116 protein-coding genes (2 of these 116 running past the window's edge) are annotated in these 113443 nt (G+C 58.8%); 69 read left to right on the top strand and 47 right to left on the bottom strand.

The window, feature by feature from the left end; genetic code table 11:
* From AAE029_RS20615 to AAE029_RS20580, 8 genes are all read left to right on the top strand, one after another.
* On the top strand, positions 1-932 hold the 3' portion of the coding sequence (locus AAE029_RS20615; protein WP_371074750.1) for a Gfo/Idh/MocA family protein. Its footprint begins 103 nt before the window's first position; the window shows 932 of its 1035 coding nt (coding positions 104-1035); its start codon lies beyond the left edge, outside the window; its stop codon occupies positions 930-932.
* Positions 933-950: 18 nt separating this feature from the next.
* Positions 951-1853 (top strand): sugar phosphate isomerase/epimerase family protein, encoded by a 903-nt coding sequence (locus tag AAE029_RS20610; RefSeq protein ID WP_371074749.1) that lies wholly within the window; start codon positions 951-953, stop codon positions 1851-1853.
* Between the two features lie 82 nt (positions 1854-1935).
* Complete coding sequence (locus AAE029_RS20605) at positions 1936-3168, top strand: sugar ABC transporter substrate-binding protein (protein ID WP_371074748.1); 1233 nt, start codon at positions 1936-1938, stop codon at positions 3166-3168.
* An 81-nt stretch (positions 3169-3249) separates the two neighbouring features.
* Entirely contained in the window at positions 3250-4152 is a 903-nt protein-coding gene (locus AAE029_RS20600; protein WP_371074747.1) for a carbohydrate ABC transporter permease, read from the top strand.
* Positions 4149-4976, top strand: coding sequence for a carbohydrate ABC transporter permease (locus AAE029_RS20595; protein ID WP_371074746.1), 828 nt, complete (start codon positions 4149-4151; stop codon positions 4974-4976). The genes AAE029_RS20600 and AAE029_RS20595 overlap by 4 nt, the downstream gene beginning before the upstream one ends.
* Entirely contained in the window at positions 4973-6115 is a 1143-nt protein-coding gene (locus AAE029_RS20590) for an ABC transporter ATP-binding protein (protein ID WP_371074745.1), read from the top strand. The genes AAE029_RS20595 and AAE029_RS20590 overlap by 4 nt, the downstream gene beginning before the upstream one ends.
* A gap of 191 nt (positions 6116-6306) precedes the next feature.
* Positions 6307-6738 carry a VOC family protein gene (locus AAE029_RS20585; RefSeq protein WP_371074744.1) on the top strand — a complete coding sequence of 144 codons (432 nt, stop codon included), beginning with the start codon at positions 6307-6309 and terminating at the stop codon, positions 6736-6738.
* A gap of 233 nt (positions 6739-6971) precedes the next feature.
* Positions 6972-7757 (top strand): hypothetical protein, encoded by a 786-nt coding sequence (locus AAE029_RS20580; RefSeq protein WP_371074743.1) that lies wholly within the window; start codon positions 6972-6974, stop codon positions 7755-7757.
* Positions 7758-8015: 258 nt separating this feature from the next.
* Here the strand turns inward: AAE029_RS20580 and AAE029_RS20575 are convergent, their stop codons facing one another.
* The 7 genes from AAE029_RS20575 to AAE029_RS20545 all read right to left on the bottom strand — a co-directional run bounded on the left by AAE029_RS20575 (position 8016) and on the right by AAE029_RS20545 (position 16887).
* Positions 8016-8306 carry a cytochrome c gene (locus AAE029_RS20575; protein WP_371074742.1) on the bottom strand — a complete coding sequence of 97 codons (291 nt, stop codon included), beginning with the start codon at positions 8304-8306 and terminating at the stop codon, positions 8016-8018.
* A gap of 12 nt (positions 8307-8318) precedes the next feature.
* The gene (locus tag AAE029_RS20570; RefSeq protein ID WP_371074741.1) at positions 8319-9539 is read right to left on the bottom strand and encodes a molybdopterin-dependent oxidoreductase; all 1221 of its coding nucleotides are present in this window, start codon (positions 9537-9539) and stop codon (positions 8319-8321) included.
* 31 nt (positions 9540-9570) lie between these two features.
* Positions 9571-12765: an efflux RND transporter permease subunit gene (locus AAE029_RS20565; RefSeq protein WP_371074740.1), complete on the bottom strand. Its 3195-nt coding sequence runs from the start codon at positions 12763-12765 to the stop codon at positions 9571-9573.
* Positions 12766-12806: 41 nt separating this feature from the next.
* Positions 12807-14006 (bottom strand): efflux RND transporter periplasmic adaptor subunit, encoded by a 1200-nt coding sequence (locus tag AAE029_RS20560; protein WP_371074739.1) that lies wholly within the window; start codon positions 14004-14006, stop codon positions 12807-12809.
* Positions 14007-14308: 302 nt separating this feature from the next.
* Positions 14309-15073: a DUF4239 domain-containing protein gene (locus tag AAE029_RS20555; protein WP_371074738.1), complete on the bottom strand. Its 765-nt coding sequence runs from the start codon at positions 15071-15073 to the stop codon at positions 14309-14311.
* A gap of 104 nt (positions 15074-15177) precedes the next feature.
* Entirely contained in the window at positions 15178-15738 is a 561-nt protein-coding gene (locus tag AAE029_RS20550; protein ID WP_371074737.1) for a DedA family protein, read from the bottom strand.
* A gap of 18 nt (positions 15739-15756) precedes the next feature.
* On the bottom strand, positions 15757-16887 hold the full coding sequence (locus AAE029_RS20545) for a calcium:proton antiporter (protein ID WP_371074736.1): 1131 nt from the start codon (positions 16885-16887) through the stop codon (positions 15757-15759).
* A 414-nt stretch (positions 16888-17301) separates the two neighbouring features.
* Between AAE029_RS20545 and AAE029_RS20540 the strand changes: the two genes are divergently transcribed.
* The 4 genes from AAE029_RS20540 to AAE029_RS20525 all read left to right on the top strand — a co-directional run bounded on the left by AAE029_RS20540 (position 17302) and on the right by AAE029_RS20525 (position 20838).
* Entirely contained in the window at positions 17302-18081 is a 780-nt protein-coding gene (locus AAE029_RS20540; protein WP_371074735.1) for an SDR family NAD(P)-dependent oxidoreductase, read from the top strand.
* 99 nt (positions 18082-18180) lie between these two features.
* Positions 18181-19077 carry an NAD-dependent epimerase/dehydratase family protein gene (locus AAE029_RS20535; protein ID WP_371074734.1) on the top strand — a complete coding sequence of 299 codons (897 nt, stop codon included), beginning with the start codon at positions 18181-18183 and terminating at the stop codon, positions 19075-19077.
* 210 nt (positions 19078-19287) lie between these two features.
* Positions 19288-19725: a VOC family protein gene (locus AAE029_RS20530; RefSeq protein WP_371074733.1), complete on the top strand. Its 438-nt coding sequence runs from the start codon at positions 19288-19290 to the stop codon at positions 19723-19725.
* Positions 19726-19902: 177 nt separating this feature from the next.
* The gene (locus AAE029_RS20525) at positions 19903-20838 is read left to right on the top strand and encodes an alpha/beta hydrolase (protein ID WP_371074732.1); all 936 of its coding nucleotides are present in this window, start codon (positions 19903-19905) and stop codon (positions 20836-20838) included.
* Between the two features lie 138 nt (positions 20839-20976).
* Here the strand turns inward: AAE029_RS20525 and AAE029_RS20520 are convergent, their stop codons facing one another.
* The 12 genes from AAE029_RS20520 to AAE029_RS20465 all read right to left on the bottom strand — a co-directional run bounded on the left by AAE029_RS20520 (position 20977) and on the right by AAE029_RS20465 (position 36151).
* Complete coding sequence (locus AAE029_RS20520; RefSeq protein WP_371074731.1) at positions 20977-21207, bottom strand: DUF2188 domain-containing protein; 231 nt, start codon at positions 21205-21207, stop codon at positions 20977-20979.
* A gap of 325 nt (positions 21208-21532) precedes the next feature.
* Positions 21533-21769, bottom strand: coding sequence for a DUF2188 domain-containing protein (locus AAE029_RS20515; RefSeq protein ID WP_371074730.1), 237 nt, complete (start codon positions 21767-21769; stop codon positions 21533-21535).
* A 487-nt stretch (positions 21770-22256) separates the two neighbouring features.
* Positions 22257-24257 (bottom strand): CocE/NonD family hydrolase, encoded by a 2001-nt coding sequence (locus AAE029_RS20510; RefSeq protein ID WP_371074729.1) that lies wholly within the window; start codon positions 24255-24257, stop codon positions 22257-22259.
* Positions 24258-24285: 28 nt separating this feature from the next.
* Positions 24286-25917 carry an ABC transporter ATP-binding protein gene (locus tag AAE029_RS20505; protein ID WP_371074728.1) on the bottom strand — a complete coding sequence of 544 codons (1632 nt, stop codon included), beginning with the start codon at positions 25915-25917 and terminating at the stop codon, positions 24286-24288.
* On the bottom strand, positions 25910-26737 hold the full coding sequence (locus tag AAE029_RS20500; RefSeq protein WP_371074727.1) for an ABC transporter permease: 828 nt from the start codon (positions 26735-26737) through the stop codon (positions 25910-25912). The genes AAE029_RS20505 and AAE029_RS20500 overlap by 8 nt, the downstream gene beginning before the upstream one ends.
* A complete protein-coding gene (locus tag AAE029_RS20495) occupies positions 26734-27813 on the bottom strand; it encodes an ABC transporter permease (RefSeq protein WP_371074726.1) in 1080 nt (359 codons plus the stop codon). Before AAE029_RS20495 ends, AAE029_RS20500 begins: the two co-directional genes overlap by 4 nt.
* Positions 27814-27899: 86 nt before the next feature.
* On the bottom strand, positions 27900-29489 hold the full coding sequence (locus AAE029_RS20490) for an ABC transporter substrate-binding protein (protein ID WP_371074725.1): 1590 nt from the start codon (positions 29487-29489) through the stop codon (positions 27900-27902).
* 135 nt (positions 29490-29624) lie between these two features.
* Entirely contained in the window at positions 29625-30407 is a 783-nt protein-coding gene (locus AAE029_RS20485) for a carnitinyl-CoA dehydratase (RefSeq protein ID WP_371074724.1), read from the bottom strand.
* A gap of 6 nt (positions 30408-30413) precedes the next feature.
* Positions 30414-32471, bottom strand: coding sequence for an acetate--CoA ligase family protein (locus AAE029_RS20480; RefSeq protein WP_371074723.1), 2058 nt, complete (start codon positions 32469-32471; stop codon positions 30414-30416).
* Positions 32472-32474: 3 nt separating this feature from the next.
* Complete coding sequence (locus AAE029_RS20475) at positions 32475-33635, bottom strand: acyl-CoA dehydrogenase family protein (RefSeq protein ID WP_371074722.1); 1161 nt, start codon at positions 33633-33635, stop codon at positions 32475-32477.
* A gap of 66 nt (positions 33636-33701) precedes the next feature.
* Positions 33702-35240, bottom strand: a complete 1539-nt coding sequence (locus tag AAE029_RS20470; protein WP_371074721.1) for a carnitine 3-dehydrogenase — start codon at positions 35238-35240, stop codon at positions 33702-33704.
* An 8-nt stretch (positions 35241-35248) separates the two neighbouring features.
* On the bottom strand, positions 35249-36151 hold the full coding sequence (locus AAE029_RS20465; protein WP_371074720.1) for a 3-keto-5-aminohexanoate cleavage protein: 903 nt from the start codon (positions 36149-36151) through the stop codon (positions 35249-35251).
* Between the two features lie 106 nt (positions 36152-36257).
* On the opposite strand from AAE029_RS20465, the gene AAE029_RS20460 reads away from it, so the two are divergent.
* The gene (locus AAE029_RS20460) at positions 36258-37235 is read left to right on the top strand and encodes a GlxA family transcriptional regulator (RefSeq protein WP_371074792.1); all 978 of its coding nucleotides are present in this window, start codon (positions 36258-36260) and stop codon (positions 37233-37235) included.
* A 14-nt stretch (positions 37236-37249) separates the two neighbouring features.
* Here the strand turns inward: AAE029_RS20460 and AAE029_RS20455 are convergent, their stop codons facing one another.
* The 3 genes from AAE029_RS20455 to AAE029_RS20445 are packed head-to-tail and all read right to left on the bottom strand — an operon-like array spanning position 37250 to position 43907.
* Complete coding sequence (locus AAE029_RS20455) at positions 37250-39493, bottom strand: glycoside hydrolase family 2 protein (RefSeq protein WP_371074719.1); 2244 nt, start codon at positions 39491-39493, stop codon at positions 37250-37252.
* Positions 39494-39528: 35 nt separating this feature from the next.
* The gene (locus AAE029_RS20450) at positions 39529-42717 is read right to left on the bottom strand and encodes an efflux RND transporter permease subunit (RefSeq protein WP_371074718.1); all 3189 of its coding nucleotides are present in this window, start codon (positions 42715-42717) and stop codon (positions 39529-39531) included.
* Positions 42714-43907, bottom strand: coding sequence for an efflux RND transporter periplasmic adaptor subunit (locus AAE029_RS20445; protein WP_371074717.1), 1194 nt, complete (start codon positions 43905-43907; stop codon positions 42714-42716). The genes AAE029_RS20450 and AAE029_RS20445 overlap by 4 nt, the downstream gene beginning before the upstream one ends.
* Positions 43908-44310: 403 nt before the next feature.
* Between AAE029_RS20445 and AAE029_RS20440 the strand changes: the two genes are divergently transcribed.
* From AAE029_RS20440 to AAE029_RS20430, 3 genes are read left to right on the top strand one after another with little or no spacing between them, the layout of a single operon-like run.
* A complete protein-coding gene (locus tag AAE029_RS20440) occupies positions 44311-44775 on the top strand; it encodes a MarR family winged helix-turn-helix transcriptional regulator (protein ID WP_371074716.1) in 465 nt (154 codons plus the stop codon).
* Entirely contained in the window at positions 44768-46000 is a 1233-nt protein-coding gene (locus AAE029_RS20435) for an HlyD family secretion protein (protein ID WP_371074715.1), read from the top strand. Before AAE029_RS20440 ends, AAE029_RS20435 begins: the two co-directional genes overlap by 8 nt.
* Positions 45993-47534: a DHA2 family efflux MFS transporter permease subunit gene (locus AAE029_RS20430; protein WP_371074714.1), complete on the top strand. Its 1542-nt coding sequence runs from the start codon at positions 45993-45995 to the stop codon at positions 47532-47534. The genes AAE029_RS20435 and AAE029_RS20430 overlap by 8 nt, the downstream gene beginning before the upstream one ends.
* A 6-nt stretch (positions 47535-47540) precedes the next feature.
* Here the strand turns inward: AAE029_RS20430 and AAE029_RS20425 are convergent, their stop codons facing one another.
* From AAE029_RS20425 to AAE029_RS20410, 4 genes are all read right to left on the bottom strand, one after another.
* On the bottom strand, positions 47541-48152 hold the full coding sequence (locus AAE029_RS20425) for a DNA-3-methyladenine glycosylase (RefSeq protein ID WP_371074713.1): 612 nt from the start codon (positions 48150-48152) through the stop codon (positions 47541-47543).
* 6 nt (positions 48153-48158) lie between these two features.
* On the bottom strand, positions 48159-48746 hold the full coding sequence (locus AAE029_RS20420) for a cysteine hydrolase (protein WP_371074712.1): 588 nt from the start codon (positions 48744-48746) through the stop codon (positions 48159-48161).
* Positions 48747-49091: 345 nt separating this feature from the next.
* Entirely contained in the window at positions 49092-49439 is a 348-nt protein-coding gene (locus AAE029_RS20415; protein WP_371074711.1) for a hypothetical protein, read from the bottom strand.
* Positions 49440-49713: 274 nt separating this feature from the next.
* Positions 49714-50625: a LysR substrate-binding domain-containing protein gene (locus tag AAE029_RS20410; RefSeq protein ID WP_371074710.1), complete on the bottom strand. Its 912-nt coding sequence runs from the start codon at positions 50623-50625 to the stop codon at positions 49714-49716.
* A 151-nt stretch (positions 50626-50776) separates the two neighbouring features.
* On the opposite strand from AAE029_RS20410, the gene AAE029_RS20405 reads away from it, so the two are divergent.
* The 4 genes from AAE029_RS20405 to AAE029_RS20390 all read left to right on the top strand — a co-directional run bounded on the left by AAE029_RS20405 (position 50777) and on the right by AAE029_RS20390 (position 58252).
* Positions 50777-51589, top strand: a complete 813-nt coding sequence (locus AAE029_RS20405) for an alpha/beta hydrolase fold domain-containing protein (protein WP_371074709.1) — start codon at positions 50777-50779, stop codon at positions 51587-51589.
* A 50-nt stretch (positions 51590-51639) separates the two neighbouring features.
* Positions 51640-52833, top strand: coding sequence for an efflux RND transporter periplasmic adaptor subunit (locus AAE029_RS20400; protein ID WP_371074708.1), 1194 nt, complete (start codon positions 51640-51642; stop codon positions 52831-52833).
* A 226-nt stretch (positions 52834-53059) separates the two neighbouring features.
* Positions 53060-56257, top strand: coding sequence for an efflux RND transporter permease subunit (locus AAE029_RS20395; RefSeq protein WP_371074707.1), 3198 nt, complete (start codon positions 53060-53062; stop codon positions 56255-56257).
* A gap of 186 nt (positions 56258-56443) precedes the next feature.
* Entirely contained in the window at positions 56444-58252 is a 1809-nt protein-coding gene (locus AAE029_RS20390) for a putative bifunctional diguanylate cyclase/phosphodiesterase (protein ID WP_371074706.1), read from the top strand.
* Here the strand turns inward: AAE029_RS20390 and AAE029_RS20385 are convergent.
* From AAE029_RS20385 to AAE029_RS20375, 3 genes are all read right to left on the bottom strand, one after another.
* Positions 58238-59266 (bottom strand): NAD-dependent epimerase, encoded by a 1029-nt coding sequence (locus AAE029_RS20385; RefSeq protein ID WP_371074705.1) that lies wholly within the window; start codon positions 59264-59266, stop codon positions 58238-58240. The two genes, AAE029_RS20390 and AAE029_RS20385, sit on opposite strands and share 15 nt — an antisense overlap.
* 104 nt (positions 59267-59370) lie before the next feature.
* The gene (locus AAE029_RS20380; RefSeq protein WP_371074704.1) at positions 59371-60795 is read right to left on the bottom strand and encodes a mannose-1-phosphate guanylyltransferase/mannose-6-phosphate isomerase; all 1425 of its coding nucleotides are present in this window, start codon (positions 60793-60795) and stop codon (positions 59371-59373) included.
* Between the two features lie 42 nt (positions 60796-60837).
* Positions 60838-62262 (bottom strand): phosphomannomutase, encoded by a 1425-nt coding sequence (locus AAE029_RS20375; protein WP_371074703.1) that lies wholly within the window; start codon positions 62260-62262, stop codon positions 60838-60840.
* A 342-nt stretch (positions 62263-62604) separates the two neighbouring features.
* On the opposite strand from AAE029_RS20375, the gene ung reads away from it, so the two are divergent.
* The 6 genes from ung to AAE029_RS20345 all read left to right on the top strand — a co-directional run bounded on the left by ung (position 62605) and on the right by AAE029_RS20345 (position 67851).
* On the top strand, positions 62605-63324 hold the full coding sequence (gene ung / locus AAE029_RS20370) for a uracil-DNA glycosylase (protein ID WP_371074702.1): 720 nt from the start codon (positions 62605-62607) through the stop codon (positions 63322-63324).
* 147 nt (positions 63325-63471) lie between these two features.
* Positions 63472-64404, top strand: coding sequence for a VOC family protein (locus AAE029_RS20365; RefSeq protein ID WP_371074701.1), 933 nt, complete (start codon positions 63472-63474; stop codon positions 64402-64404).
* Between the two features lie 14 nt (positions 64405-64418).
* Entirely contained in the window at positions 64419-65027 is a 609-nt protein-coding gene (locus AAE029_RS20360) for an alpha/beta hydrolase (protein ID WP_371074700.1), read from the top strand.
* Positions 65028-65173: 146 nt separating this feature from the next.
* Positions 65174-66067 carry a DMT family transporter gene (locus AAE029_RS20355; protein WP_371074699.1) on the top strand — a complete coding sequence of 298 codons (894 nt, stop codon included), beginning with the start codon at positions 65174-65176 and terminating at the stop codon, positions 66065-66067.
* A 194-nt stretch (positions 66068-66261) separates the two neighbouring features.
* Positions 66262-66810 (top strand): transglutaminase-like cysteine peptidase, encoded by a 549-nt coding sequence (locus AAE029_RS20350; RefSeq protein ID WP_371074698.1) that lies wholly within the window; start codon positions 66262-66264, stop codon positions 66808-66810.
* 192 nt (positions 66811-67002) lie between these two features.
* On the top strand, positions 67003-67851 hold the full coding sequence (locus AAE029_RS20345; RefSeq protein WP_371074697.1) for a GNAT family N-acetyltransferase: 849 nt from the start codon (positions 67003-67005) through the stop codon (positions 67849-67851).
* Positions 67852-67970: 119 nt separating this feature from the next.
* Here the strand turns inward: AAE029_RS20345 and AAE029_RS20340 are convergent, their stop codons facing one another.
* Entirely contained in the window at positions 67971-68888 is a 918-nt protein-coding gene (locus AAE029_RS20340; protein WP_371074696.1) for a DMT family transporter, read from the bottom strand.
* Positions 68889-69082: 194 nt separating this feature from the next.
* On the opposite strand from AAE029_RS20340, the gene AAE029_RS20335 reads away from it, so the two are divergent.
* Positions 69083-70381: an adenylosuccinate synthase gene (locus AAE029_RS20335; protein WP_371074695.1), complete on the top strand. Its 1299-nt coding sequence runs from the start codon at positions 69083-69085 to the stop codon at positions 70379-70381.
* 58 nt (positions 70382-70439) lie between these two features.
* A complete protein-coding gene (locus AAE029_RS20330) occupies positions 70440-72782 on the top strand; it encodes a hypothetical protein (protein WP_371074694.1) in 2343 nt (780 codons plus the stop codon).
* A 104-nt stretch (positions 72783-72886) separates the two neighbouring features.
* Here AAE029_RS20330 and rpoH read toward each other — a convergent pair whose 3' ends face one another.
* Together rpoH and AAE029_RS20320 are read right to left on the bottom strand one after the other, a co-directional pair.
* Positions 72887-73795, bottom strand: coding sequence for an RNA polymerase sigma factor RpoH (gene rpoH / locus AAE029_RS20325; RefSeq protein ID WP_371074693.1), 909 nt, complete (start codon positions 73793-73795; stop codon positions 72887-72889).
* Positions 73796-73965: 170 nt separating this feature from the next.
* Positions 73966-74994 carry an RluA family pseudouridine synthase gene (locus tag AAE029_RS20320; protein WP_371074692.1) on the bottom strand — a complete coding sequence of 343 codons (1029 nt, stop codon included), beginning with the start codon at positions 74992-74994 and terminating at the stop codon, positions 73966-73968.
* Between the two features lie 44 nt (positions 74995-75038).
* Here AAE029_RS20320 and AAE029_RS20315 point away from each other — a divergent pair, with 44 nt between their 5' ends.
* Together AAE029_RS20315 and AAE029_RS20310 are read left to right on the top strand one after the other, a co-directional pair.
* Complete coding sequence (locus tag AAE029_RS20315) at positions 75039-75425, top strand: hypothetical protein (protein WP_371074691.1); 387 nt, start codon at positions 75039-75041, stop codon at positions 75423-75425.
* Positions 75426-75439: 14 nt separating this feature from the next.
* The gene (locus AAE029_RS20310) at positions 75440-76267 is read left to right on the top strand and encodes a TrmH family RNA methyltransferase (RefSeq protein WP_371074690.1); all 828 of its coding nucleotides are present in this window, start codon (positions 75440-75442) and stop codon (positions 76265-76267) included.
* On the opposite strand, the gene AAE029_RS20305 is transcribed toward AAE029_RS20310, so the two are convergent.
* From AAE029_RS20305 to AAE029_RS20280, 6 genes are all read right to left on the bottom strand, one after another.
* On the bottom strand, positions 76244-77473 hold the full coding sequence (locus AAE029_RS20305) for a hypothetical protein (protein ID WP_371074689.1): 1230 nt from the start codon (positions 77471-77473) through the stop codon (positions 76244-76246). The genes AAE029_RS20310 and AAE029_RS20305 overlap by 24 nt on opposite strands.
* Positions 77474-77602: 129 nt before the next feature.
* Entirely contained in the window at positions 77603-78193 is a 591-nt protein-coding gene (locus AAE029_RS20300) for a DUF1134 domain-containing protein (protein WP_371074791.1), read from the bottom strand.
* An 88-nt stretch (positions 78194-78281) separates the two neighbouring features.
* A complete protein-coding gene (locus AAE029_RS20295) occupies positions 78282-79049 on the bottom strand; it encodes a GIY-YIG nuclease family protein (RefSeq protein WP_371074688.1) in 768 nt (255 codons plus the stop codon).
* Positions 79050-79132: 83 nt separating this feature from the next.
* Positions 79133-80239: an integrase gene (locus AAE029_RS20290; RefSeq protein ID WP_371074687.1), complete on the bottom strand. Its 1107-nt coding sequence runs from the start codon at positions 80237-80239 to the stop codon at positions 79133-79135.
* Between the two features lie 388 nt (positions 80240-80627).
* On the bottom strand, positions 80628-80876 hold the full coding sequence (locus AAE029_RS20285; RefSeq protein ID WP_371074686.1) for a hypothetical protein: 249 nt from the start codon (positions 80874-80876) through the stop codon (positions 80628-80630).
* Positions 80877-80903: 27 nt separating this feature from the next.
* Entirely contained in the window at positions 80904-81173 is a 270-nt protein-coding gene (locus tag AAE029_RS20280) for a hypothetical protein (RefSeq protein ID WP_371074685.1), read from the bottom strand.
* Between the two features lie 313 nt (positions 81174-81486).
* Between AAE029_RS20280 and AAE029_RS20275 the strand changes: the two genes are divergently transcribed.
* Positions 81487-81741, top strand: a complete 255-nt coding sequence (locus AAE029_RS20275; protein ID WP_371074684.1) for a DUF982 domain-containing protein — start codon at positions 81487-81489, stop codon at positions 81739-81741.
* 175 nt (positions 81742-81916) lie between these two features.
* On the opposite strand, the gene AAE029_RS20270 is transcribed toward AAE029_RS20275, so the two are convergent.
* The 7 genes from AAE029_RS20270 to AAE029_RS20240 form a co-directional block, all read right to left on the bottom strand.
* Positions 81917-82420, bottom strand: a complete 504-nt coding sequence (locus AAE029_RS20270; protein WP_371074683.1) for a hypothetical protein — start codon at positions 82418-82420, stop codon at positions 81917-81919.
* 21 nt (positions 82421-82441) lie between these two features.
* The gene (locus AAE029_RS20265; RefSeq protein ID WP_371074682.1) at positions 82442-82654 is read right to left on the bottom strand and encodes a hypothetical protein; all 213 of its coding nucleotides are present in this window, start codon (positions 82652-82654) and stop codon (positions 82442-82444) included.
* Positions 82651-83175, bottom strand: a complete 525-nt coding sequence (locus tag AAE029_RS20260) for a hypothetical protein (protein ID WP_371074681.1) — start codon at positions 83173-83175, stop codon at positions 82651-82653. The genes AAE029_RS20265 and AAE029_RS20260 overlap by 4 nt, the downstream gene beginning before the upstream one ends.
* Positions 83168-83533 (bottom strand): hypothetical protein, encoded by a 366-nt coding sequence (locus AAE029_RS20255; protein WP_371074680.1) that lies wholly within the window; start codon positions 83531-83533, stop codon positions 83168-83170. Before AAE029_RS20255 ends, AAE029_RS20260 begins: the two co-directional genes overlap by 8 nt.
* The gene (locus AAE029_RS20250; protein WP_371074679.1) at positions 83523-83933 is read right to left on the bottom strand and encodes a hypothetical protein; all 411 of its coding nucleotides are present in this window, start codon (positions 83931-83933) and stop codon (positions 83523-83525) included. Before AAE029_RS20250 ends, AAE029_RS20255 begins: the two co-directional genes overlap by 11 nt.
* Positions 83934-84042: 109 nt before the next feature.
* Positions 84043-84798 (bottom strand): helix-turn-helix domain-containing protein, encoded by a 756-nt coding sequence (locus AAE029_RS20245; RefSeq protein WP_371074678.1) that lies wholly within the window; start codon positions 84796-84798, stop codon positions 84043-84045.
* 651 nt (positions 84799-85449) lie between these two features.
* Positions 85450-85995 (bottom strand): hypothetical protein, encoded by a 546-nt coding sequence (locus AAE029_RS20240; protein ID WP_371074677.1) that lies wholly within the window; start codon positions 85993-85995, stop codon positions 85450-85452.
* Between the two features lie 185 nt (positions 85996-86180).
* Between AAE029_RS20240 and AAE029_RS20235 the strand changes: the two genes are divergently transcribed.
* From AAE029_RS20235 to AAE029_RS20090, 30 genes are all read left to right on the top strand, one after another.
* Entirely contained in the window at positions 86181-86741 is a 561-nt protein-coding gene (locus AAE029_RS20235) for a hypothetical protein (RefSeq protein WP_371074676.1), read from the top strand.
* Between the two features lie 22 nt (positions 86742-86763).
* A complete protein-coding gene (locus AAE029_RS20230) occupies positions 86764-87351 on the top strand; it encodes a hypothetical protein (protein ID WP_371074675.1) in 588 nt (195 codons plus the stop codon).
* A gap of 85 nt (positions 87352-87436) precedes the next feature.
* Positions 87437-87778 (top strand): hypothetical protein, encoded by a 342-nt coding sequence (locus AAE029_RS20225; RefSeq protein ID WP_371074674.1) that lies wholly within the window; start codon positions 87437-87439, stop codon positions 87776-87778.
* Positions 87775-88071, top strand: coding sequence for a hypothetical protein (locus tag AAE029_RS20220; protein ID WP_371074673.1), 297 nt, complete (start codon positions 87775-87777; stop codon positions 88069-88071). Before AAE029_RS20225 ends, AAE029_RS20220 begins: the two co-directional genes overlap by 4 nt.
* A complete protein-coding gene (locus tag AAE029_RS20215; RefSeq protein WP_371074672.1) occupies positions 88071-89465 on the top strand; it encodes a hypothetical protein in 1395 nt (464 codons plus the stop codon). Before AAE029_RS20220 ends, AAE029_RS20215 begins: the two co-directional genes overlap by 1 nt.
* 62 nt (positions 89466-89527) lie before the next feature.
* Positions 89528-89863: a hypothetical protein gene (locus AAE029_RS20210; protein WP_371074671.1), complete on the top strand. Its 336-nt coding sequence runs from the start codon at positions 89528-89530 to the stop codon at positions 89861-89863.
* Positions 89860-90060: a hypothetical protein gene (locus tag AAE029_RS20205; protein ID WP_371074670.1), complete on the top strand. Its 201-nt coding sequence runs from the start codon at positions 89860-89862 to the stop codon at positions 90058-90060. The genes AAE029_RS20210 and AAE029_RS20205 overlap by 4 nt, the downstream gene beginning before the upstream one ends.
* 26 nt (positions 90061-90086) lie before the next feature.
* The gene (locus AAE029_RS20200; protein ID WP_371074669.1) at positions 90087-90902 is read left to right on the top strand and encodes an ATP-binding protein; all 816 of its coding nucleotides are present in this window, start codon (positions 90087-90089) and stop codon (positions 90900-90902) included.
* 178 nt (positions 90903-91080) lie between these two features.
* Positions 91081-91698, top strand: a complete 618-nt coding sequence (locus tag AAE029_RS20195) for a hypothetical protein (protein ID WP_371074668.1) — start codon at positions 91081-91083, stop codon at positions 91696-91698.
* Positions 91698-91862 carry a hypothetical protein gene (locus AAE029_RS20190; RefSeq protein WP_371074667.1) on the top strand — a complete coding sequence of 55 codons (165 nt, stop codon included), beginning with the start codon at positions 91698-91700 and terminating at the stop codon, positions 91860-91862. Before AAE029_RS20195 ends, AAE029_RS20190 begins: the two co-directional genes overlap by 1 nt.
* A 107-nt stretch (positions 91863-91969) precedes the next feature.
* Positions 91970-92374 (top strand): hypothetical protein, encoded by a 405-nt coding sequence (locus AAE029_RS20185; RefSeq protein ID WP_371074666.1) that lies wholly within the window; start codon positions 91970-91972, stop codon positions 92372-92374.
* Between the two features lie 54 nt (positions 92375-92428).
* Positions 92429-93481 carry a DNA polymerase III subunit beta gene (gene dnaN, locus AAE029_RS20180; RefSeq protein ID WP_371074665.1) on the top strand — a complete coding sequence of 351 codons (1053 nt, stop codon included), beginning with the start codon at positions 92429-92431 and terminating at the stop codon, positions 93479-93481.
* Positions 93482-93484: 3 nt separating this feature from the next.
* Complete coding sequence (locus tag AAE029_RS20175) at positions 93485-94048, top strand: HNH endonuclease signature motif containing protein (protein WP_371074664.1); 564 nt, start codon at positions 93485-93487, stop codon at positions 94046-94048.
* Complete coding sequence (locus tag AAE029_RS20170) at positions 94045-94344, top strand: hypothetical protein (protein WP_371074663.1); 300 nt, start codon at positions 94045-94047, stop codon at positions 94342-94344. Before AAE029_RS20175 ends, AAE029_RS20170 begins: the two co-directional genes overlap by 4 nt.
* Positions 94341-94538, top strand: a complete 198-nt coding sequence (locus AAE029_RS20165) for a hypothetical protein (RefSeq protein ID WP_371074662.1) — start codon at positions 94341-94343, stop codon at positions 94536-94538. Before AAE029_RS20170 ends, AAE029_RS20165 begins: the two co-directional genes overlap by 4 nt.
* The gene (locus AAE029_RS20160; protein WP_371074661.1) at positions 94538-95476 is read left to right on the top strand and encodes an oxidoreductase; all 939 of its coding nucleotides are present in this window, start codon (positions 94538-94540) and stop codon (positions 95474-95476) included. The genes AAE029_RS20165 and AAE029_RS20160 overlap by 1 nt, the downstream gene beginning before the upstream one ends.
* On the top strand, positions 95440-95820 hold the full coding sequence (locus AAE029_RS20155) for a zinc-finger-containing protein (protein ID WP_371074660.1): 381 nt from the start codon (positions 95440-95442) through the stop codon (positions 95818-95820). Before AAE029_RS20160 ends, AAE029_RS20155 begins: the two co-directional genes overlap by 37 nt.
* 29 nt (positions 95821-95849) lie before the next feature.
* The gene (locus AAE029_RS20150; RefSeq protein WP_371074659.1) at positions 95850-96344 is read left to right on the top strand and encodes a sigma-70 family RNA polymerase sigma factor; all 495 of its coding nucleotides are present in this window, start codon (positions 95850-95852) and stop codon (positions 96342-96344) included.
* Positions 96345-96723: 379 nt separating this feature from the next.
* Positions 96724-98487 (top strand): DEAD/DEAH box helicase family protein, encoded by a 1764-nt coding sequence (locus AAE029_RS20145; RefSeq protein WP_371074790.1) that lies wholly within the window; start codon positions 96724-96726, stop codon positions 98485-98487.
* Positions 98488-98552: 65 nt separating this feature from the next.
* On the top strand, positions 98553-99491 hold the full coding sequence (locus AAE029_RS20140) for an AAA family ATPase (RefSeq protein WP_371074658.1): 939 nt from the start codon (positions 98553-98555) through the stop codon (positions 99489-99491).
* On the top strand, positions 99488-100600 hold the full coding sequence (locus tag AAE029_RS20135) for an RNA ligase (RefSeq protein ID WP_371074657.1): 1113 nt from the start codon (positions 99488-99490) through the stop codon (positions 100598-100600). Before AAE029_RS20140 ends, AAE029_RS20135 begins: the two co-directional genes overlap by 4 nt.
* Positions 100601-100628: 28 nt before the next feature.
* Positions 100629-101111: a hypothetical protein gene (locus tag AAE029_RS20130; RefSeq protein WP_371074656.1), complete on the top strand. Its 483-nt coding sequence runs from the start codon at positions 100629-100631 to the stop codon at positions 101109-101111.
* A complete protein-coding gene (locus AAE029_RS20125; protein WP_371074655.1) occupies positions 101108-101827 on the top strand; it encodes a hypothetical protein in 720 nt (239 codons plus the stop codon). The genes AAE029_RS20130 and AAE029_RS20125 overlap by 4 nt, the downstream gene beginning before the upstream one ends.
* Positions 101827-101988 carry a hypothetical protein gene (locus AAE029_RS20120; protein ID WP_371074654.1) on the top strand — a complete coding sequence of 54 codons (162 nt, stop codon included), beginning with the start codon at positions 101827-101829 and terminating at the stop codon, positions 101986-101988. The genes AAE029_RS20125 and AAE029_RS20120 overlap by 1 nt, the downstream gene beginning before the upstream one ends.
* Positions 101985-102281: a hypothetical protein gene (locus AAE029_RS20115; protein WP_371074653.1), complete on the top strand. Its 297-nt coding sequence runs from the start codon at positions 101985-101987 to the stop codon at positions 102279-102281. Before AAE029_RS20120 ends, AAE029_RS20115 begins: the two co-directional genes overlap by 4 nt.
* On the top strand, positions 102281-102568 hold the full coding sequence (locus tag AAE029_RS20110) for a hypothetical protein (RefSeq protein WP_371074652.1): 288 nt from the start codon (positions 102281-102283) through the stop codon (positions 102566-102568). Before AAE029_RS20115 ends, AAE029_RS20110 begins: the two co-directional genes overlap by 1 nt.
* A gap of 91 nt (positions 102569-102659) precedes the next feature.
* Entirely contained in the window at positions 102660-103475 is an 816-nt protein-coding gene (locus tag AAE029_RS20105; protein ID WP_371074651.1) for a site-specific DNA-methyltransferase, read from the top strand.
* Positions 103472-104281, top strand: a complete 810-nt coding sequence (locus tag AAE029_RS20100; RefSeq protein ID WP_371074650.1) for a site-specific DNA-methyltransferase — start codon at positions 103472-103474, stop codon at positions 104279-104281. The genes AAE029_RS20105 and AAE029_RS20100 overlap by 4 nt, the downstream gene beginning before the upstream one ends.
* Positions 104282-104463: 182 nt before the next feature.
* Positions 104464-104661 (top strand): hypothetical protein, encoded by a 198-nt coding sequence (locus AAE029_RS20095; RefSeq protein ID WP_371074649.1) that lies wholly within the window; start codon positions 104464-104466, stop codon positions 104659-104661.
* Positions 104661-106547, top strand: coding sequence for a DNA cytosine methyltransferase (locus AAE029_RS20090; protein ID WP_371074648.1), 1887 nt, complete (start codon positions 104661-104663; stop codon positions 106545-106547). The genes AAE029_RS20095 and AAE029_RS20090 overlap by 1 nt, the downstream gene beginning before the upstream one ends.
* A gap of 465 nt (positions 106548-107012) precedes the next feature.
* Here AAE029_RS20090 and AAE029_RS20085 read toward each other — a convergent pair whose 3' ends face one another.
* Together AAE029_RS20085 and AAE029_RS20080 are read right to left on the bottom strand one after the other, a co-directional pair.
* Positions 107013-107234 (bottom strand): hypothetical protein, encoded by a 222-nt coding sequence (locus AAE029_RS20085; RefSeq protein ID WP_371074647.1) that lies wholly within the window; start codon positions 107232-107234, stop codon positions 107013-107015.
* A gap of 12 nt (positions 107235-107246) precedes the next feature.
* Complete coding sequence (locus AAE029_RS20080) at positions 107247-107468, bottom strand: hypothetical protein (RefSeq protein WP_371074646.1); 222 nt, start codon at positions 107466-107468, stop codon at positions 107247-107249.
* Between the two features lie 83 nt (positions 107469-107551).
* On the opposite strand from AAE029_RS20080, the gene AAE029_RS20075 reads away from it, so the two are divergent.
* From AAE029_RS20075 to AAE029_RS20040, 8 genes are all read left to right on the top strand, one after another.
* Complete coding sequence (locus tag AAE029_RS20075) at positions 107552-108103, top strand: hypothetical protein (protein ID WP_371074645.1); 552 nt, start codon at positions 107552-107554, stop codon at positions 108101-108103.
* The gene (locus AAE029_RS20070; protein ID WP_371074644.1) at positions 108100-110448 is read left to right on the top strand and encodes a bifunctional DNA primase/polymerase; all 2349 of its coding nucleotides are present in this window, start codon (positions 108100-108102) and stop codon (positions 110446-110448) included. Before AAE029_RS20075 ends, AAE029_RS20070 begins: the two co-directional genes overlap by 4 nt.
* 256 nt (positions 110449-110704) lie before the next feature.
* Complete coding sequence (locus tag AAE029_RS20065; RefSeq protein WP_371074643.1) at positions 110705-111241, top strand: VRR-NUC domain-containing protein; 537 nt, start codon at positions 110705-110707, stop codon at positions 111239-111241.
* 22 nt (positions 111242-111263) lie between these two features.
* Entirely contained in the window at positions 111264-111428 is a 165-nt protein-coding gene (locus tag AAE029_RS20060) for a hypothetical protein (protein ID WP_371074642.1), read from the top strand.
* 101 nt (positions 111429-111529) lie between these two features.
* The gene (locus AAE029_RS20055) at positions 111530-111787 is read left to right on the top strand and encodes a hypothetical protein (RefSeq protein ID WP_371074641.1); all 258 of its coding nucleotides are present in this window, start codon (positions 111530-111532) and stop codon (positions 111785-111787) included.
* Between the two features lie 67 nt (positions 111788-111854).
* Positions 111855-112043, top strand: a complete 189-nt coding sequence (locus AAE029_RS20050) for a hypothetical protein (protein ID WP_371074640.1) — start codon at positions 111855-111857, stop codon at positions 112041-112043.
* 155 nt (positions 112044-112198) lie between these two features.
* The gene (locus AAE029_RS20045) at positions 112199-112963 is read left to right on the top strand and encodes a hypothetical protein (RefSeq protein ID WP_371074639.1); all 765 of its coding nucleotides are present in this window, start codon (positions 112199-112201) and stop codon (positions 112961-112963) included.
* A 448-nt stretch (positions 112964-113411) separates the two neighbouring features.
* Positions 113412-113443, top strand: partial view of an HNH endonuclease gene (locus AAE029_RS20040; RefSeq protein ID WP_371074638.1) — the beginning only. It continues 328 nt past the right edge of the window; only the first 32 of its 360 coding nucleotides appear in the window; its start codon is at positions 113412-113414; its stop codon lies beyond the right edge, outside the window.

The raw sequence follows: 113443 nt of genomic DNA, 5'->3' as shown, positions 1-113443 counted from the left end.
GTCTGGTCGACCTCAACCGCGCGAGCGCCGAAGCGCTCGCGCGCGAGTTCGGTATCGAGGGGGCCGTCATTGGAACGGATCTTGCGGAGGTCATCGCCGAAACCAGAGCCGATCTCGTCTTTGATGTGGTTATTCCGAGTGCCCGCTTCAGGGTCGTCTCCACCGCACTCAAAGCCGGGTGCCATGTGCTCAGCGAGAAACCCATGGCGACTTCGGTCGCGGAAGGGGCTGCCCTCGTCAATCTTGCCGCCGAAATGGGCAGGATCCACGCCGTCGTCCAGAACCGGCGATTCATATCAGGCGTCCGGCGCATGCGCCGCTTCGTCGAAAGCGGCGCGATCGGGGAGCTCACGGGCATCCACTGTGATTTTTTCATCGGACCGCATTTCGGCGGCTTCCGTGAGGAGATGGACAATGTGCTGCTGCTCGACATGGCGATCCATACCTTCGACGCTGCACGTTTCGTCGCAGACAAGAAGCCGCTTGCGGTCTACTGCCGGGAAAACAATCCGCGTGGCTCCTGGTACCGGCATGGGGCATCGGCGCACGCTATCTTCGAATTCTCCGACGATGTCGTCTTTACTTACCGCGGCTCGTGGTGTGCGGAGGGCAGGCGAACGAGCTGGGAAAGCCAATGGCGGCTTACCGGTACGCTGGGCATGCTCACCTGGGACGGCGAGGAGGGATTTGAGGCCGCCACAGCGGGCAACGAAACCGGCCTCCTGCGCGGCTTTGCGCCCGTAAACGTTCCCGGACCCGAAAAGGACGAAGAGACGCACGGGCATGCCAGCGTGATCGCCGCCTTCATCGAGGCGGTAAGGACCGGCAAGCGGCCGGAGACGGAGAGCAGCGACAATATCAGAAGCCTCGCCATGGTTTTCGGTGCAATTGAAAGCGCGAGAACCGGCCGACGGATCGAAATTTCAGCCTAAGGAATAAGGACAGAGGTCATGACAAATCCGGCAAAAGCCATCCGCATCGGAACCATGGTCAAGGCGACGAACGAGGACGCCGCAGCCCGCATTTCCAAGATCGCGGATCTCGGCTTCGAAAGCTTCGAACCTTTCTTTTGGCAGACAACGAGCGGCCAGAACCTCGCTGAACTCGGCAAGCGCTGCGTCGATGCCATCGGCAACCGCGACATCACCATTTCGACGCTCGGCATGTTCGGCAATCCGCTCGAGGAGACCGCGATCGACCTGCAGACGCTCCAAGGCTGGAAGGACTGCATCGACAATGCCCATCATTTCGGCGCCACCTGCGTTGCAGGCTTTACGGGCCGAATCCGCAACAAGCCGCTGACCGAAAGCCTGCCGCGGTACAAGCAGGTCTGGAGCGAGCTCGCCAAGCGCGCCGCCGACAAGGGGGTCAGGATCGCCTTCGAGAATTGCGCGATGGATGGCAATTGGGCGACCGGCGATTGGAACATCGCCCACAATCCCGATGCCTGGGAGCTGATCTTCAACGAGACGCCGGATGACAATATCGGCCTCGAATGGGAACCCTGCCACCAGATGGTCTATCTGATCGAACCGCTGCCGCAGATTCGCAAATGGGCATCGAAGATTTTTCATGTCCATGGCAAGGACGCCACCATCCGCTGGGATGTGATCAAGGAGCACGGCATCTTCGGCAAGGAGAAGTTCGTCTTCATGCGTACCCCGGGATTCGGCGACAGCAACTGGACGGATATCATTTCCGAATTGCGCCTTGCCGGCTGGTCCGGCTCGATCGATATCGAAGGCTGGCACGATCCGGTCTATCGCGATGCATTGGAAATGACCGGTCAGATCCACGGCCTGAACTATCTCAAAAAGTGCCGCGGCGGCGAGTTCGTGGCGGATGCGGCCTGACCGCGCGCACGAAACGATCGGACATGCAGGGTGGCCGGCCAGAGGAATGCCGGCGACCGGATAACCACGAAGGAGGAGAACCATGGCTATCCGCAGGTATGCAATCATTGGCGCTCTCGCGCTTGCAGGCGTTTCGTCGTTCGGCCTGGCGGCCAGGGCGGATGATGTCACCGTCACCGTCTGGTCGCTCGACCGTGACATCCAGCCGGCGCCGAACCTGATCAAGGATTTCAACAAGCTGAACACCGGCATCAAGGTGGAATACCGTCAGATTCAGTTTGATGACGTCGTCAGCGAGGCCATGCGCGCCTATTCCACCGGTCAGGCGCCCGATATCATTACGGTCGATAATCCGGAGCATGCGCTCTTCTCGTCGCGCGGCGCCTTCCTCGATCTCACCGACATGATATCAAAATCGACGGTCGTCAAACCGGAGAACTATTTCCCCGGACCGCTGAAGTCGGTGATGTGGGACGGCAAATACTACGGCATTCCCAAGGCGACGAACACGATCGCGCTCTACTACAACAAGGACATGTTCAAGGCGAAGGGCCTTGATCCGAACAAGCCGCCGCAAACCTGGGCGGAACTGGTCGAGGACGCACGCAAGCTTACCGACCCCTCGAAGAACGTTTATGGCATCACCTTCTCGGCCAAGGCGAACGAAGAGGGCACTTTCCAGTTCCTTCCCTGGGCGCAGATGGGTGGAGGCAGCTACGACCACATCAATGCCGACGGCGCGGTGAAGGCACTCGAAGTCTGGAAACAGATCATAGACGAGAAGCTCGCTTCACCCGATACGCTGACGCGCAGCCAATGGGATTCCACCGGTACCTTCAACTCGGGCAACGCGGCCATGGCGATTTCCGGTCCGTGGGAGCTCGATCGCATGCTGAAGGAGGCGAAGTTCGATTGGGGCGTCGCCCTGCTGCCGGTGCCGCAGGAAGGTGCGGAACGCTCTTCAGCAATGGGTGACTTCAATTGGGCGATCTTCGCCAACACGCAGCATCCCGAGGAAGCCTTCAAGGTCCTCGAATATTTCGTCTCGCAGGATAACCGCATGTTCAAGGATTTCGGCCAGCTTCCGGCCCGGTCCGACGTCGCCATCCCGCCGACCGGCCAGCCGCTCAAGGACGAAGCCATCAAAGTCTTCGTCGAACAGCTGAAATACGCCAAGCCCCGCGGGCCTCATCCGGCATGGCCGAAGATCTCGAAGGCGATACAGGATGCCATCCAGGCGGCCTTGACCGGGCAGATGAGCGCAAAGGACGCGCTTGACCAGGCTGCCGACAAGATCAAGGCCGTGCTCGGCTAAGGTTGATCCCTGCATTTCCTCCCGGCAGGGGCTGTCTCTCCACTTAGCGAGGGCAGCCCCGATCGGAGTATCGGAGGCGCCATGAAAAGAATTCTTTCGAGCCTGGTGGACGGAAAGGGCTTCGATATCGGCCTTGTCGCCTTTCCGCTCGGCTTCCTGTTCCTCATGTCCGGCTTGCCGCTCATCTACAATGTAGTGATGAGCTTTCAGGAGGTCGATATGTTCAGCCTCGGCACGCTCGCCAGGCCTTTCGTCGGCTTCAAGAACTATACCGATCTCTTCGCACAGCCGGAAACGCTGCCGATCCTTGCCAATACGGCGATCTTCGTGGTCGCCTCGATCGCCGGACAATTCCTCATCGGCTTTGGCTTAGCGCTTTTCTTCTGGGTTAATTTCCCGGGTTCCTCCTGGCTGCGCGGCCTCTTCCTCGTTTCCTGGGTGATGCCCGGCCTCGTCGTTGGTGCGATCTGGAACTGGATTCTCTCGGGTGACTTCGGTGTGCTGAATTTCCTGCTGCGTGAGACAGGCGTCATCGGCGGCAATATTTTCTGGCGTTCCGACCCGCATTTCTCGCTTTGGGCCGTCATCATCGCCAATATCTGGCTGGGCACGTCCTTCAACATGATCCTGCTCTCGGTCGGGCTTTCCGGCATCCCGGGCGATCTCTACGAGGCCGCCGAACTCGACGGCGCCAATGTCTGGCAGCGCTTCTGGACGATCACGCTGCCGATGATGCGCTCGACGATTGGAGCCATCATCGCGCTCGGTCTGATCTTCACCCTGCAGCAGTTCGATCTTTTCGCGGCGATCACCTCCGGTGGGCCGAACAATTCGTCCAACGTCACGCAATACTGGGCCTGGGACTTGTCTTTCCGCCAATACGACTTTGCCAAGGGCGCGACCATTTCGGTCATCATGATCGTCTTCGTCATGATCGCCTCAGTGGTCTATGTCCGCTCAACACGTCATGAGGTACGCGGATGAGCGACGCCAGCCGAAACCGACTGATGCTTGCGGTTGCCGTCATCATGGCGGCGATCTACCTCTTTCCGCTCTACTGGATGTACATCACGACGTTGAAGAGCGGTTCGGAAATGTTTGCCACGCCTCCCAGCTTCTGGCCATCGTCGCCGCAATGGGCCACCTATGCCTATGTCTGGGAAAGCCGGAACATGGGACGCTATCTCTGGAATTCGCTGGTGATCGCCTTCGGTTCCGTCGCGCTGATCACGGTCTTCGGTGTCGGTTGCGCCTATGTATTGGCCCGCTATCGCAACGTCTGGGTGGATGTCGGCCTATTCCTGATCCTTATGCTGCAGGTCCTGCCGGCCTCGCTGATGGTCACGCCGATTTTCGTCGGCTTTTCTCAGCTTGGCCTGCTCGGCTATCCGCGCCTGGCCGTCATTCTCGCGATTGCGGCGAAAAGCATGCCCTTCTTCGTCGTGCTCGTGCGGGCCACCTTCATGGCTGTGCCCATGGAACTCGAAGAGGCGGGGCTCGTCGACGGCAACTCGCGTATCGGCGCCTTCTTCAACATCGTGCTGCCTTTGGCACGCAACGGCATCCTGGTCAGCGCCATCCTTATCTTCATGCAGGCCTTCGGCGAGTTCGTCTATTCGAAATCGATGATCCAGGCGGCGGAACTGCAGCCGGCAAGCGTCGGCCTCAACTCCTTCATGGGGCCGAACACCAATGAATGGAACAACATCATGGCCTACGCGACCATGTATGTGACGCCCATTCTCGCCATCTTCGTTCTCTTGCAGCGCCGCATTGTTTCCGGCCTCACTTCGGGAGCCCTCAAATGACCCTTCAGATCGAGCTTTCCGGCGTCAACAAGTATTATGGCGCCTTCCATGCCCTGAAGAACATCAACCTTGCCATCGAGGAAGGGACCTTTGTCGCGCTCGTCGGACCGTCCGGCTGCGGTAAGTCAACGCTGCTGCGTTCGCTTGCCGGTCTCGAGCGCATTTCGGACGGGGAGATGAAGATCGCCGGACAGCTCATGAACAATGTGCCGCCCCGCAAGCGCGATGTTGCCATGGTCTTCCAGTCCTATGCGCTCTATCCGCATATGACGGTTGAGGAGAACCTCACCTATAGCCTGCGCATCCGGGGTGTGAAGAAGGCCGAAGCCCGCAAGGCGGCCATGGATGTGGCGGCAACGACCGGACTGTCGCATCTCCTGAAGCGCTATCCTCGAGAGCTTTCCGGTGGCCAACGCCAGCGCGTCGCCATGAGCCGAGCGATCATCCGTCACCCCAAGGCTTTTCTCTTCGACGAGCCGCTCTCCAACCTAGACGCCGCCCTGCGTGTCCATATGCGCAAGGAAATCCGAGCCCTGCACGAACGCCTGCACGCCACCTTCGTCTATGTCACACACGACCAGATCGAGGCCATGACGATGGCCGACCACGTCGTGGTGATGCGTGACGGCGTCATCGAGCAGCAGGGCGCCCCGCTCGATCTCTATGACAGGCCGGCCAACCGGTTCGTTGCGGGCTTCATCGGTTCGCCGGCGATGAATTTCATTCCGGCTGTCGTTGCCGAAGGCGGCAATAGCCTCATTCTCGATTTCGGCTCGGAAAGGCAGGTACTTCCTCTCGCTCCCGCATCTGCTCTGCAGCCCGGCCGAAAGGTTCTTGCGGGCATCCGTCCTGAGCATATCACCATTGTCCCGCCGGGTGAGGGGAGTTTCGATGTCCGCGTGGCTGTCATCGAATCCACCGGCTCCTCGACGTTCATTGCGACTGCGACCGAACCGGAACTGACGATCGTGGAGACCGGGCGCGGGAACATTCGTGTCGGCGATCCTATCGCCGTTGCGATCAATCCATCTCAGGTTCATGTTTTCGACGCCGTCACCGAAGCCCGTATTGACGGGAGATGGACAGGCGTGCGTCCTGCTTTCGACGCTGAAAGGGCCGACGCGAGGCGTCTTCCATAAGATCCGTGATTTAGAGCGTAGCGCGTCCTGTCGGACGCGCTACGGCGCAAAATAGAGAGCCCGCAGCGACCTGGGTTCTGCGGAACTCTCAAAAAAATTCGCTGACGAGTGTCGGTTGCCGGCATTTTCCTTCGTCCTCGGGGAGCACCAAATGGATGGATGCTACCTGGAAGACGTTCATGGAGGACATTATGACTGACACAACTGCTCAAGCCGAACAGCCGCAACAGAATGCACCCGTTCTCGGTGGCCTGGTGCCCTATCTGATGGTGGATGGCGCCGTGAAGGCTGCGGAATTTTACCAGCGCGCTTTTGGCGCCGAGGAGGTCGCCCGGCATCCGGTCGACGAGAAGGGGCGCACGATGCATATTCACCTCTATATCAACGGCAGTTCGCTGATGTTGGGCGATCCCTATCCGGAATACGGTCATCCGGCGGAGAAGCCGCAGGCCTTCTCGTTGCTGTTGCCTGTGAGCGATATTGATAGCTGGTGGAAGCGCGCGGTCGATGCCGGTGCGGAAGTCGTCATGCCGCTCGAGGTCATGTTCTGGGGCGATCGCTACGGTCAGCTTCGCGATCCCTTTGGCGTCATCTGGGGCATGAATGCGCCTGTCGCCAAGTAGATCTCGGAAAAAACCAGCTTTGCAGACATAGCTTTCGATCGCCGCCGGACGATCGTTCCAGCCCGAACCGCAGTTCGGGCTGGATGAGGCTACTTGCCTTCCTAATCCATTTTTATTTTGATATTCTAATATAAAGGATCGCTGCTGTAGTCGGCAGCGGGCGGCATCTACCGCATACAAGGGCAACTACTCTCGTTCGATACGTTCAACGAATTCTCTTTGGGGAGGGGATAATGTGGAAATTTGTGTCACCCTTGACGATGATCCCGCGCGCGATGCGGCGTGTTTCGCCGGTAAGGGTTGCGCTGCATGCAGTCTGCGCCATCGGCTTTCTTGCGGGCGCTGCTGCCGCCCAGCAGCCGACTGAAGAGCAACGCAATGAGGTAAGGGCCGCTTGCCGTTCCGATTTTATGGCGCAATGCTCGGGCGTAACGCCGGGTGGCATGGAAGCGCTGACGTGCCTGCAGCAGCATAGCGCGTCACTCTCGGCTGCTTGCCGCAAAGCCGTGTCGGCATTGACCGCCAAGCCCAAGTCCTCTTCCGCCGCTCCCGCTCAGACGCAGTCGACCACGGCCGCGACACCGCCTTCGTCTGGCGCAGCACAGCCCACGCAAGCCCAGCAGAATGCTGTCAAGTCAGCCTGCCGCAGCGATTTCATGGCGCAATGTGCGGGCGTGACGCCTGGAGGAGCGGCGGCTCTTTCCTGCTTGCAGCAGCATAGTGCAAGTCTGTCTCCCTCCTGCCAGCAGGCGGTTGCGGCGCTTGGAGGTGCCGCGGGCTCGGCAACGCCGCCTGCTGCCGGCGGTGCTACGACTGCGATGCCGACGCCAACGCCGAGGTCCATGCCGGCTTTTTCGCCGCGCGAAGAACTGTTCATCGCACGCGAAGCTTGCGGATCGGATTTCCGCAGTCTCTGCGGGGCCGTACCACTTGGCGGTGGTCGAGCTATCGCCTGTTTGAGGGACAACCTGTCGCGGGTGTCGCCGGCCTGCCACAAAGTGCTGACCAGCGGATTGTAGGGGCAGCCGGTTCTGTTTGGGGAAGGGGGCAATCCCGAACGGTACAGCACGCATCAGGCGGTTCGCCTTCGCCATCTCCAGGCACCGGGAATTTAGGTTCATGTGCAGTTGAGCGATGGGCCTCCGGCGGGAGACGGTAGCCCTCCCTGTGACTTACCGCTCAGAGGCAACCGGTCGCGTATCGGCGGTCATCCGATTCCGCCTGATTGACAGTCCGCCGTTCAACCGATGAGAGATCGGCGCGCTCGACGTCGCCGATCACCGCTTGCCGTAGTTCGCGACGAGATAAGCGATAATCCTGGCCTGATCCTTTTCGTCCACCGGAGCACCGAAGGTTTTCACCATTTTCGTCACCTCTGCCTGCCAGCCCTTCTGGTCAAGGAAGACCGAGTTCATCTCAATGTAGTCGAGGCTGTGGCAGGCAGCGCAGTTCTGCTCGACGGTTTCGAGCCCATCGCCAGGCTTGAGTTTGATGGCATCCTCATCGGCGGTTGCCGACAGAGGCAGGGTCATAATCAGTAATGCGGCACCGGTAAGTGACTTGATCATCACTCTCCTCCCTCAGATCACTTGGAGCGCCAGCTTCTGGACGATGTTGTTGTGGTAACCGGCTGCGTTGAAGAGAAGCTTGTCGACCTGAGTGGCGCCGGAATTGTTGCGCGCTCGCACCATTACCGCCGCGGCCCCCGCCTTTGCTGGCGTGAACGCGTAGGTCCATTGCCGCCAAGCGAACCGGCCGACGTCGGTACCGAGCTTCGCCGGTCTCCAACTCGCGCCTCCATCGACGGAAAGCGCAACCTCCACGATGCCGTAGCCGCCGTCCCAGGCGATGCCTTCGATCTCGACAGCTTGACCGGCCTTGATCTCAGCACCGTCTTCGAGATTGGTGATCAGCGAGTTCACAACAATCTCGGTGATCGGGGTGGTCGGCGAATCGACGGGCTCCTGCGAAACGAAGCGCTGAACGACCGGGAAAAGCGCCTTCGGAATGCGATAGGCGGTATTCACCCAGAAATTCTTCAGCGGCTCGGTCAGCACCTCGATCTCGACGATGTGCTTCATCCAATAGGTGGCCGTCCAGCCGGGAACGATAATGCGCGCCGGGAAGCCGTTCCAGTGCGGCAGCAACTCGCCGTTCATCTCGAAAGCGATTAGCGTGTTCTCATCGATCGCCTTCCATACCGGAACGCTCTTGATGAAATCCGGCGTCTTGTCGACTGCAGGTCCGTCGGCGCCGTTGAATGAGACCTCGATGGCCTCCTGCTTCACACCAACCCTATCCAGCACGTCCCTCAGCCGAACCCCGCCCCATTTGGCGTTGCCGATAGCACCGTTGCCCCATTCCACGCCGGGCACATGAGGATTTGAAAAGCCGCGCCGCTCTCCGGAGCATTGGCACACCGCCGCAAGTTCGACCTTCTCGAAGCCGTTCTTCAGATCGTCGAGCGTCAGCTCGAGCTGCCGCTCGGCGCCTGCTCCGCCGATCTTGATCTTCCAGGTGGCCACATCAACCTCTGGAATGTCGGCAAGGTGATAGCGAACGAAGAAAGCATTGTTCGGAGTATAAGGTTCGTTGAAGAAGCTGATCGGCGTTTCATAGTTCGGCGGCCGATACGTCTTCTTGATCAACGGCACCTTGCCAGGTAGTGCCTCCAGCACCTGCTCGGCAAGGGTTCCGGACGGCAAGGTGGGCTGTGCCGCCCTGGCAACCGCCGCAAGCCATGGGGCGCCGCTGGCAAGCGCCAGCACACCAGCACTCTTCAGAATCTGGCGTCTGTACATTGCGCTTCTCCTCCCGATTTCCGTACCACTATCAATTGCCTGCGTTGGAAGTAGAGCCGGAAACGGCACGCGCGGCAGCAGCCTCGGCTGCGCGTTTCTCTTGCCGCCGCCTTCTGTACTCCTCGAAACGCTGCAGGACGACGTAGAACGACGGGACGAACAGGACCGCAAGGCAGGTCGATGCGATCATGCCGCTGAAAACGGATATGCCGATCGACCGGCGCGCATTGGCGCCGGCGCCGGTCGCCAACACCAGAGGCAGCACGCCGAGGATGAAGGCGAACGACGTCATCAGGATCGGGCGGAAGCGCAGGCGCGACGCCTCGACGGCCGCCTCGAGAATCTCCATACCTTCGGCGCGCTTTTCCCGCGCATATTCGACGATCAGAATCGCGTTCTTCGACGCGAGCGCAATCAGGAGGATAAGGCCGATCTGGGTGTAGAGATTGTTGGCGACGCCGACTGCCATCAACGCGCCCACCGTTCCGAGAAGGGCGAGCGGTACGGCCAGGATCACCGCCAGTGGCAGGATCCAGCTTTCGTACTGCCCTGCGAGCACGAAATAGACGAGAAGCATGGCAAGGGCGAAAATGAAGTAGATCTGCCCGCCGACTATCTTCTCCTGATAGGACATGGCTGTCCAATCGTAGCCGGTGCCCGGCGGCAATGTCTGATCCGCGATCTGTTCCATGAGGTTGAGCGCCTGGCCGGAGCTGAAGCCCTGAGCGGGCCCGCCGACGATGGTCGCAGTCGGATAGAGATTGTAGAGGCTGATCAGGGAAGGGCCTTGAACACTCGTAACATCGACGACGGTGTCGAGCGGCACCATCGTGCCATCGCCGGCCTTGACCTTGATGTTGCGAATATCGTCCGGGCGCATGCGGTAATCAGATTCCGCCTGAACGTAAACTTGAAAAACTCGACCGAACTTATTGAATTGGGTGACATAACTTGAGCCAATATAACCTGTCATGGCGGAAAAAACCTGGCCAACGGTAATGCCCAATGTCTCCGCCTTGATCCGCTCCACCACGATGGAAAGCTGCGGCACACTCGAACGGAAGGATGTACTCAGCCTTTGTAGCGAGGATTGGGCGTTGCCCTTCTGAACGATCGAATCCGCCATGGATTGCAGCAGCGGATAGTCGAAATTGCCGTCCCTGATCTCCACTTGCATGGTAAAGCCACTGGCGTTGCCGATGCCCTGGATCGGGGGCGGGACGATCACCAGGGTCTTGGCAGTCATTACGTTTTGCAGTGATCCGTTCAGATGCTGGTATATGGAAAGCAGATCCTGGCCCTGTTCCTTGCCGCGTTCACCCCAATCCTTGAGAACGACATAGGCAATGCCAGCGTTTTGCAGGCTGGCATTGTTGTCGAGAGCCGAGATGCCGCTGATGGTAAGCACCTGATCGACGCCGGGGGTCGCCTGAGCGATCTTTGCGATCTCTCCCATGACCGCGTCGGTGCGTTCCTTCGAAGCGCCGTCCGGCAGTTGCACGCTGATCAGCACGTAGCCCTGATCCTCGATCGGCAGGAAGGCCGTTGGGAGGCGCGTGAGGCCCCAGACGGCAACGCCGATCAAGGCGAGTGCAGCTAAGACTGCGATGCCGCTATGATGGACTAGGCCGCCGATCAGTCTCGTATAGCCGCGTTCTGCCGAATTGTAGATTCTGTTGAAGCCGCGATAAAAGAAATTACGCTGTTCAGGCGGCACGGGCGGTCGCAGCCAAAGGGCGGCCTGCGTTGGCTTAAGGGTCACCGCATTGATGGCGCTGATCAATGCAGTGGCGGCGATCACGAGGGCGAATTGCCGGTAGAGCTGACCGGTCAGGCCTGGCAGGAAGGCTGCCGGAATGAACACCGCCATCAGCACGAGCGTTATTCCGATGACCGGGCCGAGAAGTTCCTCCATCGCCTTTTCGGCTGCCTGTCGGCCGGACATTCCTGCTTCGATATGGCGTGCGACGCCCTCGACGATGACGATCGCATCGTCAACGACAATACCGATCGCGAGAACGATGGCGAAGAGAGTTGAGAGATTGACGGTGAAGCCGAGCGCCGCCATGGCAGCGAAGGCGCCGATGATTGTCACCGGAACGGTCGTCGCCGGTACGAGCATTGCCCGCCAGTCCTGCAGGAAAACGAGGATGACGATGAGCACCAGAACACCGGCCTCAATCAGCGTCACGTAGACTTCGTTGATCGAAGCCTTCACGAATTTCGTCGTGTCGAAGGGCACCGTATATTCGAGCCCCTGCGGAAAGCCCTTGGCGAGTTCCGCCATCTTCAAGCTTACCTCCTGCGCAACGGAGATGGCGTTTGCCTCGGGTAGTTGGGAGATGCCGATGCCGGCCGCAGGCCGGCCATTCTGCATGAACGATTGGCTGTAGGTCTGGGCGCCGAGCTCGACGCGGCCTATGTCGCGTATCCGCGTGATGCGGCCACCCTGCTGCGCGTCGACCTTGACGATGATGTTCTCATAATCCGGCGCATCGTTCAGCCGGCCGTTGACGTTGATCGTATATTGGAAATCCTGTCCACTCGGTACCGGCGGAATCCCCACCTGGCCGGCTGCGACCTCCTGGCTCTGATCCTGTACGACGTTGATGACATCCTGCGGTGTCAACCCGCGCGCCTGAAGCAGGTTCGGATCCATCCAGATGCGCATGGCGTACTGACCCGCACCGAAGACGGTCACATTGCCTACGCCTGGAAGGCGCGCGAGTTCATTCTGCAGGTTGATGACGGCATAGTTCGACAGAAAGAGGCTGTCATAGCGGCTGTCGGGCGAGGTGAGGCTGACGAATTCCAGGATCGCCGTCGACCTCTTTTGCGTCGTGACGCCCTGAACCTGCACCGCATTGGGGAGGGACGACATGGCGATGGCAACGCGGTTCTGCACCAGAACCTGCGCCTGGTCAGGATCCGTGCCGATGGCGAAGGTCACCGTCAGGGAATAGGTGCCGTCGCTGGCGCTCGTGGACTGCATATAGAGCATATCCTGCACGCCATTCACCTGCTGTTCGATCGGCAGGGCGATCGTATCGACGATGGTCCTGGCGCTGGCGCCCGGAAAACGCGTCGTCACCTGCACTGTCGGCGGAACAACATTCGGATATTGCGCCACCGGCAATTGATAGAGTGCGACCGCGCCGATGAGCACGAAGACCAAGGCGAGAACGTTGGCAAGCACCGGTCGCTCGATGAAGAAGCGCGAAATCATGCTGTTGCCCCTCGACGTTCAGTTGAAGCGCGGTATCGATTTCATTGCGTGGTAGACTTGGCAGAGGCGTCGCCCGCTGCATTTGCCGTGGGCGGACTCATCTCGATCTTTACTGGTGCAACCTTGCTGCCGGGGATCGCTTGCTGGATGCCCTCTATTACGACCCAGTCGCCGGCGTCGACACCGGAGTCGATCACGCGCAGCGAGCCCTCCCTCTGCCCTGGCTTGATCTGCTTCTGCTCAACAACGTCGTCTGGCCCAAGCACTAGCAGGTAAGTGCCCTGCTGGTTCGTGCCGATTGCATCGTTGCGCACCAGCAGTGCCTTCTCGTTTTTGCTGACGGGCACGCGCACCCGGACAAAAAGACCGGGAAGCATGGCATGATCCTTGTTGTCGATCACTCCCCGCACCTGCAGCGTTCCGGACGAGGAGTCGAGTTGCGGCGACGCGTAGTCAAGATGACCCTTGTGCGGATAGCCTTCTTCGGTCTGTAGCCCAATCTCCACAGGGATCTTCGGCAGGTCTACCTGCCGCAGGGTGCTTCCTTCACTGGCCAGCATCTGCTTGATCGTGAGGACCTGCATCTCGCTGACGTTGAAGTAGACATAGAGCGGATCGGTCTGAACGATGGTCGCCAGCTGGGTCGGGCCATTTACGCCGACAAGGGCGCCGACATCGACAAGATGATCCGTGACTATGCCGTCAAAGGGGGCAACGACCTGCGTGTATCCGAGATTGATATTGGCGATATCCAGACTGGCCTGCGCATTGAGAATGTTTGCGTTCGCCTCGTCGAGGGAGGCCCTGGCGCTATCGAAGGCAGCTTGGGTGGTTGTTCGGGTCTTCATCAGATTGTTCTGACGATCGAACTCCTGCTGCGCGCCGACTTGCGAAGCTTGCGCGGAGGTCAGCGTTGCCTTGGCCTGGTCGACTTGCGCCTGGTAGGTATTGGCCTGGATGCCGAAGAGCTGGGTACCCTTGGTCACCATAGTGCCATCGCGGTAATCGATGGATTCGAGGAAGCCCTGGACACGCGCCTCGATATCGACGGAGTTGAAGGCTGAGGTATTGCCGGTGAGCTCGAAGTAGTTGGTCACCGGCTGCTGAAGCGGCTGCGCCACGTTCACCTTTGGCGGCGGCGGCGGGACATAGGTGTTGCTGCTGCCGTCACATGCCGAGACGCATGCCAGGCACAGAAGCGCTACAGAGCTCTGCAGACCCTTACCCAATATTTCACGCATATTGCTGCCCCAACCCAGGAGTTCCAGTCTTCATGCGCGCGTCGAAACCCTCGGCTTCGAAGATTCAAACTTATGCGACAATATGAAGCACCAATGGGGAAAATTGCAATAGCCGGCTCGCAGTTGGATTGCTGCCCGGTATGAGTCTTATCAGTAGAAGTCCTCCGTGCGATTTCGGACGGCGGCGTCGGCGCGCGGGCCTTGGAACGTCTCAGCTTTTCATGGAAACGCAGAACCGCTCTAACTCTTTGTTTTTACGCAATTTCGGACGGAAAACCGCTTCGCACTTTCCTGGAATTGCTCTAGGGTTGTCCGAGGCGTTGAAGCGCCGACTGAAGGGGCGCGCCCGAAATTCGGATCACTCCGCGATAGGGATTGGCCATATCGGTGATCAGAAAGACAGCGCCCGCGACCGATAGGCCGCAGACGAGCAGGATGCAGGCGACCGTCGCGTTGGGAGGCGACTGAAGGCCAAATGTCGCAAAAAGCAGGGAAAGCCAGAACACGAGGATGGTGACGAATGCCCATGGCAGACCTTCGTCGCCGGATTCGACGAGCAACCAGTGCGCCTCGGCTATCATGCCGCTGACTTCAATGGCGCGCGACTGAAGGGTACGCTGCGCGTTATCTCGAGGTGACAGGGAACGCAGTTCGTTCTGTACGGCCTCGATATCCTGATATTCCGCCACCGAACCACTGGTCGGCTGATCGGTCGTTCTGGCGCTCCAACCCTGGCTCAGTCGCCTTTCGACAAGCTGGCGAAGGAGGCTGCGAGCATTGGCCGTCTCCGGTCCATAATGGGCCATGACCCGGTCGAGCAGCACAATCCGCGCCACGGAGGATCTCATTTCCACTTCAGCATTGTCGTAGGTCGTCTTCGCGGAGGCGATCAGGAGACCGATCGCCAGCGCCGACAGCGTTCCAACGACGGCTGTTGCCAACCGTATTACTTCCTTCGAATCCATATTCAGATGATGGCCGGGCAAGCGGTCGCGGATCAGCATTCCGACCGCCGTGGCGGCAGACAGGAAGAGAAATACAAGCCCGCCAAGCAGAAGGGAGCTCAAATCCAGCCTCCGTCGCATCGTGAAGCGATGGTTCGCCGGCGATCATAACGGAGCAAACTGTGCACGCGTAAGTCTCCTGTTGCCCTGTCCCGGTTCATCCGAAGTCATTGCGCAGGTCTGCTCCTTCGGAAGGCCAATGCGGCGACAAGCAGGAGGACTATGGCTCCGAGCGCAATGAACATGTGCCGGTGAAGCGGAAGGTGGCCGAACGCCTGCTCGATACCCTGTCCGAACAGGTAGCCGATCCCGGTAAATAGTGGCCCCCAGATCAAGGCTGCCGCGGCATTGAGGACGACGAACATTGCAGCCGGTATGCTGGACATTCCAATAGCGACCGGGCTCATCACCCTTAACCCGTAGAGGAACCGGAACGCAAAGATAAAGCTCGTCGGATGGCGCTCCAGAAGCTGCGTGACACGGACGAAGGCGGGATTATTGATCAGCTTCTGAATGAGGCGATAGTGTCGCGCATGACGACCGGCGAAAAACAGCAGCTGATCGGCTGTGAAAGACCCGGCGCTGGCAGCCAATGCCGCCGACCAGTAACTTACGAGATGGCGATGGGCGAACACACCGCCGAAGATGACCACCGTCTCCCCCTCGATCCCTGCGCCCAGGAAGATTGCCAGCAGGCCGTATTTTGCAATCAGAAGCTCAATGGACACGACGGTTGCTCCGGCGCATCAATACTGGAAAATGAGCAGCACGTAAGTCACGAAAAGCACCGAATGAATGGCGCCCTGCATGAGATGCGTGCGGCCGCTGGCGAAGGTAATGATGCTGACAGCAAGCGTGAGCAGGAGCATCACCAGATCGCTATGTTCAAGCCCCAGGACGAGGGGATGCCCGTAAAGATTGCTGATGGCCAGCATGGCTGGAACGGTAAGACCGATCGTCGAGAGCACCGAACCGAGAAAAATATTGATCGATCGCTGCAGATGATTGGCGATCGAGGCGCGCACGGCGCTGATGGCTTCGGGCGTCGCCACCAGTACGGCCATGACGACGCCGCCGATCGCGGCGGGAGCACGCAGGGTTTCGATCACGTAGTCGATCGGCTTTGCGAGGTGCTCAACCAGGTAAACGACGGGCACCATATAGGCAAATAGCAGGATCACGTGGGGCCATATCGATCCCCCGGGTGTCGATTGCCCATAATTGTGCGGGCGGTGTTCGGGATCTTCGGCGAAGTAACCCTGATGGCGGCCCGCCTGCAGGTAGAGAAAGAGACCATAGAGTCCGAGCGATATGATGCCGAGCACCAGTTGCCGGGCAGGGGAAGGGTGAGGCTCTCCCGTGCTGACGAAGGTAGGCATGACCAGGCTGAGCGTCGCCAGCGGTACAATAACGCCAAGATAGGCATTGGCCCCCTGCATGTTATGGAATTGCTCGGGCCGTCGCCACGCGCCGAGCAGCAGAGACAGACCGACCATGCCGTTCAGGATGATCATCAACACGGCGAAAAGCGTGTCGCGGGCAAGGGTGGGGTTGTTCTCGCCATGAACCATCACGGCGGAAATCGCTATGACCTCGATCGAGGTGATGGCGAGCGTAAGAATCAATGTGCCATAAGGCTCCCCGAGCCGCTCTGCCAAATGATCGGCATGTCGCACGACCGACAGCGCGGAGCCAAGCACAACGGAAAAAAGCCAGAGGAAGATCAGGGTGAACCAGAGGGGATTGGAAAGCCGCTCAAAAAGTGGTTCACCAAAGGCGAAGAACACGAGGGTCGTTGCCACGCTGATGCCGAAGAACCACTCTTCCCGAAGCAGGCGAACCAGACCGGTGGGTTGCAGTGCAAGACTATCTGTCATTCGACCGGCAGCCGCCTAACCGACTGCTGCCCGAAATGTGGTCGACGGTGCCATTGTGCTCTCCCCGCAAAGTAGCTCTTTCGAAAATACTACACTCCTTTGCCTCACTTCGCGAGAGTGGACCTTCCAGCGCAAAGGTGTAAGGCGTCTGCGCAGACGAGCTCACAAATCATTGATCTGCAGAATTGCTTAATCTGATCGATATTTCCAATTTGCAAGATTAACGTTGGTCCCGCAATAATGGCTGAAGGTCGGCTCTGCTTCGGCCACAACACCCTTCAGTAACCCACCTCACAGGCCGCATCGTCGCGCCTCTCAAGACGCCCGACCGGATATATTCGCATCGGTGACGATGACTTCGAGCCGCTTTGAGACGTATGATCGCGCTACGAACAATGATCCGGGAGAAAACGCATGCCCAAGTCCCAACTGGTAATTTCCGATCTTGCCGGCAAGGCCGTTCTGATCACCGGCGCCTCGACCGGCATCGGGGCCGCGCTTGCGCGTGCCTTCGCCGCCCAGGGCGCCTCGGTCGGATTGCACTATAATTCCAGTGTCGAGGCGGCGGAGAAACTCGCCGGCGAGATCCGGGATGCGGGCGGCAAGGTCGTGCTGTTGCGCGCCGATGCTTCACGCCCCGGCGAGATCGCCCGCGTGGTCGAGGAGGCCGCAGCGGCATTCGGCAGGCTTGACGGCCTCATCAACAATGCCGGCGGCATGGTCGCGCGAGTGACCTACGAGCAGATGACAGACGAACACTACGACGCCGTAATGGACCTCAATGGACGTTCGGTGCTGGCGGCCTCGAAGGCGGCCATTCCCCATCTCAAAACCAATGGCGGTTTCATCATCAACACGACGTCAATCGCCGCTCGCAACGGCGCCAGCAACGGAGCAGGAATCTATGGCTCATCGAAGGCGTTCATCGCCAATGTGACGCGCGGCATGGCCAAGGAACTGATCCAGTTCGGCATTCGCGTCAACGCGGTGGCGCCCGGCGTGATCGCCACGCCCTTCCATGAGCGCTATTCGACCCAGGCTCAGCTCGACGCGCAGCTTGCGACCATTCCGGAGGGACGTCTGGGCACTGCAGAGGATTGCGTGGGTGCCTATCTCTTCCTCGCCTCCGCCGAACTCTCCGGCTACATCATCGGTCAGACGCTGGAAGTCAACGGTGGCCAGTTGATGCCTTGAACAAGTCCAAAGAGGCAGAGCGTCCTTAGTGCGTTCATCAGAACCCAGGCGCTCTAGCAGCGGACAGCAGATAGCCTACCAATCGGGAGACCTGATCTCATGAGCAAGCGGATTATCTTCACCGGTGGCAGCGGAAAGGCGGGCCGTCACGTCGTACCTTATCTGGTCAACAAGGGATATCAGGTGCAGAACCTGGACCTGGTGCCTCTGCAACATCCAGGGGTCAACACCCTGATCACCGATCTCACCGACAGTGGCGAGACCTTCAACGCGCTGTCGATGCACTTCAATTTCGATGGGCTGAAGACAGGGCAGGGGCCAGCGCCCGTCGATGCGGTCGTCCATTTCGCCGCGATCCCACGCATTCTGATCAAGCCCGACAACACGACCTTCATGGCCAATGTCGCGTCTACCTACAATGTCATCGAGGCGGCCGTTAAGCTCGGGATCCGCAAGATCATCATCGCCTCCAGCGAGACGACCTATGGCGTTTGTTTCGCCGAGGGCGACAAGGACTTTCATTCCTTTCCGCTCGAAGAGGATTACGACATCGATCCGATGGACAGCTATGGCCTCTCGAAGGTCGTCAACGAGAAAACCGCGCGCGCCTTCGCCATGCGCAGCGGCGCCGACATTTATGCACTCCGGATCGGCAATGTCATCGAGCCGCACGAATATGACCGGTTCCCGGGCTTCGTCGCCGATCCACCGTCGCGCAAGCGCAACGCCTGGAGCTATATCGACGCCCGCGACCTCGGCCAGATCGTTCATCTCTGCATCGAGAAGAGCGGTCTCGGCTTCCAGGTGTTCAATGCCGTGAACGATACGATCACAGCCTCGGAGCCGACGCGCGAATTCCTCAAGCGCTGGGCGCCGAATACACCGATCCGCAGGGAACTTGGGGAATTTGAAGCGCCGCTTTCCAATCGGAAGACTCGCGAAGTCCTCGGCTTCAAGGAGGAGCACAACTGGCGCAAATATGTGCCGAACTCCTAGAGCATCGCGCGTTTTAACAGACTTTTCGGCATCCCCTAAGAGACCGTTTCAAAACGGCGTGGCGGTTTAAGGCGGTCCATGATTCAAGCTTCTGATGTGGACAGCAGCGAATCGGGCCCGGATGGCTGTCGGTGTTGGGGTGCCTCAAACGTCCTTTGTTAGACGAGGCGATACCTTGTCGATTGAAACGACACTTTGGAGATTTGAAACATGGCGCTCAAGCGAATGGACAATGTAGGAATCGTCGTCGAAGACCTCGGAGCGACGATTGATTTCTTTCGCGAACTTGGCCTCGAGCTCGAAGGGCGGGCTACGGTCGAAGGAGAATGGGCCGGACGTGTCACTGGACTGGGCGATCAGTGTGTCGAGATTGCCATGATGCGCACACCTGATGGACACAGCCGGCTAGAGCTCTCTCGCTTCCTCACGCCCCCTGTCGTCGCAGATCACCGGAACTCTCCGGTCAACGCCCTAGGCTACCTCCGCGTCATGTTCGCCGTGGACGACATCGACGAGACGCTTGAAAGGCTCCGCACGCGCGGCGCGCAGCTCGTAGGCGAAGTAGTCCAGTATAAAGACGCGTATCGGCTCTGCTACATCCGTGGGCCTGAAGGGCTTCTCATCGGACTCGCCCAAGAACTCAGCTGAGCGTAATACGAAGGCAAATGGCGAAGAGTGACCAATGTCAGCGAGCGCGTCGGACGGAAAGCCGCTTCGCACTTTCCTGGAATTGCTATAGATTTCCGGGCATGCGCGCATAAAATGCGCTGATACATATGAGTCGTGATGCCGCTGGTGCGATCCACAGGGGGCGTGGGGGACGCCATGACAAGAGCTATCGATGCCATCGCGAAGCCGATGCCGCGGGAAGCTGGAATCCTCGAATTCATCCGGCTTTGCGATGGCTTTTATCCACCCGATGCCGTCGACGCACCAGTCAGCCAGCAGCGTATCTGGTATGACGCGCTCTGTGTGAGGTTCGACCGTCCTCTGCCGACAGGCATGAAGACCGAGGACGCCTTGATTGGAACAATCCCGACGCGCAGCTATCGCCCGGCACATGTCCGCACGGCGACAAAGCTTCTTTATATGCACGGCGGCGGCTATGTCGTCGGGTCACTGCAAAGCCATCACGCGATCTGTGCCGAGATTGCCGATTTCGCGGGCGCCGAGCTTATTTCCGTCGATTATCGCCTGGCGCCGGAACATGTATGGCCGGCCCAGTCGGACGATGCCTTCACGGTGTTGAAGCTGCTGATCGGCGCGGGCGAAAAGCTGGTCCTGATTGGCGACAGTGCCGGCGGCAATCTGGCGGCCGGGCTTACCATACGGGCGCGAGACGAGGAAATTTCCGGCATTGTCGGTCAGGCGCTGATCTATCCGGTCCTTGGTGGAGATCTCGTTTCCGGTTCCTATGAGGAAATGGCGGAGGCCCCAGGGCTGACAACTGCCGATGTCGGCTATTACCGCGCCATTCTCAGGGCGCCCGCCGATGAGCCGGTCGCACATCCGCTGCTTGCCAGATCCCTTGTCGGCCTGCCGCCCGCCTATATCACGGTTGCGCATTTCGACCCGTTGCGCGACGACGGCCGGAATTATGCGGCGCGGTTGGCGCAGGCGGGCATCGAAGTCTGGTTCCGGGAGGAGCGGCAGATGGTGCATGCCTGGCTGCGGGCGCGGCATATGAGCGAGGGCGCGGGCGCAGGATTCCATGCGCTCTGCGTCGCAATCGATCGAATGGCCGCGGGAAAACCGCCATGAGCGGGATCCGCGAATTTTCGGTGCTGCTTTCGATCTAAGAAGACGAGAAATGGGAACAATGGCGCCCCTTTCAAGGGCGAGCGCATGTTGCGTGATGGAAAGGATCGAAGCCCATACGCCCATTTGGCGCGACGATTTTTAATTTATAGGCGGATATGTGTCTTTTCCGTACGTCCACGTGACCCGAAACTGGTGATTCTCGTCTGGAACGAACACAATGGCTTGGTAGCCTTCCCTGCCGGATTTATATGCGGCATCGACAGCAGCGGCGATCACTGCTTTCTGATCGCAATTTGCATCGGAATAGTCTCCATCCAGATAGACCTTCCACTCTTCTTGGTCGCGAACCACAAAATAGTGTCGTCTCATGGCGGGATCCTCCTTCTACGAGTTATTCCTATTAAACTGAGAAAAGATGATGTGGTTCGTTTCCGTAGAACGAGATGATATGGCAGGAGGGGCTGTGCGAGAGAGCATTTGAGCAGAGCGTCCAGAATAGTCGATTCATCCATTCGAAGAGCAAAGAGGCCCGGCTGCTTCGTGACTGTGGAACACGACACCGGGCCTCTTACCGCCGGGATAGTGGCGGCGTCATTAATTAAGTGATAACTAATGGATGCGTCCACGCCAATCACGCGGCAAGACTAACCTCGGGTTAACATCGATGGGCGTGGTGCGTCCTTAAAGGATGCTCTCAGGCGTCAGCCGGTTTAGGATAGCGATCCTTGCCATATGTCCAAGTCAATTGGAGCTGATCATCCTCGGCCTTGATATACACCTCGGCTTCAAATCCGTTCCGGCCGGACTTATGCGCGGCGTCCACTGCGGCGTCGACGGCGCTCTTCTGATCGTCGAACAGCTCTGGATAGTCCGCTTTGATTTTGATTTTCCACTTATCGCCATCGCGCATCACAAAATAGGCCCGTTTCATGGCTCGTTCCCCTTTTCTTATGTGTGTAATTAAAACGAAGACGATCAGCCCACGGTTCAACCCCGTTCAACAATTTTTGGTGATGGTGCAACCATAGATATAAACACGGATTCTGCAATTACGACATGAACATAAAGCCCGCTTTCGCAGACTTTTTTCATTCTTAAGGATGTCTCTAACGGACCTCATTGCCGAGTGGCGGGAAGTGCTGCGCTATGTATCGCGTCCGGCTGATGGCCCCCAAGCAGTGCGAGGGGACGATCGAGCAAGCTGCGGCTGCAAACGGTTGCCGCCGGTGAGGGACGGCGGAGGATGCGACTCCCCCTTCGCCCCGCTTGCGGGGAGAAGGTGCCCGGAGGGCGGATGAGGGGCTGTCGCGGCACTCGAATTTTCATCCGCAACTATCAGATTCAGCGAGAGTTTTGCCCCTCACCCTAACCCTCTCCGCGCATGCGGGGAGAGGGGACTGCCAGGGGTGCCGCACGTTTCACATGCAGTCGCGCGGTATCTTCTTCTCGAAGGTCTTTTCAAAGACCTGCAGCTCCCCCTCATAGGCGATCACCGAGCCACTGATCAGCCAATCGGTCGCCGTGCAGGCGATCTTGGCGATGCTGACCGTGCGCAGCGACCAGCGAGATCGCTCCATGTCGCAGGTCCAGATCGCCGTGCCAGTCATCGAGAGCGGATCCTCCGGCGAAATCGACCAGAGCTCTTCGCGCAGCTGCCGCGTCGAAAGGCCCGTGCCCGGATGTTCGAATAGGCCGGTATCCTCATGGATGAGGTAGTCCGTGCGGTTGGCCGTGAGGTCGCGCGTGACGCTGCGCCTCGTCGTTGCAGGCTTGTGCTCGATATATTTCGGCAGCGGATCGGGATTGTCCGGCTGCTTCATATCAATCCGCTGATGCGCGCCCAGCTTCGGCAGGGCAAGGCCGAGCGAGGCGATATCGACCGTCAGGCCAGGATCGGAGGGCGGCGGCAGGACCATCGGCCAATAGGCGGTCGAAAGCGAAAGGCGGATGCGGTGACCCTTCTCGAAACGGTAGCCGCAGGCGTCGAGCTCCAGACGGATCCGCGTCCTTTCGCCTGATATCATCGGCCTCGGCTCGGCGTTGCCGTCACGGTGGGCAAGATTGATGACGCCGAAGGAAATGCGCGTCGCGGAGCCATCCGGATGAACGTCGACGAGGCGGGCACAGAGGTTGGCAAGCCCGGCCTCGCAGGAGACGGTGACCGTCAGCACCGGCCTGCCGAGATAGTCATGGGCCTCGGCAAGCGGCGGCGACTGGAAGGTCAGAGAACCGGCATCGTCACCACGCTGATCGAGCGCAAGCTCCGCATCCGGCTTCAGCGTGAACCATTCGCCGGACGCCGTTCCCGTATCGAGCGGTGATTTCAGGAAGACGTCATGGGCCGGCGCATGCGGGATCGGCATGCCTTCCATTAGCGTGCCGAACTGCTCGACATAGAAGCATTGCATCTCTGGTTTGCGCCATTCGTCCATGGCGACCCAGAAGCCGGGATCGGTATCCCGACGCGGTGCGGGTCTGACGCTATCGAGCATGTAGGCGCGAACCTGCGGCAAATCCTCGATGCCGTTCTTCTCGCCGCGCAGCCAGCGGTTCCACCAGGCGATCGCTTCGCCGTGGAAGTCCGCGCGCGGCTTCGGCCAGGCGAAGTGGGGATATTTGTGCACCCATGGACCGATCAGCGCCTTTGCCTTTACGCCAAGCCCCTCGACCGCCATCAAGGGCGTATTGCGATAGCCATCGGCCCAGCCGGCGATGACGAGGGCAGGGATTTCGATGGCGGAAAAATCCTCTGAGATCGAGCCGTGCTCCCAGAACCGGTCGCGGCGCTGATGTTGCAGCCACTCCTCCATGAAGAAGGGTTCTTTCTCGAGCCGCTCCAGCCACATTTCCTTCCAGCGTTCACCGACGATGTCCGGATCGGGAGAGCGCGACTGGTAGGCGAGCATGGTCGCGGCCCAGGAGAGCTGCGCGGAAAGATGACAGCCGTTCTTGTAATGGATGTCGTCATTGTAGCGATCCACGGTCGAGGCGATCGAGATGACAGCCTTCAGCGCCGGCGGACGAAGAGCGGCCACCTGCAGGCAGTTGAAACCGCCCCAGGAAATGCCCATCATGCCGACGGACCCGTTCGACCACGGCTGTGCAGCGATCCAGGCGATCAGCTCGCAGGCATTGGCAAGTTCGAGCTCGGTATATTCGCCGTCGATAATGCCGTCGGATTCGCCAGAGCCGCGGATATCCACGCGCACGCCGGCAATACCGGCGGCTGCGAAAACCGGATAGGTGGATTCGTCACGCGCGCTGGTTCCGTCGCGCTTGCGATAGGGCAGGAACTCGAAGACCGCGGGTACCGGTTCGGTATCGGCGCCATCCGGCATCCAGATGCGGGCCGCAAGCCGCGTTCCATCCCTCAGCGTGATCCATTGGTTCTCGATCGTGGTGAAGCTGCGATTGTTCATGATTTCAATTCGTCCTGGCTTGTGGACATCAATTGCCCGCGCTTTCCATCTTCCGGGTCGTCAAGACTTTCTCGAGCCAGCCTATCTCCATCTCGGGGACGGATTTGAGCAGCAGGTCGGTGTAGTCGTCGAAAGGCGGCGAGAGGACCTTGGATTTCGGGCCGAAACGCACTAGCCGGCCGCGATGCATGACCGCGACGCTGTCAGCGATCGCCCGCACGATAGCGATGTCGTGGGTGATGAACATGTAGGAGAGCTGCGATTCCTCCTGCAGCCGCATCAGGAGCTTCAGGATGCCTTCGGCCACGAGCGGGTCGAGCGCGGAGGTTGGCTCGTCGCAAAGGATAAGCTCCGGATTGGCGGCAAGCGCACGGGCGATGGCGACGCGCTGCTTCTGGCCGCCAGAAAGCTCAGCCGGATAGCGGTCGATAAAGCCGTTGCCCATCTCGATATGTTCCAGCAGTTCCTTGACCCGCGCCGTCTTCGCCGAACCGCGCAGGCCGTAATAGAAGGTGAGCGGCCGGCCGATGATGTCGCGGACAGTCTGGCGCGGGTTCATCGCCGTGTCGGCCATCTGATAGATGAGCTGGATGCGCCGCAGATCATCGTTGGAGCGATCTCTCAGGGCCTTCGACAGCGGCTTTCCATTGAAAGATATCGTGCCTTGCAGCGGCGGCAGCAGCCCGGTGATGACGCGGGCAAGCGTCGACTTGCCGGAGCCGGATTCCCCGACGACGGCCAGCGTCTGGCCTTTCGGCACATGCAGCGAGACGTCGAAGAGGACCTTGAAGCCATTCGAATAGCCGGCGGTGACGTTCTCCACCCTTAGCAAGGCATTGCTCTGATCCACGGCCTCTTCGCGCATGGTCTGGCGAACGTTCACCAGCGCTCGGGTATAATCCTCGCGCGGTACTTCGATGATCTGCCGTGCCGTGCCGTATTCCACTTTCTCCCCTTGGCGCAGCACCATGATGTCGTCGGAGATCTGCGCCACGACGGCGAGGTCATGGGTGATGTAGAGGGCAGCAGTGTGCGTTTCCTCGATGGCATGCTTGATGGCCGCAAGCACGTCGATCTGCGTGGTGACGTCGAGCGCGGTCGTCGGTTCATCGAAGACAATGAGTTCTGGATTGGGGCAGAGCGCCATGGCGGTCATGGCCCGCTGGAGCTGGCCGCCTGAGACCTGGTGCGGATAGCGATCGCCGAAGCTTTCCGGATTGGGCAGCCCAAGGACGCGGAAAAGATAGAGCGCGCGTCTGCGGGCTTCGTCCTTAGACATGAGACCATGCTTCACGCACGCCTCTATCACCTGATCGCCGAGCTTGTGGGCCGGATTGAAGGCGGCGGCGGCCGATTGCGCGACGTAGCAGACGCGGGCGCCGCGCACCTTGCGGATACCGGATTTGCCGAGGCTCAGGATGTTTTTGCCGTCGAGCAATACTTCGCCACCGGTGATTTCCGCGCCGCCGCGGCCGTAGGCGAGCGCCGAAAGCCCGATGGTGGATTTGCCGGCGCCGGATTCTCCGATCAGACCCAGCACCTTGCCCTTTTGCAGATCGAAGGAGACACCCTCGACGATGGTCACGCGCTTCGGCGGCCCGCCAGGCGGATAGCTGGTGGCTTCGATCTTCAAATCGCGAACGGAAAGAAGCTCAGGCATCGCCACGTCCTCCCTTGAGGCTGGAGGTGCGCCTGAGCAGCCAGTCGACCACCAGATTGACACAGACGGCGAGTGCCGCGATCGCCGAACCCGGAACGAGAGCGGCGGAAATCCCGAAGATGATGCCGTCCTTGTTGTCCTTCACCATGCCACCCCAATCCGCCGTTGGCGGCTGGACGCCAAGGCCCAGGAAGGAAAGGGTGGACAGGAAGAGGATGGCGAAAGCAAAGCGCAATCCGAATTCGGCAAGCAGCGGCGAGAGCGTGTTCGGCAGGATCTCGCGAAAGATGATCCAGAGCTTGCCTTCGCCTCGCAGCCGGGCGGCCTCGACGAATTCCATGACGGCGACGTCGAGCGCCACGGCCCTGCCGAGACGATAGACGCGCGTGGAATCGAGGATAGCCATGACGAGGATCAGCACGGCCAGGTGCTGCGGCAGCACGGCGAGCACGACAAGCGCGAAGATCAGCGTCGGGATCGACATCATGAGATCGTTGAAGCGGGAAAGAAACATATCGATCAGACCGCGGGAAACGGCCGCCGTGAAGCTCAGGATGATGCCGAGGGAGAAGGAAATGATCGTCGCGCCAAGCGCGACGAAGAGCGTTGTGCGGGCGCCGTAGATCAGCCGCGAGAGGATGTCGCGACCAAGATTGTCGAGGCCGAAGAAAAATTGCGCGTCCGCCGGCTGCCAGACGCCGCCAACCACTTCCGTTTCGCCATAGGGAGCGATCCATGGCGCGAAGATGGCGCAGACGAAGGCGAGAACGATGCCGCAAATTCCGATCCAGGCTGTAATGGGGATTTCTCTCAATCTCATCTTGGATGCCTCAGGCGCGGATTGGCGATGATCGCGAGGATATCGGCCACCATGTTGAGCAGAATGTAGACGGCGGCGAAGATCAGGCCGCAGGCCTGCACGACAGGCATGTCGCGCACGGTCACGGCGTCGACCATGTACTGGCCCATGCCCGGATAGACGAAGACCACCTCGACGACGACGACGCCGACAACGAGATAGGCAAGGTTCAGGGCGATCACGTTGATGATCGGAGCTAGGGCATTGGGCGCGGCATGCTTGACGATGGCGCGATAGGCGCTGAGGCCCTTCAGTTCCGCTGTTTCCATATAGGCTGATGACATGACCGACAGGATCGCCGCCCGTGTCATGCGCATCATATGGGCGAGGACGACAAGCACCAGGGTCGCCGTCGGAAGCGCGATGGCCTTGAGGCGCTCGAGAAAGGTCATGCTGTCGTAGACGGTGGCGGGAAAGGTCGCGACACCAAACTTGACGGCGAAGAAGAGGATGAGCAGGTAGCCGATGAAGAATTCCGGCAGAGAAATCGCCGCGAGCGAGATGACGTTGATGATCTTATCGGGCATGCGGTTGCGGAAATGCACGGCTATCATGCCGAGCCCGACGGCGAGCGGCACGGCGATGGCGGCCGCAAAACCGGCCAGGAAGAGCGAATTGCCGAGACGCTTGCCGATCTGCTCGCTCACGGAATTCTTGCTTGCCCAGGATGTGCCGAAATCGCCCTGGACGGCATTGCCCAGCCATTCGAAATAACGGGTCGTGACGGGTCGGTCGAGGCCGAGCTCCGTGCGGATGTTCGCGATCGCCTGCGGCGTGGCCGACTGGCCGAGATAAGTGCTGGCGAAATCGCCGGGCAGGGCTTCAAGCCCTCCAAAAATCAGGATCGAGACCGCAACAAGGAGGAGAATGCTCAGGAGAAGGCGCTCGATGATGAGCCCAAGCAGGGGAAAGCGCTCCCGCAGCCTTTGGCCGGGCAGCCTCCCGGTTTCAACCGCGGCTGCGGTCTCGGTGGAACTGGCGGCTCCTGCGGGATTTGCAGTTGCGGCGGTATTGGCGGCTTCTGCGGAGTTGGACATGGACGTGCGCCTTGCTCTGAAACAGTTACGGGATCGCGAAGAGATCTCCGCGATCCGATCGGCGACGGGCTACGATCAGCCCGGTTTCAGGCTTCCAGCCAGATACGGGTCGCGACATAGCCGTTCGACATATCGTTGCCGATGTCGTTGACGTATCCCTTGACCTGCTTCGTGGCCGCGTTCACGTAGTCGTTGAACATCGGCAGGATGACGCCGCCCTCGTCGCGGACCATCATCGCCATCTGGCGGTACATGTCCTTGCGCTTGGCCTCGTCGAGTTCTCCCCGAGCCTTGATCAGCAGCGTGTCGAAATCCTGACGCTTGAAACGAGTGTCGTTCCAGTCGGCCGTCGACAGATAGGCGGCGGAATAGAATTGATCCTGCGTTGCGCGGCTGCCCCAATAGGAGGCGCAGAACGGCTGCTTGTTCCAGACGTTCGTCCAGTAGCCGTCACCAGGCTCGCGCTTGACGTCAATGGTGATGCCCGCCTTTTTCGCGCTTTCCTGGAAGAGGACGGCTGCGTCGACTGCACCGGGGAAGGCGACTTCCGACGTGCGTAACAGGACCGAGCCGCTGTGGCCCGACTTCTTGTAGTGGAAAGCGGCCTTCTCCGGATCGTAAACACGCTGCTCGATCCCTTCGGGGAAGAGGGCGTAGGTATCGTTGATCGGGAAGTCGTTGCCGATCTTTCCGTAGCCGCCAAGGATGCGCTTGACCATATTTTCGCGATCGATCGCATATTTGAGGGCAAGACGCAGATCGTTGTTGTCAAACGGCGCCGTATCGCAGTGCATGATGAAGACGTAGTGGCCGCCACCCGCCGTCGTCAGGATCTGGACATTCGGGGCGCGTTTCAAAAGGTCCACCGTCTTCGGATCGACGCGGTTGATGTAATGAACCTGGCCCGATGAAAGCGCTGCAATGCGGGCCGTGGCATCGTTCATCGTGATGAACTCGACGGTATCGGCAAAGCCGCGGTCAGTGCGCCAGTCGTTCTTGTGCTTCTCAAAGGTCATGCGAACGCCGGGCTCGAAGCTTGTGACCTTGTACGGACCGGTTCCGATACCGGCCGTCGGATTGTCGACGCCGCCATTCGGCTGGATGACGAGATGATAGTCCGTCAGGATCTGCGGCAAGTCGGCATTGCCTGAATCCAGTGTCAGGACCAGATCGCCGTTTTTGTTCTCGATGCTCTTGAGCGATTTCATCACGCCGAGCGCGCCGGATTCGGATTTGGCATCAGTGTGACGCTTCAGAGTCTGCACCACGTCGTCAGTCGTCATTTCCTTGCCGTCGTGAAACTGGACACCCTTACGGATCTTGAAGGTCCAGACGGTCGCATCAGGCGAGGGCGACCAGGATTCGGCGAGCGAGGGAATGGGGGCACGCGTATCGGGGTGGGACTCGACCAGGGTGTCACCCCAGGTGCGTACGGCGCAGAACATGACCTGAGACGTCGCCTTTGCGGGATCGATAGAGTCCGTCGCGGCACCGCCTTCGAGGCCAAGCTTGATATGGCCGCCGCGCTTCGGCTCCTGGGCGCGGGCGCTTTCGGCGAAAAGATGGCTGGCCGCGGTCAGCGTCAGGCCGGCCGCCATGGCGCGGCCCATGAATTCGCGGCGGCTCATGCCTCCGGCAGTGACGCTGCTTGCAAGATATCTGGTGTAGTCGCTCATTCCCCTGTTCCTTTTCTCTCATGGATAATCGAATGATACTCCGTTTCGTCCCGTGCCGCTGCGTTTCCTCTCGCATCGGTCGGGTTCCGCCGGAATCACTTGCGGGAAAATAATTCGGCTAGCGCTTGCTCCTCCTCATCTTCCCTTCCACACGGGGTCCCGCTTTTCAGCGAAGGCCCGCGCGCCTTCCAATTGGTCCTCGCTCGAATAGAGCGCATCCACGGTTCTGAACTGCCGTTTTGTGATCTTGTTCATGGCAGTCTGGAAATTCATGGCTTCCGCTTCGCGCACGATTTCCTTTATCGCGGCGTAAACGAGCGGCGGACCGTCTTCCAAAAGCTTTGCGAGCTCCCACGCCCGCTCCAGCAGTCTATCAGCAGAATGTATCTCGTTGACGAAGCCCCAGCGATGCGCCTCGGTGGCATCGAGCCAGCGTCCGGTCAGCAGCATGTCCATGGCGATGTGATAAGGAATGCGTTTCGGCAGCTTGACAGAGGCGGCATCCGCAACTGTTCCCGAGCGGATCTCGGGCAAAGCGAAGGTCGCATGTTCGGCGGCCAGGATCAGATCGGTGGACAGCGCGATTTCCAGTCCGCCGCCGCAACAGATGCCGTTGACGGCGCAGATGATCGGCTTGTTGAGATCGCGCAGTTCCTGCATGCCGCCAAAGCCGCCGACACCATAATCCCCGTCGACGGCATCGCCCGCGGCTGCTGCCTTGAGGTCCCAGCCGGCACAGAAGAACTTCTCGCCGGCACCGGTGACAATGGCCACGCGCAAGTCGGGATTGTCGCGAAACTCGCGAAAGATCTGTCCCATCAGGCGGCTCGTCGCAAGGTCGATGGCATTGGCCTTCGGCCGGTCGATCACGACCTCGTAGATGCCGCCGACACGTCTCGTGCGAATGGGGTCATTCAACTTCTGCTACCTCCTTCGCCTGATAAGCGCATCCGCTGCGACGACACCCTGGCCATCGGGAAGGACCATCAAAGGATTAATGTCCAGTTCCTCCAGCCGTGAAGCGTTTGAAGCGACATAATCTGCCGCCGATGCGACGGCCTGGACGAGCGCCTTGAGGTCGCCCTTCGGCCCGCCGCGATAGCCATCGACAAGCTTTTTGATCTTCAGCTCCGAAATTGCTGCGAAAATATCCTCAATCGTCGCCGGAAGTATTAAAATGGCAGAATCTTCAAGCAATTCCACAAAAATTCCACCCGCGCCGATGGTCAACACCGGCCCGGCCACGGGATCGCGAGCAGCACCAATGATGAGTTCCGCCACGGGCTTTGCAACCATCTTCTCGACGAGGTAACCGGAGACGATTTCGGCCATGCCGCGTGCGGCTGCAAGTACCGCATCGGTTGTATCGAGGTTCAGTTTGACGGCGCCGGCTTCCGTCTTATGAGCGACGCCGAGACCCTTCAACGCGACGGGAAATCCGATCTCGGCGGCGCGCTTGGCGGCTTCCTCCGGTGTGGCGGCGGTGCAGCCTTCAGGTACCCGAAGCCCGAATGCGGACAGTTCCGCCTTCGCCTCTGCCTCGCTCAGCAACAGGCTCTCGCCCTCCTTCAGGATGACGTCGGGAAGGGGCTGCGGTGCGGGCCGCTTCCAGGCGGCGCCGATTGCGGCCGCAGTCTCGGCCGCAGCAAGGGATTCATCGAGACCGCAGAAAGGGACGATGCGATCGCGCATCAATTGCTGAGCCATCTCCTCGGGCATGTTCTCGCCGAGCGTGGCGACAATGCCCGCGGCCGCTCCTGCTGCTCCGGCAGCGCGCTTGATCGCTTCCACCGTCGTCAGCCAGTCGGCGCCGTCACAGCGGTCGCGACGGGGAAAGTCGAGAATCAGCAAATTGAGCGCATAGCCGCCCCGCATCATTGCCGTGAAGGCGGCGGTCTGGCCTTCGAGATCGCCCCACACGAAGGTGTGGTAGTCCAGCGGGTTCGACAGCATCACCATCTCGCCGAGACTTTCGCGCAACGGCGCAAACTGCTCCGGCTTCAAGGCGCGGAAATTCACCCGGCGGCCGACGGCGGCGTCGGCCATCAGCGAGGCTTCTCCCCCGGAACAACTCATCGAGGAGATATCGAAGCTTTCCAGCGGACCGAGCACATGCAGAAGCTTCAGCGTCTCGATCAGTTCAGGCAAGGTTTCGACGCGGCCGATGCCAAGCCGGTCGAGGAGGGCAGCGGAGACGGCATCGCTGCCGGCAAGCGAGGCGGTATGCGACACCGTTGCCTTCTGTGCCGCTTCCGACCTGCCGACCTTCAGTGCGACGACAGGCTTTCGCAATTGCCGGGCGCGGGAGGCAAGACGCTCGAGCGCCTTCAGGTCGCCGAAACCCTCAATATGCAAGCCGACGGCGGTCACGCGGGGGTCCTCAAGCACTGCGCAGGCGAGCGCCGAGAGCCCGGTCTGAGCCTGGTTGCCCGCCGTCATCAGATAAGCGAGAGGCAGGCCACGCGTCTGCATGGAAAGATTGAGGGCGATGTTGGAGGATTGCGTGAGGATGGCGATGCCGCGCTCGCTGCAGACCGCGCCGTGCTGGTCCGGCCAGAGCAGGGCGCCATCCAGGATGTTGACGAGGCCGTAGCAGTTGGGTCCGATGATCGGCATGTCGCCGGCGGCTGCGATAAGCGCATCCTGCAGGTCGCCGCCATCGGCGAGTTCCGTTATTGCTTCGCGAAAGCCGGAGGCATAGCAGATTGCTCCGCCGGCGCCACGCCCGGAGAGATCGCGAATGATCTCGATCGTGAGCGTCCGGTTGACGCCGACGAAAGCCGCGTCCGGAGCGGCGGGCAGCTCCGCCACCGAACGGTAGCAACGACGGCCGAGCACCTCGTCGAGCTTCGGATGGACCGGCCAGATCTCGCCCTGGTAACCCATCTTGTCGCATTGCTCGATGACGCGCCGGGCTTCCTTGCCGCCAAAGACGGCAATGGATTTCGGCCTGATCAGACGGTCCAGCGGACGGATGGCCATGCGTCACGCTCCATAGGGTCTGAGCAGGTCACGGCTGATGATGTGGCGCTGGATTTCCGAGGTGCCATCCCAGATGCGCTCGACACGTGCGTCGCGCCAGAGCCGGGCGAGCGGCAGATCATCCATCAACCCCATGCCGCCGAAGATCTGGATCGCTTCGTCGGTGATGCGTGAGAGCATTTCGGAGGCGTATAGCTTGGCGGAAGCGATTTCGCGGGATGCGGGCAGGCCGGCATCAACGCGCCAGGCGGCTGCAAGGGTCAGCCAGTCTGCCGCATCGATCTCGGTCACCATGTCGGCAAGCTTGAAGGAGACACCCTGGTTGACGCCGATTGGCTTGCCGAATTGCTTCCGTTCTGCGGCATAGGGCAGGGCCAGGTCGAAGGCGCGCCGCGCCCGGCCGACGCAGGTGGCGGCCACCGTCAGGCGCGTCCCGTAAAGCCATTGGTTGGCGATATCGAAGCCCTTGTGCACTTCGCCCAGAACCTGGCTGGAGGGCAGGCGGCAATCGGTGAAGGTCAGGATGCAGTTGTGATAGCCGCGATGGGAAACGGAATTATAGCCGTGGCGGATATCGAAGCCGGGCGTGTCGCGGTCGACGAGGAAGGCGGTGATCTTTTTCTTGATCCCCTTCGGCGTTTCTTCCTCGCCGGTCGCCGCGAAGACAATGATGAAATCGGCGATGTCGGCATGCGAGATGAAATGCTTGGTGCCGTTCAGTAACCAGTCGGAGCCGTCCTTGCGGGCCGCGCACTTCATGCCGCGCATGTCGGAGCCGGCATCCGGCTCGGTGATCGCCAGCGCGTCAAATTTTTCGCCACGCACGGCCGGCAGCAGATATTTCTCGCGCTGCTCGCCCTCGCAGGCCAGAAGGATGCCGGAAGGGCGGCCGAAGTAGACCGTCAGGCCGAGCGCGCCGCGACCGAGCTCGCGCTCGACGAGAGTGAAGGTGACGTGGTCGAGGCCGGCGCCTCCGACTTCCTCCGGCATGTTGCAGGCGAAAAAGCCCAGCTCAGTGCATTTCCGTTTGATCTCCTGGCCGACCTCGCGTGGGACGATGCCGGTACGCTCCACCTCGTTTTCATGGGGATAGATCTCGGTCTCGACGAATTCGCGGACCGTCTTGACGATCATTTCCTGTTCTTCGGTCAAACCGAAATTCATGCCGCTCTCCTCCCAGCGCGCCGTGCGTCCGAAAGGACGTACAAAGGACGCGCTACCTCATTGAAACTACGCATCGTGCTTTCCGAAAATCGATTCCGATTTTCGGGCCGATGCGTTGCGTTTATGTCCCACATGCCGGCCGGCTCCCTCGGGTATCGACAGTTTTGCATGAGCCTCCGCGATTGCCTTCACCTTCGTCAACACTTTTTCGGGCGCGGGCACAGTCTTTCCGGCGCTGGTGTCGACATGCAGCAGCATATGTTCGCCGGTGGCGATCGTCTCGCCGGTGGCGCTGTCATGGATCGTATGGAAGACGTGCAGCCGCTTCTCGTCCGCCGACAGCACCTGCGCCGTGGCGTGGATCGCCTGACCGAGCTTTGCTTCGCTCAGATGGCGGATATGGGTTTCCACGGTATAGTAGCTGTGGCCGGCCTCGACATAGCCGAGGTCGACGCCGACGAGCCGCAGCAGCGCATCGGAGGTATCCCCGAAAATCTGGAGGTAGCGGTGCTCGGTCATGTGACCGTTATAGTCGACCCAGGCGGGACTTACCTTGGTTTCGACGAGACGCAGCGGTCTTGCGGTATCGTGCAACTGCCTGCGATCGCCGCCTTCGGCCCAGAGATGGGCCTCGAAATCCTTAAGCAATTTGCCGGCGCCCCAGCCCCTACCGCCATGTCCGCCCTTCAGCGCCTGCAGGATGCCGACGAGATTTTCGTCGCGGATGCGTTCCAGTTCGCGGATGGAAAGGCCGGCGGCCTGCTCGTCCGACTGCTGGCCGATCTTTTCGACCAGGGCATCGTCGAGGTCGACAACGTCAGTCAGCTTCGTCCAGGGCCAGGCGAGGCATGGTCCGAACTGCGCGAGGAAGTGGCGCATGCCGGCTTCGCCGCCAGCGATGCGATAGGTTTGGAAGAGGCCCATCTGAGCCCAGCGCAGGCCGAAGGAATAGCGGATGACGTCGTCCAGCGTCTCGACCGTGCAGATATCGTCGTGGATCAGCCACAGCGCTTCGCGCCAGAGGGCTTCCAGCAGGCGATCGCCGACGAAAGCTTCGATTTCCTTGGCGATATGGACGCCCTTCATGCCGATCGGCGCGAGCTTTTCCATCGCCGCCTGGATGGTCGCGGCTGACGTCTTGTCGCCGCCGACGATCTCCACCAGCGGCAGGAGGTAGACGGGATTGTAGGGATGGGCGACGAAGAGGCGTTCGGGATGCTTCATGTCGCGCTGCAGGTCTGTCGGCAGCAGGCCGGACGTGGAGGAGCCGATCAGTGCGTCGGGTCGGGCCGCAGCATCGATCTCGGTCAGTACGCTACGCTTCAGCTCAAGGCGCTCGGGAACGCTTTCCTGAATCCAGTCAGAATCTTGGACGGCGTCTTCAATGCTCTTGCAGAAGATGAGCTTGCCACGCGGCGGCAACGGCGCGCCCGTGAGCATCGCATAGGCTTTCTCCGCGTTGGCGAGTACCTCGCCAACGATGCGCCCGGCTTCCGGATACGGGTCGAAGACCTTGACGTCGATGCCGGCGAGCAGGAAACGCGCGATCCAGCCGCCGCCGATGACACCCCCGCCGATGCAGGCTGCCCTGTTGATCTTGCTCATGGCAGCCCTCAGCGCTTCCTAAGATTGAGTTTCTTGCGGACCTCGTCGGGCCCGATGATGCGTGCGCCCATTCCTTCGACGACGGTGACCGCCTTTTCGACGAGCTGCGCATTCGTTGCGAGCATGCCCTTGCCGGCGTAGAGATTGTCCTCGAGGCCGACGCGGACATTGCCGCCGGCAAGAACAGCCGCAGCCGGATAGGCAAGTGCATTGCGGCCGATCGAAAAGGCGGAGAAGGTCCATCCGGCGGGCACGTTGTTGACCATGGCCATGAAGGTATTGAGGTCGTCCGGGGCGCCCCAGGGGATGCCCATGCAGAGCTGGATCAGCACCGGATCCTCGATCAGGCCCTCCTCGACGAGCTGCTTGGCAAACCAGAGATGGCCAGTATCGAAGGCCTCGATTTCGGGACGAACGCCGAGTTCGGTCATCTTCTTCGCCATCGCGCGCAGCATGGATGGCGTGTTGGTCATGACATAGTCGCCGAGATTGAAGTTCATCGTACCGCAATCGAGCGTACAGATTTCCGGCAGGCATTCGGCCACATGGCTGACCCGCTCGGTCGCTCCCGCCATATCGGTCCCCTTGGGGTTGAGGGGCAGGGGGCTTTCGACGTCGCCGAAAATCAGATCGCCGCCCATGCCGGCGGTGAGATTAAGGACGACGTCGATATCCGCGGAACGGATGCGGTCGGTCACTTCCCTGTAGAGGTCATTGCGACGGCTGGCCGCGCCGGTTTCGGGATCGCGCACGTGGCAATGGACGATCGCCGCTCCGGCTTTGGCCGCGTTGATCGCGGATTCGGCGATCTCCTTTGGCGTAATCGGCACATGCTTGGATTTCGAGGTGGTGTCGCCCGCACCGGTGACGGCGCAGGTGATGAAGACGTCGCGGTTCATGGACAGAGGCATTTTGCTGTTCTCCCCTTTATTGGGGGTATTACGCGGTAAATCATGCCTCATTGCTTTGCATATATGGATGTATATTAATGCAATTTCGGAAATCGGACTGTTCCAAATGCTCGTTCCGTCCAACGAAATTCTCGATATCGATCTCCTGGTGCTGCCGGAAACGAACCTGATTCTGATCGCTTCCGTGATCGAACCGCTACGCGGAGCAAACCGCATCGCCGGCAGCGAGATCTACCGCTGGCGTATTTTCACCCCCGACGGATCACCGATCGAAACCACAAGCCATATCTCGGTGCCGGCGCATGCGGCCTTCCGCCCCGAGAGGGAGACGGCGCCGCTCTTTGTGCTGGCGAGCTACAACTGGCGACGCAGCGCGACATCGGCGCTGAAGATGCAGCTTTCGAGAACCGCGCCCCATCGCAGCATGATCGCCGGCATCGAATCCGGCACCTGGCTGTTAGCGGAAGCGAGCCTGCTCGACGAGGTCTCGGCAACGATTCATTGGGAGGATTTCGAGGAATTTGCGGCCGCCTATCCGCAGGTGAAGATGGTGCAGGACCGCTTCGTCATCGACGGCAAGCGCATAACCACAGGCGGCTCGCTTCCGACCGTCGACCTGATGCTGGAGATCATCCGGCGCCGGCAGGGCTATTCGCTGGCGCTGGAGGTAACGCGGCTCTTCATCTACGAGCAGGCCGCCTATCGCGGCGAGGCGCAGGTGATGCCGTCGACGGCAGGCTTGAGGATGAGCGATCTGCGTGTCGCACAGGCGGTGCGGCTGATGGAGGAAAATATCGAGCAGCCGCTGCTGCTGGCGCGTCTGGCGCGCCGCGTCGGCGTCAGTGCCCGCCATCTGCAGGCCCTCTTCCAGGAAAGCATGGGGGCGCCGCCTCATGTGCATTATCTTGCGCTGCGCCTGAACGCGGCGCGGCGCAAGGTGATCGAGACCAAGGCCACGTTCGCCGACATCGCCGCGGCAACCGGCTTCAATTCGGCCTCGGCCTTTTCCCGCAGCTATCGGGCCAACTTTGGTGAGAGCGCGTCGGAAACCCGCAGACGTCTGCGTCGTCTGCCACAGAGTTGATAGGCGCTGCTGCCTCAGAGTGCCTTTAGCTCCAGCGTCTGCGTCGCAAAGCGGGGCGAGGACACCTCGATCGAGATCGTGCCGGGCATGCCGGTCGATTCCACCCAGAAGCCCGTGGTGCCGCCCTGGAACGCGATTGTATGGGGGCCGATGATCCGGGCAGGACCGCGCAGGTGCAGGGTCACCATCTCGTTGAGGAAGGGCAGGCGATTGCCGGCCTGGTCGAGTGCGCGCACGATGACACGGGTGCAATCGCGATCCCGGGAGCGGATGCCCGGACTATCCGCCTCGACCTGCAGCGTCGTCGGAATAGGATCGGCGGTCATGTGCACGTTCGCCACCGCTTCGCCGCCGATGAAACCGGTAAATTGCGCGCTCTGCCACGTCATGCCCCAGACCCCCAGCTCGTCCTTGTCAAAGTGACGTTGGTCGATGACAACAGGTGGATGCGGCAGGTTCGGAAAGTTATCCCGGTCCGGACCGACGCGTTTGACGAGATTGCCATAGCGCAGTTCGACCTCGTCGCAGTTGGTCAGGATGATCAGCGGCAGCACACCCCCGATATTGCGTTCGCCACGTGCCCAGAAGGTCACCGGTTTCATGACGACTTCGTCGGAAGGGTCGCCCTGGCTGGCATAGACATAGGCGGCGAACTTCGGCTCGCGAAACATGTCGAGCACACCGTGATAGCAGATGCGGTCGCCGGAGCCGAAATCCTTGTGGGTGTTGTAGTCGAACATGCACCAGCCGATGCAGCCGGAAATATTGGGATCGCCATAGGCGGCATTCAGGACTTCGAGATGGCGTCGGACATGCTCGGCCTGACGTTGCTCCTGGTCGTAGATCTTGGTCGGATACATGTGTCCGCCGAACTCCGTGACCAGATAGGGTACCTCATGGGAAAGCCCGGTGCATTCCTGCGTGCTGCGCAACGCTGTTCGCGGCCGGTTGGCGCCCGGCAGTTCCTCGTTGCCGAGGATGAAGTCGTTCATCGTATAGACGTCTTCGAGAAATTCGCTCTCCGTGATGTAGCGTACTCCACCTGTCTGACGCGTCGGGTCGAGTTCGCGGGCCAGTCGGTTGGTCTCGGCGTAGAGATTGTGGGAATCGAGAGACTCGTTGATGCGTACGCCCCAGAGGATGATGCAGGGGTGGTTCCAGTCGCGCTCGATCATTCGGCGGACATTGCTGACGGCCTCTTCTTTCCAAGCGGAACCGCCAATGTGCTGCCAGCCCGGAATCTCCTCGAAGACCAGCAGACCGATCCGGTCGCAGTGATCGAGAAACCATTTCGATTGCGGATAATGGGATGTCCGCACGATATTGCACTTCAGGACCTTCTTCAGGATATCGGCGTCGCGCTCCTGCGCGGAGCGGCCCATGGCATAGCCGGCATAGGGAAAGGACTGGTGACGGTTGAGGCCGCGCAGCTTGAGCGGCCTGCCGTTCAGACGGAACCCTTCGGCCGTGAATTCCGCCGTGCGGAAGCCGAAATGAGCCACCAGGCGATCCTGGCCCTGAGTGGTCCTGAGTTCGACGACGACGTCGTAGAGGACCGGCGCGTCGATATCCCAGAGCGACAGTCCCGTAAGCCCGTCGAAATGCAGCGTGACGTTTTCGCCGTTCGTTTCCGCTGTGGCGGAGGCCACGACGGTCCCACCGCTGGTCTTCAGCTGCGCGATCACGGAACCGTGGAAGGCAAGGTCCTGGGGATTGGCGATGTCGCAACGGACGGAAACCGATTTGGCGTCACTCAGCACATTTGAGGTTTCGATCTTGATATTGCCGATAGAGACCGGGCCAGTGACCTTCAGCCAGACATCACGGTAGATGCCAGCATAGGTCAGATAGTCGATACGGCCGCCGAAGGGCGGGATTTCCGGATTCTCGCTGCCGTCGATCTTCACGGAGATCAGGTTGTCGCCTTCGATCAGGCGCCCGGTCAGACGCGCTTCGAAAGGCGTGTAGCCATCCTTGTGGGCGGCGACCTCTTCGCCATTCAGATAGACGACGGAGTCCGCCATTGCCGCGTCGAAGAGCAACGAGACCTCGCGACCGGCAAATTCCGGCCGCCAGCGCAGGATCTTCTGATAGGTGAAGGGGCACTGGTACCAAGCCTCGTCAAAATAGTTGAAGGGCAGCTCCACGGCCGTATGGGGCAGGTTGACGTTTTTTCCTGTGTGGAATTGCTCTGCCAGGTCCGGCCCAAATCTCTCGTGAAAATTCCAGGCTTCGTTAAAGGGAAGGATAGATCGCATTAGCAGCCTTTATGCCGGAATGGTGCGGTCGGCCCTCAGGAGGCCGCTCGCTGGTCGATTGAGTCGTCCTTGGCCCCTTCAGCCTTTTTCCGCCGCAGCCATGGGGAGCGCAGGGCAACGTAGAAGACGGGCGTCAGGAACAGACCGAAGAATGTCACGCCGAGCATGCCGGAGAAGACCGCAGTGCCGAGCGATTGGCGCATCTCGGCGCCGGGACCGGTCGCGATCATCAGCGGCACGACGCCGAAAATGAAGGCGAAGGCCGTCATGAGGATCGGCCTCAGGCGCAGATGGCTTGCCTGGACTGCCGCCTCCACCGGGTTCTTGCCTTGGATTTCCGCCTGCCGGGCGAATTCGACGATAAGGATCGCGTTCTTCGCCGCAAGACCGATCAACACGATCAGGCCGATCTGAGTGAGAATGTTGTTGTCCATGCCTCTCAGGAAGACGCCGATCAGCGCGGCCAGGACCGCCAGCGGCACGATCAGGATGATGGCGAGCGGCAGGATCCAGCTTTCATATTGAGCGGCGAGCGCCAGGAACACGAAAACCACCGAAAGCACGAAGATATAAATGGCCGTGTTGCCGGTATTGCGTTCCTGGAAGGCAAGCTCCGTCCATTCGAAGGTGGTGCCCGCCGGCAGGATGCTCTTGGCAACTTCCTCCATCTTGTCGAGCGCGCTGCCGGTCGAATAGCCGGGTGCGGCATTGCCCTGGAGCGGGACCGAGACATACATGTTGTAGCGCTGAACGAGGGAGGGGCCACTTGTGTCCTGGATATCGACAAGAGTTCCAAGCGGCACCAACGCGCCCGTTGCGGAACGCACCTTCAGCGCCAGGATGGCGTCCCGCTCCATCCGATATTGCTGATCCGCCTGGGCACGCACCTGATAGACGCGGCCAAAGGCATTGAAGTCGTTGACGTAAGATGTTCCGAGATTGATCGACAGGGTGTCGAAGATATTAGGGATCGGGACGTTCAGCGCGCGGGCCTTGTCGCGGTCGATGGCAAGGAAATATTGCGGGCTGGAAGCCGAGAAGGTGGTGAAGACGCCAGTCAGGCCTGGCGTCTGGTTGGCAGTCCCCATGATCTGGTGGGCGGCTTCCAGCACGCGGCCCATATCCGAGTTCTCGCGGTCCATGAGCTGGATCTTGAAGCCGCCGGAGTTACCGACGCCGCGGATGGACGGCGGCGGAATGGCGATGATGAAGGCTTCCTGGATGCCCTGCAGTCCCGCATAGAGCTGACCGATGATCTGGTTGGCGCTCTGGCCATGCTGGAGGCGCTCCTCAAAGCTTTGGAAAGGTGCGAAAACGACGCCGGAATTGGACGCATTGGTGAAGGTGGCGCCGCTGAAACCTGAGAAAGCGACGGCGTTCCTGACACCGGGCGTATTGCGGATGATCTCGGAGGCACGCTGGATCACGGCGTCCGTGCGGGCAAGCGATGCGCCGTCCGGCAGTTGTACGACGACGATGGCGTAGCCCTGATCCATGGTCGGGATGAAGCCGCGAGGCACCGTCCGGCTCATATAGCCGGTCGCGGCCAGCAGGCCGACAAAGACGAGGAGGGCGCAGCCGATCGCAACCCCGCTCCTGACGAGGCGCCGGACAATCCAGGAATAGCCGGCGCTCATCCGGTCGAAGCCACGGTTGAAACCGTTGGCTAGACTGCGGCCGAAGCGCGCGAAGGGATTTCGTCGTTCCTCGTGATTTTCGTGGGGGCGGAGCACGATCGCGGCAAGCGCCGGTGAGAGCGTGAGTGAATTCAGTGCCGAAATGGCGGTGGCGACCGAGATCGTCACCGCGAACTGGCGGTAGAACTGCCCGGTAATGCCGGGGATGAAGGCGGACGGCACGAAGACCGCGATCAGCACCAGTGAGATCGCGACGACAGCGGTGCCGACCTCGTCCATGGTGACGTGGGCGGCCTCCTTGGGTGTCATGCCTGTGGCGAGGTTGCGCTCGACGTTCTCGACGACCACGATCGCGTCGTCGACCACGATGCCGATTGCCAGCACCAGACCGAAGAGCGTCAGCATGTTGAGCGAGAAGCCGAAGGCGAGCAGCAGACCGAAAGTGCCGATCAGCGAGACCGGGATAGCGACGATCGGGATGATGGCGGTGCGCCAGGATTGCAGGAAGACGAGGACGACGATGGCGACAAGGATCGCTGCCTCGAAGATGGTCTTGTAGACCTCGTAAATCGATTCCGAGATGAATTCCGTCGGATTATAGATGATGTCGTAGGAAAGACCCGGCGGGAAATCCTGCGAAAGCTCTTCCATCGTTTTCTTGATGGAATCGGCCGCAGCCAGCGCATTGGTGCCGGGGCGGGCGAAAATGCCGAGGGCGACGGCAGGCTTGCCGTCGAGATAGCTGTTGGTGACGTAGTCCTTGGCGCCAAGCTCAATGCGCGCAATGTCTTGCAATTGCACGAGGCGTCCGTTTTCCGTCGCCTTGACGATCACGTAGCGGAACTGGCGGGCATCCGAGAAGCGGCCCTCCGTTGTGACTGTATACTGAAATGCATTGGTGCCGGCGGCAGGAGGGCTGCCGATCGAGCCGCCCGAAACCTGGACGTTTTGATCACGCAGGGCCTGGACGACGTCGGTGGCCGTCATGCCATAAGCGGACAGTTTTTCCGGGTCGAGCCAGATACGCAGGGCATATTCGCGCTCGCCGAACAGGAGCACGTCGCCGACGCCGTCGAGACGGACAAGGACGTCCCGGATACGGCTACGGGCGTAGTTGGAGACATAGAGCTGGTCATAGCGATCGTTGGGCGAAAGCAGATGCACAACCATCATCAGGTCGGGCGAGCTTTTCGTCGTGGTCACGCCAAGGCGGCGAACATCTTCCGGCAGGCGCGGCTCCGCGATAGAGACCCGGTTCTGCACAAGCACCTGTGCCTTGTCGAGATCGGTGCCCAGCTTGAAGGTGATCGTCAGCTGCATCGAGCCGTCGGCCGTCGAATAGGAAGACATGTAGAGCATGTCCTCGACGCCGTTGATCTCCTGCTCCAGCGGGGTTGCAACGGTATCGGCGATAGTCTGGGCGTCAGCGCCCGGATAGGAGGTTCGCACGACGATGGTCGGCGGTGCGATTTCAGGATATTGCGCCACAGGCAGCTGAAAATAGGCAATTCCGCCGGCGATCAGCAGCACGATCGACAGAACCGACGCGAAGATCGGCCGGTCCACAAAGAAGTGGGCAAATCTCATTGGCCAGCCTCCACTGCCGCCGCGGCTGCAGCTGCTTCCGGCGGCTGCTCGTCGCGCTGAGGCGGCAACTGGATCGGTTGCGGCGTAACCTTGGCGCCCGGCCTGACGCGCATCAGGCCGTTCACAACGATGGTTTCGTCGCCGGTCATTCCGTCGCGGATAACGCGGTATCCATAAAGTCGCGGCCCGAGCCGGACCGGCTTGCTCGTCACCGTTCCATCTTCGCCCACGACATAGACGATGCGCTGATCCTGGTCCGAGCCAATCGCTTCGTCAGGGATGAGAACGGCTTTATACGTGTTGGAACCTGAGATCTGAACACGTCCGAAGAGGCCGGGCTGCAGCACGAAATCCGGATTTGCGAGACGGGCCCTGAGGCGCATCGTTCCAGTCTCGTTGTCGACGCGGTTTTCCGAGAAGTCGAGCTTGCCCTTGAAAGGCTTCGCATAGGCGTCGGCGATGGAGACCGTCACATCGAGACCGCCACCGCCCAACTGGAGCTCGCTTCCGCGTTCGCGTGCGGTGCGTGCATAGTTCAACACGCGGCGTTCATCGACATCGAAATAGAAGTCGATCGGATCGAGCGCGACAATCGTCGTCAGCACTGTCTGATCGGCCTGCACGAGATTGCCAACGGAGATCAGCCGGCGATCTATCCGGCCGCTGAGGGGGGCGGTGATTTTCGTATATTCCATGTCGAGTGTCGCGCGATCCACCGCCGCCTGGGCGCCTCGGACATTGGCTTGTGCGGACACCAGGTCCCGCCTGCGGTCGTCAAGGTTCGAGGCCGACTGGCTGCCGCTCGTCGCAAGCGATTCCGTGCGCTTGAACTGTGCGTCGGCCAGCGTCAGCGTCGACTTCGCCACCTCGAGGGCCGCCGTTGCCGAGTTCAGCGCGGTGAGGAACGGGCGTTGGTCGATGACGAAGAGCAGATCCCCCTGCTTGACCAGGGCACCGTCCTGGAAATGCACTTCCTGGAGATAGCCGCCGATCCGCGAACGGACGGAGACTTCGTCCACGGCCTGGAAGCGGCCGATGAATTCGTCACTGTCGACGACGTCGCGAACGACGGGCTTCGCCACGGAAACCGGAGGAGGCGGGGGCGGTGCATTCTGTGCGAACAGGGGTGAAGGCGGCATAAACACCAGCGCACAGCCGAATATCAACGAGTATCGAAGCTTGCTACGCATACGAAGCCCCCTGTGCAGGCGGCCTATTTGTCGCCGCCATCAGTTTCTGTGTTGAATACTGAACTCATGCACTTCTTCAGCCGGGGAGAAGGCGCCGCTCCCGACCGGCTCCTGCATTCTCTGTCATCATCGAAATCGCAGATGCCGATCCGAGAGGACATATTTTCCTATCCCATTCGCCGGGGAGAATAGCAGACCGTCATTTCATGGCAATGGTGCAAAAGCAGCGTCTACGTCCTGCCTTTGCCTTCACCGAGGCACAGATCTGCAACATTTCGTTAACTGCAGACTGCGGCATTTTCGCATCGCAGGACGATCTATTGTACCGCCCTCTTGCATGAGACTCACGCTCACTATATGTAGGGATATAATAAGTATGCTTATGAATAGCAGGCTTTCCTTCATGACATCGACATCGTCCATCGGCTTTCTCCTGCACGACGTTGCGCGCTTGTTGCGCAAGCGCTTCGAGCAGCGTGCCAAGTGCCTCGGGCTTACCCGCTCGCAGTGGCAGACACTTGCCTGCCTTTCGAGCAACGAGGGCATTCATCAGGGCGGTCTTGCCGAGTTGCTCGAGATCGAGCCGATCACGTTGGTGCGTATTCTTGACAGATTGTCGGAGCGGGGACTCGTCGAGCGACGGCAGCATCCGACCGACCGGCGAATCTGGTTGCTCTACATGCGCGACGAGGCGCGTCCCTTGCTCGCCGCCATGCGAAATTTTGGAGAGACGACCCGTGCCGAAGCGCTCGAAGGGGTTTCGAGCGACGACCGCGAGCGGCTTTCCGATGTTCTCACCCTTGTAAAAACCAATCTAGTTCAGGCTTGCCGCACGCCGGTCGCCGAAAAAGAGATCAATCATGGCTAATGCATCTTCTCCCCGTCGTGTACCCGCAAATGCGAACACGACGGCCAAGAAACCTATCGACGAACCAGATCAAAACAAGTCCCTGGAAACGGTAGCCGAAGCACCATCCACACCTGCAGCGGCTGCCGAAGCGGCTGTGTCCGGCGGCACTCAGGTCCGCCGCCGGCGCAGCCTCACCCGTCCTGTCCTCTTTGCCCTCCTGCCAGTGGCGCTCGTCGTCGGCGGCTATTATTACGTCACCGGCGGTCAGATCATGTCGACCGACAACGCCTATATCCAGGCCGACATGGTCGGACTGACGACGGATGTTTCCGGCATCATCGACTCGATCGATGTGCATGAAAACGAACCGGTGAAGGCTGGGCAGGTGCTGTTCCGGCTCAAGCCGGACGCGTTCCAGATCGCGCTTGCGGGCGCCCAGGCCCAGCTTGGTACCGTTCGCAACCAGATCGAGAATACCAAGGCGAACTACCAGCAGGCTCTTGCCGAGATCACCCAGGCCGAAGCCGATATTCCCTATTTTCAGAGTGAATTCGAACGCCAGCAGAACCTGATCAACAGCTCGGTTGCCTCTCGCTCCGCCTATGATCAAGCCAAGCACAATCTGGAGGCTGCGCAGCAGAAAGTGGCGGTCGCCAAGGCGCAGGCCGCTGCGATATTGGCCCAGCTTGGCGGCAAGGCCGACCAGCCGGTCGAGGAAAATCCGGCTTACCTGCAGGCCAAGTCCAATGTCGACAACGCGCAGCGTGAACTTGACCACAGCGTCGTCAAGGCACCGTTCGACGGTATCGTGACCAATGTCAATTCGCTGCAGGTTGGCTCCTACCTGGAGGCTTCGCAGCAGGCCTTCTCCATCGTGTCCAACAAAAATCTCTGGATTGCAGCAAGTCCGAAGGAAACCGAGCTGACCTATGTGAAGCCCGGCCAGCCGGTGGATATCTACGTCGACACCTATCCCGGCCTGCAATGGAAGGGCACGGTCCAAAGCATAAGCCCGGCCTCCGGTTCCAGCTTCTCGCTGCTGCCGGCTCAGAACACGACCGGCAATTGGGTGAAGGTCGTCCAGCGCATTCCCATGCGCGTCAGCATCGACAATCCTGAAGGCAAGCCGCCGCTGCGCGTCGGCATGAGCACCGTTGTCGACGTCCATACGGGCCACGCCCGTGGCCTTCCTGATTTCGTAGAAAAGCTTCTCGGCCGGTCCGGCGGCAAGGATCATGAGTAACGCTGTTGCCTCTCCCGCAGCACCGATCGCCAACCGTGGCGCGATCACGGCCTGCGTCATCCTGGCCGTCATCATGCAGGCGCTGGATACGACGATCGCGAACGTCGCGCTGCCCTATATCCAAGGCAGCGTTTCGGCGAGCGCCGACCAGATCAACTGGGTTCTGACGTCCTATATCGTCGCTGCGGCGATCATGACGCCGCCGTCCGGTTTCCTCTCGGCGAAGTTCGGCCGCAAGCGCGTGCTCCTGACGGCGATTGCCGGCTTTGTCGTTGCCTCGGTCCTCTGCGGGCTGGCGCAATCCCTCAACCAGATCGTCGCCTTCCGCCTGTTGCAGGGCCTGTTTGGCGCAGCGCTGGTTCCTCTGTCGCAAGGCATCCTGCTCGACATCTATACGGTCGAGGAGCGTGGATCCGCCATGGCGCTCTTCGGGGTCTCGGTCATGGTCGGTCCGGTGCTCGGACCGGTGATCGGCGGCTGGCTTACCGAGAATATCAGCTGGCGCTGGGTGTTCTACATCAACGTCCCCATCGGTGCGCTCGCATTCATGGGCATCGTGGTCTTCGTCACCGAGACCAAGATCGATGCGCTGGCGAAACTGGATTGGTTCGGCTTTGGAATGCTGAGCCTGGCGATAGCCTCGCTACAGCTCTTCCTGGACCGTGGTGAACAGCTCGACTGGTTCTCGTCCGGGGAGATCATCATCGAGGCCTTGGTCTGTGCCAGTGCTTTCTATCTGCTGCTCGTCCATACATTCACGGCGCAGAAGTCCTTTATCAACCCGCGGCTTTTTCTCGACCAGAACTTTTCGGTCAGCATGCTGTTCATCTTCGTCGTCGGCGTGACCTATCTCGCCTCGCTGGCGTTGATGACGCCCTATCTGCAGACGTTGATGGGCTATCCCGTCATGACCGCTGGTATCGTCATGGGCCCGCGTGGCCTCGGTACCATGCTCTGCATGTTCATCGTCGGGCGGCTGATCGGCAAGGTCGACACGCGCTGGCTGCTGGCTTTCGGTCTTGGGCTGACGGCCTGGGCGATGTACGACATGACGGGCTGGACACCTGACGTCTCGCAATGGACGATCATCTCGGTCGGCTTCATTCAGGGCGCCGGTCTCGGCTTCCTGTTCGTGCCGCTGACAACTATCGCCTTTGCGACGCTGCCGGCTCAAATGCGCGGCGATGGTACGGGTCTCTACAATCTCTCGCGCAATATCGGCTCGAGCGTCGGCATTTCTGTCGTCTCGGCCCTGATCGTCGAAAACACCCAGAGCAATCACGAGTCGATCGGGGCTTATGTCACGCCCTTCAACAGGATGTTCGATATGGCAGCGGCGCAGGGTCTCAGCCCTCTGACGGCGGCTGGGCGAGCCTCGCTCAACGAGCTCGTGACGCTGCAGTCGACAATCATCGCCTACATCGACGACTTCAAGCTGCTGATGCTGATGTCGCTGGCGGTCATGCCCCTCGTGTTCCTCCTGCGCAAGCCCAAGGCTGCCCCGGCGATGGACCATAGCGCCGTCATGGAATAGCCGACGTCAGCGCAGAGGCTTGCTCAGAAATCGCGAACCTGCAATGCCGAAGCGCCAAGGTGCTTCGGCATTTTTCGTAATGCCGATGCGTTTGCCGGACACGATCTGGACCGGATCCGATGGGGTGAGCGAGAAAGGCGGCCGGTCGAGGAGGCGATCGTTTAAGGTAAGATCGATGCCGAGTGCCTGACAAAGTTTTCCGGGTCCGCTGCAGAGTTGCGTTACCACGTCCGTGCCGCGTCGGTGGACCATGGCTTCGAGCCCGGTCGCTGGTTCCAACGCCCGGATCAAGACGGCCGAACCGGGCCGGCAGACGAAATTCAGGCACCAGTGCACGCCGTAGGAACGATAGACATAGACGTTGCCGGGAAGTCCGAACATGGCCGCATTTCGGGCGGACGGGCCGCGAAAACTATGGGATGCCTCATCGTCGGGAAGGTAGGCTTCCGTCTCCACGATGCGCCCGCCGACATCGGCCACCAGAAGGTGACAACCGAGCAGGTTCCGGGCGACGTCCACCGCATCGCGTTCGAAAAATTGCCGAAGAAGCTTGCCTTTGAATGAAGGCACGCCGATCGCCCCGGTGCGGTCGCTTTCGAACTGCATTACATCATTCATCTATGTTCATCGCCACCAATCGAAAACCTCATCTATGGTCGCAACATCCACCTGTGCTGAAAATCGCTTGGTCAGCAATTCGAGCGAAGCGTCATGCGTCGGGTCGAGAGAACTGCATATCGCGTCTCGTATCAAGACCACATTGTAGCCGAGATCGACTGCGCCGAGCACCGTTGCCAGAACGCAGACATCGGTTTCGCCTCCTGAAACGATGACCGTGGCGACGCTTTGCCGCCGCAGAAAATGGTCGAGCCTGCCGTCCAGCCAGGGGGAATAGATCCGCTTGTCGAGGACGGTCGCCGGTGGGACCAGACGCTGAAGCTCGGGCAGGAGTTGAATTGGCTCGTCCCCCAAGGACCGCCGTGTCATGCTCTGCCATTTCTCGTAGTATCTTCTCCATGCGCCATGGGCGTCGGACGGATCATGAGGCGGAATGAAACGGGTGAAAACCGTTTCTTGCGGACGAGCGGCCGCCAGTTCGGCAACCGGAACGCGGATCCGGTCCATCCAAGGAACATACCAATCCGTGTCATCGGCAAACATGCGCTGCATATCCACGCAGAGGTGCCGACAATTTTCCGGAGAATATTTCATTCAAAGCGATCCCGGCCAAGCCGTACCGTCAACTTCCTTTGAAACCATAATCTCAGGGGGAAGTTCCGTTCGGGCCCGAACAAAGGCTGGCAGCGGGATATTGGCCTGAATGATTCCCTGGAGCAGAGGGCAGGGTGGACGCAGATGACGATGGCCGGCTGATGATCCAGGCCGTCAGAATGTACCATGCCGAGGTCGCCGTCTGTGCCCGCGCGGCCGGCGATACCCTCAAAACCGATCTATCCACCCGCCGCAGGCTCGACCTACAGCGCCGTGCGTCTTTTCAGACGCAGAAAGGACGCTGTAGCACTTTGATTTAAGGAAACATGCCTTAGGGCAGCGAGCTCATCGGGCGGGATTGGGATCACGCCGAGCGATGGTGGAGATCGTAATGGAAACGGGATCGCTTGCCGGAAAGGTATCCTCAAGACCTTCCTGCAGTTCCTCTTCAAGAAGCGCCGGATCCTTGCCGTGCGTACTTTCCGGATGGAATTCCAGGTCCGGAAGCAGGTCGCGCTCCACGACCTCCGAAATAAGCTCTTTGGCACGGAGCACAGCATTTTCCCGGGTCAGCTCGCCGGTTGCTGCCTGATGCATGGTGACGGATATGACATTGCCATCCATGCTGACGAATTCGACGGAGTAACCTTGATTGTCGCCGATCGGTGCGACCTTGATATTCGTGATGACCATTTTCACTCCCCTTCATTGCTTGACAGCAAAGGAACTCGGAAGGATTGGGTTTCAGGTTTCCCATGTTGCGGCAGGCTTGTCAAAGTGAAGCTTCGTCTTGGAGCGGTTCAGCTTTTCCTTGTATCGCAGAACCGCTCTGACCTTTTGTTTTTGCATGGAAAGCCGCTTCACGCTTTTCCTGGAATTGCTTCAGCTTGCAGAGACCTTCGCAACCCGGTCGATGAAGACCCGCACGCGTGGCGAGAGCTGGCGGTTGCGCGGGATCGTTTCGGGTTCACATCTGACTGAGATGCGCGTCCGTCAGCAGTTTGGCAAGCCAGTCCACGAAGACGCGCACCTTGTTGCTCAGATGCCGGTTCGGTGGGTACACGATATAGAGGGGCAGGGGTTCCCGTTTCCACTCGGTGAGTATTCTCTGAAGCCTGCCGTCTGCGAGTGCGTCGCGGATCATGAAGACGGGTGCCTGGACGATACCGAGACCGGTCATTGCCGCCGTGAGATAGGTGCGGCTGTCATTGACCGAAACGATGTAGCGCGGATTGATCTCGAGCGCCTCGTTGCCGCGCCGGAATTCGAACGGCACGATGCGTCCGCCCTGGGCGCGGAAATAGGCGACGGCGAAATGGTCGCTTTCCAGGTCCTCGGGTCGCTGCGGCATGCCGAATTTTTCAGCGTATATTGGAGAGACGCAGGTTACCATCTCCACTTCCGATATCCTGCGAGCAATCAGCGACTGATCTGTGGGCGTCCCGGCACGTAGGGCACAATCGACATTTTCAGCGAGATAATCCACGAGCCGGTCGCCGACGCCAAGATCGATGCGAATGTCCGGATAGCGCTGGTAAAAGTCGCAAAGCGCAGGAATGACGATGCAATCGGCAAAGGCACCAGCCATCTCGACACGAAGCCTTCCACTCGGGAGACTCTGCGAATTGCTGAGGCTGCCGTCCAGTTCGTCTATTTCGGTAAGGATCTGCATGGCGCGCTCGTAGTAGAGCGCTCCATCGGTCGTTACCATGACGCGACGCGTGGTGCGGTTGAGAAGCTTGGTGCGCAAATGCGCCTCAAGCCCTTGAATCAAATTGGTAACCGTCGCCTTCGGCATGGAGAGTGTATCGGCGGCGCGGGTGAAATTGCCTGTCTCCACCACCCGGATGAAGACGCGCATTGCGGAAAGCTGATCCATGTGTATTCTTGCCTTGTGCGGCGCAGCATTATTCAAATATCGGAACAGTGTAATCAGTTTGAGCGCACTTATTCCGCGGATTGAATAACAATATCTTTTCTCTGAAATTGCAAGCCTTCCCTATGTGGGCTTGGAGGCAGGGGTTTTAAAGATGGACGCGCAGTGGAAGGACATCACGCTGGACAAGGTGGCTGTAGGCCCGGTCTTCGCGCGTGTCTACCAGGGCGCGGATTATCGGAAAGCCCCGCCGTTAGTGCTCTATCTGCATGGCGGTGCATTTCAGGATACGACTGCTGATGCGGAGCGGCCGGTGGCGGCCAGCCTTGCCGATGCGGGGGCCGTCGTTGTCGCCGCCGATTACAGCAGCCTGTCGAACAATGCCTTTCCGCGGGCGCTCGAAGTTGCTTTCTCGATTCTCGTCTATCTGAGCAACAAGCGTGCCGGGCTCAGCGACAAGAAATCCCTGCTTTTCGTGGCAGGCGAAGAGGCGGGTGGCAATATCGCAGCAGGGGTGGCGCTCAAGGCACGCGACCAGATGCCCGGCGAACTTGATGGGCAGGTCCTGCTGTCGCCGTTGCTCGACCCATTCATGGGAACCTGCTCGTTCCGTAAGGCGGATGCGACCGGTATGCGCCAGCATTGGGCCGAAGGCTGGAATCACTATCTGGGCTTCATGGGGGGCGTCTGCCACCCCTATGCGGCGCCCGGATACTGTTCGCGTCTGACCGGGGTCGCTCCGGCGCTCGTTCTTACCGCCGAGGACGATCCGTTGCGTGATGAAACCGTCGGCTATGCGTCCCGCCTGAAGGCGGCGCGTGTTCCCGTTCGCCAGCATGTTTTCCCCGCCGGGACTGGCTGGTCGTCGATTTATGGCGGGCGATCTGACGACAGCCCGAAATGGCCCGAGAATGTGTGCAGCCATTTCAAGAGCTTCGTTCAGGAAATGTGTGTCCAACCCCAATGAGTTTGAGACCAAGGGAATTTTTGGCCTAAAGGGCCGCAAGGAGAGTACCAATGACGTCCAGAAAGAAGCGCTGGGCCCTGGTGGGCGCCGGCATAGGAATCGTCGCGTCCGTTGCCGGCGCTGCGTTCTTCTTCGAACTACCCATGAGCGCGCCGGCGACGGCCGCTTCCGCTCCGGCACAGGCTCCCGCAGTGCCCGTAACGGTGGCTGTCGTCGAACCGCGTGATATCAGGACCTGGGAATCGTTTTCGGGCCGCCTGGAGGCTGTCGACCGCGTGGAGGTGCGCTCCAGGGTCGCCGGCGCCATCCAAGAGGTGCATTTCCGGGAAGGCGCGCTCGTCAAGGCGGGCGATCCGCTGTTCACGATCGATCCGGCTCCGTTCGCTGCAGCCGTCGCCCAGGCTCAGGCCCAGGTAGCGGCTGCCGAATCGCGGGTCGACATTACCAAGCTCGAGCTCGATCGCGGTCGTCGGCTTTCCGACAACCGTACAATCTCGCAGAGCGATCTCGACCAGCGCGGCAGCGCCTATAGCGAAGCGCAGGCCAACTTGAAGGCAGCTCAGGCGGCGTTGCAGACTGCGCAGCTCGATCTGGGCTATACGGAAGTCCGCGCACCGATCGCCGGTCGCGTCGGCAAGCTGGAAATCACGGTCGGCAACCTGGTTGCCGCCGGCTCCACCTCACCGGCGCTAACGACGCTCGTGTCGGTCGATCCGATCTATGCGAGCTTCAATGCCAGCGAAGAACTCGTGACCAGCGCGCTCGCGCAGCTTCCGCCTACCAATGGCGCCAGCCCGCCCGTCGACCAGATTCCCGTCGAAATCGGCACGCTGAGCGACGAGGGCACGCCCATCAAGGGTAAGCTGCAGCTCGTCGACAACGAGGTCGATGCGGCAAGCGGCACGATCCGCGTTCGCGGCATCTTCGACAATCCCGGCGGCAGGCTCATTCCTGGCCAGTTCGTGCGGGTACGCATGGGCCAGCCGAAGCCCGAGAACCGGTTGATGATCACCGATCGGGCGATCGGTACCGACCAGGACAAGAAGTTCGTCTTCGTTGTCGATGGCGAGAACAAGATCGTCTATCGACAGATCCAGATCGGTGCATCTGTCGATGGCGAGAGAATTGTCGAAAGCGGTCTCAACGCCGGTGACAAGGTCGTCGTCAACGGTCTGCAGCGGGTCCGCCCCGGCGCCGTCGTCATTCCGCAGACGGAAGACAAGGTCGCGGCTGCCACCAAGTAATCAGGGCGGCGGGAGGCACGTGTTTCCCGCTGCGATCATTCCATCAGTTGTTTTTGCCTGCGGCGGGTTTGTCGCAGGCCTTGGACCACTGCATGGTTCCTTAAATCGGAACTGATTTAAGGATAAAACCATGCAGCAAATTCAAAGTGTTATAGCGACATTTGTGCGTCTTATAAGACGCACCGCGCTATAGCGTCCTTTGTTCGACCCCGGAGAGGGCTTAGACATGAATATCTCAAGATTTTTCGTCGATCGTCCGGTCTTTGCCGGTGTGCTGTCGGTCCTTATCGTCGTGGCCGGCCTGATCGGCATGCGTTCGTTGCCGATTGCCGAATATCCGGAAGTCGTGCCGCCGTCGATCGTCGTGCGTGCGGAATATCCGGGCGCAAACCCGAAGGTTATCGCTGAAACCGTGGCGACGCCGCTCGAAGAGCAGATCAATGGCGTTGAGGGCATGCTCTATATGTCCAGCCAGGCGACTTCCGACGGCGTGCTCAACCTGACGGTCACCTTCAAGCTCGGAACCGATCCCGACAAGGCGCAGCAGCTCGTGCAGAACCGAGTGTCGCAGGCCGAGCCGCGGCTTCCCGAAGAGGTGCGTACGCTTGGCATCACCACGGTGAAGAGCTCGCCGGACCTGATGATGGTCGTCAACCTGATCTCACCGGACAACCGCTACGACATCACCTATCTGCGCAACTACGGCGTTCTTAACGTCAAGGACCGGCTCGCCCGTATCGATGGCGTCGGTCAGGTGCAGATCTTCGGCTCGGGCGACTATTCGATGCGCGTCTGGGTCGATCCGCAGAAGGCAGCCGAGCACGGACTTGCCGCCAGCGACATCGCCAATGCTATCAGGCAGCAGAACGTCCAGGCCGCGGCCGGTATCATCGGCGCCTCGCCGAACGTTCCCGGCATCGACGTGCAGCTTAACGTCAACGCACAGGGCCGCCTGCAGACGCCGGAGCAATTCGCCAACATCATCGTCAAGAGCGGCGCCAATGGCGAGATAACCCGCCTGCGCGACGTTGCGCGCGTGGAACTCGGCGCGGCCGACTATTCGCTGCGTTCCCTGCTCGACGGCAAGCCGGCGGTGGCGATCCCGATTTTCCAGTCTCCGGGTTCCAACGCCATCACCATCTCGGACGAGGTCGTCAAGACCATGAACGAGTTGCAGCAGGCGATGCCGGAAGGCGTGAAATACGAGATCGTCTACGACACCACGCAATTCGTGCGCGCCTCGATCGACAAGGTCATCGATACGCTGCTCGAAGCCATTGCGCTGGTCGTGCTCGTCGTCATCCTGTTCCTGCAGACATGGCGTGCCTCCATCATTCCGCTGATCGCGGTTCCGGTGTCGATCATCGGTACCTTCGCGGTGATGTATGTCTTTGGCTTCTCGATCAATGCACTCAGCCTCTTCGGTCTGGTGCTCGCGATCGGTATCGTCGTCGACGACGCGATCGTGGTCGTCGAAAATGTCGAGCGCAACATCGAGAACGGGCTCAATCCACGTGAGGCCACTTATCGCGCCATGAAGGAAGTCTCCGGCCCGATCATTGCGATCGCGCTGGTGCTGGTCGCCGTCTTCGTACCACTGGCCTTCATTTCCGGCCTTACCGGGCAGTTCTATCGCCAGTTCGCATTGACGATCGCAATCTCGACGGTGATTTCAGCTTTCAACTCGCTGACGCTTTCTCCGGCCCTGGCAGCTCTTCTTCTGAAGGGCAATCACGCGCCGAAGGATTGGCTGACACGCACCATGGACGTGGCTTTCGGCTGGTTCTTCCGCGGGTTCAACTGGGCGTTCGGCGCAGGTTCGAACGCCTATGGCCGCGGCGTCGGCGGGCTCGTGTCGCGCAAGAGCATCGTCATGGTGGTCTATCTGGCCCTGATCGGGGCGACCTACTGGCTGTTCCAGGCCGTGCCCGGAGGTTTCGTACCGCAACAGGACAAGCAGTACCTGATCGGCTTCGCCCAGCTTCCGGATGGGGCGAGCCTCGACCGCACCGAGGATGTCATCAAGCGCATGAGCGATATCGCCCTGGCAACGCCGGGAGTCGATCATGCCATTGCGTTCCCCGGCCTTTCCATCAATGGTTTCACCAACGGCTCCAATGCCGGTATCGTCTTCGCCGGCCTGAAGCCGTTCGAGGAGCGTAAGACGCCCGAGCTTTCCGGCGGTGCGATTACGATGGAGCTGAACAAGAGGTTCGGCGCGATCCAGGATGCCTTCATCGCCATGTTCCCGCCGCCGCCCGTCCAGGGTCTCGGTACGACCGGCGGCTTCAAGATGCAGATCGAGGATCGCGCCGGTCTCGGCTATCAGGCCCTTGACGAAGCCAACAAGGCGTTCCTTGCCAAAGCTTCTCAGGCACCGGAGCTGGCAGGTCTGTTCTCCAGCTTCCAGATCAACGTGCCGCAGCTCTATGCGGATCTTGATCGCGAGAAGGCCGAACAGCTGGGCGTTGCGGTCACCGACGTGTTCGAAACGCTGCAGATCTATCTGGGCTCGCTCTATGTGAACGACTTCAATGCCTTCGGTCGTACCTACAGCGTGCGCCTGCAGGCGGATGCCAAGTTCCGCGCCCAGCCGGACGATATCGGCCAGTTGAAGGTCCGTTCGCAATCCGGTCAGATGATTCCGCTTTCAGCCCTGCTGAAGGTCGATTACACCACCGGTCCGGAACGCACGACACGCTACAACGGCTTCCTGGCCGCCGATATCAACGGCGGTCCGGCGCCGGGCTACTCCTCCGGCCAGGCGCAGGCTGCGGTCGAGCGAATTGCGGCGGAGACGCTGCCGAAGGGCATCGGCTTCGAATGGACCGACCTGACCTATCAGCAGATCCTCGCGGGCAATTCCGGCATTCTGGTCTTCCCGCTTGCACTGCTGCTGGTCTTGCTGGTGCTGGCCGCACAGTATGAGAGCCTCACCCTGCCGCTGGCGATCATCATGATCGTGCCGATGGGCGTGATGGCCGCCTTGACCGGTGTCTGGCTCACCCATGGAGACAACAACATCTTCACGCAGATCGGCCTGATCGTCCTTGTCGGCCTCTCGGCGAAGAACGCGATCCTGATCGTGGAATTTGCCCGTGAGCTGGAATTCGATGGGCGTACGCCAGTCCAGGCGGCGATCGAAGCGAGCCGACTGCGCCTGCGGCCGATCCTGATGACCTCCATGGCCTTCATCATGGGCGTCGTGCCGCTGGTCACGTCGACGGGTGCAGGTGCAGAAATGCGCGCCGCCATGGGTGTCGCGGTCTTCGCCGGCATGATCGGCGTGACCTTCTTCGGCATCTTCATGACGCCGGTCTTCTATGTCCTCGTCCGCCTGATCACCGGCAACAGGCCGCTGATACAGCATGAGCAGGGCGACGGCGAGCACGGTCCGAAGATTATTCATCTCGCTGCCGAATAGCGGGCGGGATGGACATGAAAGCAATGGACGGGCAGGGCGCGAGCTCTGCCCGTTTTCATTTTGATGGCGCTTCCGCACCTGATTATTTTCCGTCCAGCAGTATTGTTCCTGCTCAAACAAGGCTTCGTTAATGTACGTTTGAGAATGTAGGGCTACTTTTGATAATCACTCGGGGTAGGGGCGGCATTGCCGGCAGTGAAACCATTGCGATCCGAAGAGGAGTTTCAGGGTCTTCTCCGGCGATTGAAGTTGGCGCTTGAAGCGTCCCAGATCGGCGTCTGGGAACACAACCTGAAGATTGATGAAATTCTCTGGGATCCGCAGATGCACCGCATCTATGAGACGGGTGTGACGGATCGCAAGATGACGCTGGAGTATTGGCTGGGTGCAATCCACCCCGAAGACCGGGAACGGGCGGACCAGGATTTCGAAAGGGCAATTGCAGCCAGGGGACTCTATACGTCCGAATTCCGGATCGTCATGCCCGACGGAAGGATCAAATATCTGAGGTCGCGGGCCCATTTCTATGAGGACGCCGACGGCGCGCCGTCTTTCATCGGCGCCGAATGGGACGTCACGGCAGATGTTCTCCTGAACCGGGAGCTCGAACGAGAGAAGGCCGTTGCGGAAGCCAGGATGCTGGCGCTCGAGGAGAGCAATTCACGTATCGAATTTGCTGCCGAGCACGACTATCTGACTGGCTTGGCGAACAGGCGGCATTTTGACAGGCGTCTTGCGCAATTGCGCAAGAACGAGATGGTCGAAACGCTGGCGATTCTGCACGTCGATCTCGACCGGTTCAAGCAAATCAACGATGCGGCCGGCCACGCCGCAGGCGATGCCGTTCTTCGACATGCGGCAACACAGATCACCGCGGCCATTCCCGAACACGGGATCGTCGCGAGGATTGGGGGCGATGAGTTCGTCATCATTCTCATCAATTTCGGCGACGTGCACGATCTGCGCCGTATCGCCGAAAATGTCGCGGACAATTTGCGACGCGGCACGACGTATGAGCAGAATTTCCTCCAGACCGGCGCGTCGATCGGAATTTCCTGGAGCAATGACAGGGAGGCGGCAAACCTTCTCGCGGAAGCGGACCTGGCGCTGTATCAGGCCAAGAAGCTCGGTCGCAACAGGGTCGAATTCTTCACTCCGCAAATGCAGCACAATCTACTCGGCGAGCGCCGGATGACGGAGGAGCTGGAGCTTGCCCTGCGGCGCGACGAAATCGTGCCCTTCTATCAGCTGCAGGTCGACGCCCGCACACATTCCATTGTCGGACTGGAAGCGCTGGCGCGCTGGTATCATCCAGTGCGCGGGGTGTTGACCCCGGGATTGTTTCTGAATTTTGCCAATGAGCATGGCCTGAGCGCCGAAGTAGACGAGGCGATCCTGAAGCGCGTGTTGCAGGATCGCACCTTTTGGGCGCTCAACGGCGTCAAGGTGCCTCGGATCGCCGTCAATATCTCCGGCAGCCGGCTTGCGGATCCGTCCCTGATCAATCGATTGCAGCGGCTCGACATTCCGCGAGGCGCGCTGGCCTTCGAACTCGTGGAAACGATATTTCTCGATGATTGCGACGAGACCGTGCAATCCAATATCGCCGAGATCAAGCGGATGGGCATCGAGATCGAGATCGATGATTTCGGTTCTGGTCACGCCTCGCTGATCGGCCTCGTTCAATTGAGACCGAAACGGCTGAAGATAGACCGTAACCTCGTCATTGGCGTCACGACCTCGCCGGAACAATGCCGCCTTGTCAGTGCGATTGTCGAGATCGCAAAGGCACTTTCTGTGGAAGTCGTCGCTGAAGGCGTCGAGACGGATGAACATGTGCGGCTTCTGGCGCAGCTCGGCTGCGACAGCCTGCAAGGCTACGCCGTGGGCCTCCCTTTACCAGCGCTGGATACGTTTCGGATGCTTCTGGCGATCCCCGCCAGCCCGGACGAGTATATGACGCCGCAGAGGGGCAAAGGTTCAGGCGGAATGTGATTCGATCTCGGATCGAGCTTCCACATACCATTCGACGAAAGCCTTCACGCCGGTCGCAATCGTTGTTGCGGGCTTATAGCCTGTCAGGGCCTGCAGGAGATCAGTGCTCGCGAAAGTGCGTGGCACGTCACCCTGCTGCATCGGCAGCATCTTCCGTATTGCCGGCTTGCCAAGCGTCCGCTCAACGGTTTCCACGAACTCCATGAGAGGAACTGGCTGACCGCCGCCGAGATTGACAATGCGGAACGGAGCCTGATGGGAGAGCGTGTCGAGATCATCAGGCGTGGTGACACGATTCTTCTCGGACGGGATGACCTGCGACAGACGCAGGATCGCTTCGACAAGATCGTCGATATAGGTGAAATCGCGGCTCATATTGCCTTCGCCGTAGATCTCGATGGGGCGTCCGTCGAGGATGGCGCTGACGAATTTGAAAAGCGCCATGTCAGGGCGTCCCCAGGGACCATAGACCGTGAAGAAGCGGAAGGCCGTCGTCGGGATCTCATAAAGATGCGAATAGGTATGCGCCATGAGTTCCATGGACTTCTTGGTCGCCGCATAGAAGCTCAGCGGCTCGTCAGCGCGATCGAGCTCACGGAAAGGAATGTTTGGATTGGCGCCATAGATCGATGATGTCGAGGCAAGCATGAGATGGCGCACGTTTGCCCGCCGCGTCAAATCCAGGATGTTCCAGGTGCCGGTAATATTGGAATCCAGATAGGCCTGTGGATTGTCGATGCTGTAGCGAACCCCTGCCTGAGCCGCGAGATGGACGATGACGTCGGGTTTTGCCGTCTCGATCGCATCCGCGAGCGCGTTTCTGTCTTCGAGCATACCTATGACGGGGCGGAAGGCGGGAAACTGGGCAAGCGCGGCATGGCGCATGTGCTTCAGCTTGACGCTATAGTAAGGCGTCAGGCCATCGAAACCGGTGATCTCGTGTCCGTCCTGCAGAAGCCTGCGGGCAAGATGAAAGCCGACGAAGCCCGCCGTACCCGTTATGAAATAGCGCATAGGTGTCTTCTCGCTCTGCCCGCGTTCAGGTTCGCGGCGTTTAACACGTGAACCGGGCTCGCGGCGATCGCGAGCCCGGACGTTTCAAGCCTCCTTGAGGCGTATCAGGTTCGGCCGAATTCGTCGACGATGCGGATGATGTCGTCTTCGCCGAGATAGGACCCAGTCTGTACCTCGATCAGTTCCAGCATGATCTTGCCGGGATTGGCGAGGCGGTGAACTTCGCCGAGCGGGATATAGACCGACTCGTTTTCACGCAGCATCTGCACATTGTCCCCGATCGTCACCTCGGCCGTGCCTTTGACGACGATCCAATGTTCGGAGCGATGGTGGTGCTTCTGCAGCGAAAGCTTCTTGCCGGGAAGGACGAAGATGCGTTTCACCTGGAAACGGTCGCCGTTCAAGATCGACGTATAGCCGCCCCATGGTCGGTATGATGTCGGATGCGTTTCAGCATATTTCGCTGTCGCGGGGGTCGCGGCGAGCATCTTGACGATTTTGCCGACGTCCTGGCTGGCACTCAGATGGCCGACATAGACGGCGTCCTCGCTGGCGATGACGGCGACATCTTCCAGTCCCTGCACGGCCAGATGCACGCCATGGGTCATGACCAGTGAGTTCTTCGTATTGATGACCGTCGTGTTGCCGGCTGCGACGTTACCGTCCGCATCGCGGGTTCCTGTCTTCCAGACGGTGTCCCAGCTTCCGAGATCCGACCATACGAAGGGTGCGGGCACGACAGCCGCGTTCGACGTCCGCTCCATGACGGCATAATCGATCGAGATGTCCGGGCTCTTGGCGAAGGCCTCGGCATCCAGGCGAATGAAGTCGAGGTCGCGCGCGGCCTTCGAGACCGCCTTGCTTGCCGCTTTCAGAACGTCTGCAGCGTACTCCTTCATTTCAGAAAAGAGCTTCGATATCTCGAATGTGAATATGCCCGAATTCCAGTAAAATCCGCCGGATGCAAGCATGTCTTGCGCCTTGGCGAGCGGCGGCTTTTCTACGAAACGCCTGACGGAATAGGCGCCGCCAGGAAGCGCTTCCCCTTGCTCTATATAGCCATATCCCGTGGCCGGCTCCGTTGGGGTGATGCCGAAGGTCACCAGTTTTCCGGTCGCGGCGGTATCGCGCGCGAGGCGCACGCAGTTGAAGTAGGTCTCATCAGCAACGATGTCATGATCGGAGGCGAGAACCTGGATGATCGCATCCTCGCCGAAGAGATCGCCGGCCAGCGTAGCAGCCGCAGCGACGGCCGCAGCCGTGTTCCGGGCCATTGGTTCAAGCAGGATTGCAGCGAGCTCCATGCCGAGACCGCGCGCCTGCTCGGCGACCAGGAAACGGAAATCCTCGTTCGTCACGACGATCGGCGCCTCGTAAAGTTCCGGATCGGCGACGCGCGTCAGCGTGTTCTGAAAAAGCGTGCTGTCACCGATGAACTGGATAAATTGCTTCGGCGCCGACGAGCGCGAAAGTGGCCAAAGCCGCGTACCCTTTCCGCCTGCCATGATGACGGGGACTATTCTTGCCATTCACCGGTCTCCTAAGATGAAGCTGCAGTATTCCTGCAGATGTTATTGTTGTTTCGCCCATTCCTGAATGCGCGCCAAGCCCTGCCGCAGGAGCTCCGCAGCTGAATGTTCGGTTTTCGCTTCCACGTAGCATCGCATTTCCGGCGCGTTGCCCGAAGGCCGGAAATGGATGATTCGGGCATCAGAAAGCGTGACGCGCAGGCCGTCGATATCGCTCTTATGGGCGACTGTTCCGATCGGGGCCAGGAATGCCGCAAGATTGCCATCCGATTCCCGCAGATGAGCCATGAGCGCCGCACTGGTTTCAATCGGAAAGTCTTGCAGCCGGTCAGCCATGGCGAAAGGCATCGCGTATCCGGCGGCGATTTCCGAGAGCGGGCGCTTCTGCGCAGCGGCGAGGAGAAGCGTAGCAAGCACGGGCAGAAAGCTGTCGCGTGTCGGCAGCGCCCGAAAGCTTTGATCGCGGATCGTAAAATCGCTGGCCGTCAGAACGCCGCCATTCGCTTCGAAGCCCATGACGTTCTCGCGGCCTTTTGCGATCGCCTCGTTCATGCCGGCAATCACGTAGGGCGAGCCGACACGGGTACGAACGACTTCGAAAGAGCCCGCAGCCTCAATGCCCGAATTGGATGTAACCGGCGTGACGACAATCTCGGCGCCGAGAAAATTAGCCGCTATCAGCCCCAGCAGATCCCCGCGCAGCGGTTCGCCTCGTTCATCCGCCACAAGCGGACGGTCACCGTCGCCATCGGCGGAAACGATCGCATCCAGGCCGTATTCCACTGCCCATTTTCTGAGAAGCTCGACCGTTTCTGTCGAGACGGCCTCGGTATCGACAGGGATGAAGCTCTCCGAACGGCCAAGCGCGATGACCTCGGCGCCACCATGCGCCAGAACATCCACCATCAGATCGCGAGCGACCGTGCTGTGTTGATAGACGCCGACCTTGAGGCCGGCCAGCACGTCGGCCGGAAGCAACTCGGTATTGCGCTCGTAAAATAACTCGAGGCATCTGGCGGCGTGGTCTTCGGCGGAGGCCGGCTCGATCGAAAGGGCGGCGTCGTTCCGCTCGATTTCGGCGGCAAGATTGCTGATTGCAACCTCGTCATCCTTGTCGATTTCGCCATTGGGCCGGTAGAATTTTATGCCGTTTCGATCGGCGGGAATGTGGGAGCCGGTGATCATTAGTGATGCAGCGTCAATTGCCAGCCCGTAAAAGGCGAGCGCGGGCGTCGGTAGTGTACCGCAGTCGACAGGACTGAGGCCGGCCCTTGCGAGCGCGCCGATGCAGGTGGCGGCGATCGCCGGGCTCGAATCGCGGAAATCCCGGCCAACGAGGATAGCATCGCCGATTTCGGCGCGGCCGCTTGCCAGCAGATGCTGCGCAAAAGCTGTGGCATATAATGCTGAGGACCGACCCATCAGATCAACGGAAAGGCCGCGGAGGCCGCTGGTGCCAAATTTCATGGGAGTATATCCATAAAATACTTCGCTTCTCTAGTAAGTCGAGGCCGATCTAGCAAACAAACTATCGACTGTAAATGTTACGACTAATCTATAGTTAAGGCCGCGGCTTTTCGAATTTATCGGGATTGTCGGCATCTAGCGTCCCTCCATTGCGATCCATATCGTATCCAGGTGTCTTCTTTACGAAAGCCCGTCGACCGTCTGCAACGTACCCCCCGCTCGGGCCGTGTGGCGAACGCCATTATGCACCGCTTACTGGCGGCCTGTCATGATCAATCTCTTCCGATCAGACCCGATTGTTCCTATGAATGTCGTCAACGGCATTCGATTAACGAGGTTATCATGACCGAAACCACGATCAGCCTGGAGGAAAGCTGGAAGGCCGCACTCGCGCCGGAATTTGCCAGCCCATACATGCAGCAGCTCAAGGCCTTTCTTCTCGCCGAGAAGCAGAACGGAAAACGCATATTTCCCAAAGGCAGCGAATATTTCCGCGCTCTCGATCTGACACCGCTTTCGAGGGTGAAGGTCGTGATCCTCGGTCAGGATCCGTATCACGGGCTCGGTCAGGCGCACGGCCTGTGCTTTAGCGTTCGGTCGGGCGTGCGTATTCCGCCGTCCCTGGTGAATATCTACAATGAGATGCAGAGCGACCTCGGTATCGCACCGGCGCGTCACGGTTTTCTCGAAAGCTGGGCTCGCCAGGGCGTCCTGCTTTTGAACAGCGTACTGACGGTCGAGGAGGCTCGGGCCGCCTCGCATCAAGGCAAGGGCTGGGAGCGCTTCACCGATGCCGTCATTCGCATCGTCAACGAGGGGGGCGAATCCGTCGTCTTCATGCTCTGGGGCTCATATGCGCAGCGCAAAGCGGCTTTTGTCGACACATCCAGACATCTGGTCCTGAAGGCGCCGCATCCGTCGCCGCTTTCGGCGCATAACGGTTTCTTCGGCTGCCGTCATTTTTCAAAGGCGAATGCGTTCCTGATATCGCGCGGCCGTGACCCAATCGATTGGGCGCTTCCGACCGATCCCGAATTGGTTTCGGAGCGGGCATCGGCTTGATGCCTTCATGTTTTTGAACGATTTTTTCTGATCGTTCAATGAAAGAAGACAATGCGTTTTGGTATTCGAGGCTACCGACAACAGTGCCAGTGAGCCATCTATGACCCATCGAAATCGCCCGCCGATGCGGGCAAGAAAGGGGTCCACATGCTCGACCAGATTAAAGGATTGCATCACGTCACATCCATGGCGGAGGATGCACGCACCAACAATCAGTTCTTCACTCACGTCCTCGGCCTGCGCCGCGTGAAGAAGACTGTCAATTTCGACGCTCCGGACGTCTATCACCTCTACTACGGCGACGAGATCGGCACACCCGGTACGATCATGACCTATTTCCCGTTCCCGAAGATGCCTCGCGGGCGTCCGGGAACCGGTGAAGTCGGCACCACAGTTTTCTCCATTCCGCAGGGTGCCATCGGCTTCTGGAGCGACCGGCTCGCCAATCTCGGTGTCAGCGGTCTCAAGACCGAGGAAACCTTTGGTGAAAAGCGGCTGAACTTTGCCGGTCCGGATGGGGATGGCTTCTCGCTCGTCGAGGTCAAGGATGATGCTCGCGAGCCTTGGACGCATGGCGGCATCAGTGCAGATCATGCGATCCGCGGCTTCCATTCCGTCGCCTTGCGACTGCGCGATGAAGGTGCGACGACCGAATTGCTGAAATATATGGGCTATGAGGTTCTCGACACACAGAGCGACGTCAAGCGCCTGATCGTTCCTGGCGGCAACGGTGCGCACCTGGTCGATCTCGAAACGCTGCCGAATATCGCGCGTTCGCTGCCGGGTGCCGGCTCCGTCCATCACGTCGCTTTTGCGGTCGAAAATCGCGAAAAGCAGCTCGAGGTGCGCAAGGCGTTGATGGATACCGGCTATCAGGTCACGCCCGTTATCGACCGCGATTACTTCTGGGCGATCTATTTCCGCACGCCTGGCGGCGTGTTGTTCGAAGTTGCGACGAACGAACCGGGCTTTAGCCGCGACGAGGACACAGCCCATCTCGGCGAGGCGCTGAAATTACCGGAGCAGCATGCGCATCTGCGTTCCCTGATCGAGCAGCATCTCGAACCTTTGGAAGCCTAAACAGGACTAAGGACATGACAGACACGACTTATGTGCACCGGTTGAAGACCGGTGCACGGGGGAAGCCTATTCTCTTCACTTTCCACGGAACAGGCGGTGACGAGAACCAGTTCTTCGATTTCGCCAATCGGCTGTTGCCTGAGGCTACGATTGTCTCGCCGCGTGGCGATGTTTCCGAGCATGGAGCCGCCCGCTTCTTCCGGCGAACGGGGGAGGGCGTCTATGACATGACTGATCTGGCGCGGGCGACCGCCAAGATGACAGCCTATGTCCGCGGGCTGGCCAGCGAACACGGTGCCTCCAAAGTGCTGGGGTTGGGATTTTCCAACGGCGCCAACATTCTTGCGAATGTGCTGATCGAGGAAGGCCTTTTCGACGCCTCGGTGCTGATGCATCCGTTGATCCCGTTCCGTCCGGGCGAGAATGCCGGGCTCGAGGGCAGGAAGATCCTGATCACAGCCGGCCAGCGCGATCCGATCGCTCCCGTATCCATGACGCAGTCTCTTGCGGATTATTTCGCCAGCCAAAACGCCGACGTCACACTTGAGTGGCATCCCGGCGGACACGAAGTCCGGCCGAGCGAGATCGACGTGATCCGTAGCTTCTTCTCGTTATATGTATAGAGCCCCATCCGGGCAGGTGAACTGCAGAAGGCGCGGCGGCATGCAACCGCCGCGCCTTTTTACGACGACACGAAAGGGCGCAGCTTCTGCTTGTGCGTCTTTTGGATGGGCGATAACGATCTTCCTCGTTCAGGGGGAGATTCGCAGTGACGCTCGGGGAGCAGAAGCAATATCGGCTGGGTGTTGCCTATGTGGCAATTTCCGCGCTTGCCTGGTCTACCTCCGGGCTGTTCGTCCGATCCATCAGCGCCGATCTCATGACCATCCTCTTCTGGCGCGGTCTTGTTTCCGGCAGCGGGGTCTTCCTGCTCTTTCTTTGCATCGAGGGTGACCGCGCCTTCCGGATCATCCGCAAGATGCGCGGTCCTTCGCTTGCCGTCACCGTGTTGTCCACGGCAAGCATGATCAGCGGTATCGGCTCGATCTATTATACATCGGTGGCTGATGCGCTGATGATCTATGCGACCGTTCCCTTCGTAACGGCGGGCATTGCCTATCTGACGATCGGGGAGCGAGCCAGCCGCGCGACTTTGATTGCCAGTGCGCTGGCCTTCTGCGGCGTGGTCGTGATGCTGACCGGTGAAGAAAACGGCGGTGGATGGCTTGGCAAATTTCTTGCCGCGGTCATGACGCTGACTGTCGCCGGCCTTGCCACGGTCATGCGCCACCATCGCGAGGTGCCAATGCTGCCGGCCATGGCCGCCTCGGCCTGGCTCTGCTCCTTCGTGACCTTCTGGTTTGCGGCACCGATGGCGGTGTCAGCACAAGATATCGGTCTGATCATCGCCTTCGGCCTCATCCAGAACGCTATGGGACTAAGCTTCTACACCTTCGGCTCACGGTACATTCCGGCCGCCGATGCAAGCCTCATCACGGCGCTCGAAGTGCCGTTGACGCCACTCTGGGTCTGGTTCTTCATGAACGAGCAGCCTGCGGGTGCAACGCTCATCGGCGGGCCGATCGTGCTTGCGGCGCTCTTCGGTCATATTGTCATGGAAGTCCGGCGGAACCGGGTGGCGGTCGGCGCAAAGGCAGCCTGAGCTGCGCCTTTTTTTCGCAAAAAATCAAACTTCGCTAAAATTGTACCTATCGGCTTAAAAGCCCTGAAAATCCTGAGCTGTATTGTGATCTCATCGGCGGAAGAAGCTGGACAGAGCTTTCCGCAAATGCCGCTCAGAAGGTTTACGGTGGGGACCGGGTCCTTCTCTGCGGGTGACAAGGACGGGATAGGAACATGTTGAAGAATTCGCTTCGCTCCACTTTTCTGGCGCTTATGGCGGTTGCGGCGGCACAGCCGGCGCTGGCATTCGGCCCGGCGGGCTACGCGCGGGATTTTGTAAACGCATCGCTATTTTCAGGGCAGGAGCCGATGGCTCCGGAAATGACGCGCATTGGTTTCGTTCGTCCTGAGCGGCCCTTTCAGATCGGCATCGCTCCTGTGGGGGAGGAAGCTATCCTAAAGCTGACGCCCTATAAGCGTAGTCTGCTGCTGCGGATCAATGCCGACGTCAATCTCGCCGGCCATGGTGAAGCCAGGTCCGGTTTGGGCCTCGCCGGTATGGTCATCAAAATCTCGGCGTCCGAGACGCCACGGCAGATGGCGCTGGCGAAGCGTGAGCGCCTGATTGCGCTTGGCGTGCCAGCAGCGGCCCTGAAGATTGCCACCAAGCGCAGCAGCGTCCATGGCGATCATGCCGTGCTGCTCGTCAAGATCGACCGGGGCTATCTGATCCTCGACAACAGCACAAACCGCATCAAGACTTGGAATATCGCCAGCCTGTAGGCCGTCGCCAAGTCTCTTGAGATTACAACCGCCTTGTCTCATGATGGCGTGGATGTAACGGTTCTGGGGCCGTGTGACATGGGCTGTTTAATATGGGCCGCGCAACGCAGCGCGGGCCGGCCTTCTGGTCATCGACTGGCGCCGTAAAGCTTGCCGAAGATATCGCCGATTTGGGCAAATCAGGAAGGTCGCATGAGTTCAACATTCGTCGTTCGTCCGATGCGACCTGGGGAGTTGGAGCTCGCGTTGGAATGGGCACGGCAGGAAGGCTGGAATCCGGGCCTTGATGACGCCTCCGCCTTTCATGAGGCTGATCCTTCCGGCTTTTTCGTCGGCGCGATCGGCGAAGTGCCTGTTGGCTGCATTTCGGTCGTCAAATATGGAGAGAACTTCGCATTTCTGGGCCTCTATCTCGTGCATCCCGACTTTCGCGGCAGGGGATATGGCAAGGCCCTATGGAATGCGGGCATGGCCTCGGCGGAGGGCCGCACCATTGGCCTCGACGGCGCCATTGCGGAGCAGGCGAAGTATAGTCGTTACGGTTTCGAAACGGCGCATCGGACGATCCGCTATGGTGGGGTAGTCCATCATCTGCCGGCGCCGGCGCTTACGGCGCAGGCATTGCCTGAAAACAAACTCGACAGCATGGTGCTCTATGATGCCGGCATATTTCCGCAGCCACGGCCGGCTTTCCTGCGCGCATGGTGCTATTCGCCGGAAAAGCGCCGAACGCTTGCCGTTCGCCATGGCGGCAGATTTCGCGGCTACGGAACCATCCGCCGCTGCTACGAAGGCTACAAGATCGGTCCTCTTTTCGCCAACGACTACAACGTTGCCGAATCGATCCTTGCTGCTCTTTCGCCGATTGCCAATTCGGATCAGGTTTATATCGATGTACCGGCCGATAATGTTGACGGTGTCCGGCTTGCGGAGCAATTGGGCTTGAAGCCTGTCCTGGAAACCGTCCGCATGTATCACGGGCGGGCGCCTTCTGCGCCCCTGAAGCGGATTTTCGGCCTTACAAGCCTGGAGCTCGGCTAGATCAAAAGTCAGAGCGGGATGTCGCCCAAAAACCGCGCACACTTTTCGGCATCCCGCTAATCTTTTATTCTTACGCAATTCCGGACGGAAAACCGCTTCGCACTTTTCCTGGAATTGCTCTAGTCCCGCACGGTCGCCGGCTCGACGGGAACCGGCGGTCTCGGTCGGCCTTTTTCTGCAATTGCGATGCCACCAAGGGCGAGCGTCAGGGCAATGATGTGGAAGGTCTGAAGGTTTTCGCCGAGGATCGCGACCGACAGCAGCATGCCAAAGACGGGAACGAGGTTTATGAATAGACCGGCGCGATTGGCGCCGATCATCTCCACTCCCTTGATGAAGAGGATCTGAGCAAGCAGCGAAGGGAAGACCGCCGTATAGACGACGATGATCCAGCCCGTCGCATCCGGCCAGATAATTGCCTCTTTCGATGCCTCCCACAAGACAAGCGGAACCGATGCCAGCAATGCGCCGAGCGCGGGAAAAGCCATCAGGCTTCGCCAGTCGATTATCGGTTTCCAGCGCAGAGCGACGGTGTAGACCGCATAGGAGACGACGCAGAGCAGCATCAGCGCGTCGCCAACGTTCAACGTCAGTCGGGCGAGAGTCGCAAGATCGCCATGCGCGGCAGTCAGGGCAATGCCAGCCAGCGTAAGGCTGAAGCCCACCATCTGGGCAGGCGAGACGGGGGTGCGAAAGAGGGCGAAGTTGATGACGAAGATCAGCATCGGTATGCCCGCCTGCTCGATGACGGCATTGATCGCAGTCGTGTACTGCAGGGCGGAATAGAGCAATGCGTTGAAGGCAGTATAGCCGATGGCGCCATAGAAAATCAGCAGCGGCAGGTTCTTTCGAACGACCGGCCAGTCTTTCACCAGCTGCGGCACGGAAATTGCCACGATGATGACGGCGGCCGAGAACCAGCGCAAGAAGGTGAGCAGCATTGGACTGATATGACCGACGGCAAACTTTCCCGCCACGGCGTTCCCGCCCCAGCAGATCGTCGCAACGATGAGGGCAATATAGGCGATCAACTGCAAGTTTATGTCATTCCGTCTTCGATTTGCGGCCGCTTTGCGTGGATTTTGATCGGCAATATCGTCAGTTCGGTTGATTTGTCACGTAAAAAGCCGAATCTGGTAGGACAACAGGGTCGCATTCCGGGAAACAAAGCTTTATAGAAGCGCGGGTTTGGGCAGGGCGCGGATTTTCCGCCGGAAACAGGATTGGTTGAATGACAAATGTAGTCGTGGTCGGTTCACAATGGGGCGATGAAGGCAAGGGCAAGATTGTCGACTGGCTTTCAGAGCGCGCGGATATCGTCGTCCGCTTCCAGGGTGGGCATAACGCCGGCCATACGCTTGTCATCGATGGCGTCAGCTATAAGCTGTCGCTGTTGCCTTCCGGCGTCGTGCGGCCGGGCAAGATGGCTGTGATCGGAAATGGCGTCGTCGTCGACCCGCACGCGCTCATCGCCGAAATCGACAAGCTGGAAGGTCAGGGCGTCAAGATATCGCCGGAAAACTTGCGCATCGCCGACAATGCCACGCTCATCCTGTCGCTGCATCGCGAACTTGACGGGCTTCGTGAGGATGCGGCCTCCAACAGCGGCACGAAAATCGGCACGACTCGCCGTGGCATCGGCCCCGCTTATGAGGACAAGGTCGGCCGTCGCGCCATCCGCCTCATGGATCTTGCCGACATGGAAAGCCTGCCACGCAAGGTCGATCGTATCCTGACCCATCACAATGCGCTGCGCCGGGGTCTCGGTGAGCAGGAAATCGCTCATGATGCGATCATGCGGGAACTGACCTCGGTTGCCGAGCGGGTGCTGCCATATCGCGACACGGTATGGCTGTTTCTTGACAAGGAGCGCCGTCGGGGCGCCCGCATTCTGTTCGAGGGTGCGCAAGGCAGCCTGCTCGATATCGATCACGGTACCTATCCTTTTGTGACCTCCTCGAACACCGTCGCCGGACAGGCGGCCGCCGGCTCCGGCATGGGCCCTGGCTCCTTGGGCTACATCCTCGGCATCACCAAGGCCTATACGACTCGCGTCGGCGAAGGGCCGTTTCCGACGGAGCTTACCGACGAGGTCGGGCAATTCCTCGGCGAACGCGGCCACGAATTTGGGACGGTAACGGGTCGCAAGCGCCGTTGCGGCTGGTTCGACGCCACGCTGGTACGCCAGTCGGTCGCCACCAACGGCATCAATGGAATCGCTCTTACCAAGCTGGATGTACTCGACGGACTCGACGAATTGAAGATCTGCGTCGGCTACAAGCTTGATGGCCAGGAAATCGATCATCTTCCTGCAAGCCAGGGGGCACAGGCCCGCGTCGAGCCAATCTATGTCACGCTTGAAGGCTGGAAGGAATCGACGGTCGGCGCACGCAAATGGGCCGATCTTCCCGCGCAGGCGATCAAATATGTAAGACAGGTGGAGGAACTGATCGGCGCCCCCGTCGCGCTGCTTTCCACCAGCCCCGAGCGCGATGATACGATACTTGTGACTGATCCGTTTGAGGATTAATGTCGCGAACCACTGAAAGTTCGGTCCGGCATAGCCCGGGCACCATGAGAAAGTACTGATGGCGGATTTTGTAGCAGTCATTCGGCGGGCCGTCGACGGTTTGTCGGAAAATACCCCGGAAATGCGGGTGAAGGTCTACGAGCGCGCGCGCGGAGCCGTCCAGCGGCAGCTCGAGAATATGAAGCCGCGCCCACCGGAGCAGATGCTGCAGCGCCAGCTCGACAAGCTGGAAGCCGCCATTCGGGAAGTCGAAAGCGAACATGCCGAAGCGTTGCCGCCCCTGGAGAGCGAGGCGGAGCAGGAGGTTCAAACCGCTTCGCCGGCCGATGAAGAGCCTCAGGTCGCAGAACCTTATAGCGAGCAGCCGCAGACGGCGGATACCTACGAGCCGGCTCCGGAGGAACGCGCCGAAGAACAGGTTGCCGAAGCCGTCGACGAACCGTCTCGTTTCGAAGAGCCTGACGTGCATGAGGAGCCTGCTTACGCCAGTGTAGACGAACAGCCGGAAGCTGCCGCTCCCGAGGACTATCGGGATGAACCGCAATGGAAGCCCGCGGAGGAGGGGAGCGAGCCGGCTGAAGAGTATCCCCCCGAAGAGTACCACGCCGCAGATTCGCAGGCGCGGCCGGTAGATCAGCCGACAGAGACTGTCGAAGAGGTGGCAGAACAGCCTGCCGCAGCCGAGGCGAGACCGGACAATGTCTGGGATTTCCCCCGGAAGTGGCCGGAGCAGGCATCCGAGGCGCAGAGCTATGCGCTTGATGAAGAGACTGGCCGCGTTGCCGCACCCGAAGCCGGCGAGGCGCTGTCCGGTCGTGAGGACGAGTTCGTCGAACACAGCCGCGAAGAGCCGCTGCATTCCGACGGCGCCGGTCATTTCGACCCCGTCTGGCCGAAGCCCGCTTCCGAAGCAACGACTGCCTCCGAATCAGACTGGGCCGTGGAGGAGTTGCGGCGCCTGTCGGACGTGGCACCGCCTGATGTCCAGCCTGCCAATGATGATGAAAAGTCGTCGGCCGCTGCAAAAATGCCGGCTGCCAAGGATGCTTTCATCTGGGATCCGAACGCATTTGATGCCGTTCCTCCGCCGGAGGCAGGTGCGACGAAACAGCCGTTCCAGGCACAATTCGACGACATCGATCTGTTTGCCGACGTGCACGGCAATGGCTCGATACCAAAGAAAGAGACGCCTTCCAACGCGAGACTGCGTGAGTCCGAACAGCGTGGTGCCTATCTGCGGGATGCAGATGATACAGAGGGCGCGCCACCGGATCTCGACCAGCTCGTAGCATCGAAGCTTCAGGGCAAGAGCTTTCGCCTGGAACCGAAGCGGCGCCGCTTCAGCATCGGCAGGATCGTCACGTACATTGTCATTCTGGCCATATTGGGCGGCAGCGGCTATGCAGCCTGGCTCAATCGCGATGCGCTGAATGAAATGGTGGCGGGGCTCGTCAGCGCGGCTCGGCAGGGTGGAGTGGCGGGCACGCAGGCTCCTCCGCAGCAGACCGCAACCCAGAACCCGCCAGCGCCGCCAGCTGACAACTCCAATGCACAGGGCAATGCTCAGAGCGCCCAGCCCCAGCAGCAGGAGACGGCTGCGCTCGACCGCAATGCTCCTGGCAGCACAAAGTTCACGCAGCGGCTGATGCCGGACGGGTCGGAAGTCGATGTGGGCCCGGCATCGATACCCGGCCAGCCGGCCGCGGAAGGCAGATCGGTAGCAGAACAGAACGTGGCTTCGACCGAAGCGCCGCCGGCGGCTTCGCCGGCTCAGCCTCCCGCGGACACAACGCCTGCGGCCCCGGCACAGGCGGCACAGCAAACGCCACCGGTCGGCTCTGCCCAGAAGCTGTTCCTTTATGAAGAAAGGCTCGGGCAGACATCGCCTATCGCGATCGAGGGAACGGTCGTCTGGTCCCTTCAGCACGAGGAAGGTGCCGACGGTCGATCAGAACCCACGGTGCAGGGAAATGTCAGCGTTCCGCAACGGAATCTTTCTGCACTCATCACCTTTAAGCGCAATTCCGATTCGTCGCTTCCCGCCAGCCATCTGGTGGAGATCGTCTTCCAGCTGCCGCAGAACTTCGAAGGTGGCGGCGTCGACAGCGTTGAACGGATTTCGATGAAGCAGACGGAACAGGATCGCGGTGATCCGCTTATTGCCGTCCCTGCCAAGATTACCGATGACTTCTACATGGTGGCGCTCAACGATTATGCCGATGCCCGCAAGGCCAATCTGGGACTTCTGCAGTCGCGCAACTGGATCGACATGCCGATTACCTATCGCAACGGCCGTCGTGCGCTCTTGACGATGGAAAAGGGGCAAACCGGCGGCGATGCCTTCAATACCGCGATCAAGGAATGGACGGCTCTCGGCGACGTGTCCTCGACCAGTCAGTAAGCTGCGGTATACATCTCAAGATGCATCGTGCCGTAGCGTCGACGGGAAAAGAAAAGGCGGATCCATTGGATCCGCCTTTTGTATTCGATGTATTCCCGGCAAGTTTACGCCGTTGCTTCCACGACCCTCATGGCCTTGGCGCGCTCAAGCGCTTCCTGCCGGACAGCCTCCTGCACCTTCTCGAAGGCGCGGACCTCGATCTGGCGGACGCGCTCGCGGCTGATGTCAAATTCTGCCGAAAGATCTTCCAAGGTTACCGGTTCGTCGGCGAGCCTTCGGGCTTGGAAGATACGGCGCTCACGATCGTTCAGCACGCCCATGGCCTTTGCCAGCATACGCCGGCGGGTATCCAGTTCGTCCTGTTCGATGAGCACTTCCTCCTGGCTGTCGTGATCGTCGACCAGCCAGTCCTGCCATTGCCCGGAATCACCCTCCGACGCCTTGATCGGAGCGTTGAGGGACGCGTCGCCCGAAAGGCGACGATTCATCGAAACGACTTCCTCTTCCGAGACGTTCAGCTTGGTGGCGATCTCAGCCACCTGTTCGGGCTTCAGATCACCTTCGTCGATCGCCTGGATGCGGCCCTTCAGGCGGCGCAGGTTGAAGAAGAGGCGCTTCTGGTTGGCCGTCGTACCCATCTTCACCAGCGACCAGGACCGCAGGATATATTCCTGGATCGAGGCCTTGATCCACCACATGGCATAGGTTGCCAGGCGGAAACCACGCTCGGGGTCAAACTTCTTTACGGCCTGCATCAGGCCGACATTGCCTTCGGACACGACTTCGCCGATCGGCAGTCCATAGCCGCGATAGCCCATGGCGATCTTCGCCACGAGGCGCAGATGGCTGGTGACGAGCTTGTGCGCGGCCTGACGGTCGCCATGTTCGGCATACCGTTTGGCAAGCATATATTCTTCCTGCGGTTCCAACATCGGGAACTTGCGAATTTCGTCGAGATAACGATTGAGACCGGCTTCGCCGGCGGTAATGGACGGCAAGGTATTCCGGGCCATTTAGCACCCTCCTATCTAGATTCCGGCTCCCCGATGGCGCGGTCCCCCGCGGCCCAAGAGCGAACCGGACCTTGCGGCTCCTATAGAGCCCGCATTAGGTCGATATACAGATAAGTACGGCGAAACGGTGGTTCAAGCCATCGGGCCGGTCACGATGGCGTTATTCTCGCCTATACATTACGCAATACGGCGACCAGCTTTTCCATGTCCTCGGGAAGAGGGGACTCGAAGTGCATGACTTCTCCGCTGCGGGGATGTTCAAACCGCAAGAGAAAGGCATGAAGCGCCTGGCGTGGAAAGCGGCTAACGATTTTGCGCGCTTCGTCCGGCAGAAGGTTTTCCTTTGTCTTGAAACCAGCTCCGTAAACACTATCACCGATCAATGGATGGCCGATATGTGCCATATGGACGCGGATCTGGTGCGTACGGCCCGTTTCCAGACGGCATTCGACCATCGAGGCAAGCGATGTGGCGTCGGGATTTTCCCGGAAACGCTCGAGGACTTCATAATGCGTGACGGCTTCGTCCGCATTTTCGTTGTCCTCGCGCTTTACGGAACGTTTTGTCCGATCGCCTACAGCGCGGCCGAGGGGCGCGTCGATCGTGCCGGTCAATGCACGCGGGCGACCCCAGACGATCGCATGATAGGCGCGTTCCAGAGGGGTCGTACGACCGTGGTCGGCAAATTGCTGCGACAGATGGCGATGGGCGATATCGTTTTTGGCGACGACCATGACCCCAGTCGTGTCCTTGTCCAGACGATGGACTATGCCGGGGCGCCGTACACCGCCAATGCCGGAAAGGCTCGAGCCACAATGATGGATGAGAGCGTTGACCAGCGTGCCGGTCCAATTGCCTGCCCCTGGATGGACCACCAGCCCGGCAGGCTTGGAGATGACGATGATGTCGTTATCCTCATAGAGCACGTCAAGTGGAATATCCTCGCCCCTGGGCGCTGGATCTTCAGGCTCCGGCAGAGTGATCTCGAAACGCTCTCCCAGGCGCACCTTGCGTTGCGGATCGGTAAGGGGCGCTCCGTTCATGAGGACGGCGCCGTCCTTGATCAGGGCCTTGATGCGGCTGCGGGAAAATTCCTCGCCGAGGCTCGCCGTCAGCCAGGCATCCAGCCTGCCTTGTGCGCTTTCATCTGCCGTCAGGACTTTTCTAATGCCGGTCGCTTGTTTAAAGGGGTCGCTCAAGACGCTTCTTTCTCCCGCAGGATTTACAGAAACAGGACGCATTCATGACGAATATCGAGCCAGACGACCAGGAAGAGAAACCGCTCGACCCGGTTATGGAAAATGTCCGGCGCAAGATGGTGCGTCTGCAGGTGGTCTCCGGGGTCATCATGTTCGTGAGCCTTATGGCGGTGTTCGGAGCCGTTGTCTATAAGACGATGCGCACAGAGACACCGGAACCCACAGCGACCGCTTCCGGTCTGGGCGTGCCGTCCGATGCGCCTGTGGCTGCAACGGCGGCGCTTCCCGACGGCTTCGACATCCAGTCCGTGGCGCTATCGGGCGGCCAGATCCTTTTTTATGGAAGGATTGCCGGCGGGCAGCGCAAAGCTTTCGTTTTCGATATAGGTGCCGGGCGCATCGTCGCGGATGTCGCGATAGCGGGCAACTGAAAGCAGGCCGCCCGATGCCGCGCAGCCTCATCGAAATCGACAGTTCGGACGATCCGCGCATTGCCGAATTCCGCCATGTCCGCGAGCGGGACCTGACCGCTCGAGAAGGCCGATTCATCGCCGAAGGGACCGTGGTGCTGCGCATGTTGGCCGAGGCGCATGCGGCCGATCACGGTTTTGTCGCCGAGAAAATACTTCTGCTCAGGAACCGCGTGAATGGCATTGCCGCCATTCTCGATCGGTTTCCCGAGGAGGTGCCCGTCTACGTGGCGGATGCTCCCGTACTGGAGGGCATTGTCGGCTTCCACCTGCACCGCGGTGTTCTGGCGCTCGGGCGTCGGACTATAGACCAGGATCTCGCAACGCTGATCGCTGACCTGCCGGAGCGTGCGCTGATTCTCGTCGCCTGCGGCATTTCCAATCACGACAATGTTGGCTCCATGTTCCGCAATGCTGCGGCATTTTCCGTGGATGCGATCCTACTCGACGAGACATCGTGCGATCCGCTCTATCGCAAGGCACTCAGGGTCTCTGTCGGCTCTGTCCTGGCTGTGCCCTATCGTCGCGGCGGCGCGGCCATGAATACCCTCTCCATCCTTGCGGAGCACGGCTTCTCGATCTGGGGCCTGTCGCCGCAGGGCGACATCGACATCCGGGCAATTCCCGCCTCCGATCGCATGGCTCTGGTTGTCGGGACGGAGGGGGAGGGATTGCCGCAGGAGGTTCTTGCGGCTTTCGGGAGTGCCCGCATACCACAATCCAAAGGGCTGGACAGCCTCAATGTCGCAACAGCGACCGGCATTGCCCTTTTTGCGATATCATCTGCTGCCGGCCGCTTCTGAGGACACAGTTTCCGCTTTCAGCTCGGAAAGAATGTATGCAGCCCTTTCGGCGAGGCTCTGTCTTTCGCTCTGTCCGATCTCGATATTTTCCGGCAGGAAATCGTAGATCGGCGAGGATGCGCCTTCCTTGAGCGCAGTCAGGACGACCATGTCGGCGGCGATCGCGGCGATCTCCTCGCGAAGTGCATTCTCATGCGCCGGCGTTCTGGCGTGCAAGAGCTGCTCGGTCAATGCCATGCTGCGGTTGCGTAGCTCTTCCGTCAGCCGGGAAATACCGCTTTCCACCTTGGCCCTAGCTTCGATTGTCAACTCCGTATCCTTGCCATTGCCGAAAACGGACACGTTGGATGATTTGACGTTGTGGACCGTCTTCGAGAAACTTACGGGCTTCAGGCCCGCATTCCTGAGAGCGCGCGTGGCGTCGCGCGCTTCCGCATTCGCGGCCTTGATCTTTTCCTTGAGCTTGCCGATTTCCTGCGTCCGGCGCTCGATGAGGCTGTCCTTGTCGGTGCTGGCAGCGTTTTCAAGCGAAAGCTTTTCCTCCAGCCGCAGAGCCTTGTTTTCCGCCTGAGTGAGACGGGTCTCGGCCTCTTTGGCGCGCTTCGTCAGAAGGTTGACGTCCTGGCGCAGCGTATCGCGTTCGTCACGAAGGGCGTTGGCGCGGAATTTGAGGCTTTCGATTTCCGTTTCCCGTGTCGCCATGTCTATCCGGATATTGTCCGCGTCGGCAGACATCTTGTTCAAACGCTTCTTGAGCGCGTCGATATCGGCTTCCTTCGCCAGACTCGCCTGTTCGGCCGTATGCAGACTCGTCTTCAACTGGCTGATGTAGCTCTCCTCGCGGCGCAGCCGGGAGCGCAGGTCGCTGGCCTCGACGTTCATGTCGTTTATCTGCGTCTGGAGGTCGCTGTTTTCGGACGCAAGACGGCTGGCCTCAAGAGCAAGAGTATCATGCCGAAGCTGCAGTGCCACGGACTTTTCCCGTTCGTGCACAAGATCCTGTGTCGTCTTTGCGTTCTCGGCGGCGTAAAGCGCGCGCACCATATCCTTCTGGGCGCGGACTTCCTGCGGGCTGAGCGGCATCGTCGCCTTCAGCCGACGCTCGGTGAACCAGACGATACGGCGGTGGATGGCAGGGGCAATGAGAAACGCGAGAAAAGACGCGGTCAAAAAACCCAAACCGAACAAAATAGCGAATTCGATCACAGTCCAGCCATCATCTGAAAGTTGATTTTGCGGCTCAACTGATGATTAAGCATGGCCGCTCAGCGGCGACAAGTGGCATCTGAAGCAGGAGCCAAGCTTGTCACCGATCAACAAACAGTGAAGCGACCCTCAGAAGGGGTTCCAGGTTGGTGCCTGAGTGAGCTTGAGGTAGCCCACATTGATGCCGAGACGTGCTCCGATGCCGGTCCTTATCGGGACCACCAGCACGTTGTTGTTCTTCAACACGGTCATTCCGACGCCGGCAACGACGAATGCGGAGCCGCTGACGCCACCGAAGCGTTCGTAAAGGCTGTCGATCGACGGCAGATCATAGACGAGCATCATGACGCGCGTGCCCTGACCGCCATAATCGAGGCCGAGGGAGGGGCCTTGCCAAAAAACCTCGTGCTGGCCGGCATTCTTGGTGTTGAGCTGACCTTCACCATAGGTGAGGCCGGCGATAAAGGCGCCGGATCCCTCTTGACCGAGGATATAGCCGTTCGGCAGTCCGTAGCGCTGGAAGGCGGTTTCGACCACTTTTCCGAGGCCGCCGCTGGTGGAGCCGAAGAAACGATGTCCCTCATCGATGACTTCCTGCATCGAATATGTATCGCCGGCTGCGGCGGCAAAGCGAGCAGGAATCAGGCCCGCCAGCATGGCGGCTGCGGCAATCAGGCCGAGGCGGGCGATTCTTTGCAGAAGCTGAAAGCGCATGGTTATCATCCGTTCATCTGATGCATCCGATGATTCATTTTGCGCGGATCGTCTTAACAATCGGTTAAATATACAGTTTGTTAACCGATTGTTTTCATTGAATTGCGTTACTTGGCGTTACAGGATGCGTTACGGGTTCATGTGGTGCGTCGGAATTGTCGTTGTCGGCGGCCGGTCTGTCTTTGATAAATTCCCGTATTTCTTTGCAGTCCTTGAACCACTCCCCGCGGATCCTGTGCCTTTCAAATTTCCAGTGTAGCGCTCGCTCCGTCTCTTCGCTTCCCGGTATCAAAGCAAGAATTCGAAGGGGCTTGTGATGCGACGTCTGGAGGCCAGACAGGCGTGACTTCGGATTGTTGGCTTTGCCAATCTTTATTGCCTCCCCATCCGTGATGAAATACACATAACTTCCAACGCCGTTGTCGTTTGCAGCATTGATTATTTTTGCATTGCCGCGGGACGCCTCGCGCTCTCTTCTGGCAAGCTTCTTGTTTTCAGCCTCAAGTTTTTCGTAATATTCCCTCTCTCGCCTTTTTTCTTCTTCGTCTAGGGATCTATTGTATGCGTTTATAGCGCTCCAAAAGTCGCTTTCGGCCTTTGAAGCCTCGGTGCCATTTGATTCAAACTCTGAGGCAATCATGCGTAACACAGCCTTTGAGGCATCGAACTTTAGCGACTCTCTGGCCATATCGAAGCTGTCGATGCCTTCAGCATCGTAAGCTCTCCGCATTCTGTCTCTCAGAGTTTTGTCCCATGATGCAGCCGCGTCTACAAGTGCGTTGGCGGCCGCATTCCGATCGGCGTAATCGTTGTGAGTTTTCGTTGCGGCGCCGATTGTCTCTATGTCGCCTATGATGCTCATGGGCGACCCTCCACCGCGCATCACGCGGAATACATTGGCGATTAATGCTTTCATGGCATAAAAATGATCTTCAGGCGTATGGTTCACTTCGTTTCCCTATTTTTTGCCCGCGCCTCGGCAAAGCGTTCAGCCGCAGCCAACGCCGCCCGATCGTATACCGCCGACGTTGTCTTCGTTGATGCGTGGCCGGCAACCTTTGCTGCGTCATCTGTGCTTATGCCTGCTGCTCGAGCCTCGGTAATGCCGCTGGCGCGCAAGTCTCGAGCCCATATTGTGGTTGGCAGCCCGGCCTCCTTGCGATCCCTAGACCATAGACTTGAGAAGACCTCCGACAGATACGGACGGCCATTCTTCTCGTGCCTGATCACTGGCCCGTTTCGAGTTTCGACTGGCCAGTGCGCGAGCTCTTCGACGACCATCGGTGCCTGGGAGAGCGGGTAGGATACTGCCAGACCAGTCTTCATCGACGTCTTTGATGGCACGTAGCGGAGCACCAGGTTCTCGTCGATGTCGTCCCACCGCAGGCCGAACCACTTGTTGCCTGTGCGCGTGTTTATGACATCGCTGAACCCTGGCGAGTCCATTGGAACCCACTGACCTATGACGTCCCAAAGCCGGAGAGTTGTCTCGAACACCAAGGCATAGGCGAGGGCGCTTGACGGCCGGCCGGCTGCGTGAGCCGCAGCGCGCAAGGCGATTACCTGATCTGCCGTGACGATGCTCTCGCGCCGCTTTGGTAGCGGCAGCTTGCGGCTGGCTACCTTCAGAACCTCTTTAAGCTCGATGCACTCAGGCACGCGGGTCATGATGCCGTAGGAAACGGCGGCATCAATAACGGCGCGCGACATCTTCGAAGCTGCCAGACGCTCGCCTCCGCGCGACCATGTTTCGTGCCACCGCTTCAGGTCGATCCCGGTTATCTCATTGAGACGCTTGCCGCCGATGTGATCAATGAGCTTTGGTATGTAGAAGTCGTAAGGTTTTTTCGATTTCGGCCTCAGTGAAAAATAGGCGCTGTCGGGATCCGACTGATACCTCTTCAGAAGGCTGCCGATGGTGCCGTCAAAGGTGGCGATCGAAGATCCTTCCATCGCCTGCACGAGAGCTTCAAGTTGCCCCTCAAGATAGTGGCACCGCGCGATCAACTCCTCCGGCCTTGACAGAAGATGCCGTAGGTTCACTCGCTTCATCAGTTTCTTGTGGCGTGGTGGGGGGCGCCACGCCGGCGTCCATGATGCCTTCCTCCATTGCCACATTAAACCCGGCGCTTCGATCTGCGGGTGCGGGGGCCTGCTGTCCATGACTCTGGGTTCTCCGGTGTGCTTGCGCCAGTAGAAACATAACTCGCATTGGCGCCAAGATAATTGTCGTAGTATCTCTTCACGAGAGGAACTGGTCGACCATCGTGAAGAGCATCAATTCGGGGGAAGCCTCTAGCCTCCAGTATCGGCAAGGTTCTTTTTATCCACATGTCGGCTCGACCACGGCCGACGATGGCGATGGCAAGCTGTCTGTCGGTGGCAAATAGGGGTAGGGCGCTGAGCGCCGCTACCGGTTCGTTATTGTCATTCGCCGCTTTCACGCCACCGCCCTCTCACGCCCATAGCCAAGCAATTCCAAACGGTCGGCGACACGATAGAGGTTCTGTGCCTGGCGAATGTGCCGCGCGCTCCCAGCCGACATGTTGGCGTCGGCCACTTGACGAAGCGACGTTGGGCTAAGACCGTCGGCAATGGCGCGCTCGATTGTGAGTAGCGGCACGTTGTTGTCGTTTGCTACCGGCGCGTGGCGCAGTGTCGGCCGGTTGTCTCTTCTTTTCTTCTGCATGTTGGTCTCCTTCTTTGTGGTGGTTGGTTAGGCGATGATCGGATTGAAACCGTAGTTGCCCGTGTACCAGTTATAGAATTGGGCAACATCTTTGATGTATCCGTTTGCGGAAAGCCAAGTGATGAATTCGCTTTCGCTCGGATCATCCCACTCGTACTCTGGTACAAATTGCGCCTTGAAGGCATCGACCACATCCTTCTGGTCTATCTCTTTCAGGACGTTGAACGGACCACTGGTCCACTTGTCGCTATACGACCCGCTGCTGAAGGCCAGGATCGTTCCTTCTTTGATTATCATTTCAGCCTCCTCAGTGGTGGTGGTAATCGGTAGGGATAGAGCGCGGCAGGCACATGGAAGTTGCAGCCACCATCGCTGCCGCGCCCTACAGGTGCCATCTCGCTGTGATTGCAGCCTACAGCAGGACGGCGATCTGAAATCCTAACCAGAACATGATGACCGCAGCGAGCGGCAGGCTTATTGATCTCTGTAGATCAACAGACATTCGCATGTTCTCGAGCGTCAATCTTCTGGCAGCATCGGCAAGGCTAATGCCATTATCCAGAGCGTAAGCCGCTATGGAATTCCCTGCGCTTGGTGCTACCATCGCGCCATGGAAGACCGTAAGCCCTTTGCCCCGATCAATTTCGAGACTGGACGAAAGCCTGGTCAGTGGCGCACTATCGGAAACACTGTGGCGCTTGCCGAATGGCTTCTTAACGAATGGACTGGCGACACCGATGGCGAGGCGTACCAGACCGCGCTGAAAGTCTGCCTGTGGGTGCTTGATGGGCAATTGCCCGCAGATGATGCGCGAGAGGCATTCAAGGCTTCGTTGACCGAAGCCGGTCTGTTTTTTCGAGAGTGAGGTCATGGCTGTTCCTTCTCCTTGAAGGAAGCCTTCACCTCGGCTATGCGACGCTTAAGAAGCTGATCGGCTTCAAGAAGTCGGATATATGGCGATGGTTCGCCATCAGGCATGGCCAAGCATGCGAGCTGAGTGAAGAGGCGAGAAAGCGCCAATCTGCTGTAACGGAAGTTGCTCATTGGGATTGCCCTCCATTGCGGTAAGAGGAGAGGGCGGCTTCGGCCTCTTCAACCATATCGTCTGCGCGCCATGGCCATGGCTCTGATCGGGTTTTCCCAATGCAGACAACCCTCTCCAGAGCCTTCGCAAGCCCATCGCGTTCAGCCTCGGAACGGGTGACATACTCACGGACGGGATTTGCGCCGCTCCAGTTCCCCGGCTCGCCTTTGCCGCCCGTCACGGCCTGATAGCATTCGGCTATCGTATGGTTTGCCGTGCGCGCTTCCATGGCGTGGCCTTGCGCTTCAAGCTTTAGCGCATCCCGCTCGCGTGTCAGCCTCTCGACTTCTGCCTTGAGCTTGGTGATCTCTGTGGATTGGGTGGTGATGAGGAGGTCGGATGCGCACCACCGGCAAGACGTAGCCCGTTTGTCGCCTTCCCCGATGCCGTTGCACCTTATGCAGTTGATCATGTATCGGCCTGGAGCCCAGCCGAACGCTCTCAAGTCGGTCTCGCTCACAGGAAACCTCCGTTGTCGTCATCAATGTTCGGATCCAGGCCGGTGAGTTTCATGCCGGCGGCGGGAGAGGAGAGCGTCGGGGCCATAGATGTACTCAGCCGCCGACATGCCTTCCTCGTACCGGAAGTCATCTTCGCTCACGTCGAGGTACTCAAGAAACAGGTCAACCCCGGGTTGGATATCGTCAGGATATGCCTTGAGGACTGCCTGCTTTGCGTCGTACTGTCTGCTCATCGCGCACTCTCCATCTCTGCGCCGGTATCGGGGTGGTGGAGGAGGGCGGATCTAACCTCGGACAGGAGATCGCGAGGAAAGATGCTCTCCACTGCTTTGCAAGCCTCAAGGTTCTCAACCGACGCGCCGCACAGCGGGCATGGGTTCGGCGTCTCCTCGTGGCAAGGGCACCGCTGCTGAGCCCACCATTCAATCTTCTTGAGCAGTTCCCGGAGGCGCTTGTTCACGCTTTCGACACTGGCAAGCTGAGCCGCGAGCGAGACAAGCGAAAACTCTTCGCCGTCCGTAGTCTCAGCAAGCCTCTCTTCTTCGTCCGATAGGCGCTTGATGCCCGCCTTAAGCCGACCTATTTCGCAAACTGCTTCATCACGCTCTTTGGTTACTTCCGCAAGCGCCGGGGCCACTTCGCCGCAATACTGGCAGCTCCCCTGAGGCCAATATTTGTGCGGATGGCCGGTCCTGGAGCATGTGTCGTCAACCCCCACCACATGTGCTTGCTTGATCCAGTCGTGTTCAGACATCGGTCTTCTCCGTATCGCCGGTTACGACCAGTTCTGCTGGCACATACTTGATGCCGTGCTCTGGTGCGCCACCGTCATCTGCGTGGATGAAGTTCGTAGCTGGATCGAAGACGAAGGGCTCATTGGCGAGGAGCGCGTTGACAATCTCGCTCTCTGGCCCGGTATCGGCCGCTTCAGGGGTGATGGGGGAGACAGAATATCCGAGCGCTGCAGCGAGCGCTTCAAAGTGCCTCAGGGCAATTTGATAGTAGACCTCCGCCGCTTCTGGTTTGAACTCGGACACGTGGAATGCCACCGTGAGGCTCTTTTCGATTTCATGAGCGTCAAAGCAGCCATTGAGATAGTGTTTAGAAGTCATGACGCGCTCCCAATTCAGCAGCTTCGTCGATGCAGTCAGCGCCATCAACAGGACCAGCCACAGCAACACGCGAGTAAACCTCGAACGTGTCACCGGTCATCTTGGCCAAACGGCCCGCCTCGACGATCGCCGAGTCCTCAGTCGGATGCTCAAACGGCCACGTCGTTGGATGGATGCGCCCCGCGCGCCCGCGGCGAAATACAAAAACGCCGCCGCCAAGCTTCTCGTTCTTGCGAGACTTGGGAGCGGGGCGGGGATGTTTCTTGGCGCGATGGTCGGGTCTGGAAAACGGCTCGGCTGAGCCGGCTGCGTGCTGCGGCGTGTAGTAGTCGACGAGATCTGCGCCGATCATCTCGGCGTGTCTTATGGCGTGTCTGGAATTGAATCTTCTGTCCAACATAGTCGGTCTCCTCGATGCGGTGAATTCCGCGTGGTGACAGCCAAGGTGCGGCTGTGAGGAGAGTTATAGGACTGGCTTACATTTTAGTCAACAACAAATTTGTACAAAATCAGTACTTGCCTGCAAGCACGATCGGATGGACGCTAACGACCTGATCGCGATCAAATTCGACTGGCTGATTCGGATTGTGTTGGTGGAGCACCAATTTGTTCCCGGTCCATCCAACGAACTCCTTTACGAAGCCGTGCGGCGGCGCCCCGTCGTCATCCCTGGGGCGGATCTGTACAATGACGTCGTCGCCTCGACGCGCAGGCTTGCCAGGGTGAACGTAGACGACCTCGCCGGGGCGATATCGAGGCGACATCGATTCGCCATCAATGAAGACGCTATAGGCGTTCGGAACGTTCACAAGTGAAGGAGGGCAAGCGACATAGTCGAGCACCGACCCATTAAAAATGAATTCTCCGTCGTCGCCACCAACCGCCTCGCCGAGAACTGGAAGCATCCGACCAGGCTTCGTTACCGGCAAGACTGGATCGAGAATGTGAGCATTTGGTAGCGGATCAAAGTCCTTCGCCGCTTTTGGCTCTTTCTCTCGCGCTGCCTGCTTCAGCATTGCGATTGTTACCTTCCTTGTCCCCCGTTGCACGGCCTCGGCGCCTGCCTCGTACATGAGGTTGCGCATCTCATCCTCAGAAATATTCAGAATGTGCGCCAACTCTCGCCACTTACGCGGCTGAGTGACCGAGCCGGTAAAGAGCGCAGAGATCGCCTGCTGAGACATACCGAGTTGGTCTGCCAGCTCGATCTGCGTGATCCCCAGCTCGTTTGCTTTCGCTGTTAGCGTCTCAGAAAGGCGCGACATAGAAGATATCTCCAAATTTATTCAATGCATTACCATTTTTTTTCGCAAAGCACAAACCAATTGAGTTGACATTGGTATTGGTAATTTGTATTGGTACAAGCATCGAAAGACGTAGCCAACACCATCACCTACCAATTTTAGGCAGCATGAAGCAGCCAACAGAAATAAGCCCAAGGGCATGTAACTTTTAAACCGCCATTTAAAGGAGTGCAGATGCGGCAATCTAGGAAAAGGAAACACCACGCCAGAAGAGTTTCAGCGAAGAAAGGCCGAGGACCGCCCAGAAGATGATGAAGCCGCCGACAAGGCGGCTTTACTATTTGTAGAAGCTCTTTTCAAAACGAGGGGAACCATAGTGAGAAACTTCATCCAATCATCGACGACATAAAAACAGCGCCGCTGGCTATCCGCCGGCAGGCGCTTTTTTGCGTTCCAATAAAAAACAACCCCCTCTCTCCGGCTGACCGCAAAGGCCGGCACCACCCGATTATCAGCTTGGAGAGGGGTTCCTACTAGCTTCGGGGAGGAGACCTTCTGCCGCTAGGCAGGGATCAACCCGAGCGTTCGATACTGCCACCACAGCAGCGCGAGATGTCTACCAACGTTTCGCAAATTTGTCAAGACGTGTCTGCCTTATTGTCCACACGACCATCAGGCAGACACCCGCTCCGAAAGGACGATGACATGAACAGCTTCGACGTCACGAATCGTCAGCGAACCGCCGGCATAGCGGTCTATGGTTGCCTGCCGATCTGCGATCGACATCAACCGACCGACCCATCCGTAGCCGCCCTTGGCGTGAACCATGACCTCATGACCGGGGCGCGGCCAGATTGCCGGATCAAGCCAAGCTTTCGCGCCGATCGGCAAAGCTGGCTCCATGACTTTCGTGTCTATAACGATGGCGTAGCGGCCTTCAGGGATGCGCTTTCGTCCCTGGTTGAACGCCTCAAACACGTACTTGCCATCTTTTCTATCTGTAACGCGCCCGTAGGTGCGCACGCGAGTGAAGACGGACAGCGGCGTTTCCGTGGTGTCAGCTGCCTCATCGACGATCTCCTTGACAGAGTCCTCGGAAATTCCAAGAAAGTCGGCGATGCTTGCAAAAGCATTTTGCCGCGGCGCGCTTCCTATTTTCCACCGGCTGAATGTCTGCTGGATCCAGTCATACTGATCGGCGACTTCGCGATCAGTCATTCCGCGCCGCTCCTGCTCGTCGACGAGCATCTGAGCCAGACGTGTCCTTTTGGGCATGCTTCACCATTAGGAAGGAGGGTAAAAATCTTGACAAATTTGTAAATAGTATATAGAGTGCGTTTGTAATTGCAAGACCGCCCTAGTAGTTTTCTAGGGGCACCACACCTCCACAAGAGGAGACCGATATGAGCCAATTGAGCGAAACCGTCGCAGGCAGCCTGAAAGCCATCAGAGACATTAACGACAATATCGAGCGCCTGCGCAAAGAGGCTAAGGCCGCACGTGCGGCAGCAATTGAACCGTTCTTGGAGTCGCTGGCTGCCACCGGTGAAGTTTCGTTGATCGTTGTATACGGGTATACGCCCGGATTCAACGACGGCGAGCCATGCGTGCATTCATCCAGCTGGCACGTTAACATCGAAGGAGCCCAAGACGACGATCTCTTCGACCTAGATCTCGACCTTGATCTACCTGAGGAGATTACCAAAGGTCTGAAGCCCGACCGTAGTTGGGATTCCGCAAAGAGCGACTACGTGACCAACGTCAACGCCCGCGCAGAAAACATTGCTCTGTGCCGCAAACACGGCCATATGTTTTTGAAGCCGTCCGACACCATCATGAAAGCAATCTCCGACGTGATCTACGACACGATCGAAGAGGAGAAGGGGACCAACTACTACGTCACCTACACCCTCAAAGACGGCAAGTTCGAAAAGTCTGAAGGATATTACTACTGCGGCTACTGATCGAAGCGTACAGGGGACAGACATGAAGACCATTGTCTTCAATAGCTGCAAGCCTGTCGTTACCAACCTCGGAGATACCGCCGAGGTTGGAGACTGGCCTGCAGATGACTGGAAATATGCCGACGTGCACCACGTATATCCGCGAACGACTGATCTGGTTAGGAAAATAATCGACACAGCACCAATCACAGGCCGCTTTAGGCGTGTCTTGATAGATGTGAAGGTCCAGGATCTGACGCCAGACATCTATTCGTGCATTCCAGGTTGGCACTTGGATGGCGCGTTTCCAGACGAGGCCGAAGAACCCGATAACCATCACCTGTTCGTCATGAACGGCCCGATGACGGAATTCATCGATGAGCCAGTGAAGTGTGAAATAGGTGAGCCGGTCGACATGAAGTCAATACTTCAGCAGATTCCACTCGACGTGAAGGTTACGACCTGCGCGCCGAATGCGATCACCACTTTCACGAGCTTCGACTTCCATCGTGGCGTCAAGGCGGACAAGCCAACGCGCCGGCTGCTAGTCCGCCTGACAGAGACCAACACGGTGCTAGCCTACAACAAGCCGAAGGCGCCGAGCATGGGTGCCCGCGCAATAGGAGTCTAGAGAAGGCCTTCCCTTTCCAGCATTCAATACCAACCGCCGCATTGTGGGCCACCACAATAGGGCATTCACCACAAGAGGAGACTAGATGACACAGATCACCAGCACAATGCTGGCTGATATGCACGCGCGCCGTTTGAGCGGCGAGGGCTTCGCAGATATCGCCAGATCCTACGGTCTCAAGCAGATGACCGTCTACCAGGCTATGAGACGCAAGTATGGCCTCGATGCCTATCGCCTCACTTCCGCCAATGACAACCATCCTGACCGCGCTACTCGCATGTCGGCACACAACGGCGGCTGCTCGACACTGTCTGGGCTTATGCCTGTTACCGTGCCGATGGTTGCGGACACGCCAGCAGAAGACGACGCCGACATGGCGGCCGGCATTGCCGTTAATGAATACATGCTGCAGCAGGTGGCGGCATGAGCGCCAGGGCAGAAGATGACTTCATCAGCATGGGCGACATCGTCGAGCACAAGATGAACACCGACGTGCTCGGTATCGTGATCGGGATTGCGGGGAGCTTGATCTACATCCGTACCAGCCCGTCACTCGCAACTCTGGCATTCCACGAGTGGGAACTGCGGATTGCAGAAAAGGAAACGCCACCTTCCGATAGTGCAGAGACGCCGATTCCACAGGCCGACAACGTCATCCAGGTCGATTTCACCAAGAAGCGACCCTTGAACAAGAACACGAAGACGGAAGGAGCTGCGTGATGGGCAAGTTTAAGATTGGTGACAAAGTTCGAGTGATCGACGCTGATGGCGGCGGCAAGTTGGGTGACGTGTGCACCGTAACTAAAGAGGGCTCTGGTGGATTTTACCACCTTGATGGTCTGTCTTATGGCGCAGAAGGTCTCTATGAGCATCGCCTCGAACTCATCCCCACCACGGCCACCACATGGAAGCCGAAGGTCGGCGATCGGGTGCGGGTGGTGAAACACTGCAATTACCGTGGCGAACGGATATCAATGTGCGCGCCGATTGGATCTATCCAGACTATCACACGAATTAGCTCTGTTCTGGAAGATGAAGGCATTGTCACTTTCGAAATCACGAACGGCGGCGGCAACTTCTATACACCACTCAATGTCGAACCGCTGCCCGTTGCCGCGGAAGCGCAAGAGGCAGCGTGGGTGCCGGCTGTTGGAGATCGGGTACGCCTGACAAAAGACAACGGCATCAACGGTGAGTTTGGCGCCGCAGGCGATGAGGGCGTTATTCGTTCCTTGAACAGAAAAGATGTTGTAGTCGGCTTCGATACTGGCAAGCAGAAAGGTAACTGGTGGTATGTTCCGTTTAGCGGCATGGAACTCGTCATGGCACCTCTCCAGATCGTAGCCGGCAAATACTACCGTACGCGCGACGGCCGCAAGGTCGGGCCTATGAGATTTAGCGGTGACGGAGACCAGTACCGTTTTTGGGCTGGCGCCCCAGGTTTTGCTCCTGATAACTGGTATACTCAGTTTAATAGCCACTGGAGCAAATACGTCGGCAGGACGAACATTGGCGACGGCGAACGCAATGATGACCTCATCGCCGAATGGGTAGACGAGACGGCCGTTGCAGTTGCGGCAAGCAACGACAACGCGGCACCGGCCAAGTTCAAGGTGGGGGATGTGGTGCGCTCCCTTGTTAAATGGTGCGACACCGATCCAGGCGACCTGATGACTGTTCTTGAGGCAAAAGAGAACGGCATATGGGCCAAGGATAAGTTAGGCGACAACGTTTACATGTCGAACAGTGAAGTAGAACTCGTCACCACCCAACCCACCGCCATCGTCGCCCTGATCGAGAACGGCCAGCCGAAGCCGTCGACGCGGCCGTATGTGCACGCAACTGTCGAAAGTGCGACGAAGGAAGCCAACCGTCTCGCCAGCGTCCACAAAGGCCAGGAGTTCGGCGTTTATGTCCTGCAGTCGACGGCCAAGGTTGAGAAGCCGGCCGTGACCTACCTACACGAATGGCAGCGGCTAGCGGCAAACGGCGACCGTGCAGGCGCAGAGAAAGAGCTTCGGCAGGCAGCGGGGCTGCATCTGGCAACGGCAAAGACCGCAGTCGATGACTGGGTAGCGCGCTCCGGCATTCGACCTTGGACGAACGCCGCCTAACCACCCACCATCCACCACAACAAGCCGTGCGCCGACCAAGCGCACGGCAAGAGGAGACATTTATGAATATCTTCAACGAGATCGTAGCCGAAGAGTATGCCAACGATACCAAGCTCGGCATGCCGTCAACAGACGCGGCCCATCATTCGCGCCGCATGAATGTCATGTCGAAGATGACAGGCGGCAATGGCTTCCGTATCCCCGCCAAACAGCCTGCTCCTCGCGCCAATGGCAAGACGCGAGGCGAAATGAAGCGGGAAGCGCGCGAACGTGCCAATGCCGCAGTAAATGAGGCTCGTGAATTGCGGTTTCTGCATAGTGCTGCTCGCAAGCGCATCACTGGAGAAATTCAGCGTGCCGCTACTGGGTTCTTGGCCACCATGCAGGCCGCAGCATGACCACCCAAAAACCCCGCATCCTGCCGCCCATCACCGGCACGCCTCTCGACTTCGTGCCGATCGACGCGCCAGTGCAGAAAATCACGCCGACTCGCTACCGCATCAACCCGCTCAAGCGAGGTCTGGCTGCAGGCGGATGGTGCATCTCTATTGCGGCTGCACTGTTCATCCTGGTCGTTACCACCGGCGTTATCTAGGAACCACCACAAGCTGAGGAGACCTCATGTCTGTTTTCGACAGATTGAAATCAAGCAAACGCACAACGCCTCCGGCGATCGCCATCTACGGCACGCCAGGCGTCGGCAAGACCAGCCTTGCTGCGGAATTTCCAGATCCAATTTACCTTTACGTCGAAGGCGAGGAGCCGCCGGACGGCGTCGACCTGCCATCGGATGAGATCACGTCTTTCGCCGGTCTGCTGGACACGTTCGCCGACCTGCTTAACGAAGAGCATCCATTCAAGACCGTCATCATCGACAGCCTGGACAAGGTCGAGCCGATGGTTTGGGCGGCAACGTGTCAGCGCAACCAATGGGACTCCATCGACAGCAACGACAAGGGTTCTCCTACCGCATTCGGCAAAGGCTACCTTGCGGCCGATGTCGAATGGGGCGAGTACCATGAGGCGATAAGCGCCTTGAATCGAGCCGGCCTCTATGTCGTGCAGATCCTTCACAGCGAAACCAAGCGCCACGATGATCCGCTCGTCGACGCCTATGATCGCTACCGTCCGAAGCTCCAGAAGCGAGCTCTCGAGCTTGTCGTCGAGAACTGCAAGGCGTTGCTGTTCCTGAACCGCCGCACGTCGGTCAAGCGGGTTGAGGCCTCATTCGGCGGCAAGAAGACCAGCAAGCCGGAAGGCATGTCTGGCGCTGAGCGCATTATTCACACCGACGAGCGGGCCGGTTTCTACGCAAAGAACCGTTTCAAAGGTGCTCCTGCGCAGATCACCTACCGTCCTGGCCAGGGGTTTGCGGAGCTGTCGAAGTACTTGATGACGACGGCAAACGACAACTCGGCATCAACTGAAGCGGCATAACCATGTTCCACCAAGAACAATGGTTCGCTTGGTTCCCAGTGAAGGTCCGTACGCGCAATGGCCAGCGCTGGGCATGGCTTGAATTCGTGCTGCGCGAGTGCGCACACACCGCATATGGTAGCGGCGACTGGCGCTACTATTCCCTCACCAACTAACCACCACAGAAGGAGACTACAAATTGGCCAAGATCGGCAATAACTACCAGGCAGAGTACGAAAACACCGAAAAACAGGGCGGAGGAGGCGACGTCCTTCCGCACATGTACGCTCGGCTCCAGGCTGAATCCATCAACCTTCCCGACACAAAGGATGGCAAGGGAACGCAGGCCGATATCACTTTTGAGATCATCGAGCCGGCCGAGTTTGCCCGCCGTACGTTCCGCGAATATTGGACCATCGTGCATGCCGACGGATACCAGAACGGATCCTACAAGTTCGGCAAGCCGCGCTTCGACAGATTCGGCCGCGCCGTTGGTGAAGAGATCACCCATGAAACCGACACTGACGACCTGATCTTTAAGTCGTTCGTTGCTGAGATCGGCATTCAGATCGGCAACGCCAATCCTGCCGGCGGGTTCTACCGGGACAAGAACCAGATTGAGCGGTTCTTCTATGACGACGACAACGCAAAGGAGCCGATTCCAGAGCTCGGCGTCATCGGCGACGGCACGCAAGGCAAGAAGCGCAATGAGGCGGCGCCTGCTGCGGCCAACGACAACCGACAGCCTGCACAACAGCAGCAGCGGCCGGCACAGGCTGCGGCGGCAACGGGAAGCCGCCCTTGGGGTAAGAAGTAATGGGCTGGCCGCAACTGGTCATCATTGCTCTGTCGGCAATGGGCGTTGGCATCAACATGGCGAAGCACGGCGAGCCGCGTAAGGGCAAATTCAATTTCTGGATCGCCCTTTCGGTTGCCGCCATTGAAATGGGCTTGCTCTACGCCGGCGGCTTTTTCGGCTAATCCTGACTAACGGAAGCTATCACCAAAACAGCTTCCGTTTCCCGCGCCATCTTATTGCAACGCAATAGTTTGGCGCGGGATTTTCACCACTTGAAGAGGAGACAATAATGATGAAACGTATTGCGCTGGCCGCCGTTGCGGCAACAGCTATCCTTGCGGGCTGCACTGATGCCGATATTGCATCAAGCAACATTTCAAAGGCCGCCGACAATTTCGAGATCGTGCGGCGCGTCGTCTTTTACAACGGCATCACCGACAAATACGTTCTGACCGTAGAGGGCCGATGCTCGCTGGGCAACTTCGACGCAAGCCGAGAGCTGACGGTAACGTGCAAGACCGGCCCGAACACCTACAAGAAGCACTTTCTCGGCCTATCCGACAACGTGACCTATTTCGCCGAGCAGTTGGAGCCGGCGGAGGCCAGCGCGTATCACTACCGCGTCACGTTCAAGCCGCAGGCGATCATTCCTGATGTGGACTTCCGCGGCGATGAGCAGGAACTTTTGAAATAACAACACCAGCGGCCGGCAACCAACCGGCCGCATTTCACCACAAGAGGAGACCACATGAAACTCACCATTGAGCGTGCCACGCTTGCGCGCCTGCTTGCCAATGTCGGCAGAGTCGTCGAGAGCCGGAATACGATTCCCATCCTTGGCTTCGTTCTTCTTGAAGCCAGCCAAGACGGTCTGCGCGTGACCGGCACGGATCTTGATATCGTAGCCACGGATCGTGCTCCAGCCGAAACAACCACGGACGGCGCCATTTGCGTTGACGCCAAATTGCTTTCCGACATCGCCAAGAAAGCCGGAGGTGATATCTCAATCAGCCTTGAGGCTGACAAACTCGTAGTAAAATCAGGCCGCAGCCGTTTCAGTCTCCAGACGCTCCCCGCCGCAGACTTTCCTTCCCTGGATGGCGGCAAGTTTGATGCCAGCTTCGAAATCGACCTTGCGGCGCTGTTCGCGCCGGTGGCGTTTGCGATCAGCAATGACGATGTGCGCTATTATCTGCAAGGGGTATACTTCGCCAGCAGCGAGGCTGTGAGCGTTGCGGTTGCTACTGACGGCCATCGACTGGCGCGCCACAAGGCGGCAAGCCTCGGTACATTTCCTGGCGTAATAGTGCCTAAGAAAGTTGTCGGCTTGCTCCCAAAAGGTGTCGCGGCTGTATCCGTCTCGACGACAAAGATCCGCATTGCCATCGGCGACTTCACATTGGTATCCAAGCTGATCGATGGGACATTTCCAGACTACGAGCGCGTTATACCACGCGAGAACGAACTGGCCGTTACCGCCGACAAGGCCGAGCTCTTGCGCGCCGCGGATCGCGTAACGACAGTTAGCAACGAGCGTGGTCGCGCTGTTAAGCTTTCCGTTGCCTCTGGATCTATTGGCCTCTCAGTCCATTCTCAAGTCGGAGATGCTCAAGACGAGGTTGCAACCGAATATAGCGGCGAGCCCGCTGAGATCGGATTCAACTCTGTATATTTGCGAGACGCCCTTTCTGCCATGGCCGACGGGCAAGTTACGCTTTCTCTGCGTGATGCTGGCTCGCCAGCATTGTTGACAGGGCAGTCTGAAGCGCTCGACATCACACTGATGCCGATGAGGGTGTAGATCGTGGAAATTACCATAGATTACCTACGCCTTCGCCTACGCTACGACCCAGAGACAGGAAAGTTGTTCTGGCGAGAAGCTTCTCCAGAACACTTCAAGCTTCGTAGGACGCACCTCGCGTGGAATACGAGATTCGCCGGTAAGGAAGTAGGCGCAAAGCTTAACAACGGATACCTGTATCTGAACCTGAAGAAGAAAGTGATGCTCGTGCATCGCGTTATTTTCGCAATGGTGCATGGCTACTGGCCGGAGCAGGTTGACCACGAAAATCACGTCAGGACAGACAACCGACTTGTAAACCTGCGCGAGGTAAACCACAGCGGCAATGCGCAGAACACGTCGCTTCCATCCGACAATACCAGCGGTCGCATAGGAGTCTATTGGTTTAAGCAGCGACGCTGCTGGTACGCCAGAATTAAGGTCGGCGACAAGAACCATCACCTTGGTTACTTCTCGGAAAAGCAAGACGCCATCACCGCAAGAGAGAAAGCCGAAAAGCATTTCGGCTTTCATCATAACCATGGGCTACCGGCTAACGACAATATCCTCAAGCAGGTGGCCGCATGACCTCTCTCGCGGCACAAGAAGGCAGGCTGTGGCGGCCCGCCAATGGCACTGATGGAATGGATTCCCAAGAAAAATGGTGCGCGCATTGCCTTAACCGAAACGGCGATGGCGATTGGGAAGACGAATTCGGCGACGAAGTCGATGGCGCGTGCCCGATACAGGATCAGATGTTCTGGTCGCCCAAATACCAACCGCCCGAATGGATCATCCGCGACGGCATGCCGTGGTGCAAGGCGTTTCGCCAGGACCCGGAGAGACCGGCGCGCTGCCTTTTTACGAAGGAGATGGATATATGAAAATCATTGCAAAAGACAACTTTGATCGCGAGAGCGTAGCTGACATTTTGGTCGCCGAAAACGTGCCTGAATACTACGCGCCACGGATTGCGAGCTTCCTGCAAGAGACACATGGCGGCGAGTACGCCTCGCGCTTCTACGAGGCCGTGGGCGACGACTACCGTCTGTGGCGCGGCATGGAAGAGTTTGTTTGATGGCTCCCATTCCCCGTCCAACGCCCTCAACCGTACGCCTCATCTACGAGGCGTACGAAGCCGCGGCAGAATACTGGGACTCGTTGGGCATCAGTGTCGGCGAAGCCAACGATCCATGCGACCGCGCACTCTGGTATTCGTTCCGCTGGAGCTCGCCATTAGAGCGTCACACTGGCAAGCAGCTGCGTCTTTTCCAGACCGGTAATATTGAAGAAGAGCGCCTTGTCGAAGACCTTCAGCGTATCGGCATCGAGGTATTCGGACAACAAGACAAGATCCGTCTGGTTGGCGCCCACGTCCGTGGAAAATGCGACGGTCGTGCATTCGGTATTCCAGAAGCGCCGAAGACCGAACATCTGCTGGAATTCAAAAGTGCGAATAAGAAAAATTTTGCGATCATTGAAAAGAAGAGATGCAAGGAGGGGAAGCCACTTCATTATGGACAGTGCCAGCTAGGAATGCATGCGTTCGGCCTGACGCGCTGCCTGTATCTGGTCAGTTGCAAGGACTCCGACAGCCTCTATGCCGAGCGCATCGAATATGACGCAGAATGGACAATTAGGCTGCTCGCTCGCCTCGAGCGCATAATCAATTCGCCAGAACCGCCGTCGCGCATTTCTGACAAGCCTGATTGGTTTGAATGCACATTCTGCCGCCACAAGCCAATCTGCAAAGAAGGCGCATGGCCGCGCGTGACGTGCCGCTCTTGTCTGTTCAGCACGCCTGAGATGGGCGGAGACGGTCATTGGTCTTGTTCCAGATTCGCGAAGCCATTGAGCTTCGACGAGCAGAAAGAAGCTTGCCCAGCCCATTTACACGTACCAGCGCTCGTGCCCGGCCGTCAGATTGATTGCGACGAGGCCGCCGAGACCGTTACATACGAGTTGAATACGGGCGAGATATGGACCGATGGCGCAAGCCGCGAGGAGGTCGCGTGAGCAAGAAGCCGCGGCCGATATGCCCTATCTGCGGCGAGCGAGCACAACGCACAATGACGCAATACGGCCGACGCCATGATTGCTGCGGGCTTTGGTCATGGGGAAACAAGCCGCTAGCTGACGCCGAGACGCACGAAGCTAGGAAGGAGGCGCATCGTGTCTTCGATCGGCTTTGGAAATCTGGACACCTATCGCGAGGCGAGGCTTACCGAGCCTTGTCTTGGTCGACAGGCTGGCCAGAGAGCGACTGCCACATGATGCATATGCCGAAGGAGCGGGCGTTATTAGTGCCCGCCGCAGTCCAAAAGATTTTGGCTGTTATCAGCGGCGCCACCAACGCCTAACCACCCACACCACATAGAGGAGACCACCAATGACCACGCCACCCGACGCAGCAAAAGATAGGCCAGCCGCTTTTGACGACCTATTGGTGAAGGCACTTCCCAAGGTGCGCAAATATGCGCGCCGCATGACCGCAAATGCTGATGAGGCGGAAGCCGTCATAAGCGATATGATCGAGGCCGTTCTGCGCAACTGGCGATCGTACCGCGAGGACGGAAATTTCGAGAAATGGTGCAAGTTCACCATCAGGTCAAAGGCTCAGTCGCGCCGGCTGTCGCCTTCGCGAAGGTACGAGCACGTCGATATTTCCGACGTCGACATCCCGTCTCCAGCTACACAAGAGACTTCCGCAATCGCCTCTTCAACGCTGAGAACCATTGCTGGCATTGGTGAAGGGTCCGAAGAGCTGATGCTCTTTGCGATCGGACACAGCCAGAATTCTATCGGTCGGATGGCTGGCCTCACAGGCGAGCGCATTTGTCAGCGCATCAAGGCGGCGCGGGCGCAGTTGATGGCGGTGGCGTGATGCGCATTGTGACCGAACCAGAATTCTATGGCCGCATTTGCCAAGTGCTTTCTGCGGACACGGACGACATCGACATAGGCAGCGTCACAGGGCCGGGGAGGTCTGGCGCGATTGCGGCTGTTTACGCCAGCCATCTCCTTGGCATTCCGTTCATACCATTCGGCTCCAGGTGCCCGACGCATCTTGGGAGGTTGCTAATCGTCGACACAGCTAAGGAGAGCGGAGCAACATTACGCAAGGCAGAGCGAAAGTATGCTTACGCCGATCCCATTGTGATCGCTTGCTACCATGAGCCACCGCGCGTTGCGTTCTGGTATGAGGCTGGCAAGCCGCAACGGTATCGACACGAGAACGATAACCGAGCGCGGAGGGTGGCGTGATGCCCTTCTCCCCGCGCTATTATCAGATCGAAGCCGTCGACGCTATTTTCGACTACTGGTCGGAAGAGGCGGGCCACCCGCTCGTCGAAATGGCTGGCGGCTCCGGCAAGAGCGGCACAATGTCCATGCTTATCCAGCGACTGCTCGATGGCTGGAATATGCGCATTCTCTCATGCGTTCATGTGGAAGAGCTCGTTGAAGGAAACTTCAGGGAGTTTATTGGCATGAATCCCTTTGCCCCCGCAGGCATCTATGCGGCAAGCCTTGGCCGGCGGGACAGCCGTGCGCAGGTGCTGTTTGCGCAGTTGCAGACGGTTTGGGATAAGGCGGCGCAGATCGGCCATGTCGATGTGATGATCATTGACGAAGTGCATCTCGTTCCAAACGACGGGAACACGATGTATCGCAAGCTGATCGCTGCGCTTCTCCTCATCAACCCAGACATGAAGATCGTTGGTTTTTCGGCAACTCTCTATCGCCTCGATTTCGGCAGGCTTGATGAGGGTGAGGACAGGCTTTTCGACAAGACCGTCTACACGTACGACCTGGCGAAAGGCATCGAGGATGGATACCTAACTCGCCTTACCAGCAAGCCGTGCGATTTCAGCTATGACATGAAGGGCGTTCGCCGACTCGGCGGAGACTTCAAGAAATCAGACTTGGCAAAAGCCACAGATAAGGAAGAGCTGACGCGCGCCGCTGTGGCGGAAATCATGGCTGCAGCTCACGCTGAGAACCGCACGACTGCAATCATATTCTGCAATGGTATCGACCACGCCACCCATGTCCGCGATGAGATCCGTTCCTACGGAAAGTCCTGCGAAGTACTGCATGGCGGAACGCCGAAGGGCGAACGTCGAAAGATTATCGAGGACTTGAAGTCTGGCCGCCTGTGGGGCTGCACGAACGATAACGTTCTGTCCACAGGCACAAATATACCGCGCGTTGATCTGGTCGCCGACTTGGCGCCGACGGAATCGACAAACCGCTATGTGCAGCGTGCCGTTCGCGGAACGCGCGTGGTTTGGCCTACAGGCTTCGACCCAGATTCGACTGACGCAGAAGGCCGCAAGGCTGCGATTGCGCGCGGACCTAAGCCTAATTGTCGCTACATGAATTTTGCCGGCAACATCGAGCGCCACGGTCCTGTTGATTGCGTGCAGCCGAAGAAGCCGGGGAAGGGGACCGGCGAGCCGCCAATCAAGCTCTGCCCGCAATGCGAGGAGATTTGCGCAGCGAGTGCGCGCGTATGCCCGAACTGTGGGCAGGAGTTTGAGTTCGTCGAGAAGCCAGGATTTACGGCAAAGCCGACCGATGTTGCGATATTGGCTACGGTTGCAGAACCCGAATCCCGCATGGTCTCGTCTCGCACCTTCCGCATACATCCTGGCAAGGACGGGAAGGCCGACAGCGTCAAAATCACGTACCTATGCGGCATGACGTCGATAAACGAGTGGGCTTGCCCTGGTCATAAAGGCTACCCGAAAACGAAGAGCGATAGGGTATGGCTTGCTCATGGAGGATCCAGGCCATTTCCGTCATCGGCGCTTGAATGGCTCCAAAGGCAGGATGAGCTAGTTGACACGGTTGAAATCCACGTCAAGCCCAACGGCAAGTATTGGGATGTTGTCGGCCATGTCGCCGGCGAGCGTCTTGCCGAAAACGATAACACGCCAGCTGCCGCAAATGACAATGCACCCGCATCTGTGAAGACGAATATGCAGGATTGGGAATGGGAGATGGACGATTCCGTGCCCTTCTGATCCTTGACAAATTTGTAAAAAGTTTCTACCGTGCAGATACCAAACCACCACATAGAGGAGACTGCATGTTCGTCGTTTTCGACCTTGATGGGACTCTGGCTGACATCAGCCATAGAGTTCATTTCGTGCGCGGCACGCAAAAGCCCGATTGGAAATCTTTTTTCGCTGCGTGCGTTGACGACATGCCGCACCTGCACGTTATAGCAACATTCAAGGCCCATCTGGACGCCGGCCATAAGGTTCGCGTCTGGTCGGCTCGATCCGATGTCGTGCGCCGTCAAACTGAAGACTGGCTCGACCGTCATGGCATCGACCCATGCTTCCTTCAACACATGCGTGCGGACGGGGACAATACTCCTGACGCGGTCCTGAAGCGCCATTGGCTGCATCAGGAAGAGGTAAGGCCAGACATCGTCTACGATGATCGCCAGCGCGTTGTCGACATGTGGCGCGCGGAAGGCATTCCTTGCTTTCAGGTCGTGGCCGATTGGGAAGGTGACGGACGCAAGATTGCGCCGGCTACGGACGGCCCACTGCTTACGCTGATGGTCGGGCCAAGCGGCGCTGGCAAGACTACATACGCCAAGGGACTGCCAGGATACATCTCGAGCGACGAACTGCGCGCCGAATACACAGGCGATCTCCGCGACCAATCTCGCAACGACGACGTGTTCACGGCTCTGCACCGCATCGCCAAGGCGCGTCTCGACAGTGGCCTGCCGGTATGCATCGACGCAACCAACCTCAGAAGACGTGATCGGCTAGCGTGTGTTGCGTTGGCTCCTGTGGGCGCGCGCATCTCTTACGTTGTCGTGGATAGGCCGCTATTCGATAAGGTGAGGCACGGAGGCTGGCGCAATGATGTGATGGTTGGCGAGAAATCGCTGGTAGAGGCACATCATGAGCGCATGCAGTCCAGTTTGCGTGACATCTTGGCCGGTGACGGACTGCCAAACGTCCACGTTATTGACCTTCGGGTCAACGACTGGAGGGCGGCAGCATGAGCCACGCCAGCATCAACAATATCAACGACGTCCTGCCTCATATTGAAGGCCGATCTGATTTCATTGTTGCGCATAAGGATGGCTACAGCGTCATCGACTACGTTTATTCGCTCGCTGACAGCTTTGATGACTCTGTTCGCGTCGAGTGCCGCGGATTGAAGTTCGCACCTGACGGCGGCATCTTGGCTCGGCCTCTGCACAAGTTCTTTAACATCAACGAGCGCTCCGACACGCAGTCTGGCGTTTTGGATTTCACCGAGCAGCACACCGTCATGGAGAAGCTTGATGGATCCATGATCCATCCTGCCATCGTCGGCGGCGAAGTCGTGTTTATGACGCGCATGGGTCGCACAGATGTTGCGATGAAGGCGGAGCGGCATCTGACGCCTGATGTGGAGCGAGGCTGCCGCACGCTGCTGCGCAATGGCTATACGCCTATATTTGAATGGACCGCCCCGGATAACCGTATTGTTGTTCGATACGATAATAGCCGCCTGACGCTTCTAGCCATTCGCGAGACTATCAGCGGTTCCTACACCACTCGCTATTTCTGCGAGTCATGGGCTGGATACATGTGCATGCCTATCGTCACCATCCACAATTCCAGCCACACCACCGGCGAAGGCTTTGCAGCATACGCGCGCACCGTTCTTGGAATGGAGGGCTTTGTCGTCCGATTCGATAACGGCCTATGGGTCAAGGCGAAGGGTGACGATTACGTCCTGAAGCACAAGGCGAAAGACAGCATCCTACAGGAAAAGAACATCCTGGCGCTTGTGCTGTCGGGTGGCCTTGATGACGTCTTGCCGCTTCTTGACGAGCCAGACGCAGATGCGGCGCGATCCTACCGCGATGCTGTAGAGGCTGGCATTGCGCGCACTGTCGCCGAACTCAGCCGGTTTGTTGCGGCAAACCAGAACGTGCTGCAGAAAGAATTTGCGCTCGATCACGTTAGGCGATTGCCGAAGCTGTTGCAGCCATTGGCCTTCACCATCCGCAAGGGCGTTGATGCCGGCGAAGCTGTGCGAGCCCGCATCATTGCGGGCGCAACCAGCCAAGCCGCCGTTGATGAACACCGAGAACTGCATAACGCCCGATGGGCAGCCTAACCACCCACACCGCATAGAGGAGACTGATATGAGAAGACAAAGCTACAATTCATGCAAGCGCCTTGCCGAACACTACAAGGCAATCGGCCAGACTGAAATTTATCTTGATAGCGACGACGAAGATTTGCCCTGGCATCTGGCGACTAGCGTTGCTGCCGGAGGATCGTATCGCCTTAACGGACCTTCATCTGCGCGCGTCAACGCCCATGACTACGACGCAGGACTGACATTCACTTGGCATTTCGACTTTGAAGGCCGAGACGCCAATGGTACCGGCGTAAACCAGTTCAGTGCTGATGCAATGTTAGGTGCAGCGCGAAAGCTTCCACCGCATGCGCGCGAGCAGTTCGCGAAACTTCTGCATGATGAGGTATGGCCGGCCGCCAAGAAGCACACGGACGACATTCGTGATGCTCTCCGCAAGCAGGAAGACAGCATGCAGATTTTGCAGTCCATCATGATTTCGTCTGGTCTTGGTGATGGTCGTCCCGGCGCTGTGGTCTCCGCATGACCGACTTCGACCCCACCGCAATCGCTACCGTTGGCCACAACCAGTCACCCTTCGATCTGGTTTCGGCAGAGATCAACGACCTCTTCGATGAGGCCAAGAATTGGGCAGACGGCGAGCCCATCACGTCATCCGAAATGCACGACGCCATCGACAACCTCCGCACGCAAATCCACGAGGCCGGAAAGCGGGCCGATGTCTTGCGCGTCGAGGAGAAGAAGCCGCTCGACGAGCAGGTCAAGGCCATCCAAGATCGATACAACGTCTACATCCAGCCGAAGCGCGGCAAGGTCGACATGGCCAAGTCCGCCCTCGACGCTTTGCTCACTCCATGGCGCACAAAGGTTGCCGCAGAAAAGGCCGCAGAAGCCGCGCGTGTAGCCAAGGAGGCAGAGGACGCGCGATTGGCGGCTCAGGAGGCAATCCGCTCGTCGTCGGGGAACCTTGCTGCACGGGAAGAGGCTGAAGAACTGCTGGCCGATGCGAAGCGGCTGGAGCGGTCGGCTGGCCGTGCCAATAAGGCGGCGACGACGGGGTTGGGGTTGCGGACTGTTTGGCGTGCTGAGCTCGTCGACGAGGAGGCCGCTATGGAATGGTGCTGGGCGCGCGCCAAGGAGGAAGTGCTGGCCGTTGCTCAGCGGAATGCTGAAGAGCAGGTGAGGGCGGGGGCTCGTGCCGTTCCGGGCTTTCGGATTTTTGATGAGAGGGTGGCGGCGTGATGGATCCAGAGGTTCTGAAAAAAGCGGTAAGCCGCGCCGCTATTTGGTGGTGCAGTGAGAAGGATCGCGAGACGTTCTTGGACGACATCATCTACTTCAAAAACAATTGGTCGTCACTTCCCGGCTTGAAGAAGTATGTCGAAGAGGAACTTGCCTCATGACCAAAACAATCATGATTGCCCACGGCAACGCTGCTGTTCAAGCCGCCCGCATCATTGCGGGTGTGGCGAGGGAGAAACGTGTCACCGCAGAAGCATACCATATTGCCGCACAGTGGCACGACAAGCAGGCGGCAGGCTGCGACGACATGGCGAAAGACGAGCCGCGCCTGCCTGCCGACGTTAGGAAGCGCGCCGCTGAGAACGCCGTCCATCACCGCGCCAGTGCGGCTGGTTTAAGGCTTTCCGCTTCGGCGTTGTTGCGGCTCGCCATCGGTGAAGAGAGGACTTCGTGATGGAGCCTCGCCAGCAATTCAGCCGCTTGCCTGGCGCATGGGAGCGGCAAACGGGCAAACACCAGCTTGGCGAGAACTTCCGAATCGGAAAGGTTGTCGTAGGCGCTGCCTTCTATTCCTCGACAACGCGCGATGATCCGCTCAAATATGCGGTGCGGGTCGATCTGCCGGGAATAAAGAATCCCACCGACCGCTACACCAACATTGAAGACGCCAAGGCTCGCCTAGAGCGGGCCGTTGCTACTTGGTTTCGCTGGCTCGACGAGCGCCCCACTGCCGCGCCCTAGCGCGCAGTCGGGCCGACCAGTTTTTATATACAATCTTCGGACACACTACACCGCGCGCCACCAACGCGCGGGACACCACAGAGGAGACGATATGCGCATTGAACGCATTGGCGATGCCGTGCTCTACAACGGCGATTGCTTGGAGGTTATGGCCGGCCTTGAGCCGGTGGATCACGTCATAAGCGACCCGCCTTATGAGGCCGTTATGCAAGATAAATGGGGCACGCTCTCGCGCAATGCCCCTTCTTCGCATGTGCGACACGAAGAACTCGGATTTGTTGCTATCGATGAAATGAGAAGAGACGTTGCGCTCGCCGTGAAGCGTCTCTGCGCTGGCTGGGGAATATTCTTCTGCATGGCTGAAGGCGTCAGGGCCTGGCGCGATGATATCGAGGCCAGCGGCGCTAAGTACAAGCGGGCCATGGTTTGGATTAAGCCTGACGCAATGCCGCAGTTCAACGGCCAAGGACCGAGCGTTGGCCACGAAATGATGGTGTCTGCGTGGTATGGCAAAGGCCACTCATCGTGGAACGGCGGCGGTCGACCCGGCAACTTCAGGCACAACAAGAACACGCCAGGCGGCGGTCAGCACCCGACCCAGAAGCCCTTGCCGCTCATGCAGGAGCTTGTTGGGTTATTCACCAACCCTGGCCAGACCATCCTCGACCCATTCATGGGTTCTGGCACGACAGGAGTTGCGTGCTCCAAAATGGGCCGAAAATTCATCGGCATCGAACTGGATCCGAAGTATTTTGACGTGGCCTGCGAGCGCATCGAGAAAGCTTACGCGCAGGGCGACATGTTCGTCGAGGCACCGCGCAAAGCGAAAAAGCCGGCCAGCCTATTCGCAACATCACCAGTCGGTGACAATGACAACATCCCGGTTGCGCAGGTGGTGGCGGCATGAGGCTCCACAATGGTGACTGCCTCGAGATCCTGCCGACGATCGCCGCCGGATCGGTGGACATGGTGCTGTGCGATTTGCCGTATGGCACGACGCAGAACAAATGGGATTCTGTCATTCCGCTCGATCGGCTTTGGGCGGAATATTGGCGCGTTGTGAAGCCGAACGGTGCTGTCGTGCTGACGGCGCAGACGCCGTTCGACAAGGTACTTGGGGTTTCGTGCCTCAAGTATTTGAAATACGAATGGATCTGGGAGAAAACAGAGGCAACCGGACACCTGAACGCCAAGCGCTGCCCGATGAAAGCTCACGAGAACGTGCTAGTCTTCTATCGCGCCATGCCGACATACCATCCTCAGAAGACGACTGGCCATGCGCGCAAAACCGCAACGCAGGTAAACGCCAAGCAGAGCACCAACTATGGTGAGCATGGAGCTAAGCCTCCATACGATTCAACCGAAAGATATCCGCGCAGCGTTCAGACGTTTTCGACCGACAAACAGCATGGCTCGCTTCACCCCACCCAGAAGCCCGTCGCCCTCATGGAATATCTGATCCGCACCTACACCAACCCCAACGAAACTGTGCTCGACAATACGATGGGCTCCGGCACCACCGGCGTCGCAGCTAAGAACACCGGCCGCCACTTCATCGGCATTGAGAGAGATCCTGACTATTTCTCCATCGCATCCGACCGCATCAACGGCGCCCCCGTTGCCGCGCCAGCGCAACCACGCGCCGTGCTGGCCGTCCCTGCCAACGACAACTCACCAGTCGGTGACTTATTCACAATCGGAGCCGCCGCATGAAAATCCCCGGTCCCGCAATATTGCCGTTCACGCCGACAGCTGATCCACAGGGAAACCCAACAATATGCAAGTGCTGTGGAATGATGGCGTTCGGAATCGGCCGCCCAACACCCGGCCAAAGGCCGCAAGACCCAGGTTACATGTGCAAGCCTTGTATGGTCGCAGCAGGAGATCTCACGAAATTGGACAGAGTTTCACTTTACGAAGTCAAGGCCCTCGAGGGCGGCAGAGATGCAGGCGGCGCTTGGCTCGACGCCAAGGGAACATACGATCTGTCGCTGCTAGACGAGCTCGACGTGCTCATGTTCTGCAAGGCGATCTGGGAAGGGTGCGCCACGCGGTTGCGGGAGAGCTTGAGAGACAATGAGGCGCCGTTTTGATGGAACATGACAATGATAATTCACCGGTTGGTGACAACCACACCGGTCTGCGCTTCCTATCCGTCTGCTCTGGAATCGAAGCTGCATCGGTAGCATGGCATCCGCTCGGCTGGAAAGCTGCGGCGTTCGCAGAGATTGAACCCGCTCCTTGTTCGGTTTTGAAGCACCATTATCCAACCACGCCTAACCTCGGCGACATGACAAAATTCAAGGAGTGGCCCGAATATGGCAAAGACGGCAGCAAGCCAATTGACATTGTTTGCGGAGGAACCCCCTGTCAGGCGTTTTCCGTCGCGGGACTTCGCGAGGGCCTTAATGACCCTCGAGGAAACCTCTCCCTCACGTTCCTTGCAATCGTTGACAAGTATCGCCCCACGTGGGTTCTTTTCGAGAACGTCCCCGGAATCTTATCAAGTGTTACCCACGTCTCTCCCGATCCGCGTGAGCCGGAAATCGATCTGGACTCCGGTGACGGACCCGGAGACGGGGAAGAGGTCGTGGTCGAGGACGAGTACGACGCAGACGAAAGTCATGCTTTCTCCTGCTTTCTGGCCGGACTTTCAGAACTCGGGTATGGGTGGTCATATGTCGTGCGTGACGCTCAATACGTCAGAGTGGACGGCTTTGCCAGAGCAGTTCCACAAAGACGTCGGCGTGTGTTCGTTGTCGGATATCTTGGAGACTGGCGACGTGCCGCAGCGGTATTACTTGAGCCCGAAAGCATGTCTGGGAATCCTGCGCCGAGCCGGCAAGCGGGGCAAAAGCCTGCCGCAACTATTAGCGCGCGCGCTCAGGGCGGTGGCGGACCTGGCTCAGACTTCGAACCAGACGGAGGACTAGTAAGCCAGCCGCTGCTTGCGAAGAGCAATAGCAGCCACGATGACAGCAAGGAAACGTATGTGCCTGTAATGACATTCGACCGCCAGTCGAGCGGCGAATATGGGACAGATCCTATTGCGAGCACTAACAGTGCTCGCGATTACAAATCGCCATCGGACCTTATTGTGTCTCCGGACGTAGCCTCAACACTGACGCGAGGATCCGAAAATACAAATGGCAAGGGAGGCTATGCCGGCCGTAGGCAGGAGGACGACAGCAATCTCGTTGCCCATACCCTAAAAGGCGAAGGCTATGACGCGAGCGAAGACGGTACGGGCAGGGGAACGCCTATTGTGCCTGTGTCTGTGGCCATCCGTGGGCGCGAAGATGGCGGCACAATAGAGATGGGCGATGATGTCGCTCATGCGCTCCGTGCAAGCCAAGGCGGCGGTGACAAGCCGCACGTACTGGCTCCGATCGCGTTCAACCCGAAACTTGGAGGCGAGCCGACATACGGGCTTGGCGTGAATATAGATGGCACTAGTTACACGCTAGACGCAAGCGGCCATAGCACAGCCATTGCATTCGCCCAAAACAGCCGCGACGAAGTCAGACTGCAGAATGGCGATGGGTCGATCAGTGGTGCGCTCTCGGCTGAGCCTGGCATGAAGCAGACAACATATGTCGCCCACGCGATCCAAGCCGGCGCACTTCGCGAGAATCCTAACAGCGGCCCTGATGGTGTCGGAGTGCAGGCTGATATTGCCTACACTCTTGAGGCGCGCGCAGAAGTGCAAGCCGTTCAGACAGAATGGTCCGTCCGCCGCCTTACTCCGAAGGAATGCGCACGCCTGCAGGGATTCCCCGACGATTACCTTTCGCAGGTGATCCACAACGGCAAGCCGCTTGCGGACGGGCCGATGTACAAGGGCCTCGGCAATAGCTGGCCTGTCAACGTTGTGCGCTGGATAGGTCGCCGCATTCAGATGGTTGAGGAGATTGCCGCAGAGCTGGAAGCCGAGCGCAAAGCAGCCAACGACAACACACAACAAAGGGAGGCCGCTTAATGGAGTGGAAAGCCAAACGCACAAAAGCTTTCGACGAGCGCTACCCGCCAGCAAAGCCTTGGCACTGGTGGTTTGCATGGCGTCCCGTCACGCATTGCGGACGAACGTTCTGGTTATGCTGGCTGCCTCGCCGCTACGTTAGATGGACGGATTACTTCGGTCGGCCGTCGTATTCGTCAGAATACGCTTGGCCTGAGCACTCCGTCGCCGGAAACGTGTTGGGGCAGGTGAATGGGCGCAAGCACGGCCCGAATAAATGTTATCCAGTCGGATCGCCAATCCGCACCTTGAACAACAAAAGCGTCTCCCATGCGTGAAGCAGGGAGTTCACCCATGGCGGCACGGGAGTATCGCCCGCTTTCCATCGTCGAACGGTACGCGCGTCCACCCCTGAGTGGCGCGCGAATGCCGTTTGCCAGCGAGGGCCGAAGAGCGCGAAACAACGTTTTTCGAGCTCAGAAGGAGTCATCGAAAGGCAGGACGATTGTCGATGTTGCGAACTTGGCCGTAGTGGACGCTGACCGCCTTGTCGCTGAGAACGCCGCTATCATCAGCGAGCTTCACCACATACCAGAGGTCGATACCCGGCTTGCCGTAGAACGGTACCGGCTGTGGCTTGACGACCTTTCCCTGAACGACCTTTCCGGCTGCGAAGGTGTATTCTATTTTCGTGCCGCGCTTCAACATGTCGGCGCCCCCTCACAACGCAGCCACGTAAACGTCGATGACCATCACCTTTTCGCCGGTGGCGCGGTCGATAAGAGACCGTCCGATCTTGCGACGCTCCCCAGCCGCGAAGTTGTCAGCCTGCGCGCGCGTCTCCGCCTTGTGGCTCTTAGCTGTGCCGTCGGCGTAAAGTGTGACGGCTTCGAACTTCTTCGGAGCAGCAAGGCGTCTGGCGATAAGGGCTTCGATGTTCATTTCTACGTCTCCTCAAGTGGTGTTGGTGCATCCTTACTAGGACATTCTGTCCGGTCAGTCAATGGAAATAATTGGAGAAATTCGTGACATACACCATCAAAGCAATCCCCACCATGTACGCCGGTACGCAGTTCAGATCGCGACTAGAGGCTAGGTGGGCTGCGTTCTTCGATTTGTGCGGAATGAAGTGGGAGTATGAACCGTTTGACTGCGACGGCTACGTCCCTGACTTTTTGCTTTATGGCAAAAACAGATCAGCGATCGCAGAGGTAAAGCCAGAGCCGATATTTGATGAAGACGACGACCAGATCGTAAATGGTCGCGCTGCTGCTCGATCTTTCGGATACCATTTCATTGTCTTGCTTGACAGGTGGAAGGATCACGATGTCACGGACAGCTGGAAAACCGCAGGCTACATCTACCAGCACCTTTCCTATGCGCCAGACTTCAATGAAGGGCTGCCGTGCACTTTGTGGAGTACGGAAGACGGACGTCTAGACTTCGGCGCAGAGGATCTGGCTAGCAACTCTCTACACGGTGAGTTCTGCACTCCGTTTGAGGGTAAGGCTCTACAGCAGCGGTGGCGTGAGTCCGGCAACATAGTTCAATGGCAGCCGCGGAGGAAAGCAGCATGACGCCACTTCCAAAAATGGACATCGGATCACCTTATTCGCGCGTTGGCGCAACCCTTGTTGACCAAGGATGGAGCGCCATCCCTTGCCGTCCTGGTAGTAAGCGGCCAGGCCTGTATATCGGTGGGTACTGGCACGGACGAACAGGTTGGAACGAGTACTGCAACCGCATGCCGACAGAAGATGAAGTCGAGCAGTGGTCTAAGTGGCCAGCGGCCGGAGTTTGCGTCGCCCTCGATCACAACATTAAGGTCATCGATATCGACACTGATGACGAGGATATCCGCGCAGCCCTCGCCGAGATAATTCCAGACAGCCCCGTCAAGAAGCGTGGGCAGAAGGGATATTCCGCATTTTTTCGCGGATCTCCAGAGATTATCAGCAGAGCGTTCAGCATATCTGTTTTCGGAAAACAGGAGCGAATCGTCGACTTGCTTGCTCACGGAAAGCAGACAGTCTGCCCACCGACAATCCACCCAGACACAGAAGAACCGTATCAATGGCTGGGCGACCCACTTGAGGATTATTCCCCTGATGATTTGCCGATTATTGATGACGACATAGCCGACAAGATAGAAGCCGTTCTTGAGAGATTCGGCTATGTCCCACCCATTGAGCACGAATACACCAGTGTAGCGGCAGGCGACACGATATGGCGCGAGATCAACGATCTTGCGTTGGCTAATCTTGATATGTGGGTTCCGCAACTGCGATTGCCGATGACGAAGCGAACCGGGGATGGTCGCTACCGTGCGGTTGCTGAGTGGCGAGGCGTTGAGAACCCGAACTTGTCCTTCAGCCAAAAAGGGATTACGGACTGGGGAAACGGCGACACCCACACGCCAATAGACGTTGTTATGCAATCTTTCAGCGCAGGCCTTGATACTGCTACAGACTGGCTGAAGGAAAAACTGAACTATCAGGACACCCAGTACGCTCCGCCAATCGACACAACGCGCTTGGTGGAAAACAGCCTGCGTAAGCAACGCGAGAAGGCGGAGGCCGCAAGGAAGGCGAAGGAAGATGCGGCAGGCATCCCCGCCGTTGTGCCAGTGCCCGCCAACCAGAACCGTCAGCACTACAACCCATTCACTCCGCAAGAGGCGGGCGGGGTACTAGGTGCCATCGCGCAATGGGCATATGACACGAGCCGTAGACCTGTCCCTGAGTTCTCGATCATGGCGGCGGTCGCGTTCATGTCCGTCTTGTTCGGACGTCGCGCGGTGGGTCCAACGGGCGCCGGCCTTAATATGTATCTCGTCGGCATTGCCGGCCCCGGCTTCGGTAAGGAGCATCCGCTGAAGGCGGTTCAAACGCTTGCAGTTGACCTGCAAATGCCGTTCCTTATCGGCCCTGGCGAAGTCACCAGCGGATCCGCAATCGAGAAGGTTGTTAGGCGAAGACCGGTGTTTCTGATGCCATGGGACGAGCTCGGTGTTGTCCTTCAGTCTGTAAATGGGCGCGGGTCGTCCAGTTGGGCGCAGACGATCCGAAAGGTGCTTCTCGAGATATTTTCTAAGTCGACCAGCATGTGGAGCGGCAAGGAGCACGCAGACCCAGAAAAAGACAGTTCGGCGGAGCCGGTATTCTCGCCGACGGTTTCACTGATGGGGATGTCGACGCCAACGACATTTTACAAGGGCATAACTGAAGAAAGCCTGACCGACGGCTTTGTTGCGCGCCTAGTTGTGGCCGAACCGACAGTCAGACCGGAGCGTCACACTGCTCCACCTATTCTTGTAACGCCGGTATCGCTGATAACGGCAATAAAGAAGTGCAGGGATGATTTCCCGAAGTCTGGTAGCGACCTTGCGCAGGCGGCATGGAGGCAGGCAACGCAGAGGCCATCGCTTCATACTGTTCCATGGGAGGATGCTGAGGCAGAAAAGCGATGGACGGACATCGAGGATTGGCAGATTGCCGAGATTGAAGACAACGGCGCATCAGAGGGAATTGTCGGTCGAACGGCGGAGCAAACCATCAAGCTGGCGACTATTCGCGCCATCAGTCGAAACCCATCATCGCCGTGCGTGTCTATCGATGATGTTGAGTGGGGACATGCGATCGTTCAGGCGTCACTGACATCTATCAACCGTGGCGTCGAGGAGTATATGGCTGGCTCTCAGTTCGAGGAGCTGTGCAAGGCTATCCTGGCCGCATTGCGGGCAAGCAAAGACAAGTCGCTGCCCCAATCACAGTTGGTCAGAAAACGAGGCGTATCAAAGGCTGATGACCGCATGGTCGAGCAAGCCATTAAGCGGCTCGTTCTTGCCGGTGAAATCGAGCAGCCGAAGATCGACGGTAAGGGCGTGAAGGTGAAGTTGTCAGAGCAAAAATTGGCCGCATAACGTTGTTGCAGCGGCATTGCAACGAAGCGCTTTTTTGTAGCCAAATTTCGCTTCGTTGCAGAAATTGCAAACAAATGCATCTCCGATTGCACCGAATAACCAATTGAAAAATAAAGAAAATAAACCAATTATATAACGTTGCAAATATATACCTTTATTGATGATTACATGATGTGAGTCTCAGGAGAGTATATATTTATGTAACGAAGCGACCCACCCGTGGCCGCAAAACCACCACCACACACAGGAGACCACCATGGCCAAATCTATCAAGCGCACCCAGACGACCCTGCTAGACGGCAAGCGAGTCCGCATCGTGACGACGACCTCAGCGGCCGGCACCAAGGTAACGCTCAAAGCCGCACCAGTCCTCGAGATCGATTTGCAGATAGCCGTCGTCAAACAACTTAAGCGAATGCCGGAATACGTCGACGACGTCACCAAGGTGCGGCCAGGCACGTTCACGCTTGCCGCAGACCAGAACGGATCTGGTTTTCGCGGTCGCAATGCTGCTGTGAAGTTGAAGGCGGCCGGTATGGCAGCCGGAGAACCCGACCTGCGTCTGTATTTTTATGGTGCCATCCTTCGGTGCCTGGAAATGAAAGGCGAGGAAGGATCGCTGACGGACAGCCAGAATAAGCGCTTTCCGCTCCTGCGCGCCTTTGGTTTCGAAATCGAGGTTATCGAGGCGTCGACACCAGAAGAGGCGGCCGCAAAGGCTGTAGCAACGGTGCGAAGGTGGCTGGCGGCGAATGATAATTCTCTGGCGCTGCCAGCAACAGCTTCGCTATAGTCGCGTTGAAACGGAGGATACCATGAACGACAAAACGCAAAGCGGCACGATCAGCGAAGAGCAGAAGGCGCGCATCATAGAGGCGGCCAAGGGTAAGATGAGCGACGAGGCGCTGAAGCGGTTGGTAGGCGAGTCCGGTGTCGGGCGTAACGGTCTGCCAGTCAAGGCCGTAGAGGAGGGCGAATAGCCTGCCATTTTCTGCCTTCTTGACAAATTTGTAGAATGTACTTAAATAAGCACCATCACCAAACACGCTGCACAGCAGCCACCACACAAGAGGAGACCGATATGAAACGCACCATTGTAATTGTAGCCGCCATCTCTGCGCTCTCAACAACAGCACTCTCGACAACAGCCACGCCAGCCGCTGCACAAGTCGTCGTCAGCAAGGATTGCCGGCTGTCACGCTTCATCGAGGCGTATGCATGGCAGGCGCTTGACGATGCGGAGCGCACCAATGTGTCTGCAGATCTCCAGAACGGCCTGCGCGTCTATTTGCGGACAGTACGCGATCAGACGAAGAAAGTTTGTTCTGTTGGCGCGTGACCGCTTGACAAATTTGTCAGAGGTGAGTAGAAAGATAGTCACCGACGCACCACTGAGGAGACGGACAATGACCCGCATCGAAGCAGCAATCAAGATCGCAGCAGACAACGTTCAGTCGCTTCGCGTAAGTGACGTATTCAGAGTTCTTGAGCAGAATGATGCTGCAATCCGCAAGGAGCTTGCGGCCTTCATTTCTGCCTCGCGCCCTGATTTGGAAGATGAGGTCTCCGAGTCGCTTTCTGACCTTGCAGCATAACCACCCACAACCACACCACCCAAAAACAGGCCGCCATCGAGCGGCCTTTTTCTTTTCTTCACTCCTACGCTTTAACAAATTTGTCATTTGCACGTTGAAACCTTATATATGCTGTAGCGGCACAACCGAGCCGTACACCACAGCAGGAGGCCAATGTGAAAGCAGCAAACGACAACAGCAAGCATCATCGTACACTTTCAAGCGACGGATCCGAACTGCCGGCTCGTATGACGTATGCAGAACATGAGAGAGAAGGCGCGCATGCCCAGAAGGCACGATTGGCAATGCGAGCCAAGATCGGCAAGGACTGGGACGGAAAGGCAGCAAACGACAACATTGCTTGGCCGCTCGCAACGGCTCTTATCCGCGAGGGAAACACAGAACTTCTGAAGGCCGCTATGGCCTACCGCAAGATACACGACGAGGCACATAGCGGCGCTCTGTTGGGCGGGAGAACGGCCAGTATCGGCGACGGAATGGCACTCGATCGATATTCCTACGTCATGCCGAACGGTACGGTAGTCTACAAGCATCCCCGGCAAAAGAAGTCCGCCGATGTGGATATCCCGGCCAAGCAATACACAGCCCCACCATCATACGACAATCTCGTGCCTGCGTCTGAAGAGGTGAAGGTTAGCAATTGGAGCAACATTCCTAAGCCATACAAAGGGGACGAGCCGGTAAATCGGAAGATTGATGCGCAAGGCAAACTTGTCGAGTTGCGCGCTAGGCTTGGCGTCCTGGTCGAGCCCTTAGAGATGGCTGTGGTTGATGGGTCGACTTACCAACAGATTGGGAACACATCTGGTGTCGCTGACAGAAGCGGCGCAATTGCTGCAGGACGGGCAATTATCCACATGGCGCTCTTCGCAGTTCGAGACTCGCTCGGTGACATCAGGCGCAGCGACATGGTTGCCTGAGTACGTACTCAACCGCGCGGAACTTTGCAATGAGGGGAAGACACTCCCAACGAATTGCAAAGTTCCCGTGCGCACAGGCTGCGGCCAGCGACGGACCCTAGGCCGCGTGCGAGCCTGGGGTAACTATCTGCGAGGCAGGAAATTGTAACTCCTGCTTTCGTCGGGATGGCCACTGTTTCCGCTTATAGGGCGACAGCATAGCGAGTGCACCGCTGGCCATCCCATCTATCCCAGAGCCCGCGTATGTCCTGCGCAGATGCCACTGAGTGACCGCTTGTGTTGCCATAACGGAGCAAGCGCCACGGGTGGATTGGACGCCCCTTGGGCAAGGCGCCTATCCCCCATTGCCTGGCGCTCTCCTCCTCTGGCGACAGGTAATCATGCGGCGAGTTGAGCAACGGAATGATAAGCCGTCACGCTCCTCGCCGCTTTCGTTTCTAGGTGATGAATGGGTAAGCTCACAACGCTTAAGCCTCGCCT

Source organism: Sinorhizobium sp. CB7, assembly GCF_041357635.1.
Classification (GTDB): domain Bacteria; phylum Pseudomonadota; class Alphaproteobacteria; order Rhizobiales; family Rhizobiaceae; genus Rhizobium.
Note: the sequence above shows the minus strand (reverse complement) of the source record. Positions and strands in the feature narration are given on the sequence as shown.

Excerpts from the sequence above, each read along its gene's own strand:
- AAE029_RS20610 (WP_371074749.1), top strand. The coding sequence starts at position 951 with ATGACAAATCCGGCAAAAGCCATCCGCATCGGAACCATGGTCAAGGCG.
- AAE029_RS20605 (WP_371074748.1), top strand. The coding sequence starts at position 1,936 with ATGGCTATCCGCAGGTATGCAATCATTGGCGCTCTCGCGCTTGCAGGC.
- AAE029_RS20600 (WP_371074747.1), top strand. The coding sequence starts at position 3,250 with ATGAAAAGAATTCTTTCGAGCCTGGTGGACGGAAAGGGCTTCGATATC.
- AAE029_RS20595 (WP_371074746.1), top strand. The coding sequence starts at position 4,149 with ATGAGCGACGCCAGCCGAAACCGACTGATGCTTGCGGTTGCCGTCATC.
- AAE029_RS20590 (WP_371074745.1), top strand. The coding sequence starts at position 4,973 with ATGACCCTTCAGATCGAGCTTTCCGGCGTCAACAAGTATTATGGCGCC.
- AAE029_RS20585 (WP_371074744.1), top strand. The coding sequence starts at position 6,307 with ATGACTGACACAACTGCTCAAGCCGAACAGCCGCAACAGAATGCACCC.
- AAE029_RS20580 (WP_371074743.1), top strand. The coding sequence starts at position 6,972 with ATGTGGAAATTTGTGTCACCCTTGACGATGATCCCGCGCGCGATGCGG.
- AAE029_RS20575 (WP_371074742.1), bottom strand. The coding sequence starts at position 8,306 with ATGATCAAGTCACTTACCGGTGCCGCATTACTGATTATGACCCTGCCT.
- AAE029_RS20570 (WP_371074741.1), bottom strand. The coding sequence starts at position 9,539 with ATGTACAGACGCCAGATTCTGAAGAGTGCTGGTGTGCTGGCGCTTGCC.
- AAE029_RS20565 (WP_371074740.1), bottom strand. The coding sequence starts at position 12,765 with ATGATTTCGCGCTTCTTCATCGAGCGACCGGTGCTTGCCAACGTTCTC.
- AAE029_RS20560 (WP_371074739.1), bottom strand. The coding sequence starts at position 14,006 with ATGCGTGAAATATTGGGTAAGGGTCTGCAGAGCTCTGTAGCGCTTCTG.
- AAE029_RS20545 (WP_371074736.1), bottom strand. The coding sequence starts at position 16,887 with ATGACAGATAGTCTTGCACTGCAACCCACCGGTCTGGTTCGCCTGCTT.
- AAE029_RS20540 (WP_371074735.1), top strand. The coding sequence starts at position 17,302 with ATGCCCAAGTCCCAACTGGTAATTTCCGATCTTGCCGGCAAGGCCGTT.
- AAE029_RS20535 (WP_371074734.1), top strand. The coding sequence starts at position 18,181 with ATGAGCAAGCGGATTATCTTCACCGGTGGCAGCGGAAAGGCGGGCCGT.
- AAE029_RS20530 (WP_371074733.1), top strand. The coding sequence starts at position 19,288 with ATGGCGCTCAAGCGAATGGACAATGTAGGAATCGTCGTCGAAGACCTC.
- AAE029_RS20525 (WP_371074732.1), top strand. The coding sequence starts at position 19,903 with ATGACAAGAGCTATCGATGCCATCGCGAAGCCGATGCCGCGGGAAGCT.
- AAE029_RS20520 (WP_371074731.1), bottom strand. The coding sequence starts at position 21,207 with ATGAGACGACACTATTTTGTGGTTCGCGACCAAGAAGAGTGGAAGGTC.
- AAE029_RS20515 (WP_371074730.1), bottom strand. The coding sequence starts at position 21,769 with ATGAAACGGGCCTATTTTGTGATGCGCGATGGCGATAAGTGGAAAATC.
- AAE029_RS20510 (WP_371074729.1), bottom strand. The coding sequence starts at position 24,257 with ATGAACAATCGCAGCTTCACCACGATCGAGAACCAATGGATCACGCTG.
- AAE029_RS20505 (WP_371074728.1), bottom strand. The coding sequence starts at position 25,917 with ATGCCTGAGCTTCTTTCCGTTCGCGATTTGAAGATCGAAGCCACCAGC.
- AAE029_RS20500 (WP_371074727.1), bottom strand. The coding sequence starts at position 26,737 with ATGAGATTGAGAGAAATCCCCATTACAGCCTGGATCGGAATTTGCGGC.
- AAE029_RS20495 (WP_371074726.1), bottom strand. The coding sequence starts at position 27,813 with ATGTCCAACTCCGCAGAAGCCGCCAATACCGCCGCAACTGCAAATCCC.
- AAE029_RS20490 (WP_371074725.1), bottom strand. The coding sequence starts at position 29,489 with ATGAGCGACTACACCAGATATCTTGCAAGCAGCGTCACTGCCGGAGGC.
- AAE029_RS20480 (WP_371074723.1), bottom strand. The coding sequence starts at position 32,471 with ATGGCCATCCGTCCGCTGGACCGTCTGATCAGGCCGAAATCCATTGCC.
- AAE029_RS20475 (WP_371074722.1), bottom strand. The coding sequence starts at position 33,635 with ATGAATTTCGGTTTGACCGAAGAACAGGAAATGATCGTCAAGACGGTC.
- AAE029_RS20470 (WP_371074721.1), bottom strand. The coding sequence starts at position 35,240 with ATGAGCAAGATCAACAGGGCAGCCTGCATCGGCGGGGGTGTCATCGGC.
- AAE029_RS20465 (WP_371074720.1), bottom strand. The coding sequence starts at position 36,151 with ATGCCTCTGTCCATGAACCGCGACGTCTTCATCACCTGCGCCGTCACC.
- AAE029_RS20460 (WP_371074792.1), top strand. The coding sequence starts at position 36,258 with ATGCTCGTTCCGTCCAACGAAATTCTCGATATCGATCTCCTGGTGCTG.
- AAE029_RS20455 (WP_371074719.1), bottom strand. The coding sequence starts at position 39,493 with ATGCGATCTATCCTTCCCTTTAACGAAGCCTGGAATTTTCACGAGAGA.
- AAE029_RS20450 (WP_371074718.1), bottom strand. The coding sequence starts at position 42,717 with ATGAGATTTGCCCACTTCTTTGTGGACCGGCCGATCTTCGCGTCGGTT.
- AAE029_RS20445 (WP_371074717.1), bottom strand. The coding sequence starts at position 43,907 with ATGCGTAGCAAGCTTCGATACTCGTTGATATTCGGCTGTGCGCTGGTG.
- AAE029_RS20440 (WP_371074716.1), top strand. The coding sequence starts at position 44,311 with ATGACATCGACATCGTCCATCGGCTTTCTCCTGCACGACGTTGCGCGC.
- AAE029_RS20435 (WP_371074715.1), top strand. The coding sequence starts at position 44,768 with ATGGCTAATGCATCTTCTCCCCGTCGTGTACCCGCAAATGCGAACACG.
- AAE029_RS20430 (WP_371074714.1), top strand. The coding sequence starts at position 45,993 with ATGAGTAACGCTGTTGCCTCTCCCGCAGCACCGATCGCCAACCGTGGC.
- AAE029_RS20425 (WP_371074713.1), bottom strand. The coding sequence starts at position 48,152 with ATGAATGATGTAATGCAGTTCGAAAGCGACCGCACCGGGGCGATCGGC.
- AAE029_RS20420 (WP_371074712.1), bottom strand. The coding sequence starts at position 48,746 with ATGAAATATTCTCCGGAAAATTGTCGGCACCTCTGCGTGGATATGCAG.
- AAE029_RS20415 (WP_371074711.1), bottom strand. The coding sequence starts at position 49,439 with ATGGTCATCACGAATATCAAGGTCGCACCGATCGGCGACAATCAAGGT.
- AAE029_RS20410 (WP_371074710.1), bottom strand. The coding sequence starts at position 50,625 with ATGGATCAGCTTTCCGCAATGCGCGTCTTCATCCGGGTGGTGGAGACA.
- AAE029_RS20405 (WP_371074709.1), top strand. The coding sequence starts at position 50,777 with ATGGACGCGCAGTGGAAGGACATCACGCTGGACAAGGTGGCTGTAGGC.
- AAE029_RS20400 (WP_371074708.1), top strand. The coding sequence starts at position 51,640 with ATGACGTCCAGAAAGAAGCGCTGGGCCCTGGTGGGCGCCGGCATAGGA.
- AAE029_RS20395 (WP_371074707.1), top strand. The coding sequence starts at position 53,060 with ATGAATATCTCAAGATTTTTCGTCGATCGTCCGGTCTTTGCCGGTGTG.
- AAE029_RS20385 (WP_371074705.1), bottom strand. The coding sequence starts at position 59,266 with ATGCGCTATTTCATAACGGGTACGGCGGGCTTCGTCGGCTTTCATCTT.
- AAE029_RS20380 (WP_371074704.1), bottom strand. The coding sequence starts at position 60,795 with ATGGCAAGAATAGTCCCCGTCATCATGGCAGGCGGAAAGGGTACGCGG.
- AAE029_RS20375 (WP_371074703.1), bottom strand. The coding sequence starts at position 62,262 with ATGAAATTTGGCACCAGCGGCCTCCGCGGCCTTTCCGTTGATCTGATG.
- ung (WP_371074702.1), top strand. The coding sequence starts at position 62,605 with ATGACCGAAACCACGATCAGCCTGGAGGAAAGCTGGAAGGCCGCACTC.
- AAE029_RS20365 (WP_371074701.1), top strand. The coding sequence starts at position 63,472 with ATGCTCGACCAGATTAAAGGATTGCATCACGTCACATCCATGGCGGAG.
- AAE029_RS20360 (WP_371074700.1), top strand. The coding sequence starts at position 64,419 with ATGACAGACACGACTTATGTGCACCGGTTGAAGACCGGTGCACGGGGG.
- AAE029_RS20350 (WP_371074698.1), top strand. The coding sequence starts at position 66,262 with ATGTTGAAGAATTCGCTTCGCTCCACTTTTCTGGCGCTTATGGCGGTT.
- AAE029_RS20345 (WP_371074697.1), top strand. The coding sequence starts at position 67,003 with ATGAGTTCAACATTCGTCGTTCGTCCGATGCGACCTGGGGAGTTGGAG.
- AAE029_RS20335 (WP_371074695.1), top strand. The coding sequence starts at position 69,083 with ATGACAAATGTAGTCGTGGTCGGTTCACAATGGGGCGATGAAGGCAAG.
- AAE029_RS20330 (WP_371074694.1), top strand. The coding sequence starts at position 70,440 with ATGGCGGATTTTGTAGCAGTCATTCGGCGGGCCGTCGACGGTTTGTCG.
- rpoH (WP_371074693.1), bottom strand. The coding sequence starts at position 73,795 with ATGGCCCGGAATACCTTGCCGTCCATTACCGCCGGCGAAGCCGGTCTC.
- AAE029_RS20315 (WP_371074691.1), top strand. The coding sequence starts at position 75,039 with ATGACGAATATCGAGCCAGACGACCAGGAAGAGAAACCGCTCGACCCG.
- AAE029_RS20310 (WP_371074690.1), top strand. The coding sequence starts at position 75,440 with ATGCCGCGCAGCCTCATCGAAATCGACAGTTCGGACGATCCGCGCATT.
- AAE029_RS20295 (WP_371074688.1), bottom strand. The coding sequence starts at position 79,049 with ATGAGCATCATAGGCGACATAGAGACAATCGGCGCCGCAACGAAAACT.
- AAE029_RS20290 (WP_371074687.1), bottom strand. The coding sequence starts at position 80,239 with ATGAAGCGAGTGAACCTACGGCATCTTCTGTCAAGGCCGGAGGAGTTG.
- AAE029_RS20285 (WP_371074686.1), bottom strand. The coding sequence starts at position 80,876 with ATGCAGAAGAAAAGAAGAGACAACCGGCCGACACTGCGCCACGCGCCG.
- AAE029_RS20280 (WP_371074685.1), bottom strand. The coding sequence starts at position 81,173 with ATGATAATCAAAGAAGGAACGATCCTGGCCTTCAGCAGCGGGTCGTAT.
- AAE029_RS20275 (WP_371074684.1), top strand. The coding sequence starts at position 81,487 with ATGGAAGACCGTAAGCCCTTTGCCCCGATCAATTTCGAGACTGGACGA.
- AAE029_RS20265 (WP_371074682.1), bottom strand. The coding sequence starts at position 82,654 with ATGAGCAGACAGTACGACGCAAAGCAGGCAGTCCTCAAGGCATATCCT.
- AAE029_RS20260 (WP_371074681.1), bottom strand. The coding sequence starts at position 83,175 with ATGTCTGAACACGACTGGATCAAGCAAGCACATGTGGTGGGGGTTGAC.
- AAE029_RS20255 (WP_371074680.1), bottom strand. The coding sequence starts at position 83,533 with ATGACTTCTAAACACTATCTCAATGGCTGCTTTGACGCTCATGAAATC.
- AAE029_RS20250 (WP_371074679.1), bottom strand. The coding sequence starts at position 83,933 with ATGTTGGACAGAAGATTCAATTCCAGACACGCCATAAGACACGCCGAG.
- AAE029_RS20245 (WP_371074678.1), bottom strand. The coding sequence starts at position 84,798 with ATGTCGCGCCTTTCTGAGACGCTAACAGCGAAAGCAAACGAGCTGGGG.
- AAE029_RS20240 (WP_371074677.1), bottom strand. The coding sequence starts at position 85,995 with ATGACTGATCGCGAAGTCGCCGATCAGTATGACTGGATCCAGCAGACA.
- AAE029_RS20235 (WP_371074676.1), top strand. The coding sequence starts at position 86,181 with ATGAGCCAATTGAGCGAAACCGTCGCAGGCAGCCTGAAAGCCATCAGA.
- AAE029_RS20230 (WP_371074675.1), top strand. The coding sequence starts at position 86,764 with ATGAAGACCATTGTCTTCAATAGCTGCAAGCCTGTCGTTACCAACCTC.
- AAE029_RS20225 (WP_371074674.1), top strand. The coding sequence starts at position 87,437 with ATGACACAGATCACCAGCACAATGCTGGCTGATATGCACGCGCGCCGT.
- AAE029_RS20220 (WP_371074673.1), top strand. The coding sequence starts at position 87,775 with ATGAGCGCCAGGGCAGAAGATGACTTCATCAGCATGGGCGACATCGTC.
- AAE029_RS20215 (WP_371074672.1), top strand. The coding sequence starts at position 88,071 with ATGGGCAAGTTTAAGATTGGTGACAAAGTTCGAGTGATCGACGCTGAT.
- AAE029_RS20210 (WP_371074671.1), top strand. The coding sequence starts at position 89,528 with ATGAATATCTTCAACGAGATCGTAGCCGAAGAGTATGCCAACGATACC.
- AAE029_RS20205 (WP_371074670.1), top strand. The coding sequence starts at position 89,860 with ATGACCACCCAAAAACCCCGCATCCTGCCGCCCATCACCGGCACGCCT.
- AAE029_RS20200 (WP_371074669.1), top strand. The coding sequence starts at position 90,087 with ATGTCTGTTTTCGACAGATTGAAATCAAGCAAACGCACAACGCCTCCG.
- AAE029_RS20190 (WP_371074667.1), top strand. The coding sequence starts at position 91,698 with ATGGGCTGGCCGCAACTGGTCATCATTGCTCTGTCGGCAATGGGCGTT.
- AAE029_RS20185 (WP_371074666.1), top strand. The coding sequence starts at position 91,970 with ATGATGAAACGTATTGCGCTGGCCGCCGTTGCGGCAACAGCTATCCTT.
- dnaN (WP_371074665.1), top strand. The coding sequence starts at position 92,429 with ATGAAACTCACCATTGAGCGTGCCACGCTTGCGCGCCTGCTTGCCAAT.
- AAE029_RS20170 (WP_371074663.1), top strand. The coding sequence starts at position 94,045 with ATGACCTCTCTCGCGGCACAAGAAGGCAGGCTGTGGCGGCCCGCCAAT.
- AAE029_RS20165 (WP_371074662.1), top strand. The coding sequence starts at position 94,341 with ATGAAAATCATTGCAAAAGACAACTTTGATCGCGAGAGCGTAGCTGAC.
- AAE029_RS20160 (WP_371074661.1), top strand. The coding sequence starts at position 94,538 with ATGGCTCCCATTCCCCGTCCAACGCCCTCAACCGTACGCCTCATCTAC.
- AAE029_RS20155 (WP_371074660.1), top strand. The coding sequence starts at position 95,440 with ATGGACCGATGGCGCAAGCCGCGAGGAGGTCGCGTGAGCAAGAAGCCG.
- AAE029_RS20150 (WP_371074659.1), top strand. The coding sequence starts at position 95,850 with ATGACCACGCCACCCGACGCAGCAAAAGATAGGCCAGCCGCTTTTGAC.
- AAE029_RS20145 (WP_371074790.1), top strand. The coding sequence starts at position 96,724 with ATGCCCTTCTCCCCGCGCTATTATCAGATCGAAGCCGTCGACGCTATT.
- AAE029_RS20140 (WP_371074658.1), top strand. The coding sequence starts at position 98,553 with ATGTTCGTCGTTTTCGACCTTGATGGGACTCTGGCTGACATCAGCCAT.
- AAE029_RS20135 (WP_371074657.1), top strand. The coding sequence starts at position 99,488 with ATGAGCCACGCCAGCATCAACAATATCAACGACGTCCTGCCTCATATT.
- AAE029_RS20130 (WP_371074656.1), top strand. The coding sequence starts at position 100,629 with ATGAGAAGACAAAGCTACAATTCATGCAAGCGCCTTGCCGAACACTAC.
- AAE029_RS20125 (WP_371074655.1), top strand. The coding sequence starts at position 101,108 with ATGACCGACTTCGACCCCACCGCAATCGCTACCGTTGGCCACAACCAG.
- AAE029_RS20120 (WP_371074654.1), top strand. The coding sequence starts at position 101,827 with ATGGATCCAGAGGTTCTGAAAAAAGCGGTAAGCCGCGCCGCTATTTGG.
- AAE029_RS20115 (WP_371074653.1), top strand. The coding sequence starts at position 101,985 with ATGACCAAAACAATCATGATTGCCCACGGCAACGCTGCTGTTCAAGCC.
- AAE029_RS20110 (WP_371074652.1), top strand. The coding sequence starts at position 102,281 with ATGGAGCCTCGCCAGCAATTCAGCCGCTTGCCTGGCGCATGGGAGCGG.
- AAE029_RS20105 (WP_371074651.1), top strand. The coding sequence starts at position 102,660 with ATGCGCATTGAACGCATTGGCGATGCCGTGCTCTACAACGGCGATTGC.
- AAE029_RS20100 (WP_371074650.1), top strand. The coding sequence starts at position 103,472 with ATGAGGCTCCACAATGGTGACTGCCTCGAGATCCTGCCGACGATCGCC.
- AAE029_RS20090 (WP_371074648.1), top strand. The coding sequence starts at position 104,661 with ATGGAACATGACAATGATAATTCACCGGTTGGTGACAACCACACCGGT.
- AAE029_RS20085 (WP_371074647.1), bottom strand. The coding sequence starts at position 107,234 with ATGTTGAAGCGCGGCACGAAAATAGAATACACCTTCGCAGCCGGAAAG.
- AAE029_RS20080 (WP_371074646.1), bottom strand. The coding sequence starts at position 107,468 with ATGAACATCGAAGCCCTTATCGCCAGACGCCTTGCTGCTCCGAAGAAG.
- AAE029_RS20070 (WP_371074644.1), top strand. The coding sequence starts at position 108,100 with ATGACGCCACTTCCAAAAATGGACATCGGATCACCTTATTCGCGCGTT.
- AAE029_RS20065 (WP_371074643.1), top strand. The coding sequence starts at position 110,705 with ATGGCCAAATCTATCAAGCGCACCCAGACGACCCTGCTAGACGGCAAG.
- AAE029_RS20060 (WP_371074642.1), top strand. The coding sequence starts at position 111,264 with ATGAACGACAAAACGCAAAGCGGCACGATCAGCGAAGAGCAGAAGGCG.
- AAE029_RS20055 (WP_371074641.1), top strand. The coding sequence starts at position 111,530 with ATGAAACGCACCATTGTAATTGTAGCCGCCATCTCTGCGCTCTCAACA.
- AAE029_RS20050 (WP_371074640.1), top strand. The coding sequence starts at position 111,855 with ATGACCCGCATCGAAGCAGCAATCAAGATCGCAGCAGACAACGTTCAG.